Source organism: Acidiphilium sp. C61, from assembly GCF_905116885.1.
Classification (GTDB): domain Bacteria; phylum Pseudomonadota; class Alphaproteobacteria; order Acetobacterales; family Acetobacteraceae; genus Acidiphilium.
The window spans coordinates 57672-172459 of record NZ_CAJHNI010000005.1; the positions used below are offsets into that span (position 1 = coordinate 57672).

Below are 114788 nucleotides of genomic sequence, written 5' to 3' on the forward strand. Positions count from 1 at the left end.
TTTCCGCAATTCGCGACGCATAACGCGCTGACGCTGGCGAGCATCCATGCCCTTGCCGGGCCGGCCTTCGAGGTGGGGGACTACGAGTTCCAGTGCCTGCATGGCATGGGCGAGCCGCTGTATGAGGAGGTCGTCGGGCCGCAGAAGCTCGACCGGCCCTGCCGGATCTACGCGCCGGTCGGCACTCATGAGACGCTGCTCGCCTATCTCGTCCGCCGGCTGCTGGAGAACGGCGCCAATACCTCCTTCGTCAACCGCCTCGCCGATCGGCGCGTGCCGGTCGAGGCGCTGATCGAGGACCCGGTCACCGCTGCGAGGAAGATCGAGCCGCTCGGTGCGCCGCATCCGAAGATCGCGCTGCCAGCGGCGATTCTGGGCACGCGGCGCAGCTCCGCCGGGTTTGATCTTGCCAGCGAGCAGCGTCTCGCCTCGCTCGGCTCGGCGCTGCTGGCGAGTCTCGAGAAGGACTGGCGCGCCGCTCCGCCGGATGCCGACCCAGCGGCACCGGGCCGGGCCGTGCTCAACCCCGCGAATACCGCCGACCGAGTGGGCACCGCCATCGAGCCGGATGAGGGCGCGGTCGGCGCCGCACTTGCCCGCGCCGCCGCCATGGCGCCGATCTGGCAGGCGACGCCCGCCGCCGAGCGCGCTGCGATCCTGCTCCGCGCCGCCGACCTGCTCGAACACCGCATGCCGGCGCTGGTCGGGCTGATCGTGCGCGAGGCCGGCAAGTCGCTCCCGGCGGCGATCGGCGAGGTGCGCGAGGCGGTCGATTTCATGCGCTATTACGCGGGCCAGCTACAGGACGGGTTCGACAACGAATCCCACCGCCCGCTCGGCGTGGTGGCGGCGATCAGCCCGTGGAATTTCCCGCTCGCCATCTTCACCGGCCAGGTTGTTGCCGCACTTGCCGCCGGCAATGTGGTGCTTGCGAAACCGGCGGAGGAAACCCCGCTGATCGCCGCCCAGGGCGTGCGGATCCTGCACGAGGCCGGGGTGCCGGCGGATGCGTTGCAACTGCTGCCGGGCGATGGGCGGACGGGCGCCGCGCTGGTGGAGGATGCAAGGGTCGGCGGCGTGGTGTTCACCGGCTCGACCGCGGTGGCACGGATGATCCAGGCCACGCTCGCGCGTCGCCTCGATGCTCATGGGATGCCGGTGCCGCTGATCGCCGAGACCGGCGGGCAGAACGCGATGCTGGTCGATTCCTCGGCGCTGCTGGAACAGGCGGTGGGCGATATTGTGACCTCTGCCTTCGATTCCGCCGGCCAGCGCTGCTCGGCCCTGCGCATCCTGCTGGTGCAGGACGACATTGCCGATGCGCTGCTCGCCATGCTGCGCGGGGCGATGGAGGAACTCGCCGTCGGGGCGACGGACCGGCTGTCGAGCGATGTCGGCCCGGTGATCACGCAGGAGGCGCGGGACAATATCCGCACCCATGTCGCGGCAATGGCAGGGCGAGGGCACAAGGTATTCTCGGTGGCGCTGCCGCCGGAGACCGAGGGCGGCTGGTTCGTGGCGCCGACGATGATCGAGATCGACCATCCGTCGGCGCTGGAGCGCGAGGTGTTCGGGCCGGTGCTCCATGTGGTGCGCTATCGCCGCGAGCAGCGGAATGCCATGATCGAGGCGGTGAATGCGCTTGGCTATGCGCTTACCTTCGGCGTGCACAGCCGGATCGACGAGACGATCGCGCAGGCGATCGGCAAGGCCGAGGCCGGTAATATCTACGTCAACCGCAACATCGTCGGCGCCGTGGTCGGCGTGCAGCCCTTCGGCGGGCATGGGCTGTCGGGCACCGGGCCGAAGGCGGGCGGGCCGTTCTATCTGCGCCGGCTGCTGGCCCGGCGGCCGATGCCGCATGGCGCGGGCGAAGCGGCGCCGGCACTGGCGAAGCTGATCGGCTGGATGCGGGAGCAGGGGATCGAGACCGCGCCAGCGCGCCGGTATGAGGCGGCCGGCTCGTTCGGCGACGCCGAGTTGCCAGGGCCGGTGGGCGAGCAGAACACGTTGCGGCTCAAGCCGAAGGGGAGGGTGCTTTGTCGGGCCGCGAGTTTTGCCGGGTTGTGGCGGCAGGTTGCCGCGTGCCATGCCACCGGCAATCTGCCACTGGTGCTCTGTGTGGGGGCTGAGGCCGAGATCGCCCGCATGCCGGCGGAAATCCGCCCGGCTTTGGCACCGGAGGATGCGGTGCTGCGGGCGGACTTCCAGGCCGTGCTGTTCGAGGGGCATCGCGATGCGCTGATTGCGCTGCAGATGGCGCTGGCGGAGCGGGACGGGCCGATCGTGCCGGTCCATGCCCTGCCGGCGGAGGAACATTTCGAGTGGGATTATCCGCTCGAATTCCTGCTCGAGGAGCAGTCGGTCAGTGTCAATACCGCGGCGGCGGGGGGCAATGCCAGCCTGATGTCGATCGGCTGATTTTTGTCCCCCCCTTAGGGGGTTAGAGCATCGTTATCCGATCAGATGACTCCATCCGATCGGATGATGCTCTAGCCACCGAGGGATGCGCGGATCGCGGCGAGCGCCTCGTCGGCCTTGGCGCCATCCGGGCCACCGGCCTGGGCCATGTCCGGCCTTCCGCCGCCACCCTTGCCGCCGACCGCTTCCGAAGCAGCGCGGACCAGGGTGACGGCGTTGAACCGGTCGGTCAGGTCGGCCGAGATGGCGACAACGATGCTCGCCTTGCCCTCGGCGGTGGACACCAGGGCGGCGATGCCCGAGCCCATCGATTTCAGGATGGAATCCGCCAGCGATTTCAGGTCGCGCGGCGAGACCTCGCCGAGATTGCGGGCGGCGAGCTTGATACCCGCGACCTCCTCGATCTCGGACGCGGCGCCGCCGGTGGCGAGCTTGCGCTGCAGATCGGCGATCTGCCGCTCGAAGCGTTTTTTCTCCTCCAGCAGGGCAGCGATACGGGCAGGGAGTTCGGCGGGGGCGACCTTGAGCGTGGCGGCTGCCTCTTCCAGCAGGTCGGCGGCGGCCTCGGTGGCGGCGAGGGCGGCTTCGCCCGTGACAGCCTCGATGCGGCGGATGCCGGCAGCGACCCCTGATTCGGCGAGGATGCGGAAGGCGCCGATATCGCCGGTGCGGCCGACATGGGTGCCGCCGCACAGCTCGATCGAATAGGCGGACTTCCCGCCATCGCCGGCGCCCATCGAGACGACGCGCACCTCATCGCCGTATTTCTCGCCGAACAGAGCCATCGCGCCGCGCTTGACCGCTTCATCGGGCGTCATCAGCCGGGTTTCCACCGCGGCGTTCTCGCGGATGCGCGCGTTGACCTCGCGCTCGACAGCGCGCAGTTCCTCGCCCGTCACCGGGCGGGGCTGGGAGATGTCGAAGCGCAGACGGTCCGGCGCGTTCAGGCTGCCTTTCTGCGTCACGTGCGGACCAAGGGCGCGGCGCAGCGCCTCGTGCAGCAGGTGAGTCGCCGAATGGTGGGCGCGAATGGCGCCGCGGCGGGCGTGATCGACCTCGGCATGAAGGGAGTCGCCGGGGGCAATCTCGCCTTCCTCGATCGTGCCGTAATGGACGAAGAGATCGCCGGCCTTTTTCTGCGTGTCGGTGACGCGGATGATAACGCCGGGGGCGGTGAGCGTGCCGGTATCGCCGACCTGCCCGCCGCTTTCGGCGTAGAACGGCGTCTGGTTGAAGATGAGGGCGACCTCCTGCCCAGCCTCGGCGCGGCCGGCGGGGGCGCCCTTCACCACCACGGCGAGGAGGCTGGCATCGCTCTCCTCGGTCGAATAGCCGAGGAACTCGGTGCCGCCGAGACGATCGCGCAGGTCGAGCCAGACGGTTTCGGTCGCGGCATCGCCGGAGCCGGCCCAGGCGGCGCGGGCGCGCGCCTTTTGCTCGGCCATCGACGCGGTGAAGCCTACATGATCGAGGCCGCGATGCTGTTCGCGCAGCGCGTCTTCCGTCAGGTCGAGCGGGAAGCCGTAGGTGTCGTAGAGCTTGAAGGCGACAGCGCCGGGGAGTTTCTCGCCCGAGCCGAGTTTCTGCACTTCGTCTTCGAGGAGCGAAAGACCGCGTTCGAGCATCACCGCGAATTTCTGCTCCTCGAGCTTCAGCGTCTCGACGATCAGGGCCTCGGCGCGGGGGAGTTCCGAAAAGGCCACGCCCATCTGGCGGGTGAGTGCGGGAACCAGGCGGTAGATGAAGGGCTCGCGCATGCCGAGCCGGTGGGCGTGGCGCATGGCGCGGCGCATGATCCGGCGCAGCACATAGCCGCGGCCCTCGTTCGAGGGCAGCACGCCATCGGCGATCAGGAAGGAGGTGGCGCGAAGATGATCCGCGATCACGCGGTGGCTGACCTTGTGCGCGCCGTCGGGATCAGTTTGCGAAACCTCGGCAGACGCAAGGATAAGGGCGCGCAGCGTGTCGGTGTCGTAATTGTCGTGCTTGCCCTGGAGGATGGCCGCGAAGCGCTCGAGGCCCATGCCGGTGTCGATCGAGGGGCGAGGCAGGCGGTTGCGCACGCCGGCCGGTTCCTCGAGGAATTGCATGAATACGAGGTTCCAGATCTCGATGAAGCGGTCGCCATCCTCGTTTGGGCTGCCCGGCGGGCCGCCGGGAATCGCGGGGCCGTGATCGTAGAAGATTTCCGAGCAGGGACCGCAGGGGCCGGTATCGCCCATGCGCCAGAAATTGTCGTCCGTCGCGATCCTGATGATTTTCTCGTCCGGCAATCCGGCGATCCGTTTCCAGAGCGAGGCGGCCTCATCGTCCTCGTGGTAGACGGTGACGAGCAGCTTGTCTTTCGGGATGCCGAAATCCTTCGTGAGCAGGGTCCAGGCATTCTCGATCGCGACGTCCTTGAAATAATCGCCGAACGAGAAGTTGCCGAGCATCTCGAAGAAGGTGTGGTGCCGGGCGGTGTAGCCGACATTGTCGAGATCGTTGTGCTTGCCGCCGGCGCGGACGCATTTCTGCGAGGATGCGGCGCGGACATAGGGCCTGTGCTCATGGCCGGTGAAGACGTTCTTGAACGGCACCATGCCAGCATTGACGAACATCAGCGTCGGGTCGTTGCGGGGCACCAGGGGGGCCGAGGGCACCACCTCGTGGCCGTTGCGGGCGAAGAAGTCGAGAAAGGTTGCGCGGATGTCGTTGCTGGAGGTCATGGAGCGGCCGGTCATTCCTGAGACATGGTTCTCCCCCTGCCATACCGCAGGGTTGCGGTAATGTCATCCGCGCGCAGGTCGATGGGGAAGGCGAACCCGCGGGAATGGATGATGCTTCAGTTGTCGGGCCAGGCGTTTCGGGACATCATCGGCCATGGCACCGCATGACGCCGAGCTGACCGCCGACCTGTTGCTGCGCGCCTACCGGCTCGGCCTCTTTCCGATGGCGGAGCGGCGGGATTCGGCGACGCTGCATTTTCTCGATCCCGAGCGACGGGGGGTGCTGCCGCTCTCCGGCTTCCATCTGCCGCGGCGGCTGGCGCGCACGCTGCGGGCAACGCCCTGCGAGATCGTCGCCGACCGCGATTTCCCGGCACTGATCGCCGCTTGCGCGGCGCCAGCCCCGGGACGGATGGAAACCTGGATCAATGCCGGGATCGAGCGGCTGTTCATCGAACTTCACGAGCGCGGCCATGCCCACAGCATCGAGGTATGGCGGGAGGGCGTTCTGGTCGGCGGGCTTTACGGTCTCGCGATCGGCGGTGCATTTTTCGGCGAGAGCATGGTTTCGCGGGAGCGCGATGCGTCGAAACTGGCGCTGGTGCATCTGGTCGCACGGCTCAGGCTGGGTGGGTTCACGCTGCTGGATACGCAGTTCCTGACCGTGCATCTGGCCCGGTTCGGCGCGATGGAGGTGAGCCGGGCTTCCTATCACGCGAGGCTCGCCGCGGCCGTGGCGCAACCGGCGCGCTGGCTGGCAGACCCGCCGGCACCGCGGCTCGCCGCCGAGATCGCCTGTCTTGCGGCCGCCGGGGCGAACAAGGCTGACGAAGGTTAAAGAAACTTAAAATCAGTCTATTGCAGGACGGCGTTGACGATGTCTTGCAGGCTGTGCGTGGGCTGCCAGCCGAGCAGGGCGGCAGCCCTGGCGGCGTTGCCGGTGGCGCGGGGAATGTCGCTTGGGCGGAGGCGGGCGGGGTCGAGTTCGATGGCAACCGGTATGCCGAGCGTTGCGATCATCGCCTCGACCATGTCGCGCAGGCGGCGCGGTGTCCCGGAGGCGAGGTTGAGGATCGTCGCGTCGGGCAGCTCGTCGAACCGGTCCAGGGCAAGCGCATAGGCGCGAGTGACATCGGCGATATGCAGGAAATCGCGCTCGGCGTCGAGATTGCCGACGCGGAGCACGGCAGGCGCCTCGCCGGCGGCGATGCGGCGAAGCTGTGCGGCAAAGGAGCCGAGAGCAAAGGCCTCGCTCTGGCCGGGACCGACATGGTTGAACGGGCGCAGGCGCAGCACAAGCAGGCCGGATTCGGCCGCCATTGCGCCAAGGGCGAGATCGGCTGCGGCCTTGCTGGCGGCATATGTGTTGAGCGGCGCGAGCGGGGCGGATTCGTCGAGCGGCACACCGGTGCGGAAGGTCGCACCGTAGCAGTCGGCGCTGCCGGCGTAGATCAGGCGGCAGCGCGGCGCGTGTGTGAGCAGGGCACGGGCGAGGTTGAGCGTGCCGTCGAGATTGACGGCAAAGGCGCGCCGCGGATCCTGCCGGGCGGCCGGCACCGCGGCCACGCCGGCAAGATGGATGCACGCCTCCGGCGCTGCGGCGCTGATTTCGGCATCCAGCGCGCCGGGATCGGTGATGTCGGCACGCAGCGCCTGCAGTTTGGCGGCAGGGAAACTGGCCGCAAGCGTGGCGCAAAGGTGCCGGCCGACGAAGCCGCCGGCCCCGGTGACCATGATGCGGGTTGGCGCTGCCATCGAGGCAGGACTAGCGCGTGGTTTCGCGCAGGCGGGCGAGGTCGGCCTCGACCATCTCGACGATCATCTGCTCGAGCGAGGTTTCCGGCTGCCAGCCAAGTGCCCGCTGCGCCTTGGCGGGGTTGCCGAGCAGCACGTCGACCTCGGCTGGGCGGTAGAAGGCGGGATCGATGACGAGATGGCGCTCGATGTCCAGCCCGGCATGCTCGAATGCGATCCGGCACATATCCCGCACGGTGGTGGTCCGGCCGGTGGCGACGACGTAATCGTCCGGGGTGTCCTGCTGGAGCATCAGCCACATCGCCTTCACATAGTCGCGGGCGTGGCCCCAGTCGCGCTTGGCGTCGACATTGCCGAGGCGCAGCTCGGTGGCAAGGCCCAGCTTGATGCGGGCAACGCCGTCAGTCACCTTGCGGGTCACGAACTCGACGCCGCGCAGCGGGCTCTCATGGTTGAAGAGAATGCCGGATGAGGCGTGCATACCGAAGCTCTCGCGGTAATTCACCGTGATCCAGTGACCGTAGAGCTTGGCGACGGCATAGGGGGAGCGAGGATAGAAGGGGGTGGTCTCGCTCTGCATGTCCTCTTGGATCAAACCGTACATTTCGGAGGACGATGCCTGATAGAAGCGGGCATCCGGCTTTTCGGCGCGCAACGCCTCGAGCATGTTGGTGACGCCGATGGCGGTGATGTTCGCGGTCAGGATCGGCTGGCGCCAGGACGAGGCGACGAAGGACTGGGCAGCGAGATTGTAGACTTCGTCGGGCTGGACCTCCTTGACGATACGGACCAGGCTGGAGAGGTCAGAGAGGTCGCCATCGAGAAGCGTGACGCGATCGGCGATGCCCAGCCAGCGCAGCCGATGATCCTCGACGCCACGATGCGAGGAGCGGCGGATCACGCCGAACACCTCGTAACCCTTGCCGACCAGGAGTTGCGAGAGGTAGGCGCCATCCTGGCCGGTGATGCCCGTTATGAGCGCACGCTTCATGAAATTGACCCTGAGTTTGGTTAATGAACGGTGTTGTTAAATAGCGGACGAGCCGAAATCAAGGCTGGGCTCCGGCAACTGCCCGCCGCGCCGCTGTTACTCGGCGGCTTCGGGCTCGGTTTCGTCGGTGATCATCGACGCCTCGACGAGATTGGCCTGGGCGCGGATGCGCTGCTCGATGGAGCCGGCGACCTCGGGATTGTCGCGCAGGAACTGCTTCGCATTCTCGCGACCCTGGCCGATGCGCTGGCTGTCGCAGGAGAACCATGCGCCGGATTTCTCGACGATGCCGGCCTTTACCCCGAGATCGAGAAGTTCGCCCACCTTGGAAATACCCTCGCCATACATGATGTCGAACTCGACCTGGCGGAAGGGCGGGGCCAGCTTGTTCTTGACCACCTTCACGCGGGTCTGGTTGCCGGTGACTTCCTCGCGGTCCTTGATCGCGCCGATGCGGCGGATATCCATGCGGATCGAGGCGTAGAATTTCAGCGCGTTGCCGCCGGTGGTGGTTTCGGGGTTGCCGAACATCACACCGATCTTGAGGCGGATCTGGTTGAGGAAGATCACCAGTGTCTTCGAGCGCGAGATCGAGCCGGTGAGCTTGCGCAGCGCCTGGCTCATCAGGCGGGCGTGCAATCCGACATGGCTGTCACCCATCTCGCCCTCGAGCTCGGCGCGGGGAACCAGGGCGGCAACCGAGTCGACGACAAGAACATCGACCGCGCCGGAGCGGACCAGCGTGTCGGCGATCTCGAGCGCCTGCTCGCCGGTGTCGGGCTGGGAGATCAGCAGATTATCGACATCGACGCCGAGCTTGCGCGCATAGATCGGGTCGAGCGCGTGTTCGGCATCGACGAAAGCGCAGGTGCCGCCGCGCTTCTGCGCCTCGGCCACGGCGTGCAGGGCGAGGGTGGTCTTGCCCGAGGATTCCGGCCCGTAGATCTCGATCACGCGGCCGCGCGGCAGGCCGCCGATGCCGAGGGCGAGGTCGAGCCCGAGCGAGCCGGTGGAAATGACATCGATCGTCTCGGACTCGCTGCGCGACCCCATGCGCATGATCGAGCCCTTGCCGAAGGCGCGCTCGATCTGGGCCAGGGCGGCATCGAGTGCCTTGTTCTTATCCATCGGTAACTCCTGAAGCGTGAAGGGCGGCAGCGTGGGCAACGGTCGAATCATGCAACCTGAACGCGAATTCATCTTACGGCGTGCGGATACATCCGTCGAGGGTGAGTTTTGCATGAAGAGAACATAACGGCAACGCGTTTGATAAGAATTTATTAATCAATTGTTCCTGTCATGTTCTCGTCTGGTCGGTCGTGAAGCGCCACACCGTGCTGGAGCGGAACGCTTCGCCGGGGTCGAGCCTGGTAGAGGGAAAGGCCGGGCGGTTGGGCGAATCGGGAAAATGCTGGGTTTCGAGGGCGATTCCGTCACCGGGGCCATAGGGCGGCAGGTTAAGCTTGCCGGCGGCATAGACCTGCACGGCGGGCTCGGTAGTCTCGACCGTGAGGACGCGGCCGGAGGCTGGATCGCTCAGGAGGGCGGCGAGGCCGATCACGCCTTCGGGCTTGTCGAGCACAAGGCAATGGTCGAGTCCGGCGCGGGCGGGGCCGAGTCGCTGCTGTCGGGTGAGGTCGAGCCAGGTGCCGGCAACGGGGGCGATGGCGCCGGTCGGGATGTTTGCGGAATCGGCGGGAAGGTAGCGCGCGGCAGCAACGGCGATGTCGTGGTCGAGCGCGGTGCCGCCGCCGGCGAGGTTGAAATAGGCGTGGTTGGTCAGGTTGATCACCGTCGCACGGCCGGCGACGCGGGCGGCATAGTCGAGGCGGAGCGTGTTGTCCGGCGTCAGCGTGTAGGTGACGTAGACGGTGAGATCGCCAGGAAAGCCGTTCTCGCCGTCCGGGCTATGCAGGCGAAGGGTGAGGGCGCTGCCGGTGGCCGCGACGATGTCCCACACACGGTGGCTGAAATTGGGCGCGGGGCCGTCGGCCGGGCCGCCATGCAGGGTGGTTGTGCCCTCGTTGGCCGGCAAAATATGACGGACTCCGTCGAGCGTGAAGCCGGCGCCGGCGATGCGGTTGGCGTAGCGGCCGACGATCGCGCCAAAATAGGGACTCTTCGTCTCGTAGTCGGCGAGGGTCGGGCAGGTCAGCACGATATTGGCGAGGCGGCCGCGCCGGTCGGGAGCAAGGAGTTCCTCGACGATGCCGCCATAGTCGAGCAGGCTGACCGACATGCCGGCCGCATTCGCGAGGGTGATCCGCCGCACCTTCGCGCCGGCGCGTGTGGTGCCGTAGGGGGCGATGACGGGGTCGGGCATGGCCGGTCGGTCCTTCAGGCGTCTTGGCAGGCGTTTGGGCTGGTGTCCGGGGGGATGACGGCGGCGCGGGCGAGGATGCCAGCGTCGCCGCCGGTGGCGCCAGCGGCGCCGAAGGCCAGTGCGGGGTGAACGATTCGTGCGGCGATGAAGCGCTCGGCGACGGCGCCGGGAGCATGGCGGAGCAGCAGCGCGGCCGAGAGGGCGAGGGCGAGATGCTCGACGAGGCGGCGGGCGACGGGCTCGGCAGCTTCGGGACATTCGAGCCTCGCCTCCACGCCGGCGATCAGCGCGTCGAGCGCGGTGTCGGCGCCGCGGGCGGGGGCGAGTTCGGCGGCAAGGGCGGCGACGGCCTCGGGCGTGCGGGTCAGCGCGCGCAGCACGTCGAGGCAGATGACGTTGCCGGCCCCCTCCCAGACGCCGTTCAGCGGCGCCTCGCGGTAGAGCCGGGCGATCGGGTGCTCCTCGACGAAGCCGTTGCCGCCGTGGCACTCCAGCGCCTCGGCGAGCAGGGCGGGGGCGCGCTTGCAGGTCCAGTATTTCGCGATCGGGACGATGATCCGGGCGAGGGCGGCTTCGGCGGGGTCGCGGGCGGCGGCATCGGTTGCAGCTGCTGCGCGCAGGGCAAGCCAGAGCGCCGCCTCGGCTTCCAGGGCCATGTCGGCAAGGACGGCGCGCATCAGGGGCTGGTCGATCAGGGCGCGCTGGAAGGCGCGGCGATGGGCTGCGTGGTGGAGCGCGAGCGAGGTGGCCTGGCGCATCAGCGCTGCGGCGCCGAGCGCGCATTCGAGGCGGGTGAGATGCGCCATCTCGATGATGGTGGCGATGCCGCGGCCCTCGGCGCCGACCATGACCGCCTCAAGCCCGTCGAACTCGACCTCCGAGGAGGCGTTGGAGCGGTTTCCGAGCTTGTCCTTCAGGCGCTGGATCCGCACCGCGTTGCGGCCGCCGTCATCGCGCCAGCCCTGGGCCAGGAAGCAAGAGATCGTCTCGCCGGTACGGGCGAGGGTGAGGAAGAGATCGCTGGTGGGCACCGAGAAGAACCATTTGTGGCCGGTCAGTTGCCACGAATCGCCCGCGCGGGTCGCGGTGGTGCGGGTCTGGCGCAGATCCGAGCCGCCTTGTTTCTCGGTCATCGCCATGGCGACGCCGAGTGCCGGTTTCTCGGCCGGCGGCAGCGGGCGCGGGTCGTAGCCGGGCGCAAGGATGCGGTCGCGGAAGCGGGCGAGCAGGTCTGGCGCGTGGGCAAGGGCGGCGGTCGCGGCGAAGGTCATCGCCGCCGGGCAGCAGACCCCGGGCTCGCCCTGGCCCCAGAGATAGGCCACCGCGGCGCGGGCGACATGAGCGCCGGGGCGGGGCTCGGTCCAGGCCAGGCTGTGGAAGCGGTCGGCGCGGATCATGCGCATCAGGCTATGCCAGGCGGGATGGTAGGCGATTTCGTCGATGCGGTGGCCGAAGCGGTCGAAGACGGCGAGTTCGGGCGGGTTGCGATTCGCCTCCCGCGCCAGGGCGCGCAGTTCGGCGGAACCGACCCGCGTGCCGACCGCGGCGAGATGGGGAACCGCCCAGGAGGCACCGTAGGCGGCGACCGCTTCGGCAAGGGCGGCATCGGCGGTGAAGGCGTCGTGATCGGGCGGTTCGCCGGCCTGGTTGAAGACCTCGTGGGTTACAGCCATCGTCTCAGCATAGACAGGCTGGCACGGTTTGTCTCGCCCGGCATGTCCTGTTCGCGCCCGGCTCTATTGATGACGACGCGCGCTGCGCTTATACCCGCCAATGTTGCGGGTGTAGCTCAATGGTAGAGTTCCAGCCTTCCAAGCTGGCTGTGCGGGTTCGATTCCCGTCACCCGCTCCAGCCTGAACGACCTTGCGCCTTGTCTGCACTTGACAGCGGGGCCGGGTCGTTGTGCAAGGCGGACGGATGCGCGCGGTTTGCGGGCAGTCTGCGCCGCAGGGGTGTAGCTCAATTGGCTAGAGCGCCGGTCTCCAAAACCGGAGGCTGGGGGTTCGAGACCCTCCACCCCTGCCAGCCGGAATCCCGAGGGCCGGCGCTACAGGCGATTCTCGGCAGTTTTCATGGAGCAACCTGACATTGGCGTTCAACCCGGCGAAATTCTTGCGTGATGTGCGCAGCGAGGCCTCCAAGACCACCTGGCCGTCGCGCAAGGAAACACTGGTGACCACCGGCGTGGTGCTGGCCATGGTCGTGGTGACCATCGTGTTCTTCCTCGCGGTCGATCAGGTGATCGGCGGGGCGATGCGGTTGCTGTTCGGTGTCGGGGGCTGAGGTAGAGTCATGGCAAAGCGCTGGTACGTTCTGCACGTCTATTCCGGGTTCGAGAAGAAGATCGCGACCCAGATTATGGAAACCGCTGCCCAGAAGGGTCTGGCGGACGAAATCGAGCAGGTGATGGTGCCGACCGAGGAGGTGGTGGAGATCCGCCGCGCCCAGAAGGTCAACGCCGAACGCAAGTTCTTCCCCGGCTACGTGCTGGTGAAGATGGAAATGACCGACGATGCCTGGCATCTCGTGCGCGACATTCCGAAGGTGACCGGATTTCTCGGTAGCAAGCTGCGGCCGACGCCGATTTCCGAGGCGGAAGCGCAGCGCATGATCCAGCAGGTGCAGGAAGGCACCGAGCATCGCCGTCCGGCGGTCGTCTTCGAGATCGGCGAGCAGGTACGCGTCGCTGACGGGCCGTTCACCAGCTTTAACGGCGTGATCGAGGACATTGACGAGGACAAGGGTCGGGTTAAGGTGTCCGTCTCGATTTTCGGGCGCTCGACGCCGGTCGAACTCGAATACGGGCAGGTCGAAAAGCTCTGACACGGCGCCCCCGCCGCACGGCGGATTCTCCGGTGCGGAGGCTGGCCCGGAGGGCCGGAACGGCCGCGAAAGGGGGGCGATATGGACAACACGATCGAAACCGTCAGGATTGCCGCCAACGGTCTCGAATTCGACGTTGACACGGCGGGGAGCGGCCGAAAGCTCGCACTCTGCCTGCACGGATTTCCGGAGAGCCGCTTCTCGTGGCGCTTCCAGCTGCCTCTGCTCGCCCGCCTCGGCTACACTGCCTGGGCACCGGACTTGCGGGGCTATGGGCATTCGTCCCGCCCGCAGGGGGTGGAGAATTACCGCGCCTCGCTGCTGCTGCGCGACGTGGCCGGGCTGATCGACGCAGCACGGGCGCGCGGCATCGATGACGGGGTATTGCTGATCGGGCATGACTGGGGCGGGGCGCTCGGCTGGCTGTTCGTGCTGAACCGGGTCCGGCCGGTGGAGCGGTTCATCGTGATGAATCTGCCGCATCCCGATCTCTTCGCCCGCGGCTTGCGCCGGTGGCGGCAGTTGCGCCGCTCCTGGTACATTTTCTGGTTCAAGCTCCCCTGGCTGCCCGAGCGCGTGCTGGCGGCGGACCGGGCCGCCTGGATCGCCCGGGTATTTCGCGGGTTGGCGGTGGACAAGAGCCGGTTCCCCGACGAGGTGCTGGAGGTCTATCGCGCCAATGCGCTGATTCCCGGCGCGCTGACCGCGATGATCAACTGGTACCGGGCGAATCTGCGCAACCCGTGGCGCCGGCTCGCGCCGGCGAAGCGGCTTGCGGTGCCGACGCTGATGATCTGGGGCGAGGTCGACCCTGCGCTTGGCTTCGAACTGACCGAGGGCACCGCGGCACTGGTCGACGATTTCACCTTTCGCAGCCTGCCGGACGTGTCGCACTGGGTGCAGCAGGAGGCGCCGGAATCGGTGAACGCGATGATCGAGGCCTGGCTGGAAGGGCGCGAGGTGCCGTTTCACCCTAGCCCCTGAGGTCGCTGTTCAGGAGTCCAGCAGCACGCCCTTGCTGGTGCCCTCGACCGCAACGGTTCCGGTCTCGACCAGGGTGAGTGTCCCGGCACAGACCGCGATGGTGCCAAGGCCTTCCTTATATTCAATGCCGGTTACCTCCCAGCGGATGCGGGTGCGTGCGTCCATCGGCACGGCACGGCGGAAGCGGAAGGTGAACTCCATGCCCACGGTAGGGCCGAGGCCGGAAAAATGCGCCGCGGTCAGGCCCATCATCCGCGCCGTGGTCTCGGTACCGCTGGCGATCAGCCCGCCATAACGGGAGGCTTTGGCCAGCGCCTCGTCATGGTGCATCGGGTTGGTGTCGCCCACCAGCAGGGCGAAAGCGCGGGAGGCGCTTTCCTCGAAAACGTGTTCGGTCTCGAAACTGTCACCGATTTTGATGATTTCAGCCATATTTTAATCTTTCTTGGATGTTCTTGTTCATTCAGCTGCAACGTGGCATTTGGCGCGCAAGCGGAATAACTGCCACACGGGCACCAGGCCGTCCATTCCAGGGGCAGGGCTTCACGCGCTGATATCGTTTTGAGGGAGACAGTGCTTTGCCGATCAAGCCTTTGAAAAAAGCAGTCCTTCCCGTTGCCGGGCTGGGTACGCGATTCCTTCCGGCGACGAAGGCGATCCCCAAGGAGATGCTGCCGGTCGTCGACAAGCCGTTGATCCAGTACGCGATCGACGAGGCGCGGGCCGCAGGCATCGAGCAGTTCTGCATGGTAACCGGGCGTGGCAAGACGGCGCTGATCGACCATTTCGACATCGCCTTCGAGCTTGAGGCGACGTTGAACGAACGCGGCAAGGGCGATGCGCTCGACATGCTGCGCAGCGAGGCGATGGAGCCGGGGTCGATCGTGACGGTGCGCCAGCAGGTGCCGCTCGGGCTTGGCCACGCGATCTGGTGCGCGCGCGCGTTCATCGGCGACGATCCGTTCGCGATCCTGCTGCCCGACGACCTGGTGCTGAGCCGGACGCCCTGCCTTGGCCAACTCGCCGACGCCTATCGGGCGACCGGGGGAAATGTGGTCGCGGTCGAGGAGGTGCCGATGGAGCATGTCCATCGCTATGGCGTGCTGAAGACCGGAACGGTGGAAGGCAACCTCGTCGAGGTCAGGGGGCTCGTTGAAAAGCCGAAGCGCGAGGAAGCGCCGTCCAACCTCTCGATCATCGGGCGCTACGTGCTGCTGCCGGAGGTGATCGCCCATCTCTCGCGGATGGAGCGCGGCGCCGGCAACGAGGTGCAGCTGACGGACGCGATGGCGAAGATGATCGGGGCCGCACCTTTCCACGGGCTCAAGTTCGAGGGACGCCGGTTCGACTGCGGCGACAAGGCAGGCTATCTGGAAGCACAGATTGCCTTCGGTCTGCAGCGCGCCGATCTCGGGCCGTCGATCCGGCATTTTCTAAAGGCTTATTCAGATGCATGACAAAACCGGTTTCTCTCATCAATTCCCCGCGACGATGCTGCGCGAATACGACATTCGCGGCATTGTCGGTGAAACCCTGCACGAGACCGACGCCTTCGCGATCGGGCGGACCTTCGGCTCGATGGTGGCGCGCAAGGGCGGCAGCCGGGTGACCGTGGGCCGCGACGGGCGGCTTTCTTCGCCGGCGATGTCGCGGGCGCTGATCGCCGGACTGGTGGCGAGCGGCATGCAGGTGACCGATATCGGCTGCGGGCCGACGCCGATGCTCTATTTCGCGGCAACGACCGGCGAGGCCGATGGCGCGGTGATGGTGACGGGCAGCCACAACCCCTCGAACTACAATGGCTTCAAGATGATGCTCGGGCGCAAGCCGTTCTTCGGCGCGCAGATCCAGGAGCTTGGCCGTCTGGCGGCGGCCGGCGATGTCGAGCCGGAGAGCGCGGGGACGGTCGAGGAAAAGGACGTCAGCGATGCCTATCTGGCCCGTCTGCTGGAGGACTGGGAAGGCGGCGACCGGATGCTCAACGTGGTTTGGGATACCGGCAACGGGGCGGCGGGCGACATCGTCGCGCGGCTGGTGCAGGCGCTGCCGGGTCGGCACATGGTGCTGAACGCCGAGATCGACGGACGGTTCCCGGCGCATCACCCGGACCCGACGGTGCCCAAGAATCTCGAACAGCTGGTGGCCGCGGTGAAGAAGCAGGGGGCGGATATCGGCATCGCCTTCGACGGCGACGCCGACCGGATCGGCATCGTCGACGATACCGGCGAGATCCTGTTCGGCGACCAGTTCCTTGTGCTGCTGGCGCGCGACGTGCTGGCGGCGCATCCGGGGGCAACGATCATCGCCGATGTGAAGGCGAGCCAGGTGCTGTTCGACCAGGTTGCCGCCGCCGGCGGCACGCCGCTGATGTGGAAGACCGGGCATTCGCTGATCAAGTCGAAAATGGCGGAAACCGGCGCGCCGCTTGCGGGCGAGATGTCTGGTCACATTTTCTTCGCCGACAAGTGGTACGGGTTCGATGATGCGCTGTATGCCGCGATCCGCGTGTTGAACGCGGTGAACAAGAGCGGCGAGAGCGTTTCCACCTTCCGCAAGAGCCTGCCGCAAGTGATCAACACGCCGGAGCTGCGCTTCGACTGCGCGGAGGACCGCAAATTCGAGGTTGTCGCCGAGGTGGCCGAGCGGCTGCGGGCGGATGGCGCCAACGTATCGGAGACCGACGGTGTGCGGGTGACGACCGAGGACGGGTGGTGGCTGCTGCGGGCCTCGAACACCCAGGCGGTGCTGGTGGCGCGTGCGGAAGCCGGATCGAACGAGGGGCTGGCGCGGCTGAAGCAGATCCTCGCTTCGCAACTTGCGGCCTCGGGTCTCGCGCCGGATTTCTCCGGGGCGAATGCCGGGCATTAGAGCATCAGCCGATCCATCAGGATCGGAAATTGCTCAAAGCCGCTGGATTTCAAAGATTGACGATACGCCCCCGGCCCAGCCCGGGGGCGTTTTCGTTTCAGCCCGCGGGCAGCAGGCCGACGAGGCGCTCGGCTTCGGCGACGATCGGCGCGGCGATGGCGGCGGCGCGAGCCGCGCCGGCCTGGAGCATGCGGTCGATCTCGGCGGGATCGGCGGCGAGGCGTTTGGTCTCCGCACCGATCGGGGTGAGTTTCTGCACCGCAAGCTCGGTCAGCCGTTCCTTGAACGGGCCGAAGCCGTTGCCGGCGTGCTCGCGCAGAACGTCCTCGGCGGTGATGTCGGCGAGGGCGGCGTAGATGCCGACGAGGTTGCGGGCCTCGGGGCGGGAATCGAGCTGCGCCGGGCGCTCGGGCAGCGGTTCCGGGTCGGTCTTGGCGCGGCGGATCTTCTGGGCGATCGTGTCGGCATCGTCGGTAAGGTTGATGCGGCTCTGATCCGATGCGTCGGATTTCGACATTTTCCTGGTGCCGTCGCGCAGGCTCATGATGCGCGCGCTGCCGCCGATGATGCGCGGGGTGATCGCGGGGAAGAATTCCACCCCGTAATCGTGGTTGAATTTCTGCGCGATGTCGTTGGCGAGTTCGAGATGCTGGCTCTGGTCCTCGCCGACGGGCACCTCGGTCGCGTGATAGGCGAGGATGTCGGCGGCCATCAGGTTGGGATAGACGAACAGGCCGGTGGAGACGGCCTCCCGATCCTTGCCGGCCTTGTCCTTGAACTGGGTCATGCGGTTGAGCCAGCCGAAGCGGGCGACGCAATTGAAGATCCAGGCGAGGCGCGCATGGGCGTGCACCGCCGACTGGTGGAACAGGATGCTGCGGGTGGGGTCGATGCCGCAAGCGACGAGCAGGGCGGCGTTCACCCGCGTCTGCTGGCGCAGCGCCTCGGGCTCGACCCAGACGGTGAGCGCGTGCAGGTCGACCAGGCAGTAGATGCCCTCGTTGCCCTCCTGTAACGCGACCCAGTTCTGGATCGCGCCGAGATAATTGCCGAGATGCGCGATTCCGGTGGGCTGGATGCCCGAAAATATGCGTGCCATGGCCACTGTATCAGCGCGCTTCGGCGGCCCGGTCAAGCGCCGTTCAGGCGGGTTTGGGGCGGCGCAGGAGCAGGCGCAGCTCGGCCGGGCGGACGGCGCCGAGGAGAATGCCCCCAAGCGTGAAGACGGCGAGGCCCGCAGCGATCAGCAGGGCGAGGCTGGTAATGGGAGCGAGATGCATCAGCGCGGTGCGGCGCAGGGCGAGCAGGGCCAGGGCCATCAGCCCGCTCGCCAGCACGATGGCGAGGATGCGGCGGGCAAGCGCGCGGTCCGGCGCGAAATCGGCGCGGCGGCGAAGCAGGAGGGCGAGGGCGATGGCGTTGAACCAGGCGGCGAGACTGGTGGAGAGCGCGATGCCGACCTGTTGCAGCGGATGCATCAGGGCGAGGTTTAGGGCGAGGTTGATCGCGACCGCGGCGAGCCCGGTCTTGACCGGGGTGGAGGTGTCGCCGCGGGCGAAGAAGCCGGGGGCGAACAGTTTCACCAGCACGAAGGCGGGCAGGCCGAAAGCATAGACGGCGAGGGCGGCAGCGCTGCGCGCGGCATCGGTGTCGGAAAAGGCGCCATGGGCAAAGAGGGTGCGCATCACTGGCAGGCCGATCGCGGCGAGGGCGGCAGCGGCGGGCAGGGTGAGCAGCAGCGAGACCGCGATGGCGCGGTTGAGCGACTCGCGGGCGGCGTCGGTCTCGTTGCGACGGAACTGACGCGAGAGGCTCGGCAGCAGCACGGTGCCGACCGCGGTGCCGATGACGCCGAGGGGAAGCTGGTTCACCCGGTCGGCATAATAGAGCACGGAGACCGTGCCGGTGGGCAACAGCGAGGCGATGATGGTATCGACCGTGAGGTTGAGCTGGGTGACGCCAGCGCCGATCAGCCCGGGGCCGAGGCGGCGCAGCACGGTGCGCGCCCCCGGCGTGAGGCGCGGGACGCGCAGGCGCAGCGGCGAGCCGGCGCGAGCCATCGCCCAGGCGAGCAGGACGAACTGCACGATCCCCGACAAAGCGACGCCATAGGCCAGCGCCTCGGGCACGCGCTGGCCGGCGGCGTGCAGGATGAGAAGGGTTGCGATGATGCAGACATTGAACAGGATGGGTGCCGCGGAGGCAGCGGCGAAATGGCCGCGCGCGTTCAGCACGCCGGAGAACAGGGCGCAGAGGCAGATCAGCCAGAGATAGGGGAAGGTGATGCGCGAAAGCCGGACCGCGAGGGCGAATTTTGCCGGATCGGCGCGGAAGCCGGGGGCCAGGATGTCGAGCACGAGGGGCATGAACACGAGGCCGAGGATGGTGAGCGCGAAGAGGAACAGCGCCATGATGGCAGTGACCTCCTCGGCGAGGCGGCGGGCCGGGGCTTCGCCGTCCTGCGCGAGGGCGCCGGCATAGGCGGGGATGAAGGCGGCGCTGAACGCGCCCTCGCCGAACAGGCGGCGGAACAGGTTGGGCAGACGCAGCGCCACGAAAAATGCGTCCGCCGCCGGGCCGGCACCGAGCAGGGCGGCGATCAGGATGTCGCGCGCGAAGCCGAGCACCCGACTGCCCATCGTCCAGGCGCCCACGGTCAGCGCATTGCGTAGCATTCTTGCTCCTTGGCGGTTGGCGTCCGGCCGGATCGGCCGCAACCAGCGCAGAGCATTAGCGGGGGGCGGGGACGGTTTCCAGCCTTGCGTGGGCGGGGAGGATGAAGCCGTCGGTGGGGTAGATGGTGCGGCCGGGTTCGTGATCGGGCGCGTACCAGACGCGCACCGAAGTCCAGTCATTCGCGGGCGAGACATCGAGCACCGGGGTGGCGCGCTGAATGCGGCCGGGCAGCCAATTGGCCTGGGTGACGAGGATCTCGCGCGGGCCGAGGACACGGGTAACGACAGCGACATGCCCGGCGGTCATCGCGCCGTGGCGGCGGAAGACCAGCACGGCGCCGGGGACGGGGCGCTGCGCGCGGGGGTATCGCCCGTCGGCCTCGTCCCACCAGCGCCAGGCATCGCCGGTGATCTCGATGCCGGAGACGGCGCGGGCATAGGGCACGCAGGTGAGCGTGGTCGGGGTGCCGTATCCGGCGAAGCGCGAGCTGGCACAGGCGGCGAGCAGCAGCGGCGCCACGAGGGCGGGCAGAGCGAGTCGCATGGGCAGAGAATACCTGCTAGTCAGCCGGCATGGACACGATTTATCGCGGCGACCTGTCGACTCCGGCGGGACGGCGCAATGCCTGGATCGACGCGCTGTTCGTCGACCACGCCGTGCTGCGGCTGGGCTGGACCAATTTTGCGCCGGTCAAGCCGGGCGCGCTGTATCGCTCGAACCATCCGGTGCCGTTCCAGCTGGCGAAATTCCGCCGCCTGGTCGGGCTCAACACGCTGATCAACTTGCGCGGCGAGTGCCGCAACGGCTCGGACGCGCTCTCGCGCGAGGCGGCGCGGCGGCTCGGGCTCGATTTCTACGACATGGCGCTGGAATCGCGCGGCGCGCCGCATCGCGACCGCATCCTGCGGCTGGCCGAGATCATCCGCACGATGCGGCGGCCGGCGCTGGTGCACTGCAAGTCCGGCGCCGACAGGGCGGGGATCGCGAGCGCGTTGTTCGTGCTGATCGAGGGCGGCAGCGTCGCCGAGGCGCGGCGGCAGCTCAGCCTGCGCTTCGGCCATATCCGGCAGTCGAATACCGGGATTCTGGACGCCTTCCTCGATATGTACGAGGAGGAGGGCAGCGGTATGGCGTTTCTCGACTGGGTGCGCGACGCCTATCACGAGCAGGCGCTGCGCGAGCGCTACGCGCGCGAGACACGCAATCGGCCGGGGCGGCGGATCGCACGGTTCGTCAACGACCGGCTGCTCGCCCGGGAGTGACCGGGCGGCGGCGCGGGCGGCTGGTCGCGATCAGACCTCGGGCGGTGCGGCGCTGATCGGGATTTCGCGGGCTTCGGTGGAAGGCTGGTCGCCGAGGCCGGGGGCGGGTTCAGCAAGATCCTGATCGTCCTGGGCGTCGGAGGATTGCGAGGCGTCGTTGCGCCGGGCGTGGCCGTTGCCGTGCTGTGTCTGGGCTGCCTGGTTCATCGCTGAAATGATGCGAAAATAATGTTCGGCATACTGGAAATAGCTTTCGGCGAGAACGCGGTCGCCGGCACTTGAGGCATCGCGTCCAAGCTGCTGATACTTGTCGTAAAGCTGCTGGGCGGTGCCGCGGACCCGCTGTTCGGGGCCATTGCTGTCAAAGACGTGATTGCGGTTCAGCGGGGTGCCCCCCTGATAGCTGCGAAAAGAACCGCCGCCGCCACCACGATTGTTGCGCCCGCGCATACGTTTTATGTTCATAGAGTTCCGGTATCCTGTTGCAGTGCGACCATGCGCGTGCCGGACCGTCGTTTCCCTGGTCGTGGTCGGGCAGCGTCTTTCATGGCGTGGTCGTTCAAACGAGTTCGATACGGCACCTGCGGAACCGGCACCGCGTCGCGGGACGAAGCGGTCGGGAACCCGCCGTTCCGGCCTCATGAGGCCGGGTATCGAATACGGAATTGTTATCTAGTCTGATTCGGCCGGAACGCCAAATGGTTTTTCACGAATATTTTCCCGCCCCTGACATGAACACGGCGCGGGGGATGCCGGCGAGATCGGGTTCGGCGGCCGCATCCAGCCCGTGCGCGGCGGCGAGGGCGATAAGGGCTTGGGCCTGGCCGATCCCGGCTTCGAGGATGGCGAGCCCGCCCGGGGCGAGCAGGCGCGGCAGATCCGCGACGATGCGGCGATAGGCGTCGAACCCGTCGGCGCCGCCATCGAGGGCGGAGGCGGGCTCGTGGGCGGCGACTTCCGCCATCAGGCCGGGGATGTCGGCACTCGGGATATAGGGCGGGTTGGCGAGGATGAGGTCGAAACGGGCGGCGATCGCCTCTGCCCAGTCGGCGCAGCAGAAGGCGGCGCGGGACGCAAGGCCGGTGCGGGCGGCATTGGCGCGGGCGAGGGCGCAGGAAGCGGGCACGCGGTCGATGCCGAGGCCGCAAGCGTCGGGGTATTCGGTGAGGGCGGCGAGGAGCAGCGCGCCGGTGCCCGTGCCGAGATCGAGGATCGTGCGGATCTTGTCCCGGTCGGGGCGGTGGCGCAGCGCGGCTTCGATGAGGGTTTCGCTGTCTGGCCGGGGGATGAGCGTTGCCGGCGAGACGGCGAGATCGAGGCTCCAGAAGCCTTTTGCGCCGGTGATGTAGGCGAGCGGCTCGCGGGCGGCGCGGCGGCGGGCGAGGGCTAAAGCGGGTTCGGGATCGACCTCGTCGAGCGCCCAGAGTGCGGCGAGGTCGACGCCGAGCGCGTGGGCGAGGATGAGGCGGGCCTCGCGGGTCGGGTTTTCGACGCCGCCCGCGGCGAGGATGCGGCCGAGTTCGCGCAGGGCCTCGGTGGTCGGGATCATGCGCCGGCGGCGGCGAGGCGGGCGGCCTGGTCTTCCTCGGTCAGCGCATCGATGATGTCGTCGAACTCGCCGAGCATGACGCGGTCGATCTTGTGCAGGGTGAGGTTGATCCGGTGGTCGGTGACGCGGCCCTGGGGGAAATTGTAGGTGCGGATGCGTTCGGAACGGTCGCCGGTGCCGACCTGGGACTTGCGGTCGGCGGCGCGGCCGGCGGCGGCGGCGGCGCGGGACTGCTCGTAGAGCCGGGCGCGCAGGATCTTCATCGCCTTGGCGCGGTTCTTGTGCTGGCTGCGCTCCTCCTGCATGGCGACGACGATGCCGGTGGGCAGATGGGTGATGCGGACGGCGCTCTCGGTCTTGTTGACGTGCTGGCCGCCGGCGCCGGAAGCGCGGAAGACGTCGATCCGGAGATCGGCCTCGTTGATCTCGACATCGACATCCTCCGCCTCGGGCAGGACGGCGACGGTGACGGTGGAGGTGTGGATGCGGCCCTGGGTTTCGGTGGCGGGGACGCGCTGGACGCGGTGGACGCCGCTTTCGAACTTGAGGCGGGCAAAGACGGCGCTGCCGGTGATTTCGGCGATGCCCTCACGCAGGCCGCCAAGCTCGGTCTCGGTATAGTCCAGCACCTCGAAGCGCCAGCCACGCAAATCGGCGTAGCGGCGATAGGCGGCGAAGAGTTCGGCGGCAAACAGCGCGGCCTCGTCGCCGCCGGCGGCGGGGCGGATTTCGAGGATGGCGGGGCGTTCGTCGGCGGCGTCGCGCGGCAGGAGGGCGAGGCGGATTTCGTGTTCGAGACGCGGCAGGGTCTCGCGCAGGGCGAGGAGTTCGGCATCGGCCAGCTCGCGCAGCTCGGGATCGGCGCGGGCGGCCTCGGCCTCGTCGCGAGCACGCTCGGCGGCGCGGAGCAGAAGGATCTGCTGCTCGACCGGCTCGATTTCGGCCAGCTCGCGCGAGGCGGCGACGAAGCGCTCGCCATCGACCCCGGCGGCGAGCATCGCGCGCAACTCCTCGGCGCGGAGAACGATACGGTCGAGGTTCTGCTCCAGGGTCATCGCGTCAGCTGGTCATCCGAGGGCGGCGAGAAGCTCGGCGCGGGGGAGTTCGCGCTGGGCGCCGTCGTCGAGGGTTTTGAGGGTGACGGCGCCGCGGGCGAGTTCGTCCGCACCGATCAGCACCGCGGCGCGGGCGTTGATACGGTTGGCGCGTTCGAGACGCTTCTTCAGGTTGCCGCGATAGGCGGCCTCGGCGGCGATGCCGGCGCGGCGGAGGGTGGCGAGGATCTCGATCGCGGCGGTCTGCTCGGCCTCGCCCATCGGTATGATGGCGACGGGGCGCGGCGTGGCGGGGGGGGCTGCCAGCAGCATGGCGAGGCGCTCGATGCCCGCCGCCCAGCCGACGCCGGGGGTGGGCGGGCCGCCCATCTGCTCGACCAGTTGGTCGTAGCGGCCGCCGCCGAGCACCGTGCCCTGCGCGCCGAGGGCGGTGGAGACGAATTCGAAGGCGGTATGGTTGTAGTAGTCGAAGCCGCGGACGATTCGCGGGTTCTCGACGAAGGCGATGCCAAAGGCGGCAAGTGCGGATTTGAGCCCGTCATAGAAGGCGGCGGAGGAGGGGTTCAGGTGGTCGTAGATAAGCGGGGCGTCGGCAAGGAGGCGGATGTCGTTCGCATCCTTGGTGTCGAGGATCCGCAGCGGGTTCTTGACCAGGCGGACCTTGCTCTCGTCGGAAAGCTCGGATTCATAGCGGGAGAGATAATCCACCAGGGCGGTGCGGTAGGCATCGCGGCTGTCGCGGTCGCCCAGCGTGTTGATGTGCAGGGTGATGCTGGCGCCGACGCCAAGCTCGTCGAGGATCTGCTGGCCGCAGGCGATCGCCTCGGCATCGGCCAGCGGCTCGGCGGCGCCGATGATCTCGAAGCCAATCTGGTGGAACTGGCGGTAGCGGCCCTTCTGCGGGCGCTCGTAGCGGAACATCGGGCCCTGGTAGAAGATTTTCTGCGGCAGGGTCTGGGTGAGGCCGTTGGAGACCAGGGCGCGGCAGACGCCGGCGGTGCCCTCGGGACGCAGCGTGACGGATTCGCCGGAGCGATCCTCGAAGCTATACATCTCCTTGGTCACCACATCGGAGGTTTCGCCGAGGTTGCGGGCGAAGACGGAGGTGAGCTCGAAGACCGGTGTGGCCCATTCGGCGGCGCCGTAGAGCGCGGCGATGCGGCGGGCGGTCTCGATCACGTGGTGATGCCGGCGCGCGTCCTCGCCGATGATGTCCTGGGTGCCGCGCACGGGTTGGGGCTTGGTCAAGGCGGAAATCCTTCAGACAGCGGAGATTGCCGGTGGTTTGCCGGAAATCGCCGCCGCTGAACAGTCCGCAACGCGCGGGCGGGCTATTCCGCCGCCTGCTTCGCCGCCGCCTTTTCCTCGCGCAGGCGGGCGGCACGCTGTTCGACGAGGTCGACGACATGGTCGATCATCGCCGCCCCCTCGATCGTGTGGTCGGTCTTGCCGGCGGCATAGACCATGTGGCGGCCATTGCCGCCGCCGGTGACGCCGAGATCGGTCATTAGCGCCTCGCCCGGCCCGTTGACCACGCAGCCGATGATCGAGAGGGTGATCGGCTCCTCGATATGGGCGAGACGGTCTTCGAGCTGGGCCACCGTGTCGATCACGTTGAAGCCCTGGCGGGCGCAGGAGGGGCAGGAGATGACGCGCACGCCGCGATGGCGGATGCCGAGCGACTTCAGGATGTCCCAGCCGACAGCGACTTCTTCCTCCGGCTCGGCGGAGAGGGAAACGCGCATCGTGTCGCCGATGCCGGCCCACAGCAGCGAGCCCAGCCCGATCGAGGATTTGACCGTACCGGTGCGCCGTCCGCCGGCCTCGGTGATGCCGATATGCAGCGGGTGGTCGCAGACCTCGGCGAGCTGCTGATAGGCGGCGACGGCCATGAACACGTCCGACGCCTTCACGCTGATCTTGAATTCATGGAAGTCGTGATCCTGAAGGATCTTCGCGTGTTCGAGGGCGGATTCGACCAGGGCGTCGGGGTTCGGCTCACCGTATTTCTCGAGCAGGTGCTTCTCCAGTGAGCCGGCATTGACGCCGATGCGGATGGAGCAGCCGTGATCGCGGGCGGCGGCGACGACCTCGCGCACGCGCTCGGCGCTGCCGATATTGCCGGGGTTGATGCGCAGGCAGGCCGCCCCCGCCTTCGCCGCCTCGATCGCGCGGCGGTAGTGGAAATGGATGTCTGCGACGATGGGGACGTTCACCTGCTTCACGATGTCGGCGAGGGCAGCGGTAGCCGCCTCGTCGGGGCAGGAGACGCGGACGATGTCGACCCCGGCGCGCTCGGCACGCTGGATCTGGGCCACCGTGGCCGCGACGTCGTCGGTCGGCGTGTTGGTCATGGTCTGCACGGTGATCGGCGCGTCGCCACCGACCTTGACCGGGCCGACGCTGATCTGCCGCGACTTGCGGCGGATGATCTGCTGGTATTCGCGGTAGTTCATCGGGCTCGCTTCCGTGGAGGGGTTACTGTGCTGCCGGGCTGGCGACCGGGGCGGTTGCGCCGCCCGCGGGCGCGGCCGGCGTGAGGGGAACGCTGTGGAGCACCGCGCCGGGCTTGCCGAGCGGCGCGCCGGCAGTGCCGTTGCGGACCAGTTCGGTGCCGCCGGCATTGCCCGTGGTCATGGTCAGGCCCGGCTCGTTCGGCACCGGCCAGGACTGGCCGGCCTTGAGCACGCGGCTGAACAGGATGGTGCCGTGCGGGCCACGAACCTCAACCCAGCTGTCGGCACTGGCGCTGATCACCAGCGGGTTAGCGCTGACCGACGCGGCTGCTGCGGGAGCCTGGCCAGCAGGCAAAGCACTCGTAGCTGCGGTGCCGGGGGGCGTGGTCCCAGCGGCGGCCGTGCCGGCGGCAGCGGCCGGCGTTCCGGCGGCAGTGGAGGCTGATGTGCCGGCGATGACCGCACCGGAATTGCCGCCGGGGTTCGCGGCGCTATCTGCCGTGCCGGTGCCCGCCGTCGGGTTCGGCATCGCGCTGTCTGCGGCGGCCGAGCCGGGCGTTGACGCAGCGGGGGTGCCGGGCGTCGCCCCCGGTGGGGTGGAAGACGCCGTCTGCGACACCGCGGCTTGGGATGCGCTGGCTTGCGCGGTGGCAGCCGGGGGCGCTCCCGCCGAAGCCGATGCCGCCGGCGGTGTGGCGGCGGACGGCGCAGGGGCGCTGGTTCCCGATGCGGGCGCGCCGGCGGCAGCGGTTTTGGCCGGCGCTGGCGCCGGCGTCGGTGCCGATGATTTCGGGATCGCCAGCGGGGCGAGTTTGGCCGGGACCTCGGGGACCATGCGCGCCATCCGGAGTTCATGCTCCGAATGGCGATACCAGAAGAAATAGCCGGCGAGGCCGACCGCGGCGACAAGGAAGAGTACGGCGCCGGGCGGAACGGCGCGGTCCGGCAACGGCTCGGGGAAGCTCAGGGCTGGCGGGCGGCTGCGGCTCATGCCCTCGGCGCGGAAGCGGCGGAGGATTTCCTCGGGATCGAGTCCCATGATCTCGGCATAGGAGCGGATGAAGCCGGCCGCGTAGGTCGGCGCAGGCAGTGCCGTGAGATTGCCGGATTCGATGGCCTCGAGAAACACCCGCCTGATCTTCAGGCGTGCCGCTATATCCGGCAGTTTCCAGCCCAGACGCTCGCGGAAGGCGCGCAATTCGGCGCCGACGGCTTCCGGCCCGCCACGGGAGGATGTGTCGTATCCGGCAGTTGTGAGGTCGTTGTCGCCGTTCATGATGCCCTTGAATGCCCGCGGGGCGGAGTTGAGGGAGGACGGCCGAGAGGCGGCGACCTGCCACAGCAGCCGGGCGAAATAGAGTCCCGGTCCGTGCATTTGCCCGGTCTCGACCCGGTCCGGACGGCGGTTTAGCGCGTTCGGCCTAGATCGGCAAACCGTGTTCCCGCGCCCAGGCCGTGAGAGGTTCGCGCAGCGAGGTGCCGGCGGCGCCGGCGCGGCGGAGTTCGCGCAGCACCGGGCGCAGGGCGGCGAGATCGGCATCGGCGAACAGCGCCTTGACCGGCAGGATCGCAGCACCGGACATCGACAGCGTATCGACCCCGATGGCGGCGAAGACCAGCGCGTCGAGCGGCCGGCCGGCGGCCTCGCCACAGATCGAGAAACCCACCTCCTCCTCGGCGCAGGCCGCGGCAAGGCCCTCGATCAGTTCCAGCACCGGGGCGGAGAGCACGTCGTAACGGCCGGCGAGGCGCGGCGTGCCGCGATCGGCGGCAAAGAGGAACTGCATCAGGTCGTTGGTGCCGAGGGAGACGAAATCGGCCTCGGCGAGCAGGCCGGGGAGCTGGAAGAGCAACGAGGGCACTTCGAGCATGGTGCCGATCTCGATGCGGTTCGGCTTCTCGTCGAGCCGCGCGGCCTCGGCCTCGAGCAGGTCGCGCGCCGCACGGAATTCGGCGACCGTCGCCACCATCGGGAACATCACCGAGAGGTCGAGACCGACCGCGCCCATCAGCAGGGCGCGGAGCTGCTTGCGCAGGATGGCCGGGCGGTCGAGCCCGACGCGCAGCGAGCGCCAGCCCATCGCCGGGTTCTCCACCTGGTCGTCGGCTTCGCCGGGCAGGAGCTTGTCGGCGCCGAGATCGAGGGTGCGGAAGACGACGCGCTTGCCATCGGCGCGCTGGAGGACGCGGCGATATTCGGCCGCCTGGGCGGCGACGCCGGGCACGCGGGCAGCGGCGAGGGCGGCGATCTCGGTGCGGTAGAGGCCGATGCCCTCGGCGCCGGTGCGGGTGAGCTGGTCGATCTCGAAGGCGAGGCCGACATTGAGCATCAGCGCGACCTCGGTGCCGTCCTGGGTGCGGGCCGGACGGTCGCGGAAGACGGCAAGCTCGGCGGCGCGGGCGCCACGGGCGGCGAGGGCGCGGTCATACAGCGCGGTGACCTCGGGATCGGGGCGAAGGATCAGGGCGCCGGATTCGGCGTCGAGCAGCACGGGATCGCCCTGACGCGCAGCCTCGGTGGCACCGGCCTCGACAGCGATGGCGGGGATTTCCAGCGCGCGGGCGAGGATTGCGGCGTGGCCCCCGGTGCTGGCCTCCTCGATCGCCACGCCGGCAATGCCGCGCTGGTGCCAGTCGAGCAGTTCGGCGGGGCCGAGGCGGCGGCAGACCAGGACCATGCCGCGCGCATCCTCAGGCTTCGCGGTGCCGGCGCCAAGGGCTACGAGCATTCGCTCGATCATGTCCTCGATATCGGCGACACGCTCCCGCAGATAGGGATCGGCCACCTTGCGCATGCGCCGGCGCAGCTCGCTGCCGACCTGGTCAACCGCGGCCTCGGCGGTCAGGCCATCATTGATCGCGGCGCGGACGCGCTCGAGCCAGCCGGTGCCCTGCGAGATCAGGCGGTAGGCCTCCAGAACCTCGCGGGTGGCGTGGCCGGTGGGCAGATGCTCGGAGACGAGGTTGTCGAGCGAGGTTTCGGCATCGGCCATCGCCTGGTCGAGCCGGGACAGCTCGGCGGCCGTGTCTTCGGCGAGGACGTGGCGCGGGCCGGGAGAGCGGCCGAAGGGCAGCACGGTGCCGCGCACGATGCCGGGGGCGAGCGGATGGCCGGAATAGCGCCGTGCCAGAGCATCGCCGAAGCCGGCAGCGGCGATGTCGGCGGCACCCTGGCTGGCGAGAATCTCGCCGATCAGCATGGCGATGGTCGAGATCGTCTCGACCTCGAGCGGGGTGTAGACGCGGGGGTCGGAATTCTGCACCGCGATGACGCCGAGCGTGCGACCGGCACGGCGGATCGGCACTGCGAGCATCGAGGCGTAGCGTTCCTCGCCGGTTTCGGGCCGGTAGGCGAATTCGGGGTGGTTCTGCGCGTCCGGCAGGTTGAGCGCCTCGCCCTTGGCGGCAGCAAGGCCGATGATGCCCTCGCCAACCCGCACCCTTGTATGGCCGACCGCGGCGATGCGCAGCCCGTGGGTGGCGGCGAGTTCGAGCATTTCGCCGGCACGGGCGACATAGACCGAGCAGACCTCGACCGCGAGTTCAGCGGCGATCAGCTCCACCAGCTCGGCCAGGCTGGAATTGCCGGAGCTCAGCCGGTCGCGCAGCTTCGCGAACAGCCGCCGCGAGGCGGCGAGCGGGATATTGCGTGGGCGGGGCGCGCCCTTAGGCCGCTTCGATCGAGGCATCCGGCTGGCGGGCGGTGGCGCGGGCAGCGAAGGCGGCATCGGCCTGGGCGATGAGCTCGGCGATGATCGCGGCGACCGGCTGGATCGCGGTGACCATGCCGACCGACTGGCCGGCCATCACCGAGCCCTGCTCGACATCGCCTTCGATCACCGCGCGGCGGAGCGCGCCGGCCCAGAAATGCTCGATCGAGAGCTGGGCCTGCTCCTTGTCGAGTTCGCCGGTCTGGAAGCGGCGGATGGTTTCGGCCTGATGCTCGATGAAGCGGGCAGTGCCGGCATTGGCGAGGCCGCGCACCGGGATGACCGGAAAACGGGCATCGAGCTGGACCGAGGGGATCGCGTCGCGCGCGTTGGCCTTGAGGAAGGCGGCCTTGAAATTGGCGTGGGCGATGCTCTCGGCGGAGGCGGCGAAGCGGGTGCCGAGCTGCACACCGGCGGCGCCCATTTCGAGGAAGGCGAGGATCGCCTCGCCGCGGCCGATGCCGCCAGCGACAAAGACCGGAACCTCGGTGATGACGGGCAGGATTTCCTGCGCCAGCACCGCCAGCGAGACCGGGCCGATATGGCCGCCGGCCTCGGACCCCTCGATCACCAGCGCGTCGGCGCCGCTGCGGATGAGGCGTTTCGCGAGCACCAGGGCGGGCGCGAAGCAGACGAGTTTGGCGCCGCCGTCCTTGACCGCGCGGACCGCGGCGGAGGAGGGCAGGCCGCCGGCGAGCACGACATGCCCCACGCCGTGGCGGACACAGACCGCGATCAGCTCAAGGAGCTGCGGGTGCATGGTGATCAGGTTGACGCCGAAGGGTTTCGTGGTGAGCGCCTTCGTTGCGGCGATCTCGGCATCGAGCAGTTCGGGGCTCATCGAGCCGCAGGCGATCACGCCGAAGCCGCCGGCATTGGAGATGGCGGAGACGAGGTGGCGCTCGCTGACCCAGCTCATGGCGCCACCCATGATCGCGGTTTCGGTACCGAGAAAATCGCGCCCGCGGGCCCAGAGCTGATCGAGCGCGCTCACGCGACGTCGAGCCCATAGGCGGTGTGCAGGGCGCGCACGGCGAGTTCGGTGTATTCGGCGTCGATCAGCACGCTCACCTTGATCTCGCTGGTCGAAATCACCTGGATGTTGATGCCGCGGGCGGCGAGCGAACGGAACATGGTGCCAGCGACACCGGCATGGCTGCGCATGCCAACGCCGACGACCGAGATCTTGGCGACGTCGGGATCGGTCGCGAGGTCGGCGAAGCCGATCTCGTCGCGCTTCTCGTCGAGCACGAGGCGGGCGCGGGGCAGCTCGGTCTTGTTGAGGGTGAAGGTCATGTCGGTGGTGCCGTCGGCGGAGACGTTCTGCACGATCATGTCGACATTGATACCGGCCTCGGCGAGCGGACCGAACACCGAGGCGGCGACGCCGGGGCGGTCGGGCACGCGGCGGACGGTGACCTTGGCCTCGTCACGCGAATAGGCGATGCCGGCGACGATTTCCTGTTCCACGATTTCATCCTCATCAACGACCAGCGTTCCCGGGGCATCGGTGAAGCTGGAGAGAACCTGCACCCGCACCCGCTCCTTCATTGCGAGTTCGACGGAGCGAGTCTGCAATACTTTCGCACCAACCGAGGCCAGCTCCAACATCTCTTCATACGCGATGGCTGGCAACTTGCGCGCTTTCGGGACGATGCGCGGGTCGGTGGTATAGACGCCGTCGACATCGGTGTAGATGTCGCAGCGGTCGGCCTTGACGGCAGCGGCAACGGCAACGGCGGACGTATCGGACCCGCCGCGGCCGAGGGTGGTGACGCGGTTATCCGGCCCGATGCCCTGGAAGCCTGCGATCACCGGCACCTGGCCCATCTGCATGCGCCGGATCAGCTCGGCGCCGTCGATCCCATCGATCCGCGCCTTGCCGTGCTGGCCGTCGGTGCGGATGGGGATCTGCCAGCCGGTCCAGGAGCGGGCGTCGACGCCGATGGTCTGCAGGGCGATCGCGAGCAGGCCGACCGTGACCTGTTCGCCGGTGGCCACCACCGTGTCGTATTCCCGCGCGTCGTAGAGCGGGGAGAGTTCCTGGCACCAGGCGACGAGCTGGTTGGTGGCGCCGGCCATTGCCGAGGTGACGACGGCGACCTCGTGCCCCTCGTCCACCACGCGCTTGACGCGCGCGGCGACGTTGCGAATCCGGTCCAGATCGGCGACAGAAGTGCCGCCGAATTTCATCACGATGCGCGCCATGTGATCCGATCTTGCCGTGAAACTGGTATCAACGCGGGAGCGGCGCTTGCTGCCGTCTCCCGGCAGGCTCACATAGCGAGAGCCCGGGAGAAGGGCAATGCAGGCCGGAGAGGATGTGAGCATGGATGACGGGCAGTCCGCCGGACGGGCGGACGCGGCGGAGGTGCGGAAGTTCGACGCGCTGGCGGCGCGCTGGTGGGACAGGCACGGGCCGATGCGCGCGCTTCACGCCATGAACCCGGCGCGCAGCCGGTGGATCGTCGATCACATGTCGGCGGTGCGCGGCGAGGCTGCGGGGGTGGAGTTGCTCGATGTCGGCTGTGGTGCCGGGCTGCTGGCGGAAAGCCTTGCGCGTGCCGGTTGCCGGGTGACGGCGATCGACGCCGCGGCCGAGGCGATCGCGGTGGCGCGGGCGCATGCGGCAGCACAGGGGCTGGAGATCGACTACCGCGCGACGACGACCGACACGCTCGTCGCCTCCGGCGTGCGGTTCGACGCAGTGACGGCGCTGGAGGTGATTGAGCATGTGCCAGACCCGCAGGGGTTTCTCGACACGCTGGCCGGGTTGCTGCGGCCAGGCGGCCGGTTATTCATATCAACACTGAATAGAACGCCACAATCTATTGTTTTTGCAAAATATACAGCGGAATATGTACTTCGCTTGGCACCGCCCGGCACGCATGACTGGCGGAAATTCATCACCCCGGGCGAGCTTGCCGCGATGTGCCGCGCCGCCGGGCTGCGGCTGGCGGCGACGGCGGGGATGGTGCCGGCGCCGCTGCGAGGCGGGTTTCGCATCGGGCGGGATACCGGGATCAATTATATCGCGATGGCGGTGGCGCCGGGCTGACGCCGCGGCACGGTCCAGCCCCGCCAGAAGTTGATGAATGTTTTAGGTATGCCGGGCCGTCCTTGTGTGGTCATATGCGTCATCGCCGCATGGCTCGTATGCGGCGCGATGGCGGAGGTGACCGATGGGCGAACGGGTGGCGAGCGGGGCGCGGGGTGAGGAGCGGCGGCCGCTTTCGGTCGGCATTCTCCTCACGCACGATTTCACGCTGTCGGCATTGTCGATGTTCGTCGACACGCTGCGGCTCGCCGCTGACGAATCGGATTTCTCGCGACCGATCAATTGCCGCTGGACGATCATGTCCGACACTGCGGCGCCGATTCGCGCGAGCTGCGGGGTGCAGGTGCTGCCCGGTACGCCGTTTCTCGACCCCTCCGGCTTCGATTACGTGGTGGCGATCGGCGGGTTGCTGACCGGGCTCAACCAGAACGCAGCACCGCTTTGCGCCTATCTCACCCGTGCGGCGGCGGCTGGGGTGAAGCTCGTCGGCATCTGCAACGGCAGTTTCCTGCTCTGCCAGGCGGGCTTGATGCAGGGGCGGCGCGTTTGTGTCAGCTGGCTGCACTATCAGGATTTCCGCGCAGCCTTTCCCGATCACGAGGTGACCGGCGACCGGCTGTTCGAGATCGATGGCGACCGGATCACCTGCGCTGGCGGGGCTGGCGCGGCGGATCTCGCGGCGCTGCTGATCGAGCGGCATCTCGGCAGCAGGCTGGCGCAGAAGCCGCATCAGGTACTGCAACTGGCGCGCACGCGCGGCGAGGAGGCGGTGCAGCCGCACCCGCCGGTGGCGCATGACGTGGCCGACGGGCAGGTGCGCCGGGCGCTGCTGATGATGGAACAGAACCTGTCCGACCCGGTGCCGATCGCCATCATCGCGCGGCGACTTGGCCTGTCGACGCGGCAGTTGGAACGGCGCTTCGAAGCCGCACTCGGGCAGCGGCCCTCGCTGCTCTATCGCACGCTGCGGTTACGCTATGCCCGCTGGCTGCTGGAGACGACCGACCGGTCGGTGACGGATATCGCGCTGGAGGCCGGCTTTGCAGACTGCGCGCATTTCTCCCGCCAGTTCAAGGCGCTGCATGGGCTGTCGCCCTCGCAGATGCGGCCAGGGGTGGCCATGCGGGGCGGCTCCGGCGGCGATGGGTCGGGGCTTCATGCCGGTCCGCGCCCATTCTGACGGTAATATGTGAAAAACACATGGCCGCCATGCGAGGGGCCTGCGAAATCGTTCTGGCGCAATGTCGCAAAAGCCAAAGACGCTGCATCACCGAACCGTCACATTCCGTTGCCGGGCGCTGATCCTTGTCGAAAGTGCCGTTATTGAAAGTGCCGTTATTGAAAGTGAACGTCATGACGGATGTCGCTTCCCCCGCATTGCGCGACCTGGTGGCCCGTCGGCGCCCCGGATACATGCTGGAGCGGGAGTTCTATACCGATCCGGACATCTTCCGCGCCGATCTCGAATACATCTTCAACCGGCACTGGATTTTCGTCGGCGTCGAGCCGGACGTACCCGAGCCTGGCGACGTGATGACGCTGAAGATCGGCAACAACGAGATCCTGATCTGCCGCGACGACGATGGCGCGATCCATGCCATGCACAATGTCTGCCGGCACCGCGCGGCGCGGCTGGTCTCGACCGAGAAGGCGACCGTGGGGCGGCTGGTCTGCCCGTATCACACCTGGACCTATGGGCTCGACGGCGCGCTCCTGCATGCCGAGCATATGGGCGAGGGGTTCGATCATTCCTGCAACGGGCTGAAGAAGATCCATCTCCGCTCGCTGGAGGGACTGCTCTTCGTCTGCCTCGCCGAGACGCCGCCGGCGGATTTCGACGAGATGGCACGGATCGTCGGGCCGTATGTTGCACCGCACGAGATCGCCAACTGCAAGGTGGCCCAGCAGATCGACCTGATCGAGGAGGGCAACTGGAAGCTGACGATGGAGAACAACCGCGAGTGCTATCACTGCGCGATGAACCATCCGGAGCTGACGTCCTCGATCTTCGAGTTCGGCTTCGGCTTCGACGCCCGCGAGGACGATCCTGCGCGCGCGGCGCTGCGGCGGAGCTATGACGACATGGTCGCGCGCTCGTGCAGCGCCTGGACGGCGAGCGGCTTTCCCTCCGAGGAAATCGGCCATCTCGACGACATGGTTTCCGGGTTCAGGATCGGGCGGATGCCGATGGACCGCGAAGGTGAATCGCAGACGCTTGACACCAGGGTGGCGAGCCGGCTGCTGCTCGGCCGGGCGAAGGAAAAGCGGCTCGGCGATCTCTCGTTCCATACCCAGCCAAATTCCTGGCATCATTTCATGAGCGACCACATCGTGACCTTCTCGGTCCTGCCGCTCTCGCCGGACCGCACGCTGCTGCGCACCAAATGGCTGGTGCATCGCGATGCGATCCAGGGTGTGGACTATGATCTCGAAAACCTGATCCGGGTGTGGCGCGAAACCAATCTGCAGGACGGCGCGCTGGTCGGCCTCGCCCAGGCGGGGGCGGCGAGTGCTGGCTATGTGCCGGGGCCGTACTCGACCGAAACCGAAGGCCAGGTCGAGGCTTTCGCCAACTGGTATATCGGTCGCATGGCCGCCCAGCTCGGGATCGAACCGGCGCGATGAACATGACGCCGGCCGAGCGTTGCCGCGCCGCGCGCGATGGCAGCCTGTCCGCGTGGGATCCGGAGGCTGACGACATTCTTGTCTGCGTGGATTCGCGGCTGGAGACGCACGATGTGCGGACCTTCACCTTTGTCGGCCGCACGCCCTCGCGCTTCAGCTACTGGCCAGGGCAGTTCCTTGTGTTCGATGTGCCGGTGGGCGGTGAGATCGTGCAGCGCTGCTATACGATCGCCTCCAGCCCGACGCGGCCGGACCAGATCTCGATCACGGTGAAGCGCAAGCCGGACGGCGTGGTCTCGCCCTGGCTGCACGACAATCTGCGCCCGGGGATGGAGATCCGCGCGATCGGGCCGCTCGGCGATTTCAGCTTCGTGGCGACGCCGGGGGGAAAATACCTGTTCCTCTCGGGCGGCTCGGGGATCACCCCGCTGATGTCGATGACGCGCGCGCATCAGGATCTCGCTCCAGACGCGGATATCGTGTTCATCCATTTCGCGCGGGCGCCAGAGGACATCATTTTCCGCGACGAACTCGCGGTGATGGGGAGGCAGATGCCCAACCTGCGGGTCATTCCGGTGTGCGAGGCGGATGGCGCCGGCGGGCGTTGGGGCGGGCCGCGCGGGCGGGTGACGCCGCAGCTGCTCGCCCTGCTGGCGCCGGATTTCGCCGAACGCTGGATCTTCAACTGCGGCCCCCCGGCCTACATGCAGGTGGTGCGCGAGGGGCTCGTCGGCCTCGGCTACGACATGCGCTATTACTATGAGGAAAGCTTCGATTTCGGCGTGCCGCCACCAGTCGAGGAGGTGCTCGCCGCGCAGGGAGCGGAAACCTTCGAGGTCACGTTCAGCAAGTCCGGCCGGACGATCGGGGTCGCGCCCGGGCAGCATATTCTCGCCGCCGCGCGCGAGGCGGGAATGCGGCTTCCCTCGTCCTGCACCAAGGGCGTGTGCGGCACCTGCAAGAGCAGGCTCGTCTCGGGACGGGTGGACATGAAGCACCAGGGCGGCATCCGCCAGCGCGAGATCGACCAGGACCTGATCCTGATCTGCTGCTCGACACCGCTGACCGATCTCGTGATCGAACGCTGATGATGCGGCCGCTGCCCGCTGTGGCGCTGGCGCCACCGAGAGTCCCGAAGCGGCGAGGCCGCGCATGATCGCCCATGCCGAGGCGCTGTTCCGCCCGCTGACGATCCGCCGGACGACGTTCCGCAACCGGATCATGAGCACGAGCCACGCCCCGGGTTATGGCCGCGACGGCAAGCCGCAGGAGCGGTATCAGCTCTATCACGCGGAAAAGGCGAAGGGCGGCATCGGGCTGACGATGTTCGGCGGATCGTCCTCGGTCTCGCTCGACAGTCCGGCGGCACCTTGGAACCAGATTTCCGTCGCCGATGACAGCGTCATTCCGTATTTTCAGCAGTTTTCCGAACGCGTGCACGCGCATGGCGCGGCGCTGATGATCCAGCTCACGCATATGGGGCGGCGGACGCGCTGGGATACCGAGAACTGGCTGCCGACGCTGTCCGCCTCGCCGCGGCGGGAGCCGGCGAGCCGGTCGATCCCGCGCGAGATGGAGCAGGAGGATATCGATCGGGTGATCGCCGATTTCGCGGCGGCGGCGCGGCGGGCGCGCGAGGGCGGGCTCGATGGCTGCGAACTCTCGGCGGCGCACGGGCATCTGGTCGACCAGTTCTGGTCGCCCTCGGTCAATCACCGCAGCGATGGATATGGCGGATCGCTGGAAAACCGGATGCGGTTCGGTTTCGAGATTCTCGAGGCGATGCGGGCAGCGGCGGGGGATGATTTCCTGATCGGCATCCGCATGTCGGGCGACGAGATGCTGGCCGAGGGGCTGAGCCACGAGGATTGCGTGGCCATCGCCGAGGCGCATGCGCGGCGCGGGCTGGTCGATTTCATCAATGTGCTCGGCGGGCAGGCGCGGGACCATCTGGCGCATGCGGTCTCGCTGCCGAACATGTCCTTTCCGGTAGCCCCCTTCCTGCCGCTGGCCAGCGCGATCCGCCGCGAGGTTGAAGTGCCGGTGTTCCACGCCCAGCGGGTGACCGACCTTGCCACCGCTGCGCGCGCGGTGGCGGAAGGGCATGTCGACATGATCGCGATGACGCGGGCGCATATCGCCGACCCGCACCTCGCGCGCAAGCTGCAGGACGGGCGGGAGGACGATATCCGCCAGTGCGTCGGCGCCGGCTACTGCATCGACCGGATCTATACCGGGGCGGATGCGCTGTGCATCCAGAATGCCGCGACCGGACGCGAGGCGACGATGCCGCACGTGATCGGCAAGGCAGCGCGGCGGCGGCTTGTGGTTGTCGTCGGCGGCGGGCCGGGCGGACTGGAGGCCGCGCGGGTGAGTGCCGAGCGCGGCCACGAGGTGGTGCTGTTCGAGCGGGAGACGGCGCTCGGCGGGCAGATCAACATCGCCGCGAAGGCGGGATGGCGGGAGGCGCTGTCGGGCATTCCGCGCTGGCTCGGCGCGCAGGTGCGCAGGCTCGGCGTGGATCTGCGGCTCGGTCTCGCGGCGGATGCGGCGATGGTGCTGGCGGAACGGCCGGACATCGTGATTCTCGCGACCGGCGGCGTCCCCAATCCGGGTTTCATGGAGGGGGCGGAACTGGTGACAACAACCGCCGCGATCCTGCGCGACGGGATCGCGCTCAGCGGTTCGGTGCTGCTCTATGACGGGATGGGGCAGCACAATGCCGCCTCCTGCGCCGAGTTCCTGGCGAAGCGCGGCGCGCTGGTGGAACTTGCGACCGGCGACCGGATGGCGGCCGAGGAGGTCGGCACCACCAACCAGCCGATCCATCTGCGCGAACTCTACCGCCATGACGTGATCATGACGCCTAATCTCGACCTGCTCGCGGTGCGGCGGGAGGAGAACCGGCTGGTTGCGGTGCTGCGCAACACGATGGATCTCGCCGAGGAAGAACGGGTGGTGGATCATGTCGTCGTCGATTTCGGCACGTTGCCGGATGACGCGCTGTATGATCCGCTGAAGGCGGGGTCGGTCAACCGGGGGCGGATCGATGCCGGCGCGCTGGTGGCAGGGCGGGCGCAGCCCTGGCCGGAGGCAGGATACGCGCTCTATCGCATCGGCGATGCGGCGGCGGGGCGCAACATCCACGCCGCGATCTACGACGCGCTGCGGCTCTGCAAGGATTTCTGATGGCGGGCCTGTTCGTCCTGCTGGCCTGGCTGCTGCTGGCCGGGGTGGTGGGGCAGGCGCTGCGTCTTGCCGCATCATGGCGGCGCGGCGGGGCGGCACCGGTGGACTGGGCGCGCGGGCTGGCGGCGCTGCCGCGGCGGTATCTCGTCGACGTGCATGGCGTGGTTGCATTGCGGGCGGCGGCGGCGCGGATGCACCAGGCGATTGCCGGGGGCTTGCTCGGCGGCACTACGCTTGTGCTGCTGGGCGTCATCTCGGCGCTGCGTGGCGCGGAAATTCTGTGGCTGCTGGCCGCATTCGGCTTTGGTTTCGCAATTTTCGGCGCGCGGCTGGTAGCACAGCGGAGGCAGCCGGTAAGGCCGGCGTCACTCTCCGGCGGGGCGTTCCAGGGTCTGGCGCGAGATCTGGCTGCCTATGCGGCGGGCGGGTTCCTGGCCTCGCTCGGCATTCTGCTCGGGCTGTGGCTGCCGGCACTGGCCGGGATCGGGCTTGCCGCCTGGGGCGGGGCGCGGCTGGTGGCGGGGATCGCGACCGGGCCGATGCGGCACGCGCTGGCCGGGGCGGTGCATCTCGCGGCGCATCCGCGGCCTGAGCGCTTCGCGGGCGCGGCGGCGAGCGGGCTGTTGCCGGCGCAAAAATTCGGTGTGGCGACGATCGCCGATTTCGCCTGGAACCGACTGGCGGGGTTCGATGCCTGCATCCAGTGCGGGCGGTGCGAGGAGGCATGCCCGGCCTTTGCCGCCGGCCAGAAGCTGAACCCGAAGGCGCTGATCCAGGACCTGGCGGCGGCGCTGCATCCTGACGCGCCTTCCTATGCCGGCTCGCCGCATCCCGGCATTTCGTCGCCGGGCCCGGTGCTCGGGCGGCTGCACGCGGAGACTCTGTTCGCCTGCACGACCTGCCGCGCCTGTGTATCCGCCTGCCCGATGATGATCGAGCATGTGGATGCGGTGATCGACCTGCGGCGGCACCTGACACTCGCGGAGGGCGCTGCACCGGGCAAGGCGGACCAGGTGCTTTCGGAGCTGCGCTACGCGTTCAATCCGGGTGGGTTCGAGCCCGGGCGGCGGCTCGATTTCGTCGCCGGCGGGCTGCGCGTGCTGGGCGAGGGCGAGAGCGCCGACATCCTGCTCTGGCTCGGCGATGGGGCGTTCGACGCGCGCTACGGGCGAACGCTGCGGGCGCTGGTGGCAATCATGCGGGCGGCGGGGCTGGATTTCGCGGCGCTGGGGGAAGCAGAACGAGATTGCGGCGACCTCGCCCGGCGGCTCGGCGACGAGGCGGGGTTCGAGCGCCTCGCGCGCGCCAATGTGGCGTCGCTGGCGAGGCGGCGGTTCGGCCGGATCATCACCGCCGATCCGCATGCGCTGCATGTATTGCGGCAGGAATATCCGGCGTTCGGCGGACACTATACGGTGCAGCACCATACGGCGCTGATCGACGAGCTGATCGGCAATGGCGCGATCCGGCCGGGGGCTATATCCGGCGTGACGGTGACCTATCACGACCCGTGCTATCTCGGCCGTTACAACGGCGAGTATGACGCGCCACGGCGGGTGCTGGGGCGGATCGGCGTGGCGGTGAGCGAGATGGAGCGGCATGGCGCGGCCTCGTTCTGCTGCGGCGGCGGGGGCGGCGCGCCGGTTTCGGACATCGCGGGCGAGCGGCGGATTCCGGATTTGCGGATGGCGCAGGCGCGGGAGACGGGGGCCGGGATCGTCGCCGTGGCGTGCCCGGGCTGCACGGCGATGCTGGAAGGGGTGACGGGCGCACGGCCCGAGGTGCGCGACATTGCCGAGCTGGTGCATGAGGCGATGGAAGCGGTGCCGGCGGCGGTGCGGGCGTGAGCGCGAAGCGCCGCGATCCGCGCACCGAGCGCGCGGCGGTGGTGGTGACCGAGGCGCCGCGCCGGCGGATCGACCGAATGCATCGCGGCGGGGTAATCGCGCAGGATGCAGTCGTCGCAAAGGCGGCGGCCGCGGTCGTGACCATCGCCGAGCCAGCCTATCTGGTGTTCGCCGTGGTGGAGATGGCGGGCGGCATGCTGTCGCGCCATGACCGGCAGGTGCTGGGGGCGGCGCGATTGCTCGATGGCGGCGGGAGGGCGGCGGTGGTGCTGCTGGCGCCGAGCCTGCCGGAGGACGCGGGGGCGGCGGGGGCGGACCGGGTGATGATGCTGCCCGAGCGGGACGATCCGGCGGCGTTGGCGGCAGCGGTCGCCGCCGCGATCGGCGCGCATCGGCCGCGCCATGTGGTATTCGCCGAGAGCGCGGATGGCGGGGATCTGGCGCGGCGGGTGGCCGCACTCCGCGACGAGACGCTGTTCGATGCGGTCGAGAGCCTGTCGGCGCGGCAGGCGATCCGCCCGGCTGCCGCAGGGCGGGTGGAATGGCGGGCGGCGCCGCCGCATCTGCTGAGCATCGCGGCCGACCGCATTGCGCCTTGGCGCGGGCCGGCGCACGCGGCCGAGCCGGTTGATCCGCCGGCCGATCCGGCGAGGGATGTGGCGATGGCGGTGCGGCTGTCGCCCCTGCCGGTGGAAGCGGCGAATGTGCGGCTGGACGAGGCGGGATTCGTGATCGCGGCGGGGAACGGGGTGGCGGATTTCGCGGGGTTTCTCGATCTCGCGCGCGCGCTCGGGGCAACACCGGGGGCGAGCCGGGTGGTATGCGATGCCGGCGCGTTGCCGCGGGAGATGCAGGTCGGCGCCTCGGGGACCGTACTCAACGCTGACTGCTATGTGGCGTTCGGGATTTCCGGTGCGCCGCAGCATTTGCAGGGGATCGGCACGGTGGAGCATGTGGTCGCGGTGAATACCGATCTGCACGCGGCGATGATCGCGCGGGCGGATTTGGCGGTGGTGGCGGATGCGCAGGCGGTGCTGCCGGCGCTGCTCGCGCGGCTGGAAGCTGAGGCGTGAGGATCGTCGTGCTGCTATCCGCCGGCCGGCATCCGGCGACGGGCGAGCCCTGCCCGGTGCCGGTGGAGTTGCAAGCGATAGCGCTGGCGCGGCGCATTGCCGGGGCGAGCGGGGTGGTCGAGGGGCTGCATGCCGGTGGGCGCGACGATGCGGTGCTGGATGCGCTGAGCCACGGGATCGATGGTCTGACGCTGGTCGGCGCCGGGGCGGCGGGCGATCCGCTCGGTGCGCTGGTGGCGGTGCTGGAGGGAAGGATGCCGGATCTCATCCTGGCCGGGCGGCGCGGCCGGGGCGGGGCGGATGGCGGGCTGCTGCCCTATCGGCTGGCGCTGGCGCTGGGATGGCCGATCGTCGCCGATGCGATCTCGATCGGGCTAACGGACGGTAAGTTGAAGGTGACGCAGGCGCTGCCGCGCGGCTGGCGGCGGGCGGCCACGGTGCGCGGGGCGGCGGTGATCACCGTGCATCCGGCGGCACCGGCGGCGCTGCCCTATGTGCACCGCGCGCGGCTGGCCGGGCGGGTGAACGAAGTGGCGGGACCGGTGCTGATGCCGGCGGTGATGCCGGAAGGAGCCGAAATCCGGCCCTACCGGGCGCGGCCGAAGCTGATCGGCGATGTCGGCGGCGACGTTTCGGCCGAGGCGCGGCTGCAGGCGGTGAGCGAGACGCGGGATGCCGGCGGACGGGTGCTTGTGCGGCCGGCGCCGGACGAGGCGGCGGCGGCGATCCTCGATTTCGTGGCGCGGTTCAGGCCCCGCTAGAGCGGTAGCCGAACCATCTGAATCGCTGGGGTACTGGAAGCGGTTGAAATCTGATTCAAGCTATCTGCCGGAGTTTGGAGGCTGGCAGGAATGGCAAAGACTCTTTTGGAGGATCTGCGGGGCCGTGTGGTGGCGGCTGTGGAACAGGGAGCGACGCACCGCGAGGCGGCGGCACGGTTTGGTGTCAGCGCAGCGAGCGTCAGTCGGTGGCGCAGCCTGCTGAGCGCGCAGGGGAACCTGAAGCCCGGTCGACATGGTGGCGACCGACGCTCCGGGCGGATCGAGAAGCAGGCGCATGTGGTTCTCGACCTGCTGGAGCAGATGCGCGATGCGACGATTGAGGAACTGCGCAGCGCGCTGGCCACACAGGGCCACCAATTCGGTTACGGGACGCTGAGGCGCTTCTTCCAGCGGCATCACATCACGCGCAAAAAAAGACCGCGCACGCCGCCGAGCAGGAGCGCCCTGACGTCCTGAGCCGGCGGTGGGCGTGGTTTGAAGGCCAGGAAGATCTCGACCCCGACCGGCTGATCTTTGTCGATGAAACTTGGGCCAGCACCAATATGACCCGTCGCCATGGCCGTTGTCGGCGCGGTGAACGCTTGCGGATGAGTGTGCCGCATGGCCACTGGAAGACCACGACGGTGATAGCCGGCCTGCGCAACAGCGGCATCGTTGCCCCCTTCGTAATCGACTGCCCGGTCAATCGGATGGTGTTTGCGGCATGGATCGAGCAGGGCCTGGTGCCGATCTTGCGGCCTGGCGACATCGTCGTGATGGACAACTTGTCCAGCCACAAAGGGCCGAGGGTGCACGAATTGATTGAAGCGGCAGGCGCTGAATTGCGCCACCTCCCGCCTTACAGCCCGGACTTCAACCCCATCGAGAACGCCTTCAGCAAGCTCAAAGCCTTGCTGCGAAAAGAGGGCGCGCGGACCATCGACACCCTTTGGGCCGCAATCGGACAACTCGTCGACCTCATCACACCCGCAGAATGCCAAAACATGTTCGCCGCAGCTGGATATGATCCAATATGATCGACTACCGCTCTAGCACTACTTTGGCGGAAGTTTGTTGTGATTACTGATGAGGCTACATCCGCAGTGAGGGCAATGCCGCGGCGGTGAGCGAGAAAGACGGTCAAGGATTGCGCGTTCCGGTTGATTGTGAACATCGATTCCGTTTGATTGTGAACGCCTAATCCGGTTGATCATGAACGCGGATTCCGGCGGATCGTGAACACCGGTTCGGGTGCTCATGAACGTGTCCTGGAGTGCGATGGTGGGGCGCCGCTGCTGACAGTCTTCAACCAGGGGTAATCCCGATCCTTTGCTGAGCAGCGAGGGATGGGAATGCCGGGAGAGAGATTGTCGATGCGGAAGATACGTGATGTTTTGCGGCTGCGATTTGCGCAGGGACTGAGCCAGCGAGCGATTGCGGGTAGTACGGGTCTGAGCGTAGGAGCTGTGAACAGTTACCTGAGCCGGGCGCGGCTGGCGGGATTGAATTGGCCTCTGCCTGAAGACCTTGGCGACGCGCAGCTTGAGACGCTGCTATATCCGCCGCTGCCGGATGTTGCGCCGGACCGCCGGCCGGTGCCGGATTGGGCGGCGGTGCATCGTGAATTGCGCCGGCCGAATGTGACGCTGTCGCTGCTGTGGGAAGAATACCGGGCCGGCACCGGCGGCCAGGACGGGTTCAGCTACTCCTGGTTTTGCGATCTCTACCGGGAATGGGTGGGTCGTCTGAAGCCGACGCTGCGCCAGGTGCATATGGCGGGAGAGCGGCTGTTCGTCGACTTCGCTGGCCACGCCATGGAAGTGATCGATGGGGCGAGCGGGGAGATCCGGCGGGCCGAAATCTTTGTTGCCGTACTCGGTGCCTCGAGCTTCATCTACGCCGAAGCGACCTGGAGCCAGGGGCTGGCGGACTGGATCGGCGCGCACGTTAACGCGTTGACCGCGATTGGCGGCACGCCGCGGCAGATCGTCAGCGACAATCTGCGCGCGGGGATCACGCGCGCGTGCTTTTATGAGCCGACGGTGAACCGCACCTACGCCGACATGGCGGCGCATTACGGCACCGCGATCATTCCGGCGCGGCCTTACAAGCCGCGGGACAAGGCGAAGGCCGAGGTCGGCGTGCAGGTGGTCCAGCGCTGGATCCTGGCACGGCTGCGCAACCGCCGCTTCTTCTCGCTGGCTGAATTGAACCAGGCGATTCGCGAATTGGTCGATCAGGTGAACGATCGACCGATGCGCGGCTGGGGCACCAACCGGCGGGCGCTCTATGAGCAGCTCGACCGCCCGGCCCTGCAACCACTGCCGCCCACGCCTTACGAATACGCGGACTGGAAGCGCTGCCGCGTGAACCTCGATTACCATGTCGAGATCGACAAGCACTTTTACTCGGTGCCGTTCCGGTTGATCCGCGAAACAGTAGAGGCACGGATCACGGCGAAGACGGTGGAAATCTTCCACCGGGGCAAGCTGGTGGCCACGCACCAGCGCAGCTTCCGCCAGCACCGGCCGACCACAATCGCGGATCACATGCCGAGTTCGCATCGGCGCTATCGCGATTGGACCCACGAACGGATATTGCGCGAAGCCACTGCGGTCGGTGACGACACCGCCGCCCTGGTCGAAATCATCCTGCGCTCGCGCCCGCATCCCGAACAGGGGTTCCGCTCCTGCATTGGCATCCTCGGATTGGCAAAGCGCTACGACCCCGAGCGGCTGGATGCCGCCTGCGCCCGTGCCTTGGCACTCGGAACCCGCTCCTACGGCTCGGTCGCTGCGATCCTGAAGAATGCTCAGGAGAGGAAGACCACGGACAAGACCGAACAACCCAGCCTGTTCCACGAGAACATCCGTGGCCCCGGCTACTATCACTGAAAGGAAACAAGATGCTGATCCATCCCATGGTGGAGCGCCTGCGCGGCCTCGGCCTGACGGCAATGGCCGACGCGTTCATCGAGATGCAGAACCAATCGGCGGCTGACGATCTGACCCGCGAGGATTGGCTCGGGTTGCTGGTCGACCGTGAGGCAACCAGCCGGGACAACAAGCGCCTCGCCCGCAGGCTGAGCCAGGCGCGGCTGCGCCAGAATGCGGTTGTCGAGGATACTGACTTCCGGACACCGCGCGGTCTGGACCGAGCCCTGTTCCACAAACTTGCCGGTTGCGAATGGATCTCGCACAGCCAGCATCTGGTCATCAGCGGCCCGACCGGCGTGGGCAAATCATGGCTCGCCTGCGCGCTCGGCCACAAGGCGTGCCGGGAGGGCTTCTCGGTCCTCTATCGGCGGGCGCCACGCCTGTTTGCCGAACTCGCGACGGCGCGCGGCGAAGGAAGATTGCCCCGGATGTTGGCGGCCCTTGAACGCACCCGCCTGCTCATCATCGATGATTGGGGACCCGAGCCCCTGACCGCCGAGCAGCGCCGCGACCTACTGGAAATCGTTGATGATCGTTATGAAAAGGGCTCCCTGCTGGTGACCAGCCAGGTGCCCGTGAATCGCTGGCATGACCTGGTGGGGGATCCCACCCTGGGAGATGCGATCCTGGACCGCGTCGTGCACCGCGCCCATCGCATCGAACTGAAGGGACCGAGCCTGCGCAAGCGTCACGCCGTCACCACACAATCCGATCAGGGCGCTTGACGAACCCCACGGAAAAATGAGACGGCGCAACCGTCAGTGGCAGCGATCCACCATGACCGCCGGCCGCCCGTCAGGCCCCGTTCAGGCCAGAGCGAGCAGGTGTTCATGATCGCCGGAATCGGTGTTCACGATCGAACGGATTGACCGTTCATCATCACCGGAATGCGCACAAGGATGGCTTGGCGCACTGCTGGCAGGGTGGGTTGGGGAGGCGGACCGGGGACTCTTTTTTTTCCGTCCCGCCTGAGCGAGCCTTCGGGATTGCAAGAAGGCGTAGGCCATCATCGTCATCAGGGCATGGCGGTGGAGGCCAGTCCAGGATCGGCCCTCGAAGTGGTCCAAGCCGAGTTCCTCTTTGAGTTGCTGATGGGCCTGCTCGCAGATCCAGCGCGCCTTGATGGCGCCAGCCAGAGCTCTGATCGGGGTGTCGGCAGGCAGGTTCGAGAGATAGTATTTTCGCTCGCCATTCGAGCGATGCTCACCCACCAGCCAGGCTTCCTCTCCCGGCATGTGCTGGGCACCGGCAGAACCGATTCGCTGGGGCGCGCCATCAGCAATGCGTACCCTCATGGCGGCAAAGCGGGCTGTCAGACGCCCCTTTGTTCCCTTGCGCCAACCGAGCTGCCGCCACTTCGCGCCTTCGAGCATCGCTTGTGCCGCGATGGATTTGACGTCGGGCACATGACGCACCCGTGGGCGACCGCGGCCTGCGACCGGGAAGATCAGCTGCACATCCGCCGGATAGACCTTCTGGTGCCGGGGGATGCCGACAGCCCAGCAAAGGCCGCGTGTACTCAGCGCCTGCCGGAACGGAGCCGACAGCCCGTAACCGGCATCGGCCAGCACACAGCCGAAGCGCACGCCGGCAGCGATGACGCGATCGATCTCCTCGATCGCGATCTCAGGCTTTGTGCGGTATTCCTGGAAACAGGCAGGCACGCCCGCCTTGTCCATGCGCGCGATATCGCTCGTCCAGCTTTCCGGCAGAAATAACCGCAAGCTCAGCATGAGCGGAACTTCGCCCGAAGCCAGCGTCACCGACACCAGCGTCTGACAGTTGGCATTCTTGCCGAGGGTCACGTCCGTCGATGTGGTGGAAATTATAGATGGGTTAAGGTGACCGTGGATCATTCGGCTGCGGTGGCGATCTGGGTGAAGTGGACCCTTTGGTGTGGATCACTTGGGGCGGGATTTAAGATGGAAGCTGATCCGTTCTGATCTCCCAAAGGGCTATCAAGCTACCTGCTGTTGTTGCGGCTGTGGAGATGTGGGCAACGTGGTAGCGTTGTCCAAGCTTCTCCGCAGGATAAGCGTCATATCCACGGCCGCCGGCGGCAGAATGCCGACCATTGCTTCGCGCCACACCGCCATCGGCGCGCGGTTGTCCAACGCCATGTGAGGGCGTTGGTGGTTGTAGAAGTCAAACCATTGGCCCAGGCCGGCGCGCAGTTCCGTGCCGTCAGCGTAGCCCTTGATATACAGGTCTTCGTATTTCAGCGATCGCCAGAGCCGCTCGATGAACACGTTGTCCATCCAGCGCCCCTTGCCGTCCATCGAGATCCGGATCTCCGCCGCGGTCAGGACGTCGGTGAACGCCATCGAGGTGAATTGCGAACCCTGGTCGGTGTTGAAGATTTCCGGCTTGCCGAACCGGGACAGGGCCTCTTCGAGCGCCGAGATGCAAAAGCCGGTGTCCATCGTGTTCGAGACCCGCCAGGCCAGCACCGCTCGGCTATGCCAGTCCATGATCGCCACCAGGTAGAGAAAGCCGCGGCCCATCGGCAGGTAGGTGATATCGGCGCACCAGACCCGGTTCGGCCGGTCGATCACCAGGTCCCGTAACAGATACGGGTAGATCCGGTGCCCCGCCGACGGCTTGCTGGTCCGCGGCTTCGGCCCGAGCGCCGCAATCCCCATCAGCCGCATCAGCCGTTGCACTCGCTTGCGGTTGACCCGCAGCCCCTCGGCCGCGAGCACCGCCATCAGCCGGCGCGAGCCCAGAAACGGCCAGCGCAAAAACAGCTCGTCGATCCGCCGCATCACGTCCAGATCATTGTCGTTCGCCGCACGACGCCGTCGGTACACCCCGGATCGCGCCAGCCCTAGCAGCGCGCACTGCCGGCGGATCGACAGCACAGCATGATCGCGATCGAGCTTCGCTCGCCGGTCCGGCACGCTCATCTTCCGGACCTCTTTGCTAAAAAATCGTTCTCGATCGTCAGTTGGCCGATTTTCGCATGCAGCTTCTCGATCTCCCGCTGCCCGGCGGCCTCCGCATCCTGCCCGATCTTCGGATCAAACGCCCGCGCCGCCTGCTCCTGCAGTTGCTTCTTCCAAGCGTAAATCTGGTTCGGATGAACCTGATACCGCGCCGCCAAGTCAGCAACCGTTGCCTGCTCGCGCAGCGCCTCCAAGGCAATCTTCGCCTTCAGCCCCGCCTCAATCTTCCGTCTCGTCTTGCTCATGTTCCGCTCCGTCTATCATGACAAAACGGCCAATTTCCAACTTAGCCCCTGGTCCCATTTCTAGGATCCACTTCAGGGGTGGAAATACCTCGATTGCGGGCGGTGTAAGTTCGGCCATTGGCTCGGTCTGCATGTAGCGATTTTGCGTTTGCCACTCGTCGTTCTGCTCGAGGAGCACGGCGCCCACGAGCCTGTTGCACGGGGAAGTCCATGTGGGCGAGGACATCGACCTCGCTATCATCGATAAAAGCGGCGAGCTTGGGCCATTTGGCGCGGAGCTGGTCGGCGGTGTGGCGCAGCGTCTGGCTAGCGCCAGCCCGGTCAGGCTGAATGAAGGCTTGGCGGAGCGCCGCCGAGACCATGCTCTGCTGGCCCTTGCCGACATAGGCCAGGGCATTGCGCATCCAGTGAACGCGGCATCGTTGCCAGGACGCGCCCATGACGCGGCGGATTGCGGACTTGAGGCCCTCGTGCGCGTCGGAGATGACCAGCTTTACCTGACGCAGACCGCGGCGCACCAGGCTCTTGAGGAAGGCAGCCCAGAAGGTCTCGGCCTCGCTGGGGCCGATGTGCAGCCCGACGATCTCGCGCTTGCCTTCGGTATTAGCGGCCACGGCGATTATCGCAGCCACCGAGACGATGCGCCCTCCCTCGCGCTGCTTGAGGTAGGTGGCGTCGAGCCAAAGATACGGCCAGTCACCGGTCAGCGGGCGCTCGAGGAAGGCGTTCACCCGCTCGTCGATATCCTTGCACAGCTTGCTCACCGTGCTCTTGCCAATGCCACTCAGCCCCATGGCCTGCACCAGGTCGTCGACGCGTCGGGTGGAGACGCCGCCAACCCAGGCTTCCTGGATCACCGCGACCAGGGCCTTCTCGGACGTCTTCCTGGGCTCGAGGAAAGGCGGGAAGTAAGAGCCCTGCCGCAGCTTGGGAATGCGCAGTTGTAGATTGCCGAGCCGGGTGTCGAGCGAGCGATCGCGGTAACCGTTGCGGTAGGTCGTCCGCTCACCAGTGCGCTCATGGCGCCCGGCGCCGATCGGGCCTTCCACGTCGGCTTCCATAAGCAGTTGCACTACGGCCTCCGCCACACTGCGCAGGAAATCTCCATCGCCGGCTTTCGCCAGCAATTCAGCCAAGGGTAGTCTGTCTTCGGTCATCGGGTCCTCTCGGGTTCGCGTGAAGCTTCGCAACTCCACCGTAGCCGCTCGATCCGATGGCCACCTAAACCCAGGCTCATGCGTTGGATCGGCCCCTCCGGCCGGCTACGCCGACCTCCGGCGCCAATCCAACGCACGGCAGTCAGACAATTTCCACCACAAGCGCGGACATTAGCCTTGCCGAGCGCCGTAGCATATTGCGGCGCGACGCCAACCGAAGCCTTACCCTTCTTGGGCAAGGCGGTGTCGTCGATGATCAGCCAGGCTTCATCGCCACCAACCAATTTATCCGCTTGGTCCCACAAGGTCGCTTCCAGTGGCGCGCTGTCCCACAGACCAGCCCCGATGAAATGATGCAGCCGGTCATAGGAAATGGCGTCCGATCGGGCCGCCATGGGCTGGATGCTTTTGCGATCACCCGGCCCGATCAAGCCGGCGATATAAGCCGGGCACATCCGTCGTCGCGTCTTGTTGCCCAGACCTTTCAGATAAGGGGCAAGCCACCGCTCCAGATCCCCCTGCCAGTCCTCGTCCATCGCCAGCCTCCATCAAAGCTGGCTCCCCATGAATCACCCAATCCGTGCCATGGGAACCCTAAAAATTAGATTTCCGCCAAAGTAGTGCTAGGGTTTGTGGGGATTCATCGTGAGTTGATGACGGCTGCGGCGAGGTAGATCATTGCCTGGAAGCTCTGGTCTGTTTTGCAGGCGCGCAGGGCGATGCGTTTGAACTCTTTGAGCTTGCAGAAGAAATTCTCGACCAGATGACGCCATTTGTAGATTTCGCGGTCGATTTTCAGCTTCAGTGCCCGGGCCGGATGCTGGGAAATGACGACCCGGGCGCCTCTTTCGTTGAGTTCTGCGACCAGAGCGTTGCTGTCGAATGCCTTGTCTGCGATCAATCCACCGAATTCGACGTTGTCGATCAGTGGCGGGACCTCGATGCCGTCATGGCGATTGCCCGGCATGAGACGAAAGCGCACAAGGTTGCCCAGGGCATCCGTCAGCGCCAGGATTTTGGTTGTCATGCCACCTTTGGAACAGCCTATGGCCTGGCTTTGAGTCCCCCTTTTGCGCCCTGGCCGTGACGGTGGACCTTGACGATCGTGGCGTCGACCATGGCGTATTCCATATCGGGTTCATCAGATACCGCGTCGAAAATCCGTTTGAAAACATCAGCGCGGCGCCAGTCGTTGAACCGGCGGTAGGCCGTGCTCCAGTTGCCAAACATCGAAGGCAGATCACGCCACGGACTGCCAGTGCGGACAATCCAAAGTACCGCTTCCAGAAACAGCCGATTGTCCCGCCCGCTGCGGCCAGGGTCACTCGCCTTGTCAAGACAATGCGGTTCCATCCTCGCCCATTGGGCGTCCGTCAGTACAAATCGTTCCATTCACAGCTTGAATCACAGCAACACCCAAATGGGAATCCCAAATCCCCACAAACCCTAGGCTCTGGACTCAACTGATCCAAGATGTGACGGCGAGGACAAGGCAAATACCAGCGAGGAAATTTCGTGCGGTTTTGTCATATCGTGTGGCGATGGCGCGCCAGTCCTTGAGCCTGCAGAAGGCGCGTTCGATGAGATTGCGCTTTCTGTAGGCGACGGGGTCGAAGGGCTGTAAGCGCAGTCTGAATGACGGTCTTGCTTTGGCGAGCGAGCGCTACGCTGCGGCTGGTAGAGCGGCCTGAGTTTTCCAGTTCCAGGGCAGCAGGGTGTCGATTTCGTTGGCCTTGGTATGGCCGGCGACAATGCGTTCGAGGATTTCGGTGAGCCAGCGAGCGGCTGGACGCCGCTGAGCTTGGCGGATCCGATCAGCGTCGCCATCAGCGCCCAGTGCTCTGCGCCGGTGTCGTTGCCGGCGAACAGGGCATTCTTCCGTCCCAGGGGGATCCGGCGGATCTCGCGCTCGACGGTGTTGGTATCGAGCTCGATCCGGCCATCGTCGAGGAAGCGGGTCAGCCCCTCCCAGTGCCGCATGACGTAGCGCATCGCCTTCGCCAGTTCCGATCCTTTCGAGATCCGCGGCAGTTGTTCGTCCAGCCACGCGTGCATCGCCTCGATCTCCGTGCGGGATCGCTCCCGCCGCATGGCGAGGCGGCGTTCGGCGGATTGCCCGCGGATCTCCGCCTCGATCGCATAGAGCCGCGCGATCCGGGCCAGCGCCTCGGCCGCGATCGGCGACTGCGTGGCCTGGTGGAATTCGTAGAAACCGCGCCGCGCATGCGTCCAGCAGAAGGCCAGCGCCAGGGCGTCGTCGGCGCGCTCCTTCACGACCTTGCCGAACCCGGCATAGAGCATCATCCGATCAGATAGAATCATCTGATCGGATAAAGATGCTCTAATTATCAATATAATAGAGCACGATATCCGATCCATCAGGATCGGAACGTGCTCTAGCCGTCCACCTGCAGAATGCCGCGGAATGAAGACAGATGCGCAGCCGGGCGCTCGCCCTTGCGATCGGTCGCATAGACGAAGGCAACCGCCGGCGGCGCCGGCCCACACCACGGGCGGTCATCGACCGCGTAGCACCATAATCGGTCGGTCTTCGTCTGCCCGCGCCCCGGATCCAGCACCGGCAGCGTGGTGTCGTCGGCGAATATCTTCTCCTGGGCCATCACATGCGAGAGGATCCGATCGTAGAGCGGCCGCAGCCACCAGCACGCCCGGCCGACCCAGTCGCCCAGCGTCGAACGATCGAGCCGGATCCCGTGTCGCTCGTAGATCTGTGCCTGGCGATACAGCGGCAGATGATCGGCGAACTTGCTGACCAGCACATGCGCCACCAGCGCCTCGCTTGCCATGCCGCCATCGATCGGCCTTGGCGGTGCCGGTGCCTGCACGGGCGGCCCGTCGCAGGACGCACAGGCATAGCGTGGCCGGCGGATCACCTTCACCCGGAACGACGCCGGCACAAAGTCCAGCATCCGGCTCACCGTCTCCCCCATCTGATGCAGCGCGCTGCCGCAGCAGGCACATTGCTTCTCCTCGAGATCGACCACGACCTCGATCTGCGGCAGGCTGTCCGGCAACGCCCCGCGATTGCGCTGCCGCCGCTTGCGTTCACGTGTCTGCCCATCCGCCGTGCCAGCTTGCGCCGCTTCGTCTCCCGCAGCCTTCGCCTGTTCGAGATCTTCCAGCGCCAGGGCCAGCTGGTCCGGATCCATTTGTTCAGAGCGTTGGCCAAAGCGATGCCGCTGCAGCTTCGCGATCAGCAGGTGAAGCTTGTCGATCTCTGCGCGCAGATCGTCATTGACGCTGCGCAGGCCGGCTTTCTCATGCTCCGCGTGGCTCACCAGGTCGCGCAGGATGCCCGGGTCGTCGGGAAGGGCGGCAAGATCGATCGGCACGGTCAAACTATCGCGAGCAACCAGGCAGGATGCCAATGACTCTCGCGTGAGCGGGGCCTATCCCGCCAGCGTCGGACGCAGGCTTTGCACCGGAGCCCGCCACTCGCAGCCTTCGAGAAGCATGGCAAGCTGCGCCGGGCTCAGCGACATCAGCGTCGTCCCGCTCTGCGGCCAGGCGAATGCACCCCGCTCCAGCCGCCTCGTCAGCAGGCACAACCCGACACCGTCGTGCCAGAGCAGCTTGATCTGTCCAGCCCGCCGGCCGCGGAATGCGTAGACCGCACCGTCAAACGGGTTCCCGCCAAAGACCTGCTGGACCAGCATCGCCAGTCCGTCGAGCCCCTTGCGCATGTCCGTCCGGCCGCAGGCAAGATAGACCCGGACACCCGCGCCGGGTGCGATCATCCGCCCCTCAGCACCGCCAGCACCCGGCTCAACGCCAACTGGTCCACCTCGGTGCCGACACGCAATACCACCCCGTCCGGCAGCGTGATCTCGATCGTCTCCATCGCCGTCGACGCTGCCGCCAAGCCCAACGCCGGCGTAGTCCCGCTTACCACCGCCCGCGCAAAGCCCGGCACCAGCGGCGCCGCTTCAGCCAGATCGCCATCCCGATATTGTCGCCGCCACGTGCTCAGTTGCCCGCTGCTGATCTCGTGCTGACGGCACAACGCCGAAACCGCCACGCCGGGCGCCAGGCTCGCCTCCACAATCGCCCGCTTCACCGACCTCGACCACCGCCGGCGTGCCCCGCGCGTGATTACCTCAACACAGTCCTTCGAAGCACTCGTATGAGGGCTCATACGAGCCGCTCCTATCGCCTCAACCCGATCCGCTTCAAAAATCTCAGAAATGCCGACGTCGCTCATGCCCACAAACATCGGGCCCAGCCTGCGTCACAACAACATTGCCGATCCGACAGCGCTTACGAAGGGCGGAATGGCGCGGCGGTTGGGCATGGGCGAGATCACCGGCCTGGTGCCTTGGCGGGTGAGGAAGGTGCTAGAGCATCATCCGATCAGATGGAATCACCTGATCGGATAAGGATGCTCGACTTATCGATATGATAGAGCACTACATCCGATCCAACCGGATCGGAAAGTGCTCTAGGTTCTGGACTCAACTGATCCATGATGTGACGGCGAGGACGAGGCAAATACCAGCGAGGAAATTTCGTGCGGTTTTGTCATATCGTGTGGCGATGGCGCGCCAGTCCTTGAGCCTACAGAAGGCGCGTTCGATGAGATTGCGCTTTCTGTAGGCGACGGGGTCGAAGTGCGGAATGGCGCGGCGGTTGGGCATGGGCGAGATCACCGGCCTGGTGCCTTGGCGGGTGAGGAAGGCGCGAAGATCATCAGCGCCGTAGGCCTTGTCGGCGATCAGCTCTTCTGGTGGCGGTATTGTGGGCAGAAGCGCCCTCGCGCCGCTGATGTCGGAGGCCTGTCCCGGCGTCAGGAGGAGTGCGGCGATGCGCCCCTGCTCATCTGCGACGGCGTGGATCTTGGTCGTCCGTCCACCCCTCGACCGGCCGATGGCCTGGCTTTGCGCCCCCCTTTACCGCCCGCGGCCGCGCGGTGTGCCCGAACCGAGGTGCTGTCCACAATGGCGATGCGCGGCGGATCCGCGCAGGCGACAAGCGCCGCGAATATCTCCTGCCAGAGGCCACGCTGGCTCCAGCGGTTGAACCGGTTGAACACAGTGGTTCGTGGCCCGTAGGCCTCAGGAAGCGCTCGCCATCGCAAGCCCTCGCGAAAGCGATGCAGGATGCCGCTCAGCACCCGGCGGCCATCAACCCGAGGCTTGCCGCCAAGCTTCGGCAGCAATGGTTCGATCGCAGCCCATTGCGTGTCGTTCAGCCAGAAAAGTTCCGCCATGTTCCAAGTCCTCCGAACAGACTTGAATCAGACGCCCCGTAGTCATGGCAATAGGTACAGAACCTAGAGCATCATCCGATCAGATGGAATCATCTGATCGGATAAAGATGCTCTAGATCTGACGCTGCCGCTCAGATCACCCCATCCGCGCCGAGACGCCCCTGGTCGGGGTATTCCCGGCCGATGGTCGCGAGAAGGCTCCAGAGATAGGGGGCGAAGGAGCGCCACACCTCGATGTGGAAGCGGGTTTCCGCGGTGCGCCAGAGCACGATGTCGGCCTTGCCGAACAGGGTGCGGGTGGCCATGCCGACGGGGAAGGCGGCGAGGTCGAGATCGAGCGGACAGAGAGCGTTCAGCATCGCCGTGCAGTCCGGCCCCTCGATCGAGACGCCGAGCTGGCGGTGGGAAATGTCGGTCAGCGCGTAGTCGTGCGGTGTCAGAACCGCGGCGAGGGCGGCCTCGAAGCCTTCCCAGGTGTCGGCGACCGGTGAGAGGAGCAGGAATTCGTCGGGGCCGAGGCGGATCGCGGTGCGGGAGCCCGACTCGGTGGCGCGGTTCATCCCGAGGGTCAGATCGACCTCCAGCGCCGCGCCTGCGGCCTCGATGACGGCGGGTTTGACGCGCAGCGAGAAGCGGACGGCGCGGGGCATCTCGCGCGTCCTTGTATCGCCGATGAGGCCGGCAAGCGGGGAGGCGAGGCGGGTCTGCATCAGGTCAGCCATCGAGCCTGGCTCCTTCACGGTCGTAGAATACCGGATCGGTGAGACGGACCGGGATCGCGCGGTCCGCGAGTTTCACGTGCAGCGTCTCGCCGATGCGGTCGCGCCCGCCGCGCACCAGGGCAAGGGCGATGGAGCGGCCGAGCGCCTCGCTCCAGTAGGCCGAGGTGACATGGCCGAGAATTTCGGCGGGCGGGGGCAGGTTGGGATCGGCAACGAGGTGGGATCCTTCCTCGAGCACGACATCGCCGGGCTCGGTGAACAGGCCGACGAGCTGCTTGCGCCCGCTCTGGCCCGCAAAGGCAGCACGATCGAGCGCGCGCTTGCCGACGAAGTCGGGCTTGGCCTTGCCGATCGCCCAGGCGAGGCCGACATCGTCGGGCGTCGCCGTGCCGTCGGTTTCCTGGCCGACGATGATGTAGCCCTTCTCGGCGCGCAGTACGTGCATCGTCTCGGTGCCGTAGGCAGTGATGTCGTGCCGGCGGCCGGAATCGAACACTGCCTCCCAGATGGCGCGGCCATAATCGGCGGGGACGTTGATCTCGAAGCCGAGCTCGCCGGTGAAGCTGACGCGGAACAGCCGGGCCGGGATGCCGGCGACGCGGCATTCGACCATGCTCATGTGCGGCATGGCAGCGCCGGAGATGTCCGTCCCCTCGACGAGCGGGGCGATCACGTCGCGGGCGCGGGGGCCCTGGACGGCGATGACCGCGTATTGCTCGGTGGTGGAGGTGAGCCAGACATCGAGCTCGGGGAACTCGGTCTGCAGGTAGTCCTCCATCATGGCGAGCACGCGCGGCGCGCCGCCGGTGGTGGTGGTGACGTGGAAGCGGGTGTCGGATAGGCGCCCGATCACACCGTCGTCGATCACGAACCCGTCCTCGCGCAGCAGCACGCCGTAGCGCAGGCGGCCGGGCTTCAGCTTGGTCCAGGCATTGACGTACATGCGGTTGAGGAACGTGGCGGCATCCGGCCCCACGACCTCGATCTTGCCGAGGGTCGAGGCGTCGAAGATGCCGACGCTCGCGCGCACGGCGCGGCATTCGCGGGCGACGGCGCGGTGCATCGTCTCGTTGCCGCGGGGGAAGTAGCGGGCGCGCTTCCAGATGCCAACATCCTCGAACACCGCGCCCTGTTCCTCGGCCCAGTCATGGATCGGGGTGTGGCGCTCGGGCTCGAACAGCGCGCCGCGGGTGTAGCCGGCGAAATAGCCGAACGGGACCGGCGTATAGGGCATCCGGAAGGTGGTGGTGCCGATCTCGGGGATCGGGCGGCCCAGCTCGGCTGACATGATGCCGAGCGCGTTCATGTTGGAGAGCTTACCCTGGTCGGTCGCCATGCCGTTGGTGGTGTAGCGCTTGACGTGCTCGACCGAGCGAAAGCCCTCGCGCAGGGCGAGCGAGATGTCCTTCGCGGTGACGTCGTTCTGGAAGTCGATGAAGGCGCGCACCGCGCCGGGGTTGCGGCCGTGCGGCGTGGCGCCGAGAAAGCCGCCGGTGGCGGCAGGGGCGTTGGCGACCTCGATCGCCACGGCGGGCGGGGCGGTAAAGCCGGCGGCGGTGGCGGCCGCCTCGCCGGCGGCGCGGCCGGAGGCGAGGGCGTCGGCCAGCGAAATGGCGCCGGCGGCAGCACCGGCGGCGCGGCAGGCCTCGGCCGGCTCACCGGGGATGAAGGCGTCGAGCGCGGGATCGAAGCGGAGCTTGCCGCGGCTCTGCGAAAAGAGATGCACACTCGGGGTGAAGCCGCCGGACATCAGCACGAGGTCGCAGGGGAGGCGCTCGCCGGCGCCGCCGTCGCGCCGCGCGATGGTGGCGGCGGTGACGCGCAGCCGCCCTTCGGTGCCGGTGAGGGTGCAGCCGGGGCGGATCGGCAGGCCGGCGGCGCGAGCAGCCTCGACCAGTTCGCCGGACGGATCGGGGCGTAGATCGGCGATCGCGGCGATGCGGGCGCCGGCGCGATGCAGCGCGAGGGCGGCGGCATAGGCGGAATCATGCGCGGTGAAGACGACGGCGTTGCGGCCCGGCAGAACGCCGTAGCGGGTCACGTAGGTGCGGGCGGCGTCTGCCAGCATGATGCCGGGGCGGTCGTTATCGGGGAAGGCGAGGGGGCGCTCGATCGCGCCGGTGGCGATCACCACCTCGCGGGCGCGGACCTGCCAGAGCCGGCCGCGGGGCTGGGTGTCGTCGGGTTCGCCGAGATGATCGGTGAGGTCCTGGGCGAGGCCGATCATGTTGTGCGGAAAATAGCCGAAGGCGATCGTGCGCGGCAGGATGGTGACCTGTCCGGCGGCCTGCAGCCAGCTCAGGCGGGTGGCAAGGAAGCTGGCTGCGGCGTCGCCGTCGAGGGTCGCATCCGTCTCGGCGAGCAGGGCGCCGCCAAGCTCGGCCTGTTCGTCGCACAGGATCACCCGCGCGCCGGACGAGGCGGCGGCCAGGGCGGCCTCGATGCCGGCGGGGCCGCCGCCGACCACCAGCACGTCGCAATGGGCGTAGCGCTGGGCGTAGCAGGCGGCATCCGCCGCCTCCGGCGCGCGGCCGAGGCCGGCCATGGCGCGGATGCGCGGCTCGAAGAACCGCGTCCACGCCGCTTTCGGCCACATGAAGGTCTTGTAGTAGAAGCCGGCGGGGATGAATTTCCAGAACAGGTCGGTGAGGCCGGCGAAATCGCGTTCGAGCGAGGGGGAACGGTTCTGGCTTTCAGCGACCAGCCCGTCATGCAGGACGACCTGGGTGGCGCGCAGGTTGGGGGTGTAGTGCCCCTCGTCGCGGCCGACGCCGACCAGGGCGTTCGGCTCCTCAGCGCCGGCACTCAGGATGCCGCGCGGACGGTGATACTTGAAGGAACGCCCGACCAGGTGGACGCCGTTGGCGAGCAGGGCCGAGGCCAGCGTGTCGCCCGGATGGCCGGCATAGGCGCGGCCGTCGAAACGGAAGGCGAGGGTGCGGGAGCGGTCGATCCGCCCGCCCTCGGCAAGCCGGAAGCGCTGGCTCATCGTGCGGCTCCGCGGTCGATCATGTCGGTGTAGGTGTTGCGACGGAGGTTGAAGAAGCGGCCGCACCCATGGGCATGGCGCCAGCGTTCCTCGAAATCGCCGCGGGCGTTGCGGCGGATGTAGAGGTACTCGGTCCAGGCGGCGTCATCGACGGCGCGCGGTTCGGCGGCGCGGACGCGATGGGCCTCGCCGCCATAGGCGAATTCGATTTCCGGGCGGTCACCGCAATGCGGGCAGGGGATCAGCAGCATGGCGGGACTCCTCAGTGCGCGACCGCGGCGGCGGCGGCCTCATCGATCAGCCGCCCCTCGGCGAAACGCTCGAGGCTGAAGGGGGCGTTGATCGGGTGCGGTTCGTCGCGGGCGATGGTTTGGGCGAAGAGATCGGCGGAGCCGGGCGTGGCCTTGAACCCGCCGGTGCCCCAGCCGCAATTGACGTAGAGGCCGGGGATCGGGGTTTTCGCGATGATCGGCGAGCGGTCCGGCGTGACGTCGACGATGCCGCCCCAGTTGCGCAGCATGCGCATGCGGCGGAACATCGGGAACAGCTCGCAGATCGCCTCCAGCGTGTGCATCGAGATGTGCAGCGCGCCGCGCTGGCTGTAGGAGATGTAGGCATCGGTGCCGGCGCCGATGACCAGCTCGCCCTTGTCGGACTGGCTGATATAGGCGTGGATCGTGTTCGACATGACGACGCAGGGAAAGCACGGCTTCACCGGCTCGGAGACCAGCGCCTGGAGCGGGAAGCTTTCGAGCGGCATGCGCAGCCCGGCCATCGCCATCACCACCGAAGTATTGCCGGCGGCAACCACGCCGACGCGCTTCGTCGCGATCGGGCCACGCGTGGTCTGCACGCCGCTGACGCGGCCGGCGGCGTCGCGGTCGATGCCGGTGACCTCGCAATTCTGGATGATGTCGACGCCGATTGCGCTGGCGGCGCGGGCATAACCCCAGGCGACGGCGTCGTGCCGCGCCGTGCCGCCGCGCCGCTGCAGCGCGCCGCCGGTGACCGCATGGCGCATGCCGGGGGCGATGTTCAGCGGCGGGCAGAACGCCTTCGCCTGCTCCGGGGTGAGCCATTCATTGTCGACGCCGTTGAGGCGGTTGGCATGGACGTGGCGGCGGAAGACCTGTTCGTCATGCACGTTATGAGCGAGCATCAGCACGCCGCGCTGCGAGAACATGACGTTGTAGTTCAGCTCGGCCGAGAGGCCTTCCCAGAGTTTCAGCGCGTGGTCGTAGAGTGCGGCGCTTTCGTCGAACAGGTAGTTCGAGCGGATGATGGTGGTGTTGCGGCCGGTGTTGCCGCCGCCGATCCAGCCCTTTTCCAGCACGGCGATGTTGCGCATGCCGTGCTTGCGGGCGAGGTAATACGCGGTGCCGAGGCCATGGCCGCCGCCGCCGATGATGACCGCGTCATACGCGGGTTTCGGGGCGGCATCGCGCCACTGGGCCTGCCAGCCGGCCTGGCCATCGAGCGCGCGCCTGATCAGGGCAAGGGCGGAAAAACGCTGCATTCGGAACTCCTGTCATCGCGACAATGCCATGATGGAGACAGCTTCACATCGCGCGATACGAAGCGGGAGTTGTATCGACGCGACATGTGGCTGATCATTTCCGCCGTGCTGCCCGGCGCGGCATCAGCGCTGGGCGGATTGCCAGTGTTCGGCGCGATGGAACGGCGCATTGCTCGGCGGCAGCGGATCGCGGCCGCGAACGTGGTCGGCGGCTTTCTCGCCGATCATGATGGTGGGCGCGTTTAGATTGCCGTTGGTGATGCGCGGCATGATCGAGGAATCCGCAACGCGCAGGCGCTCGACACCGATCACGCGGGTTTCGGGATCGACCACGGCGAGCGGATCGGCGGCATCGCCCATGCGGCAGGTGCCGCTGGGGTGGTAGGCGCTTTCGACGGCGCCGCGGATGAAGGCGTCGATCTCGGCATCGGTGGTGACATCGGCGCCGGGGGCGATTTCGGCGCCGCGAAACGGGGCGAAGGCCTCCTGCGCGAAAATTTCGCGGGTAAGGCGCACGCAGGCGCGCATGTCCGCCCAGTCCTGCTTATCGCTCATGTAGTTGAAGAAGATCCGCGGCTTGGTCGCGGGATTGCGGTCGCGCAGGCGGACCCAGCCGCGGCTGTTCGAGCGCATCGGGCCGACATGGGCCTGGAAGCCGTGCTGGGTGGCATGGGCGCGGCCATCGTAGCGGATGGCGACGGGGAGGAAGTGATACTGGATGTCGGGGTATTCGACGCCGGCGCGCGAGCGGATGAAGCCGCAGCTTTCGAAATGGTTGGTGGCGCCGAGACCGTCGTGGAACAGCAGCCAGCGCAGGCCGATCATCGCCTTGGCGAGAGGGTTCATCGACGAATACAGCGTGATCGGCTGGGTGCAGGCGACCTGGAAATAGAATTCCAGGTGGTCCTGCAGGTTTTCGCCCACACCGGGACGATCGGCCACGACGTCGATGCCCAACGCGGCGAGCTCGGCGGCAGGGCCGATGCCGGAACGCTTGAGCAGTTGCGGAGAGTTGATGGCGCCGGCGGCGAGGATCACCTCGCGGCGGGCACGGGCGACGATGTCCTGCCCGAAGCGGCGATAGGCGATGCCGGTGGCAGCCTTGCCGGCGAAGACGATGTGCGAGACCAGGCTGCGCGCGTGGAGGGTGAGGTTGGGGCGGTTGCGGATCGGCCGCAGATAGGCGTTCGCGGTGCTCCAGCGGCGGCCGCGATGGACGGTCATGTCCATCCGGCCGAAGCCTTCCTGCTGGTAGCCGTTGACATCGTCGGTCACGGGGTAGCCGGCCTGGCGCCCGGCCTCGATGAAGGCGCGGTAGAGCGGATTGGCGAGGCGGCCGTAGCGGGTGTGCAGCGGGCCGGAATCGCCGCGATAGGCGTCGCCGCCCTCGGCACGGGTTTCGGCGCGGCGGAAATAGGGCAGCACGTCGCGCCAGCCCCAGCCGCGCGCGCCCATCGCCTCCCAATGTTCGAAATCCATCGCGTTGCCGCGGATATAGACGAGGCCGTTGATCGAGGAGGAGCCGCCGAGCACCTTGCCGCGCGGCGTGTGCATCCGCCGCCCGCCGAGATGCGGCTCGGGCTCGCTGTGATAGCCCCAGTCGTATTTCCTGGTGTTCATCGGGATCGACAGCGCGCTCGGCATCTGGATGAAGGGCGAGCGGTCGGAGCCGCCGAATTCGAGCAGCAGCACGGTGGTGCTGCCATCCTCGGTGAGGCGGTTGGCCATCGCGCAGCCGGCGGAGCCGGCACCGACGATGATGTAGTCGTATTCGCTGGGCATGATTAACGTCTCGTCAGTAAGGAGAGTCCACCGGTGCCAGGGCGACGTAGACGCTCTTGATTTCGGTATAGGCGTCGATCGCGGCGCGGCTGTTCTCGCGGCCGTAGCCGGACTGCTTCATGCCGCCGAAGGGAAGCTCGATCGGCGTGATGTTGTAATGATTGATCCAGCAGGTGCCGGCCTCGAGGCGGGCGACGAGTGTGTGGGCGCGGGCGAGGTCGCGGGTGAAGACGGCGGCGGCGAGGCCGTAGGGGGTGGCGTTGGCGCGGGCGATCGCCTCGTCCTCGTCGTCGAAGGCGAAGACCGACATGACCGGGCCGAAGATTTCCTCGCGCGCGATCGTCATGTCATCGGCGCAGCCGGCGAAGATGGTGGGTTCGATGAAGGTGTTGCCGGCGGGCACGCCCTCGGTGCGGCGCCTTCCACCGCAGATAAGGCGCGCGCCCTCTCGCTGGCCGGCCTCGATGAAGCCCATGACCCGGTCGGCGTGTTCGGGCGAGATCAGCGCGCCGATCTCGGTGGCGGGATCGAGCGGATCGCCGATGACGAGGCGCTGCGCGCGAGCGGCGAGGGTTTCGACGAAACGGTCCTGCACCGAGCGGTGGACGAACACGCGGGTGCCGTTCGAGCAGATTTCGCCGGAGGAGTAGAAATTCGCCAGCATGGCGGCGGCCACCGCGCTGTCGAGATCGGCATCGGCGCAGACGATGAGCGGGGATTTGCCGCCGAGTTCGAGCGTGACGCGCTTGAGGCTGGCGGCAGCCTCGGCGGCGACGGCCTTGCCGGTGGGGACCGATCCGGTGAGGGAAATTTTCGCGACGCCGGGATGGCGGACGAGGGCGAGGCCGGTTTCACCAAAACCGTTGATGACGTTGAACAGCCCATCCGGCACGCCAGCCTCGCGGTAGATGGCGGCGAGTTCGAGGGCGGTCAGCGGGGTTTGCGGCGCGGGCTTGAAGATGACCGCATTGCCGCATGCGAGGGCAGGGGCGGATTTCCAGCAGGCGATCTGCAGCGGGTAGTTCCAGGCGCCGATGGCGGCAACGACGCCGAGCGGCTCACGCCGGGTGTAGCCGAAAGCGCTGGGCCCGAGATCGACCGCCTCGCCGGTGATGGAAGCGGCGATACCGCCGAAATATTCGAGGCACTCGGCGCCGGAGATGACATCGACAACGCTGGTTTCAGCGATCGGGCGGCCAGTGTCGAGCGTTTCGGTGCGGGCGAGTTCATCGTTGCGTTCTCGCAACAGGGACGCGGCGCGGAGCAGGATGCGCCCGCGCGCCGCGGCGGGGGTCGCAGCCCAGGCGCGCTGGGCCTCGCGCGCCGCGGCGACGGCGGCGGCGACGGTTTCGGCGTCGGCGATCTCGATCTGGGCCAGCACGCCGCCGGTAGCGGGGTTGCGGGTTTCGAAACGCGCGAGGCCGGCGCGCGACCAGGGGCCGCCGGCGATGAAATTGCGGCGGGGTTCGCCTGTCATGGCAGCGCTCCGGTTCAGCTGGTGGCGAGGGCGGGGGTCGGGCTCGCGTCATTCATCGTGGCGCGGCCCGCATGGGTGAGGGCGTCGAGCACCTCGTTGGCGCCGCACCAGCCGACGATGCGCCCGTCTTCGGCAACCAGCACGGGATGACCGCTGCGCTGGCGCTGCTCGACGACATCCTTCAGCAGATGGGTGGTCTCGACGATGCCGATGGCACCTTCCGGTGTCGCGGTTTCCCCATCGATCGGGTGGACGGCGATTGCCGCGCCGTTGCACGAGAGACCGTCCAGCGTGCCATCGGGGCGGAGCGACAGGCGGTAGTGCGAAGGGCCATCGGCGAAGGTGAATTGCGCCCCGTGGGCATCGGCCGCGGCATCGAGCGGCCGCATCAGCGAGGCGGCGCGGATGGCGGTGAGGGGGTTCATGTGGCGGACGAATTCCGCGACGTATTCGGTGGCCGGACGCAGCACGATGTCTTCCGGCGCGCCAACCTGGATCACCTGGCCGTCCTTCATGATCGCGATACGGTTGCCGAGCTTCAGCGCTTCGTCGAGATCGTGGGTGACGAAGATGATGGTCTTGTGGAGGCGCTGCTGCAGCGAGAGCAGTTCGTCCTGCAGCTTGTTGCGGATCAGCGGATCGAGGGCGGAGAAGGGTTCGTCCATCAGCAGGATGTCGGGATCGGTGACGAGGGCGCGGGCGAGGCCGACGCGCTGCTGCATGCCGCCCGAAAGCTCGTGCGCGTGCTTCTCCGCCCAGGGCAGCAGGCCGACGAGATCGAGCCAGCGGTCGACCGCCGCGCGGGCTTCGGTCTCGCCGGTGCGGCGCAGTTCGAGGCCGAGTTCGACATTGCGGCGCACGGTGCGCCAGGGCAGCAGGGCGAATTGCTGGAACACCATCGAGACGGCGCGGTTGCGCAGGGCGCGCAGTGTGGCGGGCGGCGGATTGGTGATGTCCACCATCTCGTTATTGTGCGAAATGAGGATGCGGCCGCGCGAGATCTTGTTCAGGCCGTTGACGGCCCGCAGCACGGTGGTTTTGCCCGAGCCGGACAAACCCATGATGACGAAGATCTCACCCTTCGCGATCTCGAGATTCACATCGGCGGCGCCGACGACGACGCCGGTCGCCTCGATGATGTCGGCGCGGGTCTGGCCCGCGTCGAGCATCGCGGCAGCGCGTGCCAAGGGCGCGCGGGCGGCGCGCCTTGCGGCTGGGGGAAACAGGATATCGACATGCTCGAAGCGGGCGGCGAATTCGGGGTTCATGCGTTTTCGCGCTCCGGCCTGAACACGCGGTCGAGAATGACCGCGAGGATGACAATGGCGAGGCCCGAGGTGAAGCCGCGGCCGATCTGCACGGTTTCCATCGCCTCGACCACGGGCTCGCCGAGCCCGCCGGCGCCGACCAGCGCGGCAATGACGACCATGGACAGGCTAAGCATGATGACCTGCGTGAGGCCGGCGAGAATGGTTGGCAGAGCTGCCGGGATCTCGACCTTCCAGAGCAGTTCCCACGGCGAGGCACCGAAGGCCTGGCCGGCCTCGATCAGCGGGCGCGGCACATTCGAAATGCCGACATAGGTCAGGCGAACCGGCGTTGGCGCGACGAACACGATGGTCGAGATGAGGCCCGGAACGCTGCCGAGGCCGAAGAGCACCAGCGTCGGGATCAGGTACACGAAGGTGGGCAGTGTCTGCATCAGGTCGAGCACGGGTCGCAGAATGCGGTAGAGTGTCGGGTGATGCGCGGCGGCGACGCCGAGCGGCATGCCGATCAGCATGCAGGCGAGGGTGGCGTAGGCGACGAGGGAGATCGTCTCCAGCGTGCGCTCCCAATATCCCTGGTTGAGCACGAAGGCGAGGGCGAGCAGGACGAACAGCGCGAGCTTCCAGGATTTCTTGAAATACCAGGTCAGACCGGCAAAGATGACGATCAGGACGATTGCAGGGACGGCGTCGAGCGCGGCCGTAGTCGTATCGAGCAGGAAGCCGAGCACGCTCGACAGAACATTGAACAGCCCCTGGAAATTATCCTTCAGTGCGTTGACGAGCGCCGTCGCCCACGTCCCGAGCGGAATGGCGTGGTGGACGATCCAGTGCTGCACGCTATCGATCGCGTTCATCGGTCAGCCTCCGCGAGCCGGCGCGCACCGGACGGGCGCGCCGGAGAAACAACGGGCCTGATCAGTTCAGGCCGGCGAGGACGGCCGCGGCGCCGGGCTTGCCGGAGACCGTGGTGACGCCATCGAGGGTTTTCTTCACCCAGTCCGGATGGGCCTTGAGCCATGCGGCGCCAACCGCAGAAGCCTGCTGATGCTTGACCTGGACGTCATACATCATCTTGTTCTCGTCGTTGACCGTCAGATAGAAATTATGCAGCAGACGGCCAACATTCGGGCAATCCTTGGCGTAGTCGTGCCTTGTATTGATGTAGAGCGTCGCCTCGCCCTGACGCGGGCCGAAATAGTTCTTGCCGCCGGTGAGATAGTTGATGTGGAACTCGACATTCATCGGATGCGGTTCCCAGCCGAGGAAGACGATCGCCTGCTGCTTCGGATATTTGCGCGCGACTTCGGCGAGCATGCCCGCTTCGCTGGACTGTACGAGGTGGAACTTGCCGAGATCGAATGTATTCGACTTGATCATCGACAGGACATGTTCGTTGCCGTCATTGCCCGGCTCGATGCCATAGATCTTGTAATGCAGTTGCTTGGCAAATTTATGGATGTCCGCGAAGGTCTTCAGCCCTTTCTCGTACAGGTAATGCGGCACCACGAGCGTATATTTGGCATGCTTGAGATCAGGGCCGATGACGTCGATCTCGTGTTTCGCCTCGTAGGGCTTTGTGGTGCCGTCCTGCGACGGTGTCCAGTTGTCGAGGAAGACGTCGATCTTGTTGTTGCTGAGACCGGCATACATCACTTCAAGAGAATAGAGCTTGATGTCGGTCTTGTAGCCGAGCGAGGTCGCGACCTTTGAAAACACGGCGTTCTGCACCGCGTTGTCGGTCCAGCCGATATTGGCCATCCGGATCGTCCGGCATGACGCGGGAACGGCTGCATGCGCGATGCCCATACCCATCACGAAAGTAGCCAGCGTTGTGCCTAGAATGGATTTTCTCATTGTTGGTTCCTTTGCTCCGTTATGAATGACCGGTTCGCTCATGCGACCCGCATTGTCCTGCCCTGTCCTTGGAGTTCGTTTTTTCAATCACATAGCGGATGATTGCTGACGGGCTGTATTGCATGGAATCGACGCAGGGCTTGCATCGTTCCGTTTGGGCGGCCCTCGTCAGTGAGGCGGGGCGGCGGCGAGATTGACGATGATGACGCCTAAGGTGATCGTCATGATGCCGAGTATTGTCATCGGCGTAAGATGCTGCCCGAAGCGGAGCCAGCCCACAGCGCTGACGAGAATGATCCCCGCGCCGCTCCAGATGGCGTAGACCACACCGATCGGCATCGAGCGGACGAGAATGGCAAGAAGGTAAAATGCCGCAGCATAAAACACGAGGGTGCCCAAGGCGGGGAGTGCCAGGGTAAACCCGTCTGACGCTTTCAGAAACGACGTCCCTGCCACCTCGCACGCAATTGCGATGGCGAGCAGGGTGTAGGACTTCAGCTCGTTCATCTCATTCATGATCGAGGTAAACGATTGCGCGGTCAACCCACAATGTGGAGTTTATCCATCATGTTCTTAAATCCAATGGATATATATGGACTTTTTGAAAATTGAATATAGCAGCAAAGCCTTGCGCCCGGAGGCAATTCATCCATTCGCTGAGAGATGCGGAAATGTCACAGCTGTTCGATTTGGTACGAAAATGACGCTTTTTTACAAATTTATGACGGTCATATTCAAGACGTTCTGTCGCAGCCGTTCAAGGTTGGGCGGGCGAAAGATACATAATCGCGAAGTCATGACGTCAGGGATAGGCGCTTAAGTGAGGCATGCGCGCCGCCTCACGCACGGATCGTCCGGCAGGCCCGCATTGCGGAGTTTTCTGGTTTTGTCGTTTCTTGCGACGGAGTTTTGCGGGCGCAACCACGGCTTGCCCGCGCACATCCCGGCGGGAAGGGCGCACATGGACAATGCCGCGGGGCGACGGAGTTGGCCAGCCGCGTTGGTGCCGGGCTTCTTTAACTAACAACAGGGTAGTAGGATGAAAACGAAAAGACTGATCGGACGGAAAACTCTCGCTGGAGCCAGCGTGCTGGCCCTGATGGCCTGCGCATCGCCGGCCTTTGCGATGAACCTGCCTGCGGCCCAGAAATTCGATGCCGGCCCGCTCGGCACGCTGGATGTCAGCGGTGGGTTCGACGGGTATTTCTATGCGCTGTCGGGCGCGAGCAGAACAAATCCTCTGGGGATTCAGAAATCCACAGGCGCAATCGCGCGTACGCTCGAGGTCGATATCACCAAGTCGACCGGGCAGTTCCAGTTCACTCTCGACGTGAAGCCGAGCAGCTCGCTTTATTTCGGCGCGCAGCCCACTGAGTTGAATGCCCATACGTTTTCGCTTGGGCCGATCTACGCAGCCTATGCGACTTGGGCTCCCAACGCCAACTTCAACATATCCGTTGGTCAGGTGTATTCCACCGAGGGTTGGGAATCCTCGACCGACTGGAAGAACGCCAACCTGATCGACTCTCCGCTCTATTACGTCGAGAATTCATCAAGCCGTGGCGTTCAGGCGAGCTACACCTACGGCAAGCTCTCTGCCACGCTGACCTTCGGCGACGGGTTCGACACTGGCGTGTTCAACACGTTCCAGGAACTTGTGACCTACTCGTTTGATAACAACAACGCGCTTTCGTTCTACGGCACCCAGAATGTCGGCGTGACCGGGCCGGCAGCCCATGCGTACGGTACAACCAGCACTGCCTATGCCAATAGCTACACGCTGACGGGCTATGGCAATTACAACGCAGCCTACGAAAATTCGGATATGTACGGCGCTTACTATTCATATACCCAAGGCAATCTGAACGTTGTGCCGGAGGTGCAATATGTATACGCCAAACCGAACAGCCGGCTTGGTCTCAACAAATTTACCAGCAACTTTGGCGCCGAAGTGATCACTAACTACCAGTTCGGCAAGTCGCCGTGGTCCCTCGGCAGCATGGTATTCTACTACAAGAATATCGGCCAGGAAGGCTGGTATCTGAACGCCAACTCGTCCGGCTTCGGAATCGGGGTGACGCCGTCCTGGATCAAGGGACATGTTTTTGTGCGTGGCGAGGTGGGGCTGCTGCACCTGACTGACCTTGGAACCGGATCGAATGGCGGCTTTGGCTCGCGTGGCACCGATCGCAACCAGGTGATGAGCATCCTCGAAGCGGGTCTCGCGTTCTGACGATTCGCGTTTCACGAAACCTTCATATCCGGCCGCCCTCGTGGCGGCCGGAGACGATGGGCGAGGGCTTCGCCGCGAGCTATACGGTCGCCGCCGGCTGATCCTCGCCACCGAATGCGGGGCCGGCCAGCGGATATTGAAGCAAGGACGCAACACATGGCCGATCTGATCGCATCGCCGCGCCGCACATTCCTCAAACTTGCCGGTGCCGGGCTCGGCGCGGGCCTGCTGCCGGCCGTGGGGCGCGCCGCATCGCCCGCGTTGCTGAGGGCCGCGAAGCACGAAGGGCAGCTCAACACCATTGCGCTGCCGCCGGACTGGGCGAATTATGGCGAGATCATCGCCACCTTCCAGAAAAAATACGGGATCACCATTCACAACGCCGCGCCCGATGACAGCTCGGCGCAGGAATTGCAGTCGATCCGCTCGCTCAAACACCAGTCGCGCGGGCCGGACGTGGTCGATGTCGGCCCGGCCTTCGCGCTGAACGGCGCGCAGGAAGGGCTGTTCCGGCCCTACAAGGTCGCGACCTGGGACAGCATTCCGGCGTCGATGAAGGATGCGGGCGGGCTGTGGTACGGCGATTATTTCGGCCTCGTGTCGTTCGGCATCAACCGCTCGGTCTCGAAGGCGGTGCCGCATGACTGGGCCGATCTGAAGAAGCCGGAATTCAAGGGCATGATCGCGCTGAACGGCAGCCCGCTCGGCGCCGGGGCCGCGTTCGCCGCGGTGGTCGCGGCCGCACTCGCCAATGGCGGCTCGCTCGACAACATCATGCCGGGCATCGAGTTCTTTGCCGATCTCGCCAAGCGCGGCAATTTCAACCCCTCGGCGGCGACGGCGGCAAGCCTTGTTTCCGGCCAGACGCCAGTGGTGATCAACTGGGATTACCTGAACCTCGCCCAGGCGAAGAAGGCGAAGGGGATGACACCGATCGACACGGTCATTCCCGCAGGGGCAACGCCCTATGGCGCGTTCTACTGCCAGGCGATCAGCAAGTTCGCGCCGCACCCGAAGGCGGCCGAGCTGTGGCAGGAATTCATCTATTCCGACGAGGGGCAGCTTCTGTATCTCAAGGGCTTCGCCCATCCGGCGCGGTTCTCGGCGATGGCGAAGGCGGGGGCGATTCCGAAATCGCTGATGGCAGAACTGCCGCCGGCCAAGCCGTATGGCGAGGCAGTATTCGCCAACAACGCGCAGACGAAGAAGGCGCAGCAACTGCTGACGGAAAACTGGACGAAGCTCGTCAAGGCGTGAGGCTCCGGCTCAAGGCCGGCGAGGGTGGGGGGCTGACGCTCGCCTTCGTCGGCCCGCTCGTTGTTTACGTGATCGCCTTCCTCGTGCTGCCGACGCTGATGCTGCTGGCGGAGGCGTTCTCTGGAAAGCACGGGCTGACGCTGAAATATGTCGCAGCACTGGGGCAGGGGCAGACGGTGATTGCGTTCCGCAACTCGCTCGTGCTGTCGGCGCTGGCGGCGCTGGTCGGCGTCACCGCCGGCGGGATCGCCGCCTATCTGGTGCTGCGGCCGGGCGTGCCGCGGGGCGTGCGCTCGCTGGTGACGAGCTTCAGCGCGGTGGCGGCGAATTTTGCCGGCGTGCCGCTGGCCTTCGCCTTCATCGCGACCCTCGGCAGCCTCGGCATCATCACGGTGTGGCTGAAATCGGCCGGGGTCGATCTCTATGGCATGGGGTTCAGCCTGTATTCACTGCCGGGCCTCGTGCTGGTCTATGCCTATTTCCAGATCCCGCTGATGATCATCGTGTTTACCCCGGCGCTGGAGGCGCTGCGGCTTGAGTGGCGGGAGGCGGCGGAGAATCTCGGCGCCTCCGCCTTCGATTACTGGCGCCATGTCGGGCTCCCGATTTTGCTCCCCTCGTTGCTCTCGGCGTTCATCCTGCTGTTCGGCAACGCCTTCTCGGCCTATGCCACACCCTACGCACTGACGTCGGGGATCGTCGCGCTGGTGCCGGTCGAGATCAGCAACGTGCTGTCGGGCAACGTGATGATCTCGCAGCAGACCGGGGCGGCGCTGGCGCTTGGCATGATCGTGGTCATGGTTGGGGTCATGGGCGTCTATGCGCTGGCGGCACGGCGGATCGGCCGGTGGGGACGACGATGAAGGGCGCGGCAGGGCGATTGCTGCCGGAAGCCTGGCTCGGGCTTCTCTTCCTGTATTTCTTCGTTCCGCTGCTCGCGACCGGCGCGTTCAGCCTGTGGGAAGGTGGCTCGCGCTACGGTTTCGCCGCTTACGTGGCGCTGTTCCACCAGCCGAAGCTATGGCAGAGCCTGTTCCTCTCGGTGCGGCTGGCGGTGGAGACGATCCTGCTCGGGCTCATCGTGCTGGTGCCGGCGGTGTTCTGGCTGAACTTGCGGGTGCCGCGGCTGCGGCCGGTGTTCGATTTCATCTCGGTGCTGCCCTTCGTGGTGCCGCCGATCGCCCTGGTCGCCGGAATGACGGCGCTCTACACGGGGCCGGACTGGCTGGTCGGCACCCCCAACTATCTGGTGATACCCTACGTGATCCTCGCCTTGCCCTATACCTATCGCGCGCTCGATCTCGGCATGCGCGTGCTCGACCTGCGTACCATGACCGAGGCCTCGCAAAGTCTCGGCGCCGGCTGGGGGACGCTGATCTTCCGCGTCGTGGTGCCGAATCTGACGACGGCGCTGGTGGGCGCCGCACTGCTGACGATCGCGATCGTGATGGGCGAGTTCACCTTCGCCAATATCCTGCTGTTCAACACCTTCGCCGTTTACATCAACTATGTCGGCCAGACCTCGGCGACGCAGGCCTCGGCGCTGACGCTGCTGAGCTTCCTGATCACCTGGCTGGCCATGCTCGGCGTGCTGGTCTCCGGCCGGGGCGGGCGCAGCGTGCAGATCGGAGGGGCGCGCTGATGCCGCATCTGGACATCGACGGCGCGGTGAAGCGCTATGGCGGCAAGACCGTGCTGCACGGCATCGAGCTCGCGCTGGGGCAGGGGGAGTTCGTCTCGCTGCTCGGGCCCTCGGGCTGCGGCAAGACGACGCTGCTGCGCATCGTCGCCGGGTTCGAGCGGCCGGATGGCGGGCGGGTGGTGCTGGCCGGAAATGACATCACCGATCTGCCGGCGGCGCGGCGCAACATGGGCATGGTGTTCCAGGCCTATTCGCTGTTCCCGAACATGACGGCGGAGGAGAATGTCCGCTTCGGGCTGAAGGTGCGGCGGGAAACTCCGGCGGCGCAGCAGGCGCAGGCGGCAGAGCTGCTGGCGCTGGTGGGGCTCGCCGAGCACGCGCGGAAATATCCGCACCAGCTCTCCGGCGGCCAGCAGCAGCGCGTGGCGCTGGCGCGGGCGCTGGCAATCCGCCCGGCGTTGCTGCTGCTCGACGAACCTCTATCCGCGCTCGATGCCAAGGTGCGGGTGCAGCTGCGCGACGAGATCCGCCGCATCCAGCAGGAGACCGGGGTGACGACGCTGTTCGTCACCCATGACCAGGAGGAGGCGCTGTCGATCTCCGATCGGGTCGTGGTGATGCAGGAGGGGCGGATCGCGCAGGCAGGAACGCCAGCAGAAATCTATGGTGAGCCGGCGAACATTTTCGTGGCGCGGTTTGTCGGCGCGGCGGCGGAGTTGCGCGGCCGGGTGAGGGATGCGGAGGCCGGGCTGGTCGAGCTCTGCGGCCGAGTGGTGCCGGCGGCGCGGGCGCGTGGGCTGGCAACGGGGGCGGCGGTTCACGTGTTGCTGCGGCCGGAGACGGTGCGGCTTGGGCCACCCGGGGCGGCGGAGGCGCTGCTGGAAGGGGTCGTTGCCTCACGTGTGTTCTTCGGCGCGCTGACCTCGATCCGCATCGAGGTGGATGGCGGCTTCAGTCTCGCGGCGGCGATGCCGAGCGCCGAGGCCGGTGCTGTGGCACAGGGCAGCCGGGTTTCGCTCTGGTGGGATGGGGAGGCGCCGCGGGTGCTGGCGGCCGAATGATCCCGGACGGCGCGATCGAGGCTGCGAAGGCGGCGGCGGAGGCGGCGCGGGAAGCGATCCGGCCGTATTTCCGCGCCGGCCTGGGGGCCGACGACAAGGCGGATGCGAGCCCGGTGACGGCGGCGGACCGGGCGGCGGAGACGGCGATGCGCGCGGCGCTGGCGCGGCACACGCCGGGGTTCGGGGTGATCGGCGAGGAATTCGGCGACGACCGGCGCGGGCGGTTCAACTGGGTGATCGACCCGATCGACGGGACGCGGGAGTTCATCACCGGGCGGGCAAGCTTCGTGACGCTGATTGGCCTGGTCGAGGACGGCGTGCCGGTGCTGGGGCTGATCGACCAGCCGATGACCGGCGAGCGGTGGCTGGCAGCGGATGGGCGCGTTGCGTTTACCGGCCCGTTCGGCGGCGTGCCAGGCTGCCGGCGGCGCGCGGCGCTGGGCGAGGCGGAACTCTCCTGCACCGGGCCGGAATGGTTCGCACCCGCGCAGCACGCGGCGTTCGACCGGCTTGGCCGGGCCTGCCGGCGCGTCTCCTGGGGCGACAATGCCTATGCCGCGGGGTTGCTGGCACTCGGCGCGATCGACGTCATCGCCGAGGCCGGGCACAAGCCGTGGGACTGGGCGGCCTCGGTGCCGATCGTCGCGGCGGCGGGCGGGGCGATGTGCGACTGGTCGGGCCGGGCGTTGCGGCTTGACGCCGAGACCGATGGCACCGTGCTGATCCTGGGCGACCCGTCGCTGCGTGACGAGGCCCTTGCCATTCTTCGAGGTGACTCTTGCTGATTGCCCATATTTCCGATCTGCATGTCCGCCCGGTTGGCCGCCCGGCCAACCGGGTGGTCGAGACAAACATGATGGCCGAGCGCGTGCTGCGCCGGGTGGCGACGCTCGATCCGGCGCCGGAGGCGATCGTCATCACCGGCGATCTCGTCGATTGCGGGCGGGACGACGAATATGAGGAGTTAAACCGGCTGCTCGACCGCAAGCTGCCATGTCCGGTCTATGTAGTGCCCGGCAACCATGACCGGCGTGAGGCTTTCCGTGCGGCGCTGGGCCATCTGCCGGGGGTGGCTGCAGATCCGGATTTCGTTCAATATCAGGCTGATATCGGCCCGTTCCGACTGATCATGCTTGACAGCGTGGTGCCTGGGGCGGGGTATGGCGAGCTGTGCCCGCAACGGCTCGCGTTTCTGGATGCGGCGCTGGAGGCGGCGGCGGGACGCAAGGTGCTGATTGGGCTGCATCATCCGCCGGTGCTCACCGGAGTGGCAGCGATGGACAGCATCATGCTGCGCTCGTCCGAGGCGCTGCTGGCGCGCGCGGCGGCGCATGGGAATGTCGCGGCCATCCTCTCGGGGCATCATCACCGTGCGATCCACGCGGCGCATGGCCGGACGATGCTGCTGAGCGTTCCGGCCGCCGCCGGGCACCAGAGCGAGATCACCTTCGATCCGAAGGCGCGGGCCTATTTCCACCTGGAGCCGGGCGGCATTTTTCTGCTTCGCTGGACCGAGCGGGAAGGGCTGACGGCGATGCTCGACAGCGTGGGCGACCTGCCGGGGCCGTATCCGTTCGTCGTCGAGCCGGAGTATCCGGGCATGCGGCGGGAGGGTCCTGCATCGTGAAGCGCCTGGAGCATCATCCGATCAGGTGAGCTCGTCTTTGCCAAATGTCGCAGAAGAAATATTATGGAACCTAAAGGCAATCAATCTACGCCGGATACAATTTGATAAGCCTTGAGGCTCGATTGTAAGTTCCGGCTCACATGCAGCATCGATGATGGCGGGGCGCGCCATGCCGGGCCTGCACGCGGCGCGAGGGAGATTCGATGATGATCGCATCGCCGCCGCCGTTGCTCGCCATTGTCGTGCCCGTGCATGACGAGGCGCCGAATCTCCCAACGTTGCTCGCCGAGCTCGATACCGCGCTGGCTTGCGTCGATCACGAGATCATCATTGTCGACGACGGAAGCACGGACGCAACCCCGGATGTAATCGCCGCCGTTACCGCGATGCGGCCGAATATCCGCGGCCTGCGGCACGTGCGGTGCCATGGGCAGAGTGCCGCGATCGTCTCCGGGGTAACCGCGGCGCGGGCGACCTGGATCGCCACGATCGATGGCGACGGGCAGAACGACCCGGCCGATATTCCCGATATGCTTCGCCATGCCTGGCAGGAGGAACGGCCCGGCGTACCGATACTCGTCGCGGGACGGCGCGTGCGGCGGCACGATCGGCTGATGAAGCGCATCGCTTCGCGCATTGCCAACGCCGTCCGGGCGCGTGTGCTGGGTGATGGCGTGCCGGACAGCGGCTGCGGACTGAAACTGTTTCGCCGATCCGCTTTCATGGCGTTGCCGCATTTCGACCATATGCACCGATTCCTGCCGGCGCTGTTCGCCCGCGCCGGCGGCTGCACCGTGTTGCATCCCGTTGCCCATCGGCCGCGCCTCGCCGGGCGCTCGCATTACGGCACATGGGACCGCCTCCGGGTGGGGCTGGTCGATCTTGCCGGCGTCGCCTGGCTTCAACGCCGGGCTTGCAGGGCAGTTCTGGCCGAGCCCTCCGGGACCGCGGCAACCACGAACAGCACGGACAATACGGCACCGCCACCAGTTTCTCTGGAAGTGGCCCAGTGAGCGGTGGTCCGGGGCGGCGGGCGCTGGTGCGTGCAACACGCTTGCTCGCTTTCGGGGCGGGATTGCTGATAGCCGCATTTTTACTGCGATTTCAGTCATTCGGGCCGCTTTTCGTGCCACATCACGGGCAGGGCTGGCGCGATGCGGTGATTCTCGGCGCGCTCGGGGCGCTGGCCTGCGCGATTGGCATGCCGCGGCAGGTGATCGGCTTCGCGGCAGGCTATGCTTGGGGCGTGCTGCCGGGCACCGCACTGGCGCTGGGGGCCCAGCTTGCCGGCTGCACTATTAATCTGCTCTGGGCACGGTTGGTCGGCCGCGCTTTCGTGCAGTCCCGGCTTGGGCGGCGCACAGCCCGCATCGATCGTGCCCTTGCAGCGCAGCCATTTGCCGCAACGCTCGCATTGCGATTGATGCCGATGGGCAGCAATCTCGCGCTCAATCTGCTGGCCGGGCTGTCGAGTGTCAGGATCCTGCCGTTTCTGGCGGGTTCGGCTTTGGGATATCTGCCGCAGACGGTAGTGGCCGCGCTGCTCGGCGCCGGTGGCCGGCTGGGACGATCGACGGACATTGGCTTGGGCGTCGGGCTGCTTGCGGCATCGATGATCCTGGCAGGCACGCTGCGCCGCAGGGTTATGACGGCGCTGGCGGAGGCCTGACCCCTTCAGCGGCAGGCGGTTCCGGCCGCACAGGCGATGCGGGCTTGTGGCGGACTGACCCGGCGGATGGTGATTTCGGTGCCGGCGCGAAGCGGGGAGGACAGCGGGCCAAAGCGCGCTGCACCCGCCATGAACTGGGTGCGCGAGGGTTGCGCCCCCTGCCCTGCCGGCCCGTAGACCGCATAGACCGTATGGCCGGCGGCGAGGGCCGCGCGGGCGCGGGCAGCATCGCGGGTGACGCGCGGCGTGAGCGCGGTGTCGTAATGGCCGAGCATGATGCGGGCAGCGCCGTCGCTGGCAAGAATGACGTCACCCGACGACATGCGTGCACCAAGCAGTTTCGCCGCAAGATCCCAGCGCGGCCTTGTTTCCGCGTGATAATAGGGGGTGAGGTTCAGAGCGAGGGCCAGCACAGCGACCGGAAGCGCGGCAAGACGCGCCGCCGGAGCCAGTTCATCAAGTCCAAGCCCGGCAAGGATGAAAAAGGGCGGCGCGCTCCAGAGCAGATAGCGCGGCAACAGCAGCGGATGGATCAGGGACAGGAGGCCGAGCGCCGCCGGCTGACCGAGCCAGGCGATCAGCAGCGTCAGGCGTTCGCCGCGAGCAGCGCGCAGATGACGGATGCCGAGGAACGCCAGGACCGCCATCGAGGGGGCTAGGAAAACCAGATGGGTCGGCAGCAGGCGCATGGTGACCATTGTGGCGTCGCGCAGGCCGTAGAGGCCGGCTGCATCGATCAGCATGGTGTGGCGCGTCGGCGCCGGTATCCAGCGAAACCCTGCCATTGGCCCGTGATGCGGGGTGAGAGCGAGCAGCGCATAAGCCGGCGCAAGGAGCAGCAGGATGCCTGCGTTCACAAGGGCCCATGTGCGGATAAGGCGTTTGCGGCCGTGGCTGCGCGGCATCGCGGCGGCAAGAAAGGCCGTGCTGGCGATGAGTGGCCAGGGCAAGGCGTCCGGCAGGACCAGGAGCGAGAGCGCCGTGCCGGCGGCATAGGCGTGCCACGCTGCACGGGACGCCGCGTCAGGCGCGCGGACGATGGCAAGCAGACCCGCCAGGGCGAGCAGCAGCGGTGCCATCATCAGCGTATAGGATCTGGCTTCCTGGCTGAAAGCGACCTGCTGCGGGGCGAAGGCCATCAGCAGGCCGGCGAGCCACGCGCCATGCCGGCCACCGGCTTGGCGGGCGATGGCGAAGATCAGCCCGGCCGAGGCCGCACCAGCCAATGCCGGGACAAACCGCAGCGCCGCCATCTGCATGCGCACGGGCGCATATTCGAGTGCTAGGCGCTCGATCAGGAAAAAGCCGGGCAGATGCCGGTTGCGCAGGGAGTCCTGGATCAGATACGGCATCCGGAGTCCGGCGCGGTTGATGGTGATGACCTCATCCAGCCAGGGCGGCTTGTCGCCCAGCCCATGCAGGCGAACAGCGAATGCGGCGCAGACAATGATCGCCACGCCAATCGCCACTCCTGCCCGGCCGTCCCGGTCTGCCCCCACCGCCCGCATGGGCACAGTCTCGCGCCGGCATGTAACAGGGCGACAACTGACATTACGAGGGCGTTCTCAACATTTTGTTAACCGGATTGCGGCAAGGTGAGTGGGAACGGAACGGCCAATCCTGGCGAGCGGCCCTGCGGGAGCAAAGGAGCGGATGAGCGGTCAAGCTCGAACGGACAGAAATGGCGACCCGACGCAGCTGGCTCAGGAAGAGATCGACTCAATCCTGTCCGGTGGATCTGTTGTCGAAGACGGGGAGCTGGAACCGGAGACCGAAGAGGAAGCCAGCCGGCTTCTCTATGGTCGGGCGGACAGTTATGAACGCCTGCCGATGGCGGAAGTCGTTTTCGAACGGCTGTCGCGAATCCTCGCTGGTTCCTTGCGCAACCTGTTCCAGGACAATGTCGAGGTTCGCCTCACCCGACTTGCCTCGCGCCGGCTTGCCGACAGTTTCTCGGAGATCAGGCCGCTGGCATTGCTCGGCGTGTTCCGGGCGCGGGAATGGGACAATCTCGGGCTCATCCATCTCGATGCCGAAACCGTCAACAACCTGACGGAAATCCTGCTCGGGGGGCGCCGTATGGCAGTCGCGTCAGACCGGATTCCGAAACCGGTGACCTCGATCAGCCGCAACCTGTCCGAACGGCTCATCCGCGTCGTGCTGCACGACCTCAGAAGCAGTTTCGGGCCGATCTGCGACGTCACCTTCGACTTCGAACGGACCGAGACGGACCCGCGCTTCGCGACAATCGGACGCAATTCCGGCGTGGCGCTGACGGCGCGGCTGAGCCTGCAATCCGCCGGCCGGAATTGCACGATCGACATCATCCTGCCCTTCGCGACACTGGAACCCGTGCGCGAATTGCTGCTGCAACAGTTCATGGGCGAGAAATTCGGCCGCGACTCGATCTGGGAAACCCATCTCGCCGAAGAGCTTTGGCACACCGATGTGGAACTCGAGGCGGTGCTCGACGAACAGACGATGAAGCTGGGCGCGGTGATGGAACTGCGCGTAGGCGACATCATCCAGATCAACGCCCCGCGTGGTTCCGACATCGTCCTGCGTTGCGGCAATGTCGATCTTTTCGCCGGCCGCCTTGGCGTGCGGCATGGCAAGCTGGCCGCCGAGATTCGCGGCTGGCTTCCTCGCGCAGGCGAGTAGAGCATCACCCGATCAGATGAGGTTATCTGATCGGATAAAAATGCTGTGTCTATAAATATGATAGACTACGACATTCGATCCCACCGGATCGGGACATGTCCCGGCTTGTCGCGCCCCCTGCCCCACCTGGCTTGCGCCCGGCTGAGGCCGCGAGCCTCAGGACGCGGCTTCGACGATCCGGGGGAACAGGCCCGATGGCGCCGGCAGCGCAGCACCGGTGTCGAGCGGTATCGCCAGTGATGCGAAGTCACGCCGGTCGGCCCGGACGGCAAGCTGGTCCAGCAATTTCGCCATGCTCTCCGGCATGAAGGGCTGCAACAGAAGACCGACGACGCGCAGCACCTCGCAGAGGGCCCTCAACACGGTCCGCATCCGGTCCGGATCAGTCTTGCGCAAGGCCCAGGGGGCTTGGTGGTCGATATACGCATTGGCGGCGCGCACCAGTTTCCAGACCTCCTCGATCGCCTCCTGATAGGCCAGCCGATCCATTGCCTCGCGCATGCGGTCAGGCAGACCATCGGCGATGGCCCGCAGCGCATGATCGGCCTCGCTTGCGGGGCCAGCTTCGGGCACTGCGGCACCGGCATTCTTGGCGATGAAGGAGAGCGTGCGCTGGGCGAGATTGCCGAGATCGTTGGCGAGCTCGACATTGATCCGCGTGATCACCGAACGGCGGGAGAAATTGCCGTCATTGCCGAAAGGCATTTCGCGCAGCAGACAGAAGCGGAGCTGGTCAAGCCCGAATTCGGCGATCAGCGGCTCGACGGCCAGGGCGTTGTTGAGCGACTTGCTCATCTTCTCGCCCTCGATCGTCCACCAGCCATTGGCGAAGATGCGGCGCGGCGTCGGCAGGCCAGCGGCCATCAGCATTGCGGGCCAGTATATGGCGTGGAAGCGGGTAATTTCCTTGCCGACCAGGTGCAGGTCCGCCGGCCAGTATTTCATCAGCGGCGCGTCCATGTCCGGATAGCCGCAGGCAGTGAGGTAGTTGGTCAGCGCATCGATCCAGACATACATCACGTGATCGGGCGCGCCGGGCACCGGAATGCCCCATTTGAAGCTGGTGCGGCTGATCGAGATGTCCCGCAGGCCGGAGCGAACGAAGGAGAGTACCTCGTTGCGACTGGAAGAGGGCTGGATGAAATCCGGGTTGTCTTCATACAATTTCAGAAGACGATCCTGGAAAGTGCTGAGTTTGAAGAAATAGGATGGTTCGCGCACCCACTCCACCGGCGCGCCGAAGGGCGAGCGCTTGATGCCGTCGGCGCCGGTGACGAGTTCGCTCTCGTCGTAAAAGGCCTCATCGCGGACGGCGTACCAGCCCTCGTAATGGCCGAGTTCGATGGCCCCTGACCGCTCGATCGCCTGCCAGATTGCCTGGCAGGAGCGGATGTGGCGCGGCTCGGTGGTGCGGATGAAATCGTCGTTCGAGATGTTCATCGCCTGCGCCATGGCACGGAACTCGCCAGCGATGCGGTCGGTGAACTCTTGCGGGGCGATGTTGTTCGCGCGGGCAGTGGCCTCAACCTTCTGGCCATGCTCGTCGGTGCCCGTCAGGAAATGGACGTCGAACCCGTCCAGCCGCTTGAAGCGGGCGAGCGCGTCGGCGGCGACCGAGGTGTAGGCGTGGCCGATATGGGGCGCGCCGTTCACGTAGTAGATCGGGGTCGTGATGTAGAATTTTCGGGTCATGGCACTCGGAGAAGCTGGAGCATGGTCAGAACCGCCGCACGCGGGTCGAGATTGAGACCGTCGACTTCCGCCGCGATCCTGCCGAACTCCTGCCAGAGCCGGGCGCGGCCATCAAGCGCGTTGGACGGGTCAGCGCGGGCGGCGGCGCGGGTTTCGGTGGCCAGTGCTGCGCGCAGCAGTTCGGCGAAGGTGGCAAACCCGTCATCGGCACGGGCGATCGTATCGGCGATGGAGGCGGCGCGCGCGGGTGGGAGCGGCCCGGCGAGCGCCTCGCCAACGAGGCCGGCCAGCGCAAGGCCATCGGCATCGGCGAGCGAGAGCGCACGGCCGATCGAGCCTTCCGCCAGCGTGGCCAGGGCCGTGCGGCGTTCGGCGGGAAGATCTGGCAGATCGGCGGCAAGCAGGAGGCTGAGGGTTTCGGTTGGCAGCTTGTCGAGATCGAGCCGGCGGCAGCGGCTGCGGATGGTGGGCAGCAGCCGGCCCGGGGCGTGGCAGACCAGCAGCCAGATCGCCCGCGCCGGCGGCTCTTCGAGCAGCTTGAGCAAGGCATTGGCGGCATTGCGGTTCAGCGCCTCGGCACCATCGACGATGACAACGCGCCAGCCCCCCTCACCCGGCGTCAGCCGCAGGAAGCGGCCAGCAGCGGCAACCGTGTCGACCACGATTTCACCCTGCATCCGTTTGCGCTTCTCGTCGTAACGGCGCTCGATCACCAGCAGATCGGCATGCGCGCCGGTTGCGATGCGGCGGAAAGCGGGATCTCGCGCCGGCAGCGACAGGTCCGGCGTGCGGGCGCCAGCGAGCAACCAGCGGGCGAAGCGGAAGGCCAACGTCGCCTTGCCGATCCCCGGGGGGCCGGCGATCAGCCAGGCATGATGCAGCCGCGTACCGGTCGCGGCGCGGAAAAGCTCTGTTACGGCGCTATCATGACCCAGAAGCTCGGGATTGGCGCGAGGCGGCAGCATCAGGCGATGGCGAGGCCGAGCCGGGCGCGGATGAGGGCGGCAAGCGCGTCGGTGATCTCCTCGATCCCACTGGCCGCATCGACCACGACACAGCGTTCCGGCGCAGTGGCGGCAATGGCGCGAAAGCCGGCAGCAACCCGGGCGGCGAATTCGGCATCGAATTGTTCGTAGCGGTCGGTGGCGCTGCCGCGGCGGGCGAGTCGCGCGCGGGCGACGGGTTCAGGCAGATCAAGGATCAGGGTGAGATCGGGGGTCAGATCGATCATCGTCTCGAGAGTCGCGATCGTCGTCCGCCCCACGCCGAGGCCGTAGCCCTGATACGCCATGGTGGAATCGGTGAAACGGTCGCACAGGACCACAGCGCCGCGTTCGAGCGCCGGGCGAATAACCGCGGCGACATGATCGGCACGGGCGGCAAAGACCAGCAGCGTATCTGCAAGCGGGGCAAAATGGCGCGCGGGGTCGAGCATCAGCGCGCGGATCGCCTCTGCCCCCGGTGTGCCGCCCGGCTCGCGGGTGGTGAGAACCTCATGCCCGGCGGCGCGGAGCCGGTCGGCAAGGCGGGCGATCTGTGTCGACTTGCCGGCCCCTTCCCCGCCCTCGATCGTGATGAAAACGCCCTGCGGGCTCACCGAACCACAATCCCGGGGCCGGCAATGCCACGGTCGAGCAACGAACGCAGAGCAGCATCGGCAGCGGGCACGCTGTCATAGGGGCCAAGGCGAAGCGAGTAGAGCGTGCGTCCACCGGAGGATTGCGGAACGACTGAACCCGGCATCCCGGAAAGGCGGGCCTGCAGGTTCATCGCGTCCGCGCTCGAGCCGAAGCCGGGAATCTCGACATAGAGCGGGCCGGGCGAAGGCCGGCCGATGCGCACGTTACCTGAAAGATGAGCGGCCGCGCCGGAATGGCGGTGCTGCATGACAGGGTGAGCGGCGGTGCTGATGGCGGTGCCGGCCGTTCCAGTAGCGCCGGGCGGCGGCGGCAGGGCGGCGGCCGCAACCGAGCTGACCGGTGCTGCGCTGAGATGTGGGCCGGCGCCGAGCCGGTCCTGCAAGGCGGAGGACCGACCGGCGAGCAGCCGGACGCGGACCTCGGCGAGACCGTTGGCCGGCATTCCGAGGCGCCGGGCGACATGGGGCGTGACCGCAATGATGCGTCCGGCCTGCATCGGCCCACGGTCGTTCACGCGGACGGTCAGGCTGCGGCCGTTATCCAGGTTGGTAACCCGCACGATCGAGGGCAGTGGCAGGACCGGACTCTGGGCAGTCAGGCTGCCGGCGCGATAGACCTCGCCATCCGCGGTAAGCCGCGCAGGCCCGGATGGGATCACGGTGGAAAGACCAGTCCGGTCATAGCGGCCGAAGACGCGCGGATAATGCCATTGGCCGCCGGCATCATACGGCTTTCCGATCGTGAAGCGGGCATGCTGCCCCGGTGCGGGGTGATGCAATGGCCGGGTGCAGCCGGTAAGCGCCAGCAGGGCGGCCAGCTTCAGTCCCAGGCGGGTCATGCGAGAATCCGGCGGCCGAGTTCGCCAACCGCGAGAGCGTAGAGATCGGATGGATTATAGCTGCGGATCGCGCGGAAATTGCCAAAGGCGAGGAAGGCTTCGCCGGAGGGGCCATCAGGCAGCAGCAACGAGGCTGGCGTGTTCGCCGGCAGGTGACGGGCCGGCGCCAGGCGATGAACGCCGAGCGCCTGCCACTGCGCCAGCGGCAGCACGTGGTCGCGCCCGGCCAGCGCGGCGTTGAGATGCGGCGGGACAAGCACCGGCTCGCTCGATGGCAGGCCGAGCCGCCAGTGCGACTTGCGCATGTAATTGGCGATCGAGGCCATGGTGTCGGGTACGCTGGTCCAGATATTCGGCTGACCATGACCTGAATAGCTGACCGCGGTGCTGAGATAGATGCTCGGCATGAATTGCGGCTGCCCCATGGCTCCGGCCCAGGAGCCACGCAGTTCGGAAAGACGAACATCGCCGCGCGAGACGATGCGCATTGCAGCGATGGCCTCGCGGCCGAAATAGGAACTATTTTTGTACCAGGCGAGTGTCGCAAGGGCGTCGATCACGTTGAAATCGCCCTGATAATGGCCGAAATCGGTCTCGATCCCCCAGATGCCCATGATCGGCGCGGCAGCGACGCCGAAGCGGGCCCGAACTTGCTCGATAATCCCACGATGTGCGGCGAAGGCCGCTTTTCCGGCGGCGACGCGGGTCTGGGTGACCACGCGCGCACTATATTGCGCCCAAGTCAGGGTGAATTCCGGCTGATGTGTTTCATGCCGGATCACCTCCTGGTTCGGTTTCAGGCCGGACAGGGCGGCGAAGGCGATATGAGACGGAACGCCCGCCCGGCGCGCCCGGCCTTCGAGCTCATGGATGAAATCTTCGAAGCCGGCGGCGCGGGCCGGCCGAACCAGGGCGGAGGCGCACGGAAGTGCTGCGAGCAGGAAACGGCGTTTCATTCCCCCGTTCTGCCACGCCCGGCGCCGCCGCGGAAGGGAGGCTCAGGTGCTCGCAACGTCGGCCACAGCAAGTTCGATCAGGCGTTCCAGAATGTCGGGCTCCTGGGCGCCGGCGATCGCGGTTTGGCCATCGATGATGAAACAGGGGACGCCGTTGATGCCGAGACGGTGGACAAACAGATTATCGGCATGGATCTGCTCGATCGCCCGATCACTCGTGAGAAAACCTGCGACATCAAGCTGCCGCAGGCCATTTGCTGCGCCGATGGAGGCAAGGGTTTCAGTGTTGCCGATATCGAGCCCGGCGGAGAAATAGGCTTGGAAGATATCGAGAACCACGCCCTCCGCCGATCCCCCGTGTTCGAGGGCGAAGCGGACGAGACGATGGGCATCGACGGTGCTCGGCGCTCGGGATATCCGCGGAAAAGCGAGGTCAAGCCCGTCTTCGGCGGCGATGGTAGAAATGGCAGCGTGAAACCGCCGCGCGCGATCTTCGTCGCCGAATTTACGTGCGGTATAGTCGGCGCGGCTGATACCGCTGCGAGGCATATCCGGATTGAGGAGAAACGGACGCCACGTCGTCACGATCGGCAGGTCGGGGCGACTCTGGCGCAAGCGCTGGAACCGGTGAATTCCAAGATAACACCACGGGCAGACGAAATCGAAAACGATCTCGACGGTCACCCTCGGCGGGCGCGGCAAAGCCATATTCATAATTTGTTAAAATAGCCTACGCGGTTCGGCAGGCAAAGCGAAAAGATGCTTGTGCGCCAATGGTGTTTTTTGGATCACTGGATAGAGATGGAGCGGTGCTGCGGGCGCATGGCATCGGTGATCGCGCTGTAGGTCGAGATCGGCGATGGCCGCCCGAAAAGATAGCCTTGGATTTCATCGGCCCCGCAATCCCTCAGGATGTCGGCCTGGCGCTCGGTTTCCACGCCCTCCACCACCACGGGCAGGCGCAGCCCGCGCCCGAGGCCAAGGACCGCATTGACGATGGCAAGGGATTCCGATTCTTCGGCCAGATCGCGGACAAAGCTGCGGTCGATCTTGAGCTTGTTGAAAGGAAAGGCGCGCAGCGTTGCCAGCGAGGAATAGCCAGTGCCGAAATCGTCGATAGAGATGCCGACGCCGAGCGCCTTGATCCGCTGCAACGTATCCACAGCCCGCTCGAAATTGCGAATCAGCATGGATTCGGTGACCTCGATCTCGAGCCGGGAAGGCGGCAGACCGGTCTCGCGCAGGATGTCGGTAATGATTGCAGCGAGATCGCCTTGCTGGATCTGGATGGGCGAGACGTTAACCGCCACGGTCAGCGGCACCGACCAACGTGCAGCCTCTGCACAGGCCTCGCGCAAGACCCATGTACCGACCTCCTCCATGAGGCCGATGGATTCGGCGAGGCCAATGAAGAGATCGGGAGCGACGGGACCGTGGACCGGACTGTTCCAGCGCAGCAACGCCTCGAAACCGCTGCACAGGGTGGTGCGCATGCAGATCATCGGCTGATAGACCAGCGACAATTCCCGATGCTGGAGTGCCAGCCTGAGATCCTGTTCCAGAACCCGGCGTTTCTGCCATTCCGACTGGATCGTGGCATCGTAAAAACCGAGGCTGTTGGGCCGTTCCTTTTTCGTGACATGCAGGGCCTGGCTGCTATGGGCGAGCAGCGCGCTGGAGGTCATGCCGTCGAACGGATGCAATGCAATGCCCACGGACGCGGAAATGGCGATCTCACGCCCATCGGCGAGGGTGATCGGCTCGGCAATCGCACGCAACAGGCGCCGCGCCAGCGCTTCAACAATCTCCGGCTCCTCGCAACCGGCTTCAACCACGACGAATTCGTCGCCGCCGACGCGGGCAACGAGATCAGTTTCGCGAACCTGGCGACTGATCCGCGCGGCAACCTCGCGGAGCACGCCGTCTGCCGCCGAATGGCCGAAAAGATCGTTGATTCCCTTGAAATCGTCGATGTCAAAGGTGAGCAGTGCGACGTTTTCCCGGCGCCGCCGTGCCTCCGCAAGCACCTGGTCGAGCCGTTCCAACAGATGCCCACGATTGATGAGGCTGGTCAAAGGGTCATGCGAGGTCATGAAGCGGATTCGCTCGAGCGCCAGCTTCCGGTCGGTGATTTCCTGGCAGAATCCGCGCACGGCAATGACCGCACCGGCAGGGCTGGTCTCCGGTCGCATGTCGATCCAGAACCAGCGCCGCGCACCCTCGCCGCAACCATCGAGCCGGACTTCCACCGCGGCGGGCTCGCCGGTTTCGAAAATGGTCGCAAAGGTCGCGAGGAAGGTGGCGCGGTCGGCCTCGTCCATCTGGCTGGTCAGCGTGTCCTCATGCGGAATGAACGACGCGGGATCCGTGCCGAACAATTCGTGCATATCGGCCGACCATGTCGCGCGACGGTCCTCGGCGGCGATTCGCCAGTTGCCGATCCGGGCAATGCGATGGACGGTCTGCAGGTCGTCGAGCGCCTGGCGGGCGCACCCGATCGAACGTTGGGCGACATCGAGCGCGAGACCCGCGACGCGATTGAATTTCTGCACGGCCGGATGCGCCATGCCGGCGGGCAGATCGCGGGCGAGGTCGGTTGTGGCCTGCGCCAGAGCCGCGCGCAGTTGATCGATTTCCGTGGGATCGAAGGCGGAACATGAAGCTTCCCGTGCTGTCACGACGGCAATCCCATGGGGCACCGGGGGAACGGAAGCCGACGCGGCATCGATAGAAGGCCGAACCCGAGCCGGCTGAGGACGATCGCGAGATCTGGCGGCAGTCCCCCTGCAGCGAAGGCCCGTGCCCGCGCATCAGGCCCGATGCGGCCGATACGGGAGTGCCGGAGGGGGGCCGGGGTAGAACCGTTCATGTCGATCGTCGGTCTCCGTGATGCCGAAATCATTCATTTGTATAGCCTGAAAAGGTGAACAAAACGTTTCGGATTCCGACAAGTCGGGAGCGCACTTGACTCGCGACGCCGCGAGACCCATCGTGGCCAGACCGAGGGGTGCGCCCACAGGCGCTGAGAGCTGGATGTCCGGCAACCCTTTGAACCTGATCCGGGTTGCGCCGGCGGAGGGACGGGATCAACCAGACCGAACCATACGCCCAAGCGTGGTCCCTGTTACGAGGAGCGCGCCATGAACGTCCAGTCCAAGCCAGCCACCGTTACCACCGGCCCGATCGCCGGCTCACGGAAGGTCTTTTCCTCGCCCACCGACCGGCCGGATATTGCCGTGCCGTTCCGCGAGATCGACCTGCATCCGAGCGCGGGAGAGGCGCCATTCCGGATCTATGACACGTCGGGCCCGTTCACCGACCCGCATTTCAACCTCGATCTCGACAATGGCCTGCCGCAGGTGCGCGGCGCGTGGATCGGACGGCGCGGGTTCGACGCCGTCTCCGGCCGGACGGTGAAGCCGGAGGACAATGGGTTTGCGGCACCGGACCGGCTGGTGCCCCCCTGCCCCGCCGGACGGACCGTGTTCGCCGGCAAGGAAGGCGCGCTGGTGACGCAGTATGAATACGCGCGGGCCGGGGTCGTCACCGAGGAGATGATCTATGTCGCCCACCGCGAAAATCTCGGCCGGGCGAAAGCAGCCGAGGGTGCGGCGACGCGGCGGGCGGATGGCGAGCAGTTCGGCGCGGCGGTTCCTGAATTCGTGACGCCGGAATTCGTCCGCAGCGAAATCGCGGCGGGGCGGGCGATCATTCCCGCAAACATCAACCACCCCGAGCTGGAGCCGGTGATCATCGGCCGCAACTTCCTCGTCAAGATCAACGCCAATATCGGCAATTCGGCGGTGACCTCGGGAGCCGCAGAAGAGGTCGAGAAGCTGGTCTGGGCGATCCGCTGGGGCGCGGATACGGTGATGGACCTCTCGACCGGACGGAACATCCACAACATCCGCTCCTGGATCATGCGCAATTCGCCGGTGCCGATCGGCACGGTGCCGATCTACCAGGCGCTGGAGAAGGTCGGCGGTGATCCGGACAAGCTCGACTGGGAAGTGTTCCGCGATACGCTGATCGAACAGGCCGAGCAGGGTGTGGATTATTTCACCATCCATGCCGGGGTGCGGCTCGCCCATGTGCCGCTGACGGCGAAGCGGGTGACCGGCATCGTCTCGCGCGGCGGCTCGATCATGGCGCGCTGGTGCCTCGCGCATCACCGCGAGAGCTTCCTTTACGAGAAGTTCGACGAGATCTGCGACATCATGCGCAAGTATGACGTATCGTTCTCGTTGGGCGACGGGCTGCGGCCCGGCTCGATCGCCGATGCCAATGATGCGGCACAGTTCGCCGAGCTGGAGACACTTGGCGAGCTGACCAAGATCGCCTGGGCGAAGGGCTGCCAGGTGATGATCGAAGGCCCCGGCCATGTGCCGATGCACAAGATCAAGGAAAACATGGAAAAACAGCTCGAAGTCTGCCACGAGGCGCCGTTCTACACGCTCGGGCCGCTGACCACCGATATCGCGCCCGGCTACGATCATATCACCTCGGCAATCGGGGCGGCGATGATCGGCTGGTTCGGTACCGCGATGCTCTGCTACGTGACGCCGAAGGAGCATCTCGGCCTGCCCAACCGCGATGACGTGAAGACGGGTGTCATCACCTACCGGCTCGCGGCACATGCGGCGGATCTCGCCAAGGGGCATCCGGCGGCGAAGCTGCGCGACGATGCGGTGAGCCGGGCGCGGTTCGAGTTCCGCTGGGAGGACCAGTTCAATCTCGGCCTCGACCCTGATACGGCGCGCGCCTTCCACGACGAGACGATGCCCAAGGAGGCGCACAAGGTCGCGCATTTCTGCTCGATGTGCGGGCCAAAATTCTGCTCGATGAAGATCACCCAGGACATTCGCGACGAAGTGGCCCGCGGTGAGGGTCTGGCGCAGAAGGCTGCCGAGTTCCGCGACGGCGGCAGCAAGATCTATGTCGAGGATCAGGCAGCGGAGTGAGACTATGAAGGTCGCCATCATCGGCGGCGGCATCATCGGGCTCGCCCTGGGCTGGCGCCTCGCGCAGCGCGGCGCCGAAGCCACGGTGTTCGAGCGCGATACGATCGGTCGCGGCGCTAGTCATGCTGCGGCCGGGATGCTTGCCGCGGGGTGCGAAACCGAGCCGGGCGAGCAGGCACTCGGCGTTCTCAACCGGGAGTCGCAGGCACTCTGGCCGGATTTCGCGGCGGAACTGGAGGCCGCCTCCGGCATGGAGGTCGGGCTGCGCGGCGAGGGCACGATGCTGATCGCCCTCAACCGTGACGATGCCGCGAAGCTGCGGCACGACATGGAGTTCCAGAAACGCCAGGGCATCGAGCTTGAGTGGCTGACACCGGCCGAGGCGCGAGCGCGCGAGCCCTATCTCGCGCCGCAACTGGCGGGAGCTGTATTCTCGCCGGCTGACGGGCAGGTGGACAACAGGGCCGCGACGGCGTCGCTGGCCGAAGCGTTCCGGCGCGCGGGCGGCGTGCTGCGTGAGCGGATGCCTGTGCTGCGGATCGAGACCGATGCCAGCCGCGCACGGGGTGTGGTGACAGAAGAGGGCGTTCACGAGGCCGATGTGGTCGTGCTGGCGGCGGGCGCCTGGTCCGCCGGGTTTGATCTGCCGGTGCCGTTGCCGCCGGTCCGCCCGATCAAGGGACAGATGCTGTCTGTCCAGATGGATCCGGCGGCTCCCCTGCTGCGTCATGTGATCTGGGCGCCGCGGGCGTATCTGGTGCCGCGGCGGAGCGGCTTGCTGATCGTCGGTGCGACGGTCGAGGAGCGCGGGTTCGATGGCGCGATCACGGCCGGCGGGCTGTATTCGCTGCTCGATGGCGCCTGGCGCGCATTGCCGGGCATCGAGGACCTCACTGTGGTGGAAACCTGGGTCGGTTTCCGGCCCGGCTCGCGCGACGATGCGCCGGTGCTCGGGCCGAGCGCCCTGCCCGGGCTGATGTTCTGCACCGGGCACCACCGCAACGGCATCCTGCTCACCCCGGTTACAGCTGCAGCGATGGCGGCGACGATCCTGGAACAGAGGCTGGATCCGCGCATGGCCCCGTTCGGCATCGAGCGGTTCACGCGGGTCAGGAGTGCGGCGTGAATCGCGAGGAAATCCGGGTGAACGGTACGTTTGAGCCGATTGCAGCGAGCATTGCCGCGTTGCTGGAGGCGAAGGGGCTACACGAGACGAAAGGCCTGGCAGTGGCGCTGAATGCCGCCGTGGTGCCGCGGGCGGCCTGGGCACGCACGCGTCTGGTGCCGGGCGACGAGGTCGAGATCGTTCGCGCGGTCGGAGGAGGCTGAGATGAGCGGATTCGAGATTGCCGGCGTCGGGCTCGGCTCGCGCCTGTTCATGGGCAGCAGCGCCTATCCGAACCAGCAGGTGCTGCTTGACGCGCTGGAGGCAGCCGACCCGTCGCTGGTCACCGTGGCGATCAGGCGGATCAGCCTTGATGCCTATGGCGGCTCGCTGCTCGACGCGCTGGGCGGGCGCTACCGGCTGCTGCCGAACACCGCCGGCTGCTCGACCGTGCGCGACGCGGTGCTGACCGCCGAACTGGCGCGCGAGGCGCTGGAGACCGACTGGATCAAGCTCGAAATCATCGGCGACCGGGAAACCCTGTATCCCGACGCCGAACTGCTGATCGAAGCGACCGGCGTATTGGTGAAGGCCGGCTTTACCGTGCTGCCCTATTGCACCGACGACCCCATCCTCTGCCGCAAGCTGGCCGATCTCGGGGCAGCAGCGGTGATGCCGCTGGGATCGCCGATCGGCTCCGGGCTTGGCATCGCCAACCCCTACAATATCGAGCGAATCTGCGCGCAGAGCGCGGTGCCCGTGGTGCTCGACGCCGGGATCGGCACGGCATCGGACGCGACGCTGGCGATGGAACTCGGCTGCGACGCGGTTCTGCTCAATACCGCGATCGCCCGGGCGCATGATCCGGTGCGCATGGCGGCGGCGATGCGGGCAGCGGTGGAGGCCGGGTATGGTGCCCGCGCTGCCGGCCGCATCCCGAAACGGCTGCGGGCCGAGGCGTCGAGCCCGGAGCTTGGGCTGATCGGCGCCTGAAGCTCACCGCATGGCCGTCCCTGGCCGGCGCAGGCCGTGGGAGCTTCGCGACCGGCTCAGCCCTTGGGTCTCATTTTGCCACCGCTGGATCAGGTCTTTGATATTGCCAAATCGTTGCCGACCGGACCATACTTCGTCTCGTTAAAGAGAGTTTGATTACGGGGACAAAGAAATGGGTCAGCACGCACCCCTGGCAGCCGGTGGTTCGCTGCGGACTGGCGAACTGAAAACGATGGCGGTCGACAGCGAAACCGAGATTGAACTCGATGCGATGATGCAAAACGCGACCACCGCGGCACAGTTCCTGCGGTGCATCGCCAACCCGCACCGGCTGATGGTCCTTTGCCATCTCACACATGGCGAGGCCTCGGTGGGACAGCTCGAACGGGAGCTGGGCATCCGCCAGGCGCATCTGTCGCAGCAGCTCGCGCGACTGCGACAGGACGGGCTGGTCACGACTCGCCGTGATTCGCGGACGATCTATTACGCGTTGGGCAGCGACGCGGCGCGCGATTTGGTCGGGCTGATCTACCGCCTGTTCTGCACCGCCGGCATCGACAAGGCGGGGGGCTGCGACTGACGCGCGGCATCCAGCCCGCGGACAATCCATATCCCCACGAACATCGCGACCACGAATGGCCAGATCGCTAGCGGGTCGAGCGACAGAGCGGTTATGGCCGGGCCAGGGCAAAGACCGGCCAGCCCCCAGCCGATCCCGAATATCGCGGCCCCGCCTGCAAGGCGCGGAGTGATCCCGCTGCGCCGCAGCAGCGGAAAATGCCCGCCAGCCAGCGGTTTGCCCAGGCGCTTGCCAAGAGCGAATCCGGCTGCCGCGACGATCACGCCACCCCCCATGACAAAGGCGAGGCTCGGGTCCCAATGCCCGGCGATGTCAAGAAAGCCGAGCACCTTGGCGGGATCGACCATGCGGGAGAGCAGAAGCCCGGCGCCAAAAAGCAGGCCAGCGGCGAGGGCGACCAAGGTCTGGCGCATCAGGCGGCTCCAAGATGACGGGTGAGGAAAACCACGAGGCCGGCGATGCCGAGGAAGACCAGCGTCGCCACGATCGAGCGCGGCGAGACGCGGGCGAGGCCGCAGACGCCATGGCCGGAGGTGCATCCGCCGCCGAGTGCGGTGCCGATACCGACCAGAAGGCCGGCGCCGATCATCACCGGCAGACCAGCGGCGACATGGATGGCGGGCGCAGCACCGGCGGCACGGGCAAGCAGGCCGGCGAGCACCAGGCCGGAGATGAAAGCGAGCCGCCACTCCCGCCCGCTGCGCTGAATCAGGTCGCCGGCGATACCGGTAATGCCGGCGATCCGGCCGATGCCGACCCAGAGTAGGGCGGCGGAGGCGCCGATCATCAGCCCGCCCGCGAGATCAGGCAGCGGAGTGAAGCGCGTGCGAAAGAGCACGGGAAGCAGCATGCGGCCAGGTCCTCGCCGTCAGAGCGTGTTGAGCGGAATCTTGAGGTAGCGCCGTCCGTTCGGCCCGGGGTCCGGCAGGTCGCCACCACGGATGTTCACCTGCAGCGATGGCAGGATCAGTACCGGGGCTGCGAGGGTTGCATCCCGCGCCTCGCGCATGGCGACGAACTGCGCCTCGCCGATGCCGGCGTTGATCTGCAGGTTCTTTGCCTTCTGCTCCGCGATCGTGCTCTCCCATTGCGGAGGGCGGCCGCCGGGCTGGTAGTCATGCGCGGTAAAGACCCGGGTTTCATCCGGCAGGGTGTAGAGACGCTGGACAGAACGATAGAGCGCGTGGGCGTCGCCGCCGGGAAAATCGCAGCGGGCGGTGCCATAATCAGGCTGGAACAGCGTGTCACCCACGAAGACGGCATCGCCCACATGATAGGACATGCAGGCCGGCGTATGGCCGGGAGTATAGATGGCCTCTGCCTCGATCGTGCCGATCGCAAAGCGTTCGCCATCCCGGAACAGATGGTCGAATTGCCGTCCATCCGTAGGGAAATCGGGGCCTAGATCGAATATATCGGCGAAATTTTCCTGTACCGGCGCGATTTGATCGCCGATGCCGATCACCCCTCCGCCCAGGCTGCGCTGAATGTAGCGCGCTGCCGAGAAATGATCCGCATGAACGTGGGTTTCGAGAATCCAGTCGATGGTGAGGGCGCGCTCGCGTACCGCGGCGATCAGCGCATCGGCGGATTTGGTGGAAACCCGGCCGGCCTTGGGATCGTAGTCGAGCACCGAATCGATGATCGCGGCACGCAATGTCGCGGGGTCGACCACGATGTAGCTGATCGTGCTCGTCGCGGGGTCGAAAAACGGCAATATCTCGGGGCGCAGAGCCATCGCAGCCTCCTCGTGCATTCATATTCTGTGCATCGAATATGAGCGGCTGGCCGCCGCGGTCAATAGGCTGCGAGGTCAGCCGATCCGGTCGCGCCCTCCCATATAGGGGCGCAGGGCTTCGGGAATCGTGATCGAGCCATCGGCGTTCTGATACGTCTCCATCACCGCGATCAGGGCGCGGCCGGTTGCAACGCCGGAGCCGTTCAGCGTGTGGACGAAATCGGGCTTTGCCGGTTTCGGGCCGGTCTGGACAGGACGATAGCGGGCGTTCATGCGGCGGGCCTGGAAGCCGCGGCAGTTCGAGCAGGAGGAGATTTCGCGATAGGTCCCCTGCCCCGGCATCCAGACTTCGAGATCATAGGTCTTGGCCGAGGAAAAACCGGTATCGCCGGAGCAGAGCAGCATACGGCGATAGGCCAGTCCGAGGCGCTCCAGCACGGTTTCGGCGCAGCGTGTCATCCGCTCGTGCTCGTCGGCGCTGGCCTCCGGCGTGGTGAGCGAGACGAGCTCGACCTTCCAGAATTGATGCTGGCGCAACATTCCGCGGGTGTCGCGCCCGGCCGAGCCGGCCTCGGAGCGGAACGACGGGGTCAGCGCCGTCATGCGCAGCGGCAGGCTGGCGGCATCGAGAATCTCACCGGCAGCGAGGTTGGTCAGCGGAACCTCGGCGGTCGGGATGAGCCAGCGCCCGTCGGTGGTGCGGAAGAGGTCCTCGGCGAATTTCGGGAGCTGGCCGGTGCCGTACATCGTCGCGTCGTTGACGAGCAGCGGCGGCGAAACCTCCGTATAGCCATGCTCGCTCACATGCAGGTCGAGCATGAACTGGCCGAGGGCGCGTTCGAGTCGGGCGAGATCGCCGCGCAGCACCGTGAAGCGGGCGCCGGCGAGCTTGGCAGCACCGGTGAAATCCATCAGGCCGAGAGCTTCGCCCAGTTCGAAATGCTGCTTTGCCGCGAAATCGAACGCGGGCGGCGCGCCAACCTGCTTTTGCTCCGCATTGGCGGACTCGTCGGGGCCATCGGGCACGTCGGCGTCGAGGATGTTGGGCAGGACAGCGAGCATCTCGTCCAGCTTCCGCGCCGATTCCGCCAAATAGGCGTTGGCTGTCTCGATCGACTGGCGCAGCGCGGCGCCTTCGGCTTCGAGGGCCGTCGTATCCTCGCCACCGCGCTTGGCCTGCCCGATCGCGCGGGCAAGTTCGTTGCGGCGGGTCTCGTGGGTTTGCAGCCCGGTCTGGGCATCGCGCCGCTGACGGTCGAGCGCCATTATGGCGTGCTCTGCCCCTTCGGCCGGATAACCGGGGAATTCGGGACCGGTGATCCCGCGCCGGCGCATCGCGGCGGCAAAGGCCGCGGCGTCGTCGCGAATGGCTTTCAGGTCATGCATCTTCTGAAACCTCGGCTTTCGGCTCGACCATCTTCACCGCGAAGATCGACAGCTCGAACAGGGCGATCAGCGGCACCGCGAGGCCGGTCATGGTGAAGACATCGGGCGGCGTGAGGATCGCCGCGACGATGAAGCAGCCGACATAGGCATAGCGGCGGTATTTCTTCAGCGCCGCCGCGTTGACGATGCCGACCCGGCCGAGCAGCGTCAGCAGCACCGGCAACTCGAAGCAGATGCCGAAAGCGAAAATCAGCTTCATCACCAGATTGAGATAGTCGGAGACGCGCGGCAGCACGTTGATCTGGAAACTGGCGTCGTGCGGATTGGTTTGAAAACTTAGGAAAAACTTCCAAGCGTTTGGAAATATGACATAATATGCCAACGCACCGCCGGCGAAAAACAGCACCGGGGTGGCGATGAGGAAGGGCAGCAATGCACGTTTTTCCGACCGGTACAGGCCAGGCGCGATGAACAGCCAGATCTGCGAGGCGATGACCGGGAAGGAAATGAACGCGGCGGCGAAGATCGCGACCTTCACATAGGTGAAGAACGCTTCGTAGAGCGCGGTGTAGACGAGTTCCGGCTTCTGTCCTCGCTCCTTGAGGATGTTGACGAGCGGCTGGGCGAGGAAGTGATAGATCGGCTGTGCGTAGTAATACGATACGAGAAAGGCCGCGAGAAAGGCGAGGCCGGACCAGAGCAGGCGGCGGCGCAACTCGGCCAGATGGTCGAGCAGCGGCATTTCCTTGTCGTTGATCGGGTCCGCGTTCTGCGGCGTTTCGGTCTCGTCAGATGTCATGCGGCAGCCCTACCAGAGTCGCGTGCCGGGGGGAATGAAGGCGGGCACCGGGCGGGCGCGCACCGCGTCAGGCGGGACGAAAGCAGGCATGTCGGGCGGCAACTCGTCATCCGCCGCCCCCTCGATCGCGGCATCGGCGGCCGAGGGAACGGCAAAACTGTCGCCGTCCATCGGGTCGAAACTGCTGCGAATGGTGCCATCGGGGTCGACATGACGCTCGATCGTGCTGCCGAGATCGAAATTACGGAGATTGCGCAGATCATTGCCGATATCGGCGAGATCGGCCTCGCGCATGAGTTCCTGGACATGGCCCTGGAACTCGCTGGCGAGGCCGCGCATCTTGCGCAGCCCGGCGGTTGCCGTGCGGATCGCCACCGGCAGGTCTTTCGGTCCGATGACGACAAGCGCCACCATCAAAATCACGCCAATCTCTGGCCAGGAAAATCCGAGCATATCCGTCCGCTTAAACCGGCCTCTCTGCTAGCAGTCCTGCGCCCGAGGTCAAGGATCGGCCGGGGCCGGGCTGGCCGGTTCGACCAGAAGATCGCTGCGCTTGGGCAGATCGCGCAGCGTTTTGAGGCCGAACTGGACCAGGAAATGCGGCGTTGTCGCCCAGAGCGCCGGGCGGCCCGGCGCCTCGCGATGGCCGGCCGGGGTGACCAGATCGGCCTCCAGCAGCGCGTCGAGCGCCGATTGCGAGAGGCTGACGCCGCGGATCTCCTCGATCTCGGCACGGGTGACCGGCTGGTGATAGGCGATGACGGCGAGCGTTTCCATCGCCGCGCGCGGCAGGCGGCGGGGGATTTCTACCACTCGGCGAAGTGAGGGCGCGAGATCCGGCGCGGTGCGGAACATCATCCCCTGCCCTGCCTCGACGAGTTCGATTCCGCCGCCCTCGTGGCGGGCGCGGAGGGTCGCCAGCACGGTGTCGAGATCCACGCCTTCGGGCAGCAGGGTGGCAAGGGTGCGCATCGGCACCGGTTCGCGGCTTGCGAAGATCACCGCCTCGATCAGCCGTTCAGCGTGTGGGCGGGAGCTGGGCGGGCTGGAGCTGGGTGGGGCGGTATCATTCATGGTCGGGTTCTGGCTCCGGGCCGGGGCGGATCTGGATGGGACCGAAAGGCTGCTCCTGGCGGAGCGCGAGCTGGCCGTCGCGGGCCAGTTCGAGACCGGCCAGCAACGTGCTGGAAAGGGCGGCGCGACGGGCAAGCGGCGGTTCGGGCGAATCGGGCAGTTCGGGCGGCAGGAAGCCGGCGAGATCGGTCCAGTCCCGCGTGGCGCCGAGCAGCCGGGTCAGGCGTTCCAGCGCCTGCTGCACCGACCAGAAATTCATCGGCTTCGGCCGGTATTGCCGCTTCGCGCCGGACCGGCGGCGGGCGGCGAGATAGGCTGTCAGCAGCGAGGTGAGGTCGACGCGCAGCCGCGAGCGGTCGATCTCGGTGAAATCCTCAGGCGCACCGCGGGGAAAGACGTCGTGGCCAAGCTGTGGCCGGGCACCGAGCCAGGCGGCCCCTTCGCGGATCGCCTCGAGTGCCTGAAGGCGCGCGGCGAGAACGTCGGCGGCGATCTCGCCCTCCTCGGCGGCGGTCTCGTCTTCGGGCAGCAGCAGGCGGGATTTCAGCCAGGCAAGCCAGGCCGCCATGACCAGCCAGTCCGCCGCGAGTTCCAGCCGTACCCGCCGTGCTCCCTCGACGATCGCGAGATATTGTTCGACGAGGGCGAGGATCGAGACATTGGCGAGATCGACCTTCTGGCTGCGGGCGAGTTCCAGCAGCAGGTCGAGCGGTCCCTCGAACCCTTCGAAGCGGACGATGAAAGCTTCGAGGGGTTCGGGCTGCGGGCCGGGGTCAGAATCCGGCATTGACGCCAGCAAGGTGGAGGAACCACGTGGCGACGCGCGGCACCCAAAGGCCGAGCGCGTCCGATACCGGGTTGAAGCGGATGCCGAACTGGCCGAGCAGCGCGGGCAGGACAAAGATCACCGAGAGGATGAGCAGGATGCCGAGCCGCTCGACGCGGGCGAGCATCCGGGCGACGGGCAGCGGCAGCAGGCCGACGGCGATCCGCCCGCCGTCGAACGGCGGCAGCGGCAGCAGGTTGAACAGGCCGAGGACGATGTTGAAGAGCAGGAAATAGAGCAGGAAATCGCCAAGCACCGGCACAGTCCCGAAGGCGGCGATGGCGAAGGCCGCGGCAAGGGCCAGGATGAAATTCGACAGCGGGCCAGCGGCGGCGACGATCGCCATGCCGCGCCGCGGATCGCGGAAACCGGTCGGGTCGACCGGAACCGGCTTCGCCCAGCCAAACATGAAGTCGATCCGCCCGATGGTCAGGAGTTGGCTGGCAATGAGAAACAGCGGCAGGATCACGGTGCCGAACCGGTCGACATGACGCAGCGGATTGAACGAGAGCCGCCCGGCGTGCCTTGCCGTCCGGTCGCCCAGAGCGAGCGCGGCGTAGCCATGCGCGAGTTCATGCAGCACGATCGCCGGAATCGCGGCGAGCACGCTGATCGCCACCGAGAGGATGGGGTTCTGGATCATGGCGCCGCCGTCAGTTTCAGGCGGGGGATCAGCGCCTTGTCGAGATCCGGCACGGCTTCGAGCACCGCGCGGTTGGCGGTGAACTCGCCGGGACAATAGAGCGCGAGGTCGCAGCCGGCGGCAAGCGCGCGCAGGGCGCGGGAGTCAGGCGTGCCGTCGAGCGCGCCCATCGCGAGGTCGTCGCTGACCAGGATGCCGTGGAAGCCGATCCGCCCGCGAATGACGTCCTTGATGATCCGGCGCGAGAAGGTCGCCGGATTGGCCGGGTCGAGCGCCTCGTAGAGAATATGCGCCGTCATGCCCCAGGGCAGGTCGCGATTTGCCGCGAAGGGCGCGATATCGGCATCGAGTTCCACAGCGGTCACGCGCGGCAGACCGTGATGGCTGTCGAGCCCCGCCCGGCCGTGGCCTGGCATGTGCTTCATCACCGGCACGACGCCCTGGAATATCAGACCCCAGGCGATGTCAGCCCCCAACGCACCGACCACGGCGGGGTCGGCGGCGATCGCGCGATCGCCGATCACGTCATGCGCACCGGGAACCGGGACATCGAGCACCGGCGCGGCGACAACGTCGAACCCCGTATCGCGGGCCATCGCGCCGATCGCGGCGCCGTGGGCGCGGGCGGCGTTGCGGGCGGCGTCCGGGTCAGCGGCGAACATTGCGCCCAGTCGGGCGGCGGGTGGCAGCTCGGGCCAGTGCGGCGCGCGCAGCCGGGCCACGCGGCCGCCTTCCTGGTCGACCATCAGCACCGCCTCCGCGGGGAGTGCCTCGCGCAGGGCGGCCACGAGGTCGCGCAGCTGGGCGGGATCGACGATGTTGCGGCCGAACAGAATCACGCCCGCCGGCGGATGTTCGGCGAACAGCGCGCGTTCCTCCGGCGCAAGGGTAGTGCCGGCGATGCCGAGTATGGCGGCCTTCATGGTCGATGTCTCACTTCGGCGGAACGTAGCAGGCGACATGGCGCGCCTTGAGCCGGTCGCAGAAGGCGGCAGCGTCAGCGGCGCTGGCAAAGCCGCCAAGGCGCAGCCGGTAGAAGGTCTGCCCGTTCACCGTCCCGGGCACCACCACAGGGCTGCGGCCGGCCAGCAGGTCGGGCACGCGGGCGAGCAGAATCTGCCAGGCCTCGTTGGCCTTCGCCATCGAGACGAGGGCGCCGAGCTGGATGTCATGCGGACCGGCACTGGCGGCCTGTTTCGGTGGAATGATCGTCGGCATCGCCTTGCCGATCTGCCGGTTCGGCGCGGCGGCTGCTGCAGCAGCCGGCGGGGCGGCAGGTGGTGCCTCCGCGGGTGGTGTGGCAGCGGTTTTCGCTTCAAGTGCGGGGTTTGCCGACGGCAGCGGTGGCGGTGGCGGCAGCGCCACCGCCGAACTGGGCTCGGGCGACCCGGAGGGTGCCGAGGGGGCAGCCGCAGAACTGGAGGAGGCAGCGGATTTGGGTGCAGGTTGCACCGGCTTCGCCTCGGCGGCGAGCTTGGAGAAATCAGGCTGGGGTGTCGGCGGCGCGAGCTGGGGCGGGCCGGACGCCGTGGTGCCGGACATGATCTGCTCGTTTGCGCCGGGCACCTGAAGACCGCCTGGATTGGAAGGCGCCGTCCGCATCGGCCCCGGCGGCGGTTTGATCACAGGCGGCGGGCCGAGACGCGGACGCACGCCACCCCAGATCAGCGCGACGAGGACGATCGCCCCGGCGAAGCCGCCGGCGATGAGCGCGATCCTGCGCATTTCAGGATCGAACCCGCGCGTGGGCGGACGCCGCACGGCATAGGGCGGAATGTCGATCTCGTCTTCGTAATCCTGTCGGTCCATCATCTCTCCGGGCGGCCGGTGCCGCTCAGCGCATCTCCTCGACCGGGGCAACGCCCATCACGGCGAGGCCGGAGCGAATGACCACCGCGGTTGCCGCCACCAGCGCAAGCCGCGCCCGGCTGGCCTCGGCCGCCTCGGCCTGAATGAAGCGCAATGTTGTATCGGCACGGCCAGCATTCCACAGCGCATGGAAATCACCAGCGAGATCATACAGGAAAAATCCGATTCGGTGCGGCTCGCGTGCCTGTGCTGCCGATTCGACGAGGCGTGGCCAGGCGGCGAGGCGGCGGACCAGCGCCAGTTCCTCGGGCGCAGTCAGGCTGTCGAGCGCGGCCTCCGCGAGGGCGGCATCGGCGGTCTCGCCGAGTTCGGGCATCTCGGCTGCGGCGCGCAGCACCGAGCGGCACCGGGCATGGGCATATTGCACGTAGAAAACCGGGTTTTCCCGCGTCTGCGCCACCGCGGCATCGAGATCGAACTCCATCTGCGCGTCGGATTTGCGCATCAGCATGATGAAGCGGACCACATCCGGCCCCACCGCGTCGATCAGGTCCCGCAGCTCGATATAGGTGCCGGCGCGTTTCGACATGCGCATCGGCGTGCCGTCCTTCATCACGCGGACGATCTGGCAGAGCACGATGTCGAGCGAGGCGTCGCGCCCGGCGGCGAGCGCCTTCACCGCCGCCTGCATCCGCTTGACGTAGCCGCCGTGATCGGCCCCCCAGACATCGATCATCGTATCGAAGCCGCGGGCCATCTTGTCGGCATGGTTGGCGATGTCGTTGAAGAAATAGGTATTCGAGCCGTCCGACTTGCGCACCGGGCGATCGACATCATCGCCGAAGCCGGTGGCGCGGAACAGTGTCTGCTCGCGCGGCTCCCAATCTTCCGGCGTCTTGCCTTTCGGCGGCTCAAGCACGCCCTCGTAGAGCAGGTCCTGCCCGCGCAGGATCGCCTCGGCGCGCTCCACGCCGCCCGCGGCGATCAGCGCCGCCTCGCTGGTGAAGACGTCCTGGCGGACGTTCAGGGCGGCGAGATCCTCACGGATCAGCGCCATCATCGACTCGATCGCGTGGCGGCGGACGGTGTCGAGCCAGGCCTCGGCGGAGGCGATGGACAGGCCGGGGCCGGCAAGCGCATCGCCATGGGCGGCGACCAGCGTCTCCGCCACCGGGACCAGGTAATCACCCGGATATTGCAGGCCGGTCGGGGTCGCCGCAGCAAAATCCGGCTCGGTGAGTTGAGTGCCGAGGGCCTGCAAATAGCGCCAGTAGACCGACCAGGCGAGTGCGGTGACCTGCGCGCCGGCATCGTTGATGTAGTATTCGCGGGTGACATCATACCCGGCCTTGGCCAGCAGCGAGGCCAGAGCGTCGCCCACCACGGCGCCCCGGCAATGGCCGACGGTGAGCGGGCCGGTCGGGTTGGCGGAGACGTATTCGACATTGACGCGCCGCCCCTGCCCCATCGCGCTCGCGCCGAAGGTTTCGCCGGCGCGCAGGATGGCGGCGATCTCGGCGTGCCAGACCGGATCGGCCAGGGTCAGGTTGACGAAGCCGGGTCCGGCAGGCTCGGCCTTCGCAATGTCCGGCAGCGCCGCAAGTGCTGCGGCGAGGGCCGCGGCGATCTCGCGCGGCGGGCGACCGAGCGGCTTGGCGGCGATCAGCGCGGCATTGGTCGCCATGTCGCCATGCGCTGCCTCGCGCGTCGGCGACACCTCGATCCGCGCCTGCACCTCCGAATCGAGGGCCGGGAACAGACGCGCCATCTCGGCGAGGATCAGCCGGCGCAGGGCGGTGAAGATGTTGTGGGACATGCGGAAACCTCAGGCGGGAGAATGGGGGTCGGTCAGGCGGCGATGCTCGTCGAGCGCGGCGCGGTCGGTCATGCCGGCGATATAGTCGCGCACCGCCTCGGCCGCCGCCATGCTGCGCGGCGCGCCGGCGGCGTTGCGCCAGTCATCGGGCAGCAGGTCCGGCCGGGCGAGCAGCAGGCGGGCCATGTCGCGCACCACGAGCTCGACCTTGTGGGTCATCCGGTTGACGCGCCACTGGCGATACATCCGCGCGTACAGGAAGCGGCGGATTTCGGCATTCTCTGCCGCAAGCTCCGGCGCGAAGCCGATCACCGGGTCGGGGCAAGCGCGCACCGCGTCGGAATCGGCGGGTGCGAGGGCGGCGATCCGGCGGCGGCTTTCGGCCAGCGCACCGCTGACCAGCACGCCGATCATCTGCCGCACGGCATGGGCGCGGATGCGGACCGGGTCGGCCGTCAGAGCGCGGGCCTCTGCCAGGGTGGCGCCGATGATCGGCACGGCGGCAAGATCGTCCGCCGTGAACAGGCCGGCACGCAGCCCGTCATCGATGTCATGGGCGTGATAGGCGATATCGTCCGCGAGGGCGGCGACCTGCGCCTCGGCCGAGGCCTGGCGGGCGAGATCGAGCGGATAGGCGGCATCGAAGGCGGCGATATAGGCGGGTGGCGCGGTCAGCGGGCCGTTATGCTTGGCGAGGCCTTCGAGCGACTCCCAGGTAAGATTCAGACCGTCGAACCCGGCATAGCGGCGCTCCAGCAGGGTGACGGTGCGCAGACTCTGGGCGTTGTGATCGAAGCCGCCATGCTCGCCGAGCGCATCGTTCAGCCCGGCCTCGCCGGCATGGCCGAAGGGCGGGTGGCCGAGATCGTGCGCAAGGGCGAGGGTTTCGGTCAGGTCCTCGTCGAGCCGGAGGCCGCGGGCGATGCTGCGGGCGATCTGCGCCACTTCCAGACTATGGGTCAGCCTCGTGCGATAGAAATCGCCCTCGTGGATCACGAAGACCTGCGTCTTGTATTGCAATGTGCGGAAGGCGGCCGAATGCAGCACGCGGTCGCGGTCGCGCGCGAAGGGGGAGCGGGTCGCGCTTTCGGGTTCGGGATGCTGGCGGCCGCGCGAGGCCCCGGCGCGGGCGGCATAGGGGGCGAGTGACATGGCCCCGGCTTACTAGGAGAGCGCAGGCTTGTCCAAGCGACGCTGGCGATCCGGCGGATGAGCGCCTATATTGCCCTCCATGAGCGATACGATGGACCGGTTCCGGATCAGTGAGGCGGCGGCGGCGCGGATTGCCGCCATCGTTGCGGCGGAAAACCCCGATTCGGCCCTGCGGGTCGAAGTTCTGGCGGGCGGCTGTAACGGGTTTCAATACAAGTTCGATCTCACCCGCGAGGTGGCAGCCGATGACGTGGTGTTCGAGCGCGGCGGCGCGAAGGTGATCGTCGACCCCGCGAGCCTCGACCTGCTGGACGGCGCCGAGCTCGATTTCAAGGACACGCTGATGGGCGCCTATTTCGCCGTCGGCAACCCGAACGCGACCTCGTCCTGCGGCTGCGGCACGTCCTTCTCGGTCGACTGAGCGCGGCGTGCGGATCGCAACCTGGAACGTCAACTCGGCGCGTACGCGGGCCGGGCTTGTCGCTGACTTCCTCAAGCGCGAGCAGCCGGATCTGCTGCTGCTGCAGGAAATCAAGTGCGAGGCGGCGCAGTTTCCCGCCGCAATCTTCGAGGCGGAGGGATACCACGCCGAGATCGTCGGGCAGAAGGCGTATAACGGCGTTGCGGTGCTCTCGCGCGAGGCGGTAACGGTGAGGCATCGCCGCCTGCCCGGCGAGGCGGAGGACGCTGCGGCGCGGTTCATCGAGATCGAGACCAGGGGGCTGCTGGTCGGCAATCTTTATTTGCCCAACGGCAACTCCGGTGGCGCCGAGGGTTTCGCCGGCAAGCTCGACTGGATGGAAAAGCTGCGTCTTCACGCCGCCTCCCTGCTTGAGCATGATCGCGATTTCATCCTGGCCGGCGATTACAATGTCTGCCCGACCGATGCCGATCTCGCCAAAGGCGCGCTGCCGGCGGATGATGCGCTGGTGCGTCCGGAAAGCCGGGCAGCGTTCCGCGCACTGATCTGGCTTGGCCTGACCGATGCGCTGCGGGCGCTGCATCCGGACGAAACGCTTTACACGTTCTGGGACTATCAGGCCGGCGCCTGGCAGCGCGACCGCGGGCTGCGGATCGACCATGCGCTGCTCTCGCCGCGGGTGGCAGAACGGCTCGACGCGGTGCGTGTCGCGCGCGAGGAGCGGGACAAGCCGCAACCTTCCGACCATGTCCCAGTGATCGTGACGCTCCGCGACCAGATCTGAGCAGCTTAGAGCATCATCCGATCAGATGCAATCATCTGATCGGATAAAGATACTCGGTTTATTAGTATGATAGAGCATGACATCCGATCCAAAAGGATCGGAACGTGCTCTAGCCGCTGACTGATGCCGAGACGGAACACGCGCGGCCTTTGGATGATTATTTACCAGCTTCCTGAAAGAAGATGTCTGCTGGCCGGCCAGCCCGGTAGGAGTGGCGAGCCTGGCTTGTTTCGGACAATCTCGATAATCACATTTGCTTGATGTTAGTATGTCCATTCCGGTGAACATGTGATTTTCTCTCTTCGTTCACGCTGATATTCATTAACTATTCATACATATTTCAATATGCGAACATTCATTATTGTTGACAAACTGAAACATCGCTAACGTCCGCGACCACGCCTATTGATTTTCCGAGGAGGAAAATCATGGATCTTGGCGTGAGCGGCACCGTATCGGGAACCTCCGCGTTATCCCCTACCGTGTTCCACGAACCATGGTGGCTCGAAGCCGCTTCAGGCGGAACGTTCGGAGAGGTCATCGTCGAATCCGGCGGACGTCTTGCGGGGCGGTTGCCCTTTGTTGTCCAGCGCCGGGCGCGCAGCTTCGACGTCGTGCGGATTCCCGATCTCACGCACTGTCTGGGACCGGCGATCGCTGCGGAGTTCGATCCCCCCGGGGCCGTCAAATCGACGAAGGGTATCGAGATTTGCAGCCAGTTGATCGCCCAGCTTCCCAAGGCTGCGCATGTCTGGTTCAGGCTGCATCCGGAAACCGCCAATACGCTGGCGTTCGACAAGGCGGGATTTCTGAGCACAGTGCAATGGTCGGTCGAAATTGCGCCGCGCCCGGAAGAGCAATTGTGGAAGGCGATGCGGGACAAGACCCGCAATGCCATTCGCCGCGGAAGCGACAGGCTGACCGTGACGGCGTGGGACGAACCGGGGCGCTTCCTCGATTTCTACAGGGATTGCCTGCGCCGGAACGACCGCAGGAACCATTACGATGACGCGACGCTGGCGGCGCTGGCAGGCGAGGTTCTGCGGCGCCGGCGCGGGCGGGTGCTGGCCGCGATCAGGCCCGACAATACTCCGGAGGCCGCAATCCTGACGGTCTGGTGCAAGCGCCGTGAGTTCTACTTCATGTCGGCACGGGACACGTCAGCCCATTTCGGTGCCATCAACCTGCTGATCTGGCGCGCCATTCAGGATGCGGCAGCGGCGAATCGCATCTTCGACATGGACAATATCCACGTGGTGGATGGCGCGCTGCCAAACCATCTGATGCTGAGCGGATTTGGCGGCAATGTCGTGCCGCGTTATTGCGTCTCGCGCAGTTCGGCGCTGCTGACCGCATTGCAGGGCGTGCGCCGGGCTCTCGGCCGGTAGAGCCCTTTCGGCAGGGTAACGCCGCCTCAGGTGAGGCTGCGGGCAACAGCCTCGGCAGCGCGGATACCATCGACCCCCGCCGAGAGAATGCCGCCGGCATAGCCCGCGCCTTCGCCGGCGGGAAACAGGCCGCGCGTGTTGAGGCTCTGGCCATCAGCCCCACGGGTGATGCGGATGGGCGCCGAGGTGCGGGTTTCGATCCCGGTCAGCACCGCATCGTCACGGTCGAAGCCGGGAATTTTTCGCCCGAATGCGGGCAAAGCCTCGCGGATTGCCTCGATGGCGTAATCCGGGAGCAGTGCCGACAGGTCGGTGAGGGTGACGCCGGGCCGGTAGGACGGGATCACGGCACCGAAATCCGTCGAGGCGCGGCCGGCCAGAAAATCGCCGACGAGTTGCCCCGGCGCGTTGTAGTTCGATCCACCCGCCACATAGGCTGCCGTTTCGAGACGGCGCTGCAACTCGACGCCGGCCAGAACATCGCCCAGAAAATCCTCCGGCGAAATGCCAACCACGATCCCGGCATTGGCGTTGCGCTCGTTGCGCGAATACTGGCTCATGCCGTTGGTCACGACGCGCCCGGGCTCAGACGTGGCGGCGACCACGGTGCCGCCGGGGCACATGCAGAAACTGTAGGCGCTACGGCCGTTTTTCGCGTGATGCACCAGCTTGTAGTCGGCAGCGCCGAGCAGCTTGTGGCCCGCATGATCGCCATAGCGGGCACGGTCGATCACCGATTGCGGATGCTCGATGCGGAAGCCGATGGCGAAGGGTTTCTTGTCCAGATGAACGCCGCGGTCGCGCAGCATGGCGAAGGTGTCGCGCGAGGAATGGCCGATGGCGAGAATGACGTGGTCGGTCTCGATCGTCTCGCCGGACTCCAGCACCACGCCGCGCACCTGGCGGCCGTCGCCGGCGGTGTCGATGGCAAGGTCGGTCACCTTCGCGCCAAAACGGTATTCCCCGCCGAGCCGCTCGATCGTCGCACGCATGGTCTCGACCATGCCAACGAGGCGGAACGTGCCGATATGCGGATGCGCGACGTAGAGGATTTCCTCGGGCGCGCCGGCGGCGACGAATTCGGTCAGCACCTTGCGGCCGAGATGGTTGGGATCGCTGATCTGGCTGTAGAGCTTGCCGTCGGAGAACGTCCCTGCCCCGCCCTCGCCGAACTGGACGTTGGATTCGGGCGTCAGCACGCCGCGGCGCCAGAGCGCCCAGGTATCCTTCGTGCGTTCACGCACCACCTTGCCGCGTTCCAGGATCAGCGGGCGCAGCCCTGCCTGGGCGAGGATGAGGGCGGCAAAGATGCCGCAGGGACCGGTGCCAATAACGATGGGCCGGCGCGCCGGCGGGCGGGATTGCGGAAGCCGGTAGCCGATATCCGGCGTCGGACCGACATGGCGGCTCGCCGCGTGGCGGGCGAGAAGCTCCGCCTCGTCCTCGGCTTCGACGTCAATCGTATAGGTCAGGACGATCGCGGCCTTGCGCCGGGCATCGACGGCGCGGCGGAACACGGTGAAGCCGCGCAACGCCGCCTCACCGATGCCAAGGCGGGCAAGCACCGCATCGCGCAGGGCGTCGGGGGTGTGGTCGAGCGGCAGGCGGATTTCGGTCAGGCGGATCATGACGGCGCTCTCATACTCCGATCGGCGCTCGCTTGCCATGCGATCCGCGATTGGCCACAAGGCGCGCATGGCCCCTCCCCTGCTCAACCTGCAAGACATAAGGCTCTCGCTCGGCGGCGCACCGCTGCTGGATGGCGCGGAAATCGGCATTGCCGCAGGCGAGCGCATCTGCCTGGTCGGGCGCAACGGATCGGGCAAGTCCACCCTGCTGAAAATCGCAGCGGGTCTGGCAGAGGCCGATTCCGGCACACGGTTCCTGCAGCCCGGCGCCACCCTGCGCTACCTGCCGCAGGAGCCGGACCTCACCCGCTTCCCGACCGTGCTCGATTACGTGTTCGACGGTCTCGATCCGGAAGTGGACGGACACCGGGCCCGCGCCTGTCTCGATCGGCTCGGGCTGACCGGCGCCGAGAGCACCGCCCGCCTGTCCGGCGGCGAGGCGCGCCGGGCCGCGCTGGCCAAGGTGCTGGCGCCGGAGCCCGACGTACTGCTGCTCGACGAACCGACCAACCATCTCGACCTGCCGGCAATCGAATGGCTGGAGGCCGAACTGAAGGCCTCGCGCGCCGGCATCGTGCTGATCAGCCATGACAGGCGATTGCTGGAGACGGTGACACGCAGCATCGTCTGGCTCGATCGCGGCCGGACCAGCCGGATCGATCGCGGCTTCTCGCATTTCGAGGCCTGGCGCGACGAGGTGTTCGAACAGGAAGAGCGCGACGCGCAGAAGCTCTCCCGCGCCATCGTGCGCGAGGAAGACTGGATGCGCTATGGCGTGACGGCGCGGCGCAAGCGCAATGTCCGCCGCGTTGCCGAACTCGCTGCCCTGCGGACCCGCAAGCGCGAGGAGCGGCGCGAGGCGCGGGAGATGAACGTGACGACGAGTGCCGCGACACTCTCCGGCAAGATCGTCGTCGATGCCGAGAACGTTACGAAATGCTTCGGCGAGCGCTGCGTGATCCGCGACCTGACGCTGCGGGTGCTGCGCGGCGACCGGCTCGGCATCGTCGGGCCGAACGGTGCCGGCAAGACCACGCTGCTCCGGCTGCTGACCGGGCAGATCGAGCCGGACACAGGCACGATCACCCAGGGCACCAACCTGGCCGTGGCGACGCTCGACCAGCAGCGTGCCGCCCTCGACCCTGCCCGCACACTGGCCGACACGCTGACCGGCGGCGGGAGTGACATGGTCGAGGTCGGCGGGCAGTTTCGTCATGTCGTTGGCTACATGAAGGATTTCCTTTTCCGCCCCGAACAGGCGCGCACGCCGGTCGGCACGCTCTCGGGCGGCGAGCGCGGCCGGCTGCTGCTGGCCTGCGCGATGGCGCGGCCCTCGAACCTGCTGATCCTCGACGAACCAACCAACGATCTCGACCTCGAAACACTCGACATCCTGCAGGACATGCTGTCCGACTATGCTGGCACGGTGCTGCTGGTCAGCCACGATCGCGACTTTCTCGACCGCATCGCGACCTCCACGCTCGCGGCGGAAGGTGACGGGCGATGGGTTGAATATGCCGGCGGCTATGCGGACATGCTGACCCAGCGCGGCACGCGTGAGACGCGCGAGGCAACGCCGCGCAAGCAAGCCGCGACGCCACCCAAGCCCAAGGCCGCGGCTTCGGCGTTTTCCTTCCGCGACCGGCACCGGCTGAAGCAGCTCGAAGGCGAGATGGAGGGGCTTCAGGCCGAAATCGCCAAGCACGAGGCACGCCTCGCCGATGCCAATTTCTTTACCCGCGACCCTGACGGGTTCCGCAAGGCCAGCGAAACCGTAGGCGGGGTACAGGAGCGGCTCGCCGCGCTCGAGGCCGAATGGCTCGACCTCGAACTCAGGCGCGAGGCTGCTGATGGGGCGAAAACCTCATCGTGATGCTGCGCGCGATCACCAGCACGATGATGACGACGACGAGTGTCAGGATATCTTCGGCCGAGAATTTCTGGCCATAGAGCTTGATCAGCACCTCGCGGAGGGAAAAGACGATCGTCACGTCGAGCAGCGTCGACAACCTGATGCGCCTGGTGCGCGCATAATCCATGAAGGTGTTGAACAGCTCGATGAGGATGACGACGTCGAGGATCTGCTCGACCAGCACGCGAAGGGTGAATGTGTCCATCGTCTCGGCCCGGAAATCGGGAAAGAGATGGATCGTGCTGGCGACCGCCTCGAGGAACGCGAAGGCGAGGGCGACGAGCATCAGCGGGATGACACCGAGGATGACCGCGTCCACCGCGATGTCGTAGCCGCGGAAGACGAGACCGCGCCAGCGTCCGCGCGGCCTCTCGGTTACGTCAGATGCCACGGGCCGCCATCGCCGCGACGATTTCGCCAACCGCCTCGCCGGCTTCGGGAATGACCCGGCCCATCGTCAGGAAGCCGTGGATCTGCCCTGGAAAGCGCCGCAGCGTGACCGCAATTCCGATTTCCGCAAGATGTCGCGCATAGGCTTCGCCCTCGTCGCGCAGCGGATCGAAGCCGGCCGTGATGACCAGGGCCGGCGGCAGGCGGTCATGCCGGGCGGCATGCATCGGCGAGGCCCGCCAGTCCGCCTTGTCTGCCTCCGAGCGGAGGTAGTGGGCGCGGAAATAGGTCATCATCGCTTTCGTCAGCATGTAGTTCTCGCCGAAGGCCTCGTGGCTCGCGGTCGAGCCCAGCATGTCGGTCGAGGGATAGACCAGCGCCTGAAGCGCGATGGCAGGGCCGGCATTGTCGCGCGCGTCGATCGCGACGACGGCGGCGAGGTTGCCACCCGCGCTGTCGCCGCCGACCGCGAGGCGCTTCGCATCGATGCCGAGTGCATCGGCATGGGTCGCGACCCAGGCCGTGGCGTCGATCGCATCCTCGACCGCGGCGGGGAATTTGTGTTCAGGGCCGAGCCGATAATCGACCGAGATGACCACCGCGCGACTGCGCTGCGCGATCTGCCGGCAGACAACGTCATGCGTGTCGCGATCGCCGATCACCCAGCCGCCACCGTGGAAATATACGAGGCAGCCGCGCGCGGTGGCATCGTCCCCATCGCGATAGAGGCGGAGCGGGATGACGCCGTTGCGGCCCTGGGCGTCGAGATCGCGCACCTGCGTGATTGCCGGAGGCTGGGGCGAAAGGGCGCCGCGCGCCTGCAGGTAGCCGATCCGCGCTTCGGCGGGGCTCAACTGGTCGGCCGGCGGGCGGCCCGCGGCACGGATGAGCTCAAGCGCCGTGGCGGCGCTGCTGTCGAGTTCTGCCATTGACGGTATCTCCCCTTGTTGTTCAGCCATCGACGAGATGGCCATCGCGCAGCATCACCACGCGATCCATGCGTGCCGCAAGATCGGGATTGTGGGTGGCGATCAGCGCCGCGATGTTTTCATGCCGCACCACCCGCAGCAATTCGCCAAAGACGAGATCAGCGGTGGCAACATCGAGATTGCCGGTCGGCTCGTCGGCGAGCAGGAGCTTCGGTGCGTTCGCCATGGCGCGCGCAATGGCAACGCGCTGGCGCTCGCCGCCCGAGAGCTTGCCCGGCAGATGCTGCGCGCGCGCAGCAAGGCCGAACGCCTCGAGCAGATGTGCCGCGCGGGCCTCGGCATCCTTGCGGGCGCGCCCCGCGATGAGCTGCGGCAGTGCCGCGTTTTCCAGCGCGGTGAATTCTGCCAGCAGATGATGCGCCTGGTAGACGAAGCCGATTTCATTGCGGCGGAGCGTGGTCTTTTCGGAATCCGACAGGCGGGCGGTATCGATCCCACCGATCCGGATGGTGCCGGCATCGGGCTTCTCCAGAAGCCCGGCGAGGTGCAGCAGGGTGGATTTGCCGGACCCGGAAGGGGCGACGAGTGCGACGATCTCGCCGTTGCGCAGCGAAAGATCGGCGCCACGCAGGATGTGCAGATCCTCGCCCTCGCCATGAAAGGTGCGGACGACACCCTCGAGTTTCAGAACCTCACTCATGGCGCAACGCCTCCACCGGATCGGTTCGCGCGGCCCGCCAGCTCGGATAGAGCGTGGCGACGAAGGACAGGCCGATGGCGATCACCACGACCTCGACCACCTGGCTCCAGACCAGTTTCGCCGGCAGTGATTCAAGGTAATAGACCGTCGGGTTGAAGAGCTGCGTACCGGTCAGCCCCTGCACGAACTGGCGGATCTGCTCGATATACGCGCAGAAGACGACGCCGAGCCCGAAGCCGGCGATCGTGCCGATCACGCCGACCGACGCGCCGACCATGAAGAAAATCCGCATGATCGAGCCAGAAGTCGCCCCCATCGTGCGCAGGATGGCGATATCGGCGGTCTTGTCCTTCACCATCATGATCATCGAGGACACCACGTTGAACACGGCAACGACAATGATCAGGGTAAGGATCAGGAACATCACGTTCCGCTCGACATTGACCGCCGCGAAGAAGGCGTTGTTGCTGTCCTGCCAGTCGACCACGTTGACCGGTGCGCCGCCCATCGCCTTCGGGATGGCGGCCTTGATCGGGGCGGTATTGTCGGGGTTCTTCACGAAAAGCTGGATCTGCGTCGCGGCGTCCTGCGCGCGGAATAGCGTCTGCGCCGAGGCGAGCGGCAGGAAGACGAAGCTGGAATCGTATTGCGCCATGCCGGTGCGGAATATCGCGCTGACATGAAAACTCTGGATGCGCGGGATGGTGCCGATGATGGTGGCATCGCCCTGCGGCAGCACGAGGGTGATGGCGCCACCGCGTGAAATGCCGAGTTGGCTGGCGACGCCGGCGCCGATCGCGATATCGCCGCCGGTGAAATCCTTCAGCGAGCCGGCGACGATATGATGCGAGACGGTTCGCAGCTTCGCCAGCCCGCCAGGCTGGATGCCACGCGCCACCCCGCCGATCGCGCCACCATGCGGCCCGGTCATCAGAACCTCACCCTGCACGATGGGGATGGCACTGATCACGCCCGGGATCTTTTCGAGCCGCCCGGCCGCCGCGTCGTATTGGGTGATGTTGTGACCGGCGCCGTAGACGCCGATATCGCCGTTGAGGCCGAGGATCTGCGCCAGCAATTCCTGCCGGAAACCGTTCATCACGCTCATCACGATGATCAGCGTCGCCACCCCGAGCGCAATGCCGATCAGCGAGAATATGGCGATGATCGAGACGAACCGCTCGCCCTTGCGGGCGCGGAGGTAACGGAACGCGACCCGACGCTCGAAGGCGGAAAACATCAGGCGCGCACTTTCGCGAGGGCGGCATCGATGTCGAGTTCGGCGCGCTCGCCGGTGCGGCGGTGCTTGAGCTCGACCTGGCCCTTCGCCGCGCCGCGCGGGCCGACGATGACCTGCCAGGGATGGCCCATCAGGTCGGCATCGGCGAATTTCTCTCCCGCACGGGCCTCGCGGTCGTCATAGAGCGCATCGCGGCCGAGGGCGTCGTAGATCCGCTCGCAGAGCGCGTCGGTCACCTGATCGCCCTGGCGGAGATTGAGGATCGAGGCGCGGAATGGCGAGATCGCATCAGGCCAGATGATCCCCGCCTCGTCATGGCTCGCCTCGATGATCGCACCGGTCAGCCGTGAAACGCCGATACCGTAGCTGCCCATTTCGGGATGCACGCGCGCGCCGTCCGGCCCGACCACGGCGAAATTCATCGCCTGGCTGTATTTGGTGCCGAAATAGAAGATCTGGCCAACCTCGATCCCCCTGCCCTCGCGGCGCCGATCCTCGGGCACTTTCGCCCAGGCGGCCTCGTCGTGCTTCTCGTCTGTCGCGGCATAGAGCGAGGTCATGCGGTCGAAAAACGCGTCGAGATCGGCGCGGGCCTCGTAGTCATAGGCATCATCACCGAGTTCGATCGTCTCGAAGCTCGAATCGTAGAACACACCGCTTTCGCCGGTCGGCGCCAGGATGTGGAATTCATGCGAGAGATTGCCACCGATCGGGCCGGTATCGGCGCGCATCGGCACTGCGCGCACGCCCATGCGCTTGAAGGTCCGCATATAGGCCAGCATCATCCGCCGGTAGCTTTCGACCGCACCCTCATAATCGAGATCGAAGCTGTAGCCGTCCTTCATAAAGAATTCGCGTCCGCGCAGCACGCCGAAGCGCGGACGCACCTCGTCGCGGAATTTCCACTGGATCTGGTAGAGCATCTGCGGCAGGTCGCGGTAGGACTGCACCGAATCGCGCATGATCGCGGTCAGCATTTCCTCGTTGGTCGGGCCGTAGAGCATCTCGCGATCGTGACGGTCGCGGATGCGCAGCATCTCCGGGCCATACGCATCGTAGCGCCCGCTTTCCCGCCAGAGTTCGGCGGACTGGATCGTCGGCATCAGGATTTCCTGCGCGCCGGCGCGAGCCTGTTCCTCGCGAACGATGTTGGCGATGTTATGCAGCACCCGCAGCCCCGCCGGCAGCCAGGCATAGATGCCGGCCGATTGCTGGCGGATCAACCCGGCGCGCAGCATCAGCCGGTGCGAGACGATCTGCGCTTCGGCGGGCGTTTCCTTGAGAGTGGGAATGAGCGAGCGGGAAAGACGCATGATGAGTCCTGATCGGTTGGGGTCGGAAGCCTGATTACAGCGCCACGCTGCCCTCGGCCAGAGCCGCCGCGCGTTCAGGGTCCAAACCGCGGTTGAAGGCGATCCGCGCGGGCTTCTCGACAAGCAGGTGCAACAGCACGGCGAGGCCCGCAGTGAGTGCCACCAGCGTCCCCGCAACCGCGAGCGGCGCCGCTGCGCGGACGATGCCGAGATGCCGGAACAGCTGCGCGGTCATCAGTTCGGCCGGCGCAAAACTCATGTAGAACGCATAGGACAACACGCCCATGGCCCGCAGCGGGCGAATGGCGCCGAGACAAGCCGGCAGGCCGGCGTCTCCCTGCATGCCAAAACCGAACAACATCAGCCAGAGCCCGAGAACGGTCATGGCATCGTGGCCGGTGGCCGCAAAGAAGAGCGCAACGAGACCACCGATGAGGGCGATCATCCGGTTGGGCGCTGCGTCGGCGATGATGGGGATGAAGACCGCTGTTGCCATGCCGGCGACGAATTCCGGGAAAAACCGCAGCAAGGAGGCGCCAAAGGTCAGATTGAGCCCGCCGAACACTTCGGCGACGAGGGCCAGAACCATGAAACAGAGGGGAAGGGAAATCACGAAGGCTGCCTGGTAAAATGTCCTGGAGGCCGCAATCAACAGCGGAAACATGAGATAGCCGGCCCATTCGGTGCTGATCGACCAGGAGGGATAGTTCCACGCCCAATGGTTCAGCGTTCCCCAGCCCTGCACCAGCAACAAATGACAGAGCAACGCCACCCCGGAGAACCGCGGCGGTTCGCGCGGCGTCACGCCGGCAGCTTTTCCGGCCAGGAACACCGCGCCGAGCAGGACGATCACCGCAAGATGCACCGGATAGATCCGCGCCAGGCGCTTTCCCCAGAATCGAGCCGCACCGCGCATGGTGAGAGGGATGTCCTGATCCACCCGCGTCAGCAACAGCCCGGAGAGAATGAAGAAGCCATCGACCCCGAGATAGCCATGGGTAATCACCGGTGCGAGGGGGGCGAGCCAGCCGGCATACCCTGCCTGCAGATTGACGTGATAGGCGAAGACCCAGAGTGCGAAGAGGGCGCGACAGGCCGTCAGGTCTGTCAGTTCTCGCCGGCGGGTCATCGCGCTTTCCTCCCGGGCGAAAAAAAACCCGCCGGCGAAAAAGCCAGCGGGCCAAGTTCAGGGAGGAAACGCCAGTCACACGGCGGAGCGAAGAACCATTCCCCACTCCACGAACGATAGTGCAGCGCACCACAAAATCGGTAAAGCGAAATCATCGATAATTGCCTATAAAAATGACCGAGAAAACCTCGATTTGATCAATAAAGCGTCTGTTTCTGAATAATTTAGGTTCATTTGCCTAATTATACGGCAATTAGACGTGTATGATGTGAACCTCAACCATCGGACGCTTGCCGAAGCGACGGCCGAGCGCGCGACGGAGCGCCGTCTGTGCCGCCTCACGGACAGCGGATTGATCGGTCCGCAACCCCACCGGCAGATCCTCGAATGTGGCGACGAAATCATCAGCCAGCGCCGCGAGCGCGCTGTCGTCAGCCTCGAACAGGCCTGGTGCCGTGATCTGCGCTGCCCCCTTCACCTTGCCGGCTCGATCAACGGCGAGACTGCCGACCACGACCCCGTTGAGCATCATCCGCCGTC

The 114788-nt window shown here is 66.6% G+C and carries 100 protein-coding genes, 2 tRNA genes, 7 pseudogenes and 1 riboswitch (2 of these 110 cut by a window edge); of the genes and pseudogenes, 40 read left to right on the forward strand and 69 right to left on the reverse strand.

The features are described 5' to 3' along the window. A protein-coding gene (putA, locus tag HUW10_RS03195; RefSeq protein ID WP_174502179.1) for a trifunctional transcriptional regulator/proline dehydrogenase/L-glutamate gamma-semialdehyde dehydrogenase crosses the window boundary here: on the forward strand, positions 1–2421 show its 3' portion. The gene continues 1392 nt to the left of window position 1, outside the view; only the last 2421 of its 3813 coding nucleotides appear in the window; its start codon lies beyond the left edge, outside the window; it ends in the stop codon at positions 2419–2421. A 71-nt stretch (positions 2422–2492) separates the two neighbouring features. Here the strand turns inward: putA and alaS are convergent, their stop codons facing one another. Continuing rightward, complete coding sequence (alaS, locus tag HUW10_RS03200) at positions 2493–5129, reverse strand: alanine--tRNA ligase (protein WP_174502180.1); 2637 nt, start codon at positions 5127–5129, stop codon at positions 2493–2495. A 154-nt stretch (positions 5130–5283) separates the two neighbouring features. On the opposite strand from alaS, the gene aat reads away from it, so the two are divergent. Continuing rightward, positions 5284–5967, forward strand: coding sequence for a leucyl/phenylalanyl-tRNA--protein transferase (gene aat, locus HUW10_RS03205; protein ID WP_174502181.1), 684 nt, complete (start codon positions 5284–5286; stop codon positions 5965–5967). Between the two features lie 17 nt (positions 5968–5984). Here the strand turns inward: aat and HUW10_RS03210 are convergent, their stop codons facing one another. The 5 genes from HUW10_RS03210 to HUW10_RS03230 all read right to left on the reverse strand — a co-directional run bounded on the left by HUW10_RS03210 (position 5985) and on the right by HUW10_RS03230 (position 11871). Beyond that, positions 5985–6884: a GDP-mannose 4,6-dehydratase gene (locus HUW10_RS03210; protein WP_174502182.1), complete on the reverse strand. Its 900-nt coding sequence runs from the start codon at positions 6882–6884 to the stop codon at positions 5985–5987. 10 nt (positions 6885–6894) lie between these two features. Continuing rightward, complete coding sequence (gmd, locus tag HUW10_RS03215) at positions 6895–7875, reverse strand: GDP-mannose 4,6-dehydratase (RefSeq protein WP_174502183.1); 981 nt, start codon at positions 7873–7875, stop codon at positions 6895–6897. 96 nt (positions 7876–7971) lie between these two features. After that, the gene (gene recA, locus HUW10_RS03220; protein ID WP_174502184.1) at positions 7972–9003 is read right to left on the reverse strand and encodes a recombinase RecA; all 1032 of its coding nucleotides are present in this window, start codon (positions 9001–9003) and stop codon (positions 7972–7974) included. A gap of 169 nt (positions 9004–9172) precedes the next feature. Next, positions 9173–10198 carry an aldose epimerase family protein gene (locus HUW10_RS03225; RefSeq protein WP_174502185.1) on the reverse strand — a complete coding sequence of 342 codons (1026 nt, stop codon included), beginning with the start codon at positions 10196–10198 and terminating at the stop codon, positions 9173–9175. A gap of 14 nt (positions 10199–10212) precedes the next feature. Further along, positions 10213–11871: an acyl-CoA dehydrogenase family protein gene (locus HUW10_RS03230; protein ID WP_174502186.1), complete on the reverse strand. Its 1659-nt coding sequence runs from the start codon at positions 11869–11871 to the stop codon at positions 10213–10215. Between the two features lie 105 nt (positions 11872–11976). On the opposite strand from HUW10_RS03230, the gene HUW10_RS03235 reads away from it, so the two are divergent. The 5 genes from HUW10_RS03235 (at position 11977) to HUW10_RS03255 (ending at position 14006) form a co-directional block, all read left to right on the forward strand. Continuing rightward, positions 11977–12050 (forward strand) — tRNA-Gly (locus tag HUW10_RS03235). A 97-nt stretch (positions 12051–12147) separates the two neighbouring features. Then, positions 12148–12224: transfer RNA gene (locus HUW10_RS03240), tRNA-Trp, on the forward strand. Positions 12225–12287: 63 nt separating this feature from the next. Continuing rightward, a complete protein-coding gene (gene secE / locus HUW10_RS03245; protein WP_174502187.1) occupies positions 12288–12482 on the forward strand; it encodes a preprotein translocase subunit SecE in 195 nt (64 codons plus the stop codon). Between the two features lie 9 nt (positions 12483–12491). Continuing rightward, the gene (gene nusG, locus HUW10_RS03250; protein WP_174502188.1) at positions 12492–13022 is read left to right on the forward strand and encodes a transcription termination/antitermination protein NusG; all 531 of its coding nucleotides are present in this window, start codon (positions 12492–12494) and stop codon (positions 13020–13022) included. Positions 13023–13103: 81 nt separating this feature from the next. Then, positions 13104–14006: an alpha/beta fold hydrolase gene (locus HUW10_RS03255; RefSeq protein ID WP_174502189.1), complete on the forward strand. Its 903-nt coding sequence runs from the start codon at positions 13104–13106 to the stop codon at positions 14004–14006. 9 nt (positions 14007–14015) lie between these two features. Here the strand turns inward: HUW10_RS03255 and HUW10_RS03260 are convergent, their stop codons facing one another. After that, positions 14016–14438 carry a MaoC family dehydratase gene (locus HUW10_RS03260; RefSeq protein ID WP_174502190.1) on the reverse strand — a complete coding sequence of 141 codons (423 nt, stop codon included), beginning with the start codon at positions 14436–14438 and terminating at the stop codon, positions 14016–14018. 146 nt (positions 14439–14584) lie between these two features. Between HUW10_RS03260 and galU the strand changes: the two genes are divergently transcribed. After that, complete coding sequence (gene galU / locus HUW10_RS03265; RefSeq protein WP_174502191.1) at positions 14585–15463, forward strand: UTP--glucose-1-phosphate uridylyltransferase GalU; 879 nt, start codon at positions 14585–14587, stop codon at positions 15461–15463. Further along, positions 15456–16874 carry a phosphoglucomutase/phosphomannomutase PgmG gene (gene pgmG, locus HUW10_RS03270; RefSeq protein ID WP_174502192.1) on the forward strand — a complete coding sequence of 473 codons (1419 nt, stop codon included), beginning with the start codon at positions 15456–15458 and terminating at the stop codon, positions 16872–16874. The genes galU and pgmG overlap by 8 nt, the downstream gene beginning before the upstream one ends. Positions 16875–16971: 97 nt before the next feature. Here pgmG and trpS read toward each other — a convergent pair whose 3' ends face one another. Genes trpS through HUW10_RS03285 form a run of 3 tightly spaced genes read right to left on the reverse strand, consistent with a single transcriptional unit; the run spans position 16972 to position 20093 of the window. Next, positions 16972–17973, reverse strand: a complete 1002-nt coding sequence (trpS, locus tag HUW10_RS03275) for a tryptophan--tRNA ligase (protein ID WP_174502193.1) — start codon at positions 17971–17973, stop codon at positions 16972–16974. Between the two features lie 43 nt (positions 17974–18016). Then, entirely contained in the window at positions 18017–19549 is a 1533-nt protein-coding gene (gene murJ / locus HUW10_RS03280) for a murein biosynthesis integral membrane protein MurJ (RefSeq protein WP_174502194.1), read from the reverse strand. 55 nt (positions 19550–19604) lie between these two features. Then, positions 19605–20093: a CHAP domain-containing protein gene (locus HUW10_RS03285; protein ID WP_174502195.1), complete on the reverse strand. Its 489-nt coding sequence runs from the start codon at positions 20091–20093 to the stop codon at positions 19605–19607. A gap of 29 nt (positions 20094–20122) precedes the next feature. On the opposite strand from HUW10_RS03285, the gene HUW10_RS03290 reads away from it, so the two are divergent. Continuing rightward, a complete protein-coding gene (locus HUW10_RS03290) occupies positions 20123–20812 on the forward strand; it encodes a tyrosine-protein phosphatase (RefSeq protein ID WP_174502196.1) in 690 nt (229 codons plus the stop codon). A gap of 30 nt (positions 20813–20842) precedes the next feature. On the opposite strand, the gene HUW10_RS03295 is transcribed toward HUW10_RS03290, so the two are convergent. From HUW10_RS03295 to HUW10_RS03335, 9 genes are all read right to left on the reverse strand, one after another. Further along, on the reverse strand, positions 20843–21277 hold the full coding sequence (locus HUW10_RS03295; protein WP_174502197.1) for a DUF4167 domain-containing protein: 435 nt from the start codon (positions 21275–21277) through the stop codon (positions 20843–20845). A gap of 241 nt (positions 21278–21518) precedes the next feature. Beyond that, entirely contained in the window at positions 21519–22361 is an 843-nt protein-coding gene (gene prmC / locus HUW10_RS03300; protein WP_174502198.1) for a peptide chain release factor N(5)-glutamine methyltransferase, read from the reverse strand. Then, positions 22358–23416: a peptide chain release factor 1 gene (gene prfA, locus HUW10_RS03305; RefSeq protein ID WP_174502199.1), complete on the reverse strand. Its 1059-nt coding sequence runs from the start codon at positions 23414–23416 to the stop codon at positions 22358–22360. The genes prmC and prfA overlap by 4 nt, the downstream gene beginning before the upstream one ends. 12 nt (positions 23417–23428) lie before the next feature. Continuing rightward, complete coding sequence (gene hisS, locus HUW10_RS03310; protein ID WP_174502200.1) at positions 23429–24664, reverse strand: histidine--tRNA ligase; 1236 nt, start codon at positions 24662–24664, stop codon at positions 23429–23431. Positions 24665–24747: 83 nt separating this feature from the next. After that, positions 24748–25872, reverse strand: a complete 1125-nt coding sequence (gene ispG, locus HUW10_RS03315; protein WP_174502201.1) for a flavodoxin-dependent (E)-4-hydroxy-3-methylbut-2-enyl-diphosphate synthase — start codon at positions 25870–25872, stop codon at positions 24748–24750. Positions 25873–25894: 22 nt separating this feature from the next. After that, entirely contained in the window at positions 25895–27247 is a 1353-nt protein-coding gene (locus HUW10_RS03320) for a helix-turn-helix domain-containing protein (RefSeq protein ID WP_174502202.1), read from the reverse strand. Between the two features lie 46 nt (positions 27248–27293). After that, positions 27294–29561, reverse strand: a complete 2268-nt coding sequence (locus HUW10_RS03325) for a putative PEP-binding protein (protein ID WP_174502203.1) — start codon at positions 29559–29561, stop codon at positions 27294–27296. Then, entirely contained in the window at positions 29539–30576 is a 1038-nt protein-coding gene (locus HUW10_RS03330; RefSeq protein WP_174502204.1) for a nitronate monooxygenase family protein, read from the reverse strand. Before HUW10_RS03330 ends, HUW10_RS03325 begins: the two co-directional genes overlap by 23 nt. Further along, positions 30573–31790, reverse strand: a complete 1218-nt coding sequence (locus tag HUW10_RS03335) for an aspartate kinase (RefSeq protein ID WP_174502205.1) — start codon at positions 31788–31790, stop codon at positions 30573–30575. The genes HUW10_RS03330 and HUW10_RS03335 overlap by 4 nt, the downstream gene beginning before the upstream one ends. A 97-nt stretch (positions 31791–31887) precedes the next feature. Here HUW10_RS03335 and ubiG point away from each other — a divergent pair, with 97 nt between their 5' ends. The 11 genes from ubiG (at position 31888) to istB (ending at position 45796) form a co-directional block, all read left to right on the forward strand. Continuing rightward, positions 31888–32640: a bifunctional 2-polyprenyl-6-hydroxyphenol methylase/3-demethylubiquinol 3-O-methyltransferase UbiG gene (gene ubiG / locus HUW10_RS03340; protein WP_174502206.1), complete on the forward strand. Its 753-nt coding sequence runs from the start codon at positions 31888–31890 to the stop codon at positions 32638–32640. 124 nt (positions 32641–32764) lie between these two features. Beyond that, positions 32765–33820, forward strand: coding sequence for a GlxA family transcriptional regulator (locus tag HUW10_RS03345; protein ID WP_174502207.1), 1056 nt, complete (start codon positions 32765–32767; stop codon positions 33818–33820). 173 nt (positions 33821–33993) lie between these two features. Then, entirely contained in the window at positions 33994–35265 is a 1272-nt protein-coding gene (locus HUW10_RS03350; protein ID WP_174502208.1) for an SRPBCC family protein, read from the forward strand. Then, positions 35262–36353 (forward strand): hybrid-cluster NAD(P)-dependent oxidoreductase, encoded by a 1092-nt coding sequence (locus tag HUW10_RS03355; protein ID WP_174502209.1) that lies wholly within the window; start codon positions 35262–35264, stop codon positions 36351–36353. The genes HUW10_RS03350 and HUW10_RS03355 overlap by 4 nt, the downstream gene beginning before the upstream one ends. 64 nt (positions 36354–36417) lie before the next feature. Then, positions 36418–38454 (forward strand): FAD-dependent oxidoreductase, encoded by a 2037-nt coding sequence (locus tag HUW10_RS03360; RefSeq protein WP_174502210.1) that lies wholly within the window; start codon positions 36418–36420, stop codon positions 38452–38454. Then, positions 38454–40301: a DUF3483 domain-containing protein gene (locus HUW10_RS03365; protein ID WP_174502211.1), complete on the forward strand. Its 1848-nt coding sequence runs from the start codon at positions 38454–38456 to the stop codon at positions 40299–40301. Before HUW10_RS03360 ends, HUW10_RS03365 begins: the two co-directional genes overlap by 1 nt. Further along, positions 40298–41374: an electron transfer flavoprotein subunit alpha/FixB family protein gene (locus HUW10_RS03370; RefSeq protein ID WP_174502212.1), complete on the forward strand. Its 1077-nt coding sequence runs from the start codon at positions 40298–40300 to the stop codon at positions 41372–41374. The genes HUW10_RS03365 and HUW10_RS03370 overlap by 4 nt, the downstream gene beginning before the upstream one ends. Beyond that, positions 41371–42135, forward strand: coding sequence for an electron transfer flavoprotein subunit beta (locus HUW10_RS03375; protein ID WP_174502213.1), 765 nt, complete (start codon positions 41371–41373; stop codon positions 42133–42135). Before HUW10_RS03370 ends, HUW10_RS03375 begins: the two co-directional genes overlap by 4 nt. Positions 42136–42225: 90 nt before the next feature. After that, positions 42226–43172, forward strand: a protein-coding gene (locus HUW10_RS03380; protein WP_201712579.1) for an IS630 family transposase whose coding sequence is annotated in 2 segments (ribosomal slippage) — positions 42226–42574 and positions 42574–43172 — 948 coding nt in all. Because the reading frame shifts where the segments join, the coding sequence is not laid out codon by codon here. A gap of 315 nt (positions 43173–43487) precedes the next feature. Then, the gene (istA, locus tag HUW10_RS03385; protein WP_174502215.1) at positions 43488–45029 is read left to right on the forward strand and encodes an IS21 family transposase; all 1542 of its coding nucleotides are present in this window, start codon (positions 43488–43490) and stop codon (positions 45027–45029) included. Between the two features lie 11 nt (positions 45030–45040). Further along, positions 45041–45796 (forward strand): IS21-like element helper ATPase IstB, encoded by a 756-nt coding sequence (istB, locus tag HUW10_RS03390; RefSeq protein ID WP_174502216.1) that lies wholly within the window; start codon positions 45041–45043, stop codon positions 45794–45796. An 81-nt stretch (positions 45797–45877) separates the two neighbouring features. Here the strand turns inward: istB and HUW10_RS03395 are convergent. The 21 genes and pseudogenes from HUW10_RS03395 to HUW10_RS03490 form a co-directional block, all read right to left on the reverse strand. Continuing rightward, positions 45878–46873 (reverse strand): annotated as a pseudogene (locus HUW10_RS03395) (IS701 family transposase); the annotation flags it as partial. A 282-nt stretch (positions 46874–47155) separates the two neighbouring features. After that, positions 47156–48261: pseudogene (locus HUW10_RS03400) on the reverse strand (IS3 family transposase); the annotation flags it as partial. 88 nt (positions 48262–48349) lie between these two features. Then, a pseudogene (locus tag HUW10_RS03405) lies at positions 48350–49418 on the reverse strand (IS256 family transposase); the annotation flags it as partial. A 134-nt stretch (positions 49419–49552) separates the two neighbouring features. Then, positions 49553–49954: pseudogene (locus tag HUW10_RS03410) on the reverse strand (transposase); the annotation flags it as partial. A gap of 104 nt (positions 49955–50058) precedes the next feature. Then, positions 50059–50810, reverse strand: a protein-coding gene (locus HUW10_RS03415) for an IS5 family transposase (RefSeq protein WP_174502217.1) whose coding sequence is annotated in 2 segments (ribosomal slippage) — positions 50059–50480 and positions 50480–50810 — 753 coding nt in all. Because the reading frame shifts where the segments join, the coding sequence is not laid out codon by codon here. A 67-nt stretch (positions 50811–50877) separates the two neighbouring features. Next, a pseudogene (locus HUW10_RS18265) lies at positions 50878–51030 on the reverse strand (transposase); the annotation flags it as partial. 224 nt (positions 51031–51254) lie between these two features. Beyond that, a pseudogene (locus tag HUW10_RS18455) lies at positions 51255–51797 on the reverse strand (IS66 family transposase); the annotation flags it as partial. Between the two features lie 17 nt (positions 51798–51814). Continuing rightward, positions 51815–52771, reverse strand: coding sequence for an IS66 family transposase (gene tnpC / locus HUW10_RS18460; protein ID WP_254592121.1), 957 nt, complete (start codon positions 52769–52771; stop codon positions 51815–51817). Between the two features lie 57 nt (positions 52772–52828). After that, positions 52829–53176 (reverse strand): IS66 family insertion sequence element accessory protein TnpB, encoded by a 348-nt coding sequence (gene tnpB / locus HUW10_RS03430; RefSeq protein WP_174502219.1) that lies wholly within the window; start codon positions 53174–53176, stop codon positions 52829–52831. Continuing rightward, entirely contained in the window at positions 53173–53652 is a 480-nt protein-coding gene (gene tnpA / locus HUW10_RS03435; RefSeq protein WP_174502220.1) for an IS66-like element accessory protein TnpA, read from the reverse strand. The genes tnpB and tnpA overlap by 4 nt, the downstream gene beginning before the upstream one ends. 238 nt (positions 53653–53890) lie before the next feature. Continuing rightward, positions 53891–54645 (reverse strand): annotated as a pseudogene (locus tag HUW10_RS03440) (IS5 family transposase). 131 nt (positions 54646–54776) lie between these two features. Beyond that, positions 54777–55367, reverse strand: coding sequence for a sarcosine oxidase subunit gamma (locus HUW10_RS03445; protein ID WP_174502222.1), 591 nt, complete (start codon positions 55365–55367; stop codon positions 54777–54779). Further along, a complete protein-coding gene (locus HUW10_RS03450; RefSeq protein WP_174502223.1) occupies positions 55360–58356 on the reverse strand; it encodes a sarcosine oxidase subunit alpha family protein in 2997 nt (998 codons plus the stop codon). Before HUW10_RS03450 ends, HUW10_RS03445 begins: the two co-directional genes overlap by 8 nt. Further along, positions 58353–58607 carry a sarcosine oxidase subunit delta gene (locus tag HUW10_RS03455; RefSeq protein WP_174502224.1) on the reverse strand — a complete coding sequence of 85 codons (255 nt, stop codon included), beginning with the start codon at positions 58605–58607 and terminating at the stop codon, positions 58353–58355. Before HUW10_RS03455 ends, HUW10_RS03450 begins: the two co-directional genes overlap by 4 nt. 11 nt (positions 58608–58618) lie before the next feature. Continuing rightward, a complete protein-coding gene (locus tag HUW10_RS03460) occupies positions 58619–59872 on the reverse strand; it encodes a sarcosine oxidase subunit beta family protein (protein WP_174502225.1) in 1254 nt (417 codons plus the stop codon). 123 nt (positions 59873–59995) lie between these two features. Then, positions 59996–61654: a choline dehydrogenase gene (gene betA, locus HUW10_RS03465; RefSeq protein ID WP_174502226.1), complete on the reverse strand. Its 1659-nt coding sequence runs from the start codon at positions 61652–61654 to the stop codon at positions 59996–59998. A gap of 13 nt (positions 61655–61667) precedes the next feature. Next, positions 61668–63131, reverse strand: coding sequence for a betaine-aldehyde dehydrogenase (betB, locus tag HUW10_RS03470; RefSeq protein ID WP_174502227.1), 1464 nt, complete (start codon positions 63129–63131; stop codon positions 61668–61670). Between the two features lie 14 nt (positions 63132–63145). Beyond that, a complete protein-coding gene (locus HUW10_RS03475) occupies positions 63146–64399 on the reverse strand; it encodes a glycine betaine/L-proline ABC transporter ATP-binding protein (protein ID WP_174502228.1) in 1254 nt (417 codons plus the stop codon). After that, complete coding sequence (choW, locus tag HUW10_RS03480; RefSeq protein ID WP_174502229.1) at positions 64396–65256, reverse strand: choline ABC transporter permease subunit; 861 nt, start codon at positions 65254–65256, stop codon at positions 64396–64398. Before choW ends, HUW10_RS03475 begins: the two co-directional genes overlap by 4 nt. A 61-nt stretch (positions 65257–65317) precedes the next feature. After that, on the reverse strand, positions 65318–66256 hold the full coding sequence (locus HUW10_RS03485; protein ID WP_174502230.1) for an ABC transporter substrate-binding protein: 939 nt from the start codon (positions 66254–66256) through the stop codon (positions 65318–65320). A 168-nt stretch (positions 66257–66424) separates the two neighbouring features. Next, a complete protein-coding gene (locus HUW10_RS03490) occupies positions 66425–66763 on the reverse strand; it encodes a multidrug efflux SMR transporter (protein ID WP_174502231.1) in 339 nt (112 codons plus the stop codon). Positions 66764–67295: 532 nt separating this feature from the next. On the opposite strand from HUW10_RS03490, the gene HUW10_RS03495 reads away from it, so the two are divergent. The 9 genes from HUW10_RS03495 (at position 67296) to HUW10_RS03535 (ending at position 75745) form a co-directional block, all read left to right on the forward strand. Continuing rightward, complete coding sequence (locus HUW10_RS03495; RefSeq protein ID WP_174502232.1) at positions 67296–68489, forward strand: outer membrane beta-barrel protein; 1194 nt, start codon at positions 67296–67298, stop codon at positions 68487–68489. 156 nt (positions 68490–68645) lie between these two features. After that, positions 68646–69746, forward strand: a complete 1101-nt coding sequence (locus HUW10_RS03500; RefSeq protein ID WP_174502233.1) for an ABC transporter substrate-binding protein — start codon at positions 68646–68648, stop codon at positions 69744–69746. Beyond that, the gene (locus HUW10_RS03505) at positions 69743–70609 is read left to right on the forward strand and encodes an ABC transporter permease subunit (RefSeq protein ID WP_174502234.1); all 867 of its coding nucleotides are present in this window, start codon (positions 69743–69745) and stop codon (positions 70607–70609) included. Before HUW10_RS03500 ends, HUW10_RS03505 begins: the two co-directional genes overlap by 4 nt. Beyond that, positions 70594–71388, forward strand: coding sequence for an ABC transporter permease (locus tag HUW10_RS03510; protein ID WP_236656186.1), 795 nt, complete (start codon positions 70594–70596; stop codon positions 71386–71388). Before HUW10_RS03505 ends, HUW10_RS03510 begins: the two co-directional genes overlap by 16 nt. Then, complete coding sequence (locus tag HUW10_RS03515; RefSeq protein ID WP_174502235.1) at positions 71388–72449, forward strand: ABC transporter ATP-binding protein; 1062 nt, start codon at positions 71388–71390, stop codon at positions 72447–72449. The genes HUW10_RS03510 and HUW10_RS03515 overlap by 1 nt, the downstream gene beginning before the upstream one ends. Beyond that, positions 72446–73234: an inositol monophosphatase family protein gene (locus HUW10_RS03520; RefSeq protein ID WP_174502236.1), complete on the forward strand. Its 789-nt coding sequence runs from the start codon at positions 72446–72448 to the stop codon at positions 73232–73234. Before HUW10_RS03515 ends, HUW10_RS03520 begins: the two co-directional genes overlap by 4 nt. Further along, positions 73228–74076: a phosphodiesterase gene (locus tag HUW10_RS03525; RefSeq protein WP_174502237.1), complete on the forward strand. Its 849-nt coding sequence runs from the start codon at positions 73228–73230 to the stop codon at positions 74074–74076. Before HUW10_RS03520 ends, HUW10_RS03525 begins: the two co-directional genes overlap by 7 nt. A 203-nt stretch (positions 74077–74279) precedes the next feature. Then, complete coding sequence (locus HUW10_RS03530; RefSeq protein ID WP_371808613.1) at positions 74280–75089, forward strand: glycosyltransferase family 2 protein; 810 nt, start codon at positions 74280–74282, stop codon at positions 75087–75089. A 62-nt stretch (positions 75090–75151) separates the two neighbouring features. Continuing rightward, positions 75152–75745 carry a TVP38/TMEM64 family protein gene (locus HUW10_RS03535; protein ID WP_174502134.1) on the forward strand — a complete coding sequence of 198 codons (594 nt, stop codon included), beginning with the start codon at positions 75152–75154 and terminating at the stop codon, positions 75743–75745. 5 nt (positions 75746–75750) lie between these two features. On the opposite strand, the gene HUW10_RS03540 is transcribed toward HUW10_RS03535, so the two are convergent. Continuing rightward, entirely contained in the window at positions 75751–77202 is a 1452-nt protein-coding gene (locus tag HUW10_RS03540; protein WP_236656187.1) for a glycosyltransferase family 39 protein, read from the reverse strand. 196 nt (positions 77203–77398) lie between these two features. On the opposite strand from HUW10_RS03540, the gene HUW10_RS03545 reads away from it, so the two are divergent. Further along, complete coding sequence (locus HUW10_RS03545) at positions 77399–78406, forward strand: FliM/FliN family flagellar motor switch protein (protein WP_174502238.1); 1008 nt, start codon at positions 77399–77401, stop codon at positions 78404–78406. Positions 78407–78562: 156 nt separating this feature from the next. Here HUW10_RS03545 and metG read toward each other — a convergent pair whose 3' ends face one another. From metG to HUW10_RS03580, 7 genes are all read right to left on the reverse strand, one after another. Then, a complete protein-coding gene (gene metG / locus HUW10_RS03550; protein ID WP_174502239.1) occupies positions 78563–80098 on the reverse strand; it encodes a methionine--tRNA ligase in 1536 nt (511 codons plus the stop codon). Beyond that, complete coding sequence (locus HUW10_RS03555) at positions 80095–81063, reverse strand: DNA polymerase III subunit delta' (protein ID WP_174502240.1); 969 nt, start codon at positions 81061–81063, stop codon at positions 80095–80097. The genes metG and HUW10_RS03555 overlap by 4 nt, the downstream gene beginning before the upstream one ends. Beyond that, a complete protein-coding gene (gene tmk, locus HUW10_RS03560) occupies positions 81063–81695 on the reverse strand; it encodes a dTMP kinase (RefSeq protein WP_174502241.1) in 633 nt (210 codons plus the stop codon). The genes HUW10_RS03555 and tmk overlap by 1 nt, the downstream gene beginning before the upstream one ends. Further along, positions 81692–82576, reverse strand: coding sequence for an SPOR domain-containing protein (locus tag HUW10_RS03565; RefSeq protein WP_174502242.1), 885 nt, complete (start codon positions 82574–82576; stop codon positions 81692–81694). Before HUW10_RS03565 ends, tmk begins: the two co-directional genes overlap by 4 nt. After that, entirely contained in the window at positions 82573–83532 is a 960-nt protein-coding gene (locus HUW10_RS03570) for a lytic transglycosylase domain-containing protein (protein ID WP_174502243.1), read from the reverse strand. The genes HUW10_RS03565 and HUW10_RS03570 overlap by 4 nt, the downstream gene beginning before the upstream one ends. A 42-nt stretch (positions 83533–83574) precedes the next feature. Next, on the reverse strand, positions 83575–84216 hold the full coding sequence (locus HUW10_RS03575; protein ID WP_307781109.1) for a DsbA family oxidoreductase: 642 nt from the start codon (positions 84214–84216) through the stop codon (positions 83575–83577). A gap of 104 nt (positions 84217–84320) precedes the next feature. Further along, a complete protein-coding gene (locus HUW10_RS03580) occupies positions 84321–86099 on the reverse strand; it encodes a bifunctional diguanylate cyclase/phosphodiesterase (RefSeq protein ID WP_236656188.1) in 1779 nt (592 codons plus the stop codon). A 426-nt stretch (positions 86100–86525) separates the two neighbouring features. Then, positions 86526–86630: riboswitch (TPP riboswitch) on the forward strand. A 42-nt stretch (positions 86631–86672) separates the two neighbouring features. Here HUW10_RS03580 and thiC point away from each other — a divergent pair. The 5 genes from thiC to HUW10_RS03605 all read left to right on the forward strand — a co-directional run bounded on the left by thiC (position 86673) and on the right by HUW10_RS03605 (position 91171). Then, positions 86673–88493: a phosphomethylpyrimidine synthase ThiC gene (gene thiC / locus HUW10_RS03585; RefSeq protein ID WP_174502246.1), complete on the forward strand. Its 1821-nt coding sequence runs from the start codon at positions 86673–86675 to the stop codon at positions 88491–88493. Positions 88494–88497: 4 nt separating this feature from the next. Continuing rightward, positions 88498–89619, forward strand: coding sequence for a glycine oxidase ThiO (gene thiO / locus HUW10_RS03590; protein ID WP_174502247.1), 1122 nt, complete (start codon positions 88498–88500; stop codon positions 89617–89619). Further along, complete coding sequence (thiS, locus tag HUW10_RS03595) at positions 89616–89822, forward strand: sulfur carrier protein ThiS (RefSeq protein ID WP_174502248.1); 207 nt, start codon at positions 89616–89618, stop codon at positions 89820–89822. Before thiO ends, thiS begins: the two co-directional genes overlap by 4 nt. Position 89823: 1 nt before the next feature. Then, positions 89824–90591 carry a thiazole synthase gene (locus HUW10_RS03600; protein WP_174502249.1) on the forward strand — a complete coding sequence of 256 codons (768 nt, stop codon included), beginning with the start codon at positions 89824–89826 and terminating at the stop codon, positions 90589–90591. Positions 90592–90763: 172 nt separating this feature from the next. Next, complete coding sequence (locus tag HUW10_RS03605) at positions 90764–91171, forward strand: metalloregulator ArsR/SmtB family transcription factor (protein WP_174502250.1); 408 nt, start codon at positions 90764–90766, stop codon at positions 91169–91171. Here HUW10_RS03605 and HUW10_RS03610 read toward each other — a convergent pair. The 13 genes from HUW10_RS03610 to HUW10_RS03670 all read right to left on the reverse strand — a co-directional run bounded on the left by HUW10_RS03610 (position 91120) and on the right by HUW10_RS03670 (position 102414). Further along, a complete protein-coding gene (locus HUW10_RS03610) occupies positions 91120–91584 on the reverse strand; it encodes a YeeE/YedE family protein (protein WP_174502251.1) in 465 nt (154 codons plus the stop codon). The two genes, HUW10_RS03605 and HUW10_RS03610, sit on opposite strands and share 52 nt — an antisense overlap. Next, positions 91584–92021, reverse strand: a complete 438-nt coding sequence (locus HUW10_RS03615) for a YeeE/YedE family protein (RefSeq protein ID WP_174502252.1) — start codon at positions 92019–92021, stop codon at positions 91584–91586. Before HUW10_RS03615 ends, HUW10_RS03610 begins: the two co-directional genes overlap by 1 nt. Positions 92022–92039: 18 nt before the next feature. Further along, on the reverse strand, positions 92040–92909 hold the full coding sequence (locus HUW10_RS03620) for an MBL fold metallo-hydrolase (RefSeq protein WP_174502253.1): 870 nt from the start codon (positions 92907–92909) through the stop codon (positions 92040–92042). 75 nt (positions 92910–92984) lie between these two features. Continuing rightward, positions 92985–94295 (reverse strand): serine--tRNA ligase, encoded by a 1311-nt coding sequence (gene serS, locus HUW10_RS03625; RefSeq protein WP_174502254.1) that lies wholly within the window; start codon positions 94293–94295, stop codon positions 92985–92987. After that, complete coding sequence (gene tatC / locus HUW10_RS03630) at positions 94288–95094, reverse strand: twin-arginine translocase subunit TatC (RefSeq protein ID WP_174502255.1); 807 nt, start codon at positions 95092–95094, stop codon at positions 94288–94290. Before tatC ends, serS begins: the two co-directional genes overlap by 8 nt. 9 nt (positions 95095–95103) lie before the next feature. Beyond that, positions 95104–95547: a twin-arginine translocase TatA/TatE family subunit gene (locus HUW10_RS03635; RefSeq protein WP_174502256.1), complete on the reverse strand. Its 444-nt coding sequence runs from the start codon at positions 95545–95547 to the stop codon at positions 95104–95106. Between the two features lie 48 nt (positions 95548–95595). Further along, positions 95596–96168, reverse strand: coding sequence for an SMC-Scp complex subunit ScpB (scpB, locus tag HUW10_RS03640; protein ID WP_174502257.1), 573 nt, complete (start codon positions 96166–96168; stop codon positions 95596–95598). Then, the gene (locus tag HUW10_RS03645; RefSeq protein ID WP_174502258.1) at positions 96161–96955 is read right to left on the reverse strand and encodes a ScpA family protein; all 795 of its coding nucleotides are present in this window, start codon (positions 96953–96955) and stop codon (positions 96161–96163) included. Before HUW10_RS03645 ends, scpB begins: the two co-directional genes overlap by 8 nt. After that, the gene (locus HUW10_RS03650; RefSeq protein ID WP_174502259.1) at positions 96942–97637 is read right to left on the reverse strand and encodes a site-2 protease family protein; all 696 of its coding nucleotides are present in this window, start codon (positions 97635–97637) and stop codon (positions 96942–96944) included. The genes HUW10_RS03645 and HUW10_RS03650 overlap by 14 nt, the downstream gene beginning before the upstream one ends. Next, a complete protein-coding gene (gene nagZ / locus HUW10_RS03655; RefSeq protein WP_174502260.1) occupies positions 97634–98560 on the reverse strand; it encodes a beta-N-acetylhexosaminidase in 927 nt (308 codons plus the stop codon). Before nagZ ends, HUW10_RS03650 begins: the two co-directional genes overlap by 4 nt. Before the next feature lie 10 nt (positions 98561–98570). Continuing rightward, a complete protein-coding gene (locus HUW10_RS03660) occupies positions 98571–99449 on the reverse strand; it encodes an SPOR domain-containing protein (RefSeq protein WP_174502261.1) in 879 nt (292 codons plus the stop codon). A 22-nt stretch (positions 99450–99471) separates the two neighbouring features. Continuing rightward, positions 99472–101262: an arginine--tRNA ligase gene (argS, locus tag HUW10_RS03665; RefSeq protein WP_174502262.1), complete on the reverse strand. Its 1791-nt coding sequence runs from the start codon at positions 101260–101262 to the stop codon at positions 99472–99474. A 9-nt stretch (positions 101263–101271) separates the two neighbouring features. Further along, positions 101272–102414, reverse strand: a complete 1143-nt coding sequence (locus HUW10_RS03670) for a deoxyguanosinetriphosphate triphosphohydrolase (protein WP_174502263.1) — start codon at positions 102412–102414, stop codon at positions 101272–101274. Between the two features lie 91 nt (positions 102415–102505). Between HUW10_RS03670 and HUW10_RS03675 the strand changes: the two genes are divergently transcribed. From HUW10_RS03675 to HUW10_RS03685, 3 genes are all read left to right on the forward strand, one after another. After that, positions 102506–102835: an iron-sulfur cluster assembly accessory protein gene (locus tag HUW10_RS03675; protein ID WP_236656190.1), complete on the forward strand. Its 330-nt coding sequence runs from the start codon at positions 102506–102508 to the stop codon at positions 102833–102835. Positions 102836–102842: 7 nt separating this feature from the next. Beyond that, positions 102843–103619: an exodeoxyribonuclease III gene (locus HUW10_RS03680; RefSeq protein WP_174502265.1), complete on the forward strand. Its 777-nt coding sequence runs from the start codon at positions 102843–102845 to the stop codon at positions 103617–103619. Between the two features lie 428 nt (positions 103620–104047). Continuing rightward, entirely contained in the window at positions 104048–105007 is a 960-nt protein-coding gene (locus HUW10_RS03685) for a GNAT family N-acetyltransferase (protein ID WP_174502266.1), read from the forward strand. Positions 105008–105033: 26 nt separating this feature from the next. On the opposite strand, the gene HUW10_RS03690 is transcribed toward HUW10_RS03685, so the two are convergent. Further along, on the reverse strand, positions 105034–106635 hold the full coding sequence (locus HUW10_RS03690; protein WP_174504737.1) for an NAD(P)/FAD-dependent oxidoreductase: 1602 nt from the start codon (positions 106633–106635) through the stop codon (positions 105034–105036). A 67-nt stretch (positions 106636–106702) separates the two neighbouring features. On the opposite strand from HUW10_RS03690, the gene HUW10_RS03695 reads away from it, so the two are divergent. Further along, positions 106703–108508, forward strand: a complete 1806-nt coding sequence (locus HUW10_RS03695; protein WP_174502267.1) for an ABC-F family ATP-binding cassette domain-containing protein — start codon at positions 106703–106705, stop codon at positions 108506–108508. On the opposite strand, the gene HUW10_RS03700 is transcribed toward HUW10_RS03695, so the two are convergent. From HUW10_RS03700 to HUW10_RS03730, 7 genes are all read right to left on the reverse strand, one after another. After that, positions 108468–108938 (reverse strand): phosphate-starvation-inducible PsiE family protein, encoded by a 471-nt coding sequence (locus HUW10_RS03700; RefSeq protein ID WP_174502268.1) that lies wholly within the window; start codon positions 108936–108938, stop codon positions 108468–108470. The two genes, HUW10_RS03695 and HUW10_RS03700, sit on opposite strands and share 41 nt — an antisense overlap. Then, positions 108928–109866 carry an alpha/beta hydrolase gene (locus HUW10_RS03705; RefSeq protein ID WP_174502269.1) on the reverse strand — a complete coding sequence of 313 codons (939 nt, stop codon included), beginning with the start codon at positions 109864–109866 and terminating at the stop codon, positions 108928–108930. Before HUW10_RS03705 ends, HUW10_RS03700 begins: the two co-directional genes overlap by 11 nt. 22 nt (positions 109867–109888) lie before the next feature. Further along, a complete protein-coding gene (locus HUW10_RS03710; RefSeq protein WP_174502270.1) occupies positions 109889–110566 on the reverse strand; it encodes an ABC transporter ATP-binding protein in 678 nt (225 codons plus the stop codon). Next, on the reverse strand, positions 110559–111806 hold the full coding sequence (locus HUW10_RS03715; RefSeq protein ID WP_174502271.1) for a lipoprotein-releasing ABC transporter permease subunit: 1248 nt from the start codon (positions 111804–111806) through the stop codon (positions 110559–110561). Before HUW10_RS03715 ends, HUW10_RS03710 begins: the two co-directional genes overlap by 8 nt. After that, positions 111806–113119, reverse strand: coding sequence for a proline--tRNA ligase (proS, locus tag HUW10_RS03720; protein ID WP_174502272.1), 1314 nt, complete (start codon positions 113117–113119; stop codon positions 111806–111808). Before proS ends, HUW10_RS03715 begins: the two co-directional genes overlap by 1 nt. Before the next feature lie 34 nt (positions 113120–113153). Then, positions 113154–114248, reverse strand: a complete 1095-nt coding sequence (locus HUW10_RS03725) for an acyltransferase (RefSeq protein ID WP_174502273.1) — start codon at positions 114246–114248, stop codon at positions 113154–113156. Between the two features lie 253 nt (positions 114249–114501). Then, on the reverse strand, positions 114502–114788 hold the 3' portion of the coding sequence (locus tag HUW10_RS03730; RefSeq protein ID WP_174502274.1) for a ribonuclease J. It continues 1360 nt past the right edge of the window; the window shows 287 of its 1647 coding nt (coding positions 1361–1647); its start codon lies off the right edge, out of view — the gene reads right to left on this strand; its stop codon occupies positions 114502–114504.

Excerpts from the sequence above, each read along its gene's own strand:
- HUW10_RS03475 (WP_174502228.1), bottom strand. The coding sequence starts at position 64,399 with ATGAACCCCGAATTCGCCGCCCGCTTCGAGCATGTCGATATCCTGTTT.
- HUW10_RS03325 (WP_174502203.1), bottom strand. The coding sequence starts at position 29,561 with ATGCCTCGATCGAAGCGGCCTAAGGGCGCGCCCCGCCCACGCAATATC.
- HUW10_RS03605 (WP_174502250.1), top strand. The coding sequence starts at position 90,764 with ATGGGTCAGCACGCACCCCTGGCAGCCGGTGGTTCGCTGCGGACTGGC.
- murJ (WP_174502194.1), bottom strand. The coding sequence starts at position 19,549 with ATGCTACGCAATGCGCTGACCGTGGGCGCCTGGACGATGGGCAGTCGG.
- argS (WP_174502262.1), bottom strand. The coding sequence starts at position 101,262 with ATGTCCCACAACATCTTCACCGCCCTGCGCCGGCTGATCCTCGCCGAG.
- betA (WP_174502226.1), bottom strand. The coding sequence starts at position 61,654 with ATGCCCAGCGAATACGACTACATCATCGTCGGTGCCGGCTCCGCCGGC.
- tnpA (WP_174502220.1), bottom strand. The coding sequence starts at position 53,652 with ATGTTTGTGGGCATGAGCGACGTCGGCATTTCTGAGATTTTTGAAGCG.
- choW (WP_174502229.1), bottom strand. The coding sequence starts at position 65,256 with ATGAACGCGATCGATAGCGTGCAGCACTGGATCGTCCACCACGCCATT.
- HUW10_RS03615 (WP_174502252.1), bottom strand. The coding sequence starts at position 92,021 with ATGCTGCTTCCCGTGCTCTTTCGCACGCGCTTCACTCCGCTGCCTGAT.
- nusG (WP_174502188.1), top strand. The coding sequence starts at position 12,492 with ATGGCAAAGCGCTGGTACGTTCTGCACGTCTATTCCGGGTTCGAGAAG.
- alaS (WP_174502180.1), bottom strand. The coding sequence starts at position 5,129 with ATGACCTCCAGCAACGACATCCGCGCAACCTTTCTCGACTTCTTCGCC.
- nagZ (WP_174502260.1), bottom strand. The coding sequence starts at position 98,560 with ATGAAGGCCGCCATACTCGGCATCGCCGGCACTACCCTTGCGCCGGAG.
- HUW10_RS03360 (WP_174502210.1), top strand. The coding sequence starts at position 36,418 with ATGATCGCCCATGCCGAGGCGCTGTTCCGCCCGCTGACGATCCGCCGG.
- HUW10_RS03710 (WP_174502270.1), bottom strand. The coding sequence starts at position 110,566 with ATGAGTGAGGTTCTGAAACTCGAGGGTGTCGTCCGCACCTTTCATGGC.
- HUW10_RS03460 (WP_174502225.1), bottom strand. The coding sequence starts at position 59,872 with ATGCAGCGTTTTTCCGCCCTTGCCCTGATCAGGCGCGCGCTCGATGGC.
- HUW10_RS03675 (WP_236656190.1), top strand. The coding sequence starts at position 102,506 with ATGGACCGGTTCCGGATCAGTGAGGCGGCGGCGGCGCGGATTGCCGCC.
- thiO (WP_174502247.1), top strand. The coding sequence starts at position 88,498 with ATGAAGGTCGCCATCATCGGCGGCGGCATCATCGGGCTCGCCCTGGGC.
- proS (WP_174502272.1), bottom strand. The coding sequence starts at position 113,119 with ATGCGTCTTTCCCGCTCGCTCATTCCCACTCTCAAGGAAACGCCCGCC.
- tatC (WP_174502255.1), bottom strand. The coding sequence starts at position 95,094 with ATGACATCTGACGAGACCGAAACGCCGCAGAACGCGGACCCGATCAAC.
- HUW10_RS03210 (WP_174502182.1), bottom strand. The coding sequence starts at position 6,884 with ATGGCAGCGCCAACCCGCATCATGGTCACCGGGGCCGGCGGCTTCGTC.
- ispG (WP_174502201.1), bottom strand. The coding sequence starts at position 25,872 with ATGAACTACCGCGAATACCAGCAGATCATCCGCCGCAAGTCGCGGCAG.
- istB (WP_174502216.1), top strand. The coding sequence starts at position 45,041 with ATGCTGATCCATCCCATGGTGGAGCGCCTGCGCGGCCTCGGCCTGACG.
- HUW10_RS03685 (WP_174502266.1), top strand. The coding sequence starts at position 104,048 with ATGGATCTTGGCGTGAGCGGCACCGTATCGGGAACCTCCGCGTTATCC.
- ubiG (WP_174502206.1), top strand. The coding sequence starts at position 31,888 with ATGCAGGCCGGAGAGGATGTGAGCATGGATGACGGGCAGTCCGCCGGA.
- HUW10_RS03455 (WP_174502224.1), bottom strand. The coding sequence starts at position 58,607 with ATGCTGCTGATCCCCTGCCCGCATTGCGGTGACCGCCCGGAAATCGAA.
- HUW10_RS03520 (WP_174502236.1), top strand. The coding sequence starts at position 72,446 with ATGATCCCGGACGGCGCGATCGAGGCTGCGAAGGCGGCGGCGGAGGCG.
- HUW10_RS03690 (WP_174504737.1), bottom strand. The coding sequence starts at position 106,635 with ATGATCCGCCTGACCGAAATCCGCCTGCCGCTCGACCACACCCCCGAC.
- HUW10_RS03365 (WP_174502211.1), top strand. The coding sequence starts at position 38,454 with ATGGCGGGCCTGTTCGTCCTGCTGGCCTGGCTGCTGCTGGCCGGGGTG.
- HUW10_RS03715 (WP_174502271.1), bottom strand. The coding sequence starts at position 111,806 with ATGTTTTCCGCCTTCGAGCGTCGGGTCGCGTTCCGTTACCTCCGCGCC.
- HUW10_RS03495 (WP_174502232.1), top strand. The coding sequence starts at position 67,296 with ATGAAAACGAAAAGACTGATCGGACGGAAAACTCTCGCTGGAGCCAGC.
- HUW10_RS03695 (WP_174502267.1), top strand. The coding sequence starts at position 106,703 with ATGGCCCCTCCCCTGCTCAACCTGCAAGACATAAGGCTCTCGCTCGGC.
- HUW10_RS03295 (WP_174502197.1), bottom strand. The coding sequence starts at position 21,277 with ATGAACATAAAACGTATGCGCGGGCGCAACAATCGTGGTGGCGGCGGC.
- HUW10_RS03650 (WP_174502259.1), bottom strand. The coding sequence starts at position 97,637 with ATGATCCAGAACCCCATCCTCTCGGTGGCGATCAGCGTGCTCGCCGCG.
- HUW10_RS03225 (WP_174502185.1), bottom strand. The coding sequence starts at position 10,198 with ATGCCCGACCCCGTCATCGCCCCCTACGGCACCACACGCGCCGGCGCG.
- tnpB (WP_174502219.1), bottom strand. The coding sequence starts at position 53,176 with ATGATCGCACCCGGCGCGGGTGTCCGGGTCTATCTTGCCTGCGGCCGG.
- HUW10_RS03490 (WP_174502231.1), bottom strand. The coding sequence starts at position 66,763 with ATGAACGAGCTGAAGTCCTACACCCTGCTCGCCATCGCAATTGCGTGC.
- prmC (WP_174502198.1), bottom strand. The coding sequence starts at position 22,361 with ATGATCCCGACCACCGAGGCCCTGCGCGAACTCGGCCGCATCCTCGCC.
- HUW10_RS03635 (WP_174502256.1), bottom strand. The coding sequence starts at position 95,547 with ATGCTCGGATTTTCCTGGCCAGAGATTGGCGTGATTTTGATGGTGGCG.
- HUW10_RS03485 (WP_174502230.1), bottom strand. The coding sequence starts at position 66,256 with ATGAGAAAATCCATTCTAGGCACAACGCTGGCTACTTTCGTGATGGGT.
- HUW10_RS03545 (WP_174502238.1), top strand. The coding sequence starts at position 77,399 with ATGAGCGGTCAAGCTCGAACGGACAGAAATGGCGACCCGACGCAGCTG.
- thiC (WP_174502246.1), top strand. The coding sequence starts at position 86,673 with ATGAACGTCCAGTCCAAGCCAGCCACCGTTACCACCGGCCCGATCGCC.
- HUW10_RS03260 (WP_174502190.1), bottom strand. The coding sequence starts at position 14,438 with ATGGCTGAAATCATCAAAATCGGTGACAGTTTCGAGACCGAACACGTT.
- HUW10_RS03255 (WP_174502189.1), top strand. The coding sequence starts at position 13,104 with ATGGACAACACGATCGAAACCGTCAGGATTGCCGCCAACGGTCTCGAA.
- HUW10_RS03230 (WP_174502186.1), bottom strand. The coding sequence starts at position 11,871 with ATGGCTGTAACCCACGAGGTCTTCAACCAGGCCGGCGAACCGCCCGAT.
- gmd (WP_174502183.1), bottom strand. The coding sequence starts at position 7,875 with ATGAAGCGTGCGCTCATAACGGGCATCACCGGCCAGGATGGCGCCTAC.
- HUW10_RS03570 (WP_174502243.1), bottom strand. The coding sequence starts at position 83,532 with ATGAAACGCCGTTTCCTGCTCGCAGCACTTCCGTGCGCCTCCGCCCTG.
- prfA (WP_174502199.1), bottom strand. The coding sequence starts at position 23,416 with ATGACCCTGGAGCAGAACCTCGACCGTATCGTTCTCCGCGCCGAGGAG.
- HUW10_RS03500 (WP_174502233.1), top strand. The coding sequence starts at position 68,646 with ATGGCCGATCTGATCGCATCGCCGCGCCGCACATTCCTCAAACTTGCC.
- scpB (WP_174502257.1), bottom strand. The coding sequence starts at position 96,168 with ATGAATGATACCGCCCCACCCAGCTCCAGCCCGCCCAGCTCCCGCCCA.
- trpS (WP_174502193.1), bottom strand. The coding sequence starts at position 17,973 with ATGGCACGCATATTTTCGGGCATCCAGCCCACCGGAATCGCGCATCTC.
- HUW10_RS03600 (WP_174502249.1), top strand. The coding sequence starts at position 89,824 with ATGAGCGGATTCGAGATTGCCGGCGTCGGGCTCGGCTCGCGCCTGTTC.
- HUW10_RS03660 (WP_174502261.1), bottom strand. The coding sequence starts at position 99,449 with ATGATGGACCGACAGGATTACGAAGACGAGATCGACATTCCGCCCTAT.
- HUW10_RS03610 (WP_174502251.1), bottom strand. The coding sequence starts at position 91,584 with ATGCGCCAGACCTTGGTCGCCCTCGCCGCTGGCCTGCTTTTTGGCGCC.
- recA (WP_174502184.1), bottom strand. The coding sequence starts at position 9,003 with ATGGATAAGAACAAGGCACTCGATGCCGCCCTGGCCCAGATCGAGCGC.
- HUW10_RS03450 (WP_174502223.1), bottom strand. The coding sequence starts at position 58,356 with ATGAGCCAGCGCTTCCGGCTTGCCGAGGGCGGGCGGATCGACCGCTCC.
- HUW10_RS03350 (WP_174502208.1), top strand. The coding sequence starts at position 33,994 with ATGACGGATGTCGCTTCCCCCGCATTGCGCGACCTGGTGGCCCGTCGG.
- betB (WP_174502227.1), bottom strand. The coding sequence starts at position 63,131 with ATGACAGGCGAACCCCGCCGCAATTTCATCGCCGGCGGCCCCTGGTCG.
- HUW10_RS03335 (WP_174502205.1), bottom strand. The coding sequence starts at position 31,790 with ATGGCGCGCATCGTGATGAAATTCGGCGGCACTTCTGTCGCCGATCTG.
- pgmG (WP_174502192.1), top strand. The coding sequence starts at position 15,456 with ATGCATGACAAAACCGGTTTCTCTCATCAATTCCCCGCGACGATGCTG.
- HUW10_RS03515 (WP_174502235.1), top strand. The coding sequence starts at position 71,388 with ATGCCGCATCTGGACATCGACGGCGCGGTGAAGCGCTATGGCGGCAAG.
- HUW10_RS03725 (WP_174502273.1), bottom strand. The coding sequence starts at position 114,248 with ATGACCCGCCGGCGAGAACTGACAGACCTGACGGCCTGTCGCGCCCTC.
- HUW10_RS03670 (WP_174502263.1), bottom strand. The coding sequence starts at position 102,414 with ATGTCACTCGCCCCCTATGCCGCCCGCGCCGGGGCCTCGCGCGGCCGC.
- HUW10_RS03445 (WP_174502222.1), bottom strand. The coding sequence starts at position 55,367 with ATGGCTGACCTGATGCAGACCCGCCTCGCCTCCCCGCTTGCCGGCCTC.
- HUW10_RS03645 (WP_174502258.1), bottom strand. The coding sequence starts at position 96,955 with ATGCCGGATTCTGACCCCGGCCCGCAGCCCGAACCCCTCGAAGCTTTC.
- istA (WP_174502215.1), top strand. The coding sequence starts at position 43,488 with ATGCCGGGAGAGAGATTGTCGATGCGGAAGATACGTGATGTTTTGCGG.
- HUW10_RS03290 (WP_174502196.1), top strand. The coding sequence starts at position 20,123 with ATGGACACGATTTATCGCGGCGACCTGTCGACTCCGGCGGGACGGCGC.
- HUW10_RS03555 (WP_174502240.1), bottom strand. The coding sequence starts at position 81,063 with ATGCTGCCGCCTCGCGCCAATCCCGAGCTTCTGGGTCATGATAGCGCC.
- HUW10_RS03565 (WP_174502242.1), bottom strand. The coding sequence starts at position 82,576 with ATGACCCGCCTGGGACTGAAGCTGGCCGCCCTGCTGGCGCTTACCGGC.
- HUW10_RS03285 (WP_174502195.1), bottom strand. The coding sequence starts at position 20,093 with ATGCGACTCGCTCTGCCCGCCCTCGTGGCGCCGCTGCTGCTCGCCGCC.
- HUW10_RS03705 (WP_174502269.1), bottom strand. The coding sequence starts at position 109,866 with ATGGCAGAACTCGACAGCAGCGCCGCCACGGCGCTTGAGCTCATCCGT.
- serS (WP_174502254.1), bottom strand. The coding sequence starts at position 94,295 with ATGCATGACCTGAAAGCCATTCGCGACGACGCCGCGGCCTTTGCCGCC.
- aat (WP_174502181.1), top strand. The coding sequence starts at position 5,284 with ATGGCACCGCATGACGCCGAGCTGACCGCCGACCTGTTGCTGCGCGCC.
- HUW10_RS03355 (WP_174502209.1), top strand. The coding sequence starts at position 35,262 with ATGAACATGACGCCGGCCGAGCGTTGCCGCGCCGCGCGCGATGGCAGC.
- HUW10_RS03530 (WP_371808613.1), top strand. The coding sequence starts at position 74,280 with ATGATGATCGCATCGCCGCCGCCGTTGCTCGCCATTGTCGTGCCCGTG.
- HUW10_RS03320 (WP_174502202.1), bottom strand. The coding sequence starts at position 27,247 with ATGCACGGACCGGGACTCTATTTCGCCCGGCTGCTGTGGCAGGTCGCC.
- HUW10_RS03620 (WP_174502253.1), bottom strand. The coding sequence starts at position 92,909 with ATGGCTCTGCGCCCCGAGATATTGCCGTTTTTCGACCCCGCGACGAGC.
- HUW10_RS03580 (WP_236656188.1), bottom strand. The coding sequence starts at position 86,099 with ATGGCGCATCCGGCCGTGCAGAAATTCAATCGCGTCGCGGGTCTCGCG.
- HUW10_RS03345 (WP_174502207.1), top strand. The coding sequence starts at position 32,765 with ATGGGCGAACGGGTGGCGAGCGGGGCGCGGGGTGAGGAGCGGCGGCCG.
- metG (WP_174502239.1), bottom strand. The coding sequence starts at position 80,098 with ATGACCCGAAAATTCTACATCACGACCCCGATCTACTACGTGAACGGC.